100 protein-coding genes and 1 pseudogene (2 of these 101 cut by a window edge) are annotated in these 115,343 nt (G+C 63.9%); 39 read left to right on the forward strand and 62 right to left on the reverse strand.

All coding sequences use genetic code 11. From position 1 onward, the window contains the following. The 6 genes from KBX07_RS02855 to KBX07_RS02880 all read left to right on the forward strand — a co-directional run. Positions 1-6, forward strand: partial view of a GNAT family N-acetyltransferase gene (locus tag KBX07_RS02855; protein WP_005286315.1) — the 3' end only. 474 nt of this gene lie to the left of the window's left edge; the window shows 6 of its 480 coding nt (coding positions 475-480); the start codon falls outside the window, past its left edge; the stop codon is at positions 4-6. 298 nt (positions 7-304) lie between these two features. Then, positions 305-1,552 (forward strand): ABC transporter substrate-binding protein, encoded by a 1,248-nt coding sequence (locus tag KBX07_RS02860; protein WP_005286321.1) that lies wholly within the window; start codon positions 305-307, stop codon positions 1,550-1,552. A 340-nt stretch (positions 1,553-1,892) separates the two neighbouring features. Next, positions 1,893-2,900, forward strand: coding sequence for a carbohydrate ABC transporter permease (locus KBX07_RS02865; protein WP_256023204.1), 1,008 nt, complete (start codon positions 1,893-1,895; stop codon positions 2,898-2,900). After that, positions 2,897-3,718, forward strand: coding sequence for a carbohydrate ABC transporter permease (locus KBX07_RS02870; RefSeq protein WP_256022945.1), 822 nt, complete (start codon positions 2,897-2,899; stop codon positions 3,716-3,718). Before KBX07_RS02865 ends, KBX07_RS02870 begins: the two co-directional genes overlap by 4 nt. A gap of 46 nt (positions 3,719-3,764) precedes the next feature. Then, complete coding sequence (locus KBX07_RS02875; RefSeq protein WP_256022946.1) at positions 3,765-4,241, forward strand: GNAT family N-acetyltransferase; 477 nt, start codon at positions 3,765-3,767, stop codon at positions 4,239-4,241. A 190-nt stretch (positions 4,242-4,431) separates the two neighbouring features. Beyond that, complete coding sequence (locus tag KBX07_RS02880) at positions 4,432-5,541, forward strand: HNH endonuclease signature motif containing protein (RefSeq protein WP_256022948.1); 1,110 nt, start codon at positions 4,432-4,434, stop codon at positions 5,539-5,541. Between the two features lie 144 nt (positions 5,542-5,685). Here KBX07_RS02880 and KBX07_RS02885 read toward each other — a convergent pair whose 3' ends face one another. Both KBX07_RS02885 and KBX07_RS02890 read right to left on the reverse strand, forming a co-directional pair. Next, positions 5,686-6,327 (reverse strand): ABC transporter ATP-binding protein, encoded by a 642-nt coding sequence (locus KBX07_RS02885; RefSeq protein ID WP_256022949.1) that lies wholly within the window; start codon positions 6,325-6,327, stop codon positions 5,686-5,688. Next, on the reverse strand, positions 6,327-7,307 hold the full coding sequence (locus KBX07_RS02890) for an ABC transporter permease (RefSeq protein ID WP_256022951.1): 981 nt from the start codon (positions 7,305-7,307) through the stop codon (positions 6,327-6,329). The genes KBX07_RS02885 and KBX07_RS02890 overlap by 1 nt, the downstream gene beginning before the upstream one ends. Before the next feature lie 111 nt (positions 7,308-7,418). Between KBX07_RS02890 and KBX07_RS02895 the strand changes: the two genes are divergently transcribed. Both KBX07_RS02895 and KBX07_RS02900 read left to right on the forward strand, forming a co-directional pair. Then, positions 7,419-8,576 carry a sensor histidine kinase gene (locus KBX07_RS02895; RefSeq protein WP_256002358.1) on the forward strand — a complete coding sequence of 386 codons (1,158 nt, stop codon included), beginning with the start codon at positions 7,419-7,421 and terminating at the stop codon, positions 8,574-8,576. Further along, positions 8,576-9,172 carry a response regulator transcription factor gene (locus tag KBX07_RS02900; protein WP_256002357.1) on the forward strand — a complete coding sequence of 199 codons (597 nt, stop codon included), beginning with the start codon at positions 8,576-8,578 and terminating at the stop codon, positions 9,170-9,172. Before KBX07_RS02895 ends, KBX07_RS02900 begins: the two co-directional genes overlap by 1 nt. On the opposite strand, the gene KBX07_RS02905 is transcribed toward KBX07_RS02900, so the two are convergent. From KBX07_RS02905 to upp, 7 genes and pseudogenes are all read right to left on the reverse strand, one after another. Next, positions 9,169-12,660: a pyruvate carboxylase gene (locus KBX07_RS02905; RefSeq protein WP_256022952.1), complete on the reverse strand. Its 3,492-nt coding sequence runs from the start codon at positions 12,658-12,660 to the stop codon at positions 9,169-9,171. The two genes, KBX07_RS02900 and KBX07_RS02905, sit on opposite strands and share 4 nt — an antisense overlap. Positions 12,661-12,711: 51 nt before the next feature. Continuing rightward, positions 12,712-13,839 (reverse strand): ATP-binding protein, encoded by a 1,128-nt coding sequence (locus KBX07_RS02910; protein WP_256022954.1) that lies wholly within the window; start codon positions 13,837-13,839, stop codon positions 12,712-12,714. 113 nt (positions 13,840-13,952) lie between these two features. After that, a pseudogene (locus KBX07_RS02915) lies at positions 13,953-14,183 on the reverse strand (MmgE/PrpD family protein); the annotation flags it as partial. Positions 14,184-14,407: 224 nt separating this feature from the next. Next, positions 14,408-15,814: an NAD(P)H-quinone dehydrogenase gene (locus KBX07_RS02920; RefSeq protein ID WP_256018228.1), complete on the reverse strand. Its 1,407-nt coding sequence runs from the start codon at positions 15,812-15,814 to the stop codon at positions 14,408-14,410. A 74-nt stretch (positions 15,815-15,888) separates the two neighbouring features. Beyond that, the gene (locus tag KBX07_RS02925) at positions 15,889-17,073 is read right to left on the reverse strand and encodes an amidohydrolase (protein ID WP_256023206.1); all 1,185 of its coding nucleotides are present in this window, start codon (positions 17,071-17,073) and stop codon (positions 15,889-15,891) included. Positions 17,074-17,179: 106 nt separating this feature from the next. After that, positions 17,180-17,587 carry a helix-turn-helix domain-containing protein gene (locus KBX07_RS02930; protein ID WP_005286363.1) on the reverse strand — a complete coding sequence of 136 codons (408 nt, stop codon included), beginning with the start codon at positions 17,585-17,587 and terminating at the stop codon, positions 17,180-17,182. A gap of 51 nt (positions 17,588-17,638) precedes the next feature. Next, entirely contained in the window at positions 17,639-18,274 is a 636-nt protein-coding gene (gene upp / locus KBX07_RS02935; protein WP_256022955.1) for a uracil phosphoribosyltransferase, read from the reverse strand. 70 nt (positions 18,275-18,344) lie between these two features. Here upp and KBX07_RS02940 point away from each other — a divergent pair, with 70 nt between their 5' ends. Genes KBX07_RS02940 through KBX07_RS02950 form a run of 3 tightly spaced genes read left to right on the forward strand, consistent with a single transcriptional unit; the run spans position 18,345 to position 20,884 of the window. Further along, on the forward strand, positions 18,345-18,629 hold the full coding sequence (locus tag KBX07_RS02940; RefSeq protein WP_256022957.1) for a hypothetical protein: 285 nt from the start codon (positions 18,345-18,347) through the stop codon (positions 18,627-18,629). Further along, positions 18,626-19,624: a C40 family peptidase gene (locus tag KBX07_RS02945; protein WP_256022959.1), complete on the forward strand. Its 999-nt coding sequence runs from the start codon at positions 18,626-18,628 to the stop codon at positions 19,622-19,624. Before KBX07_RS02940 ends, KBX07_RS02945 begins: the two co-directional genes overlap by 4 nt. Positions 19,625-19,645: 21 nt before the next feature. Further along, positions 19,646-20,884, forward strand: a complete 1,239-nt coding sequence (locus tag KBX07_RS02950; RefSeq protein ID WP_256022960.1) for a hypothetical protein — start codon at positions 19,646-19,648, stop codon at positions 20,882-20,884. A gap of 177 nt (positions 20,885-21,061) precedes the next feature. Here the strand turns inward: KBX07_RS02950 and KBX07_RS02955 are convergent, their stop codons facing one another. Further along, positions 21,062-21,808: a VIT family protein gene (locus tag KBX07_RS02955; protein WP_256022962.1), complete on the reverse strand. Its 747-nt coding sequence runs from the start codon at positions 21,806-21,808 to the stop codon at positions 21,062-21,064. A gap of 147 nt (positions 21,809-21,955) precedes the next feature. Here KBX07_RS02955 and KBX07_RS02960 point away from each other — a divergent pair, with 147 nt between their 5' ends. Next, on the forward strand, positions 21,956-23,260 hold the full coding sequence (locus KBX07_RS02960; RefSeq protein ID WP_255994488.1) for a D-alanyl-D-alanine carboxypeptidase family protein: 1,305 nt from the start codon (positions 21,956-21,958) through the stop codon (positions 23,258-23,260). Between the two features lie 4 nt (positions 23,261-23,264). On the opposite strand, the gene KBX07_RS02965 is transcribed toward KBX07_RS02960, so the two are convergent. Next, the gene (locus KBX07_RS02965; protein ID WP_256022973.1) at positions 23,265-24,347 is read right to left on the reverse strand and encodes a YhjD/YihY/BrkB family envelope integrity protein; all 1,083 of its coding nucleotides are present in this window, start codon (positions 24,345-24,347) and stop codon (positions 23,265-23,267) included. A gap of 139 nt (positions 24,348-24,486) precedes the next feature. On the opposite strand from KBX07_RS02965, the gene trpS reads away from it, so the two are divergent. The 4 genes from trpS (at position 24,487) to KBX07_RS02985 (ending at position 27,439) form a co-directional block, all read left to right on the forward strand. Further along, on the forward strand, positions 24,487-25,515 hold the full coding sequence (gene trpS / locus KBX07_RS02970) for a tryptophan--tRNA ligase (protein ID WP_256022974.1): 1,029 nt from the start codon (positions 24,487-24,489) through the stop codon (positions 25,513-25,515). Between the two features lie 105 nt (positions 25,516-25,620). Beyond that, positions 25,621-25,974, forward strand: coding sequence for a GntR family transcriptional regulator (locus KBX07_RS02975; protein WP_156774774.1), 354 nt, complete (start codon positions 25,621-25,623; stop codon positions 25,972-25,974). Then, complete coding sequence (locus KBX07_RS02980) at positions 25,971-26,729, forward strand: ATP-binding cassette domain-containing protein (RefSeq protein ID WP_256022975.1); 759 nt, start codon at positions 25,971-25,973, stop codon at positions 26,727-26,729. Before KBX07_RS02975 ends, KBX07_RS02980 begins: the two co-directional genes overlap by 4 nt. Beyond that, a complete protein-coding gene (locus KBX07_RS02985) occupies positions 26,726-27,439 on the forward strand; it encodes a hypothetical protein (RefSeq protein ID WP_256002341.1) in 714 nt (237 codons plus the stop codon). Before KBX07_RS02980 ends, KBX07_RS02985 begins: the two co-directional genes overlap by 4 nt. Positions 27,440-27,495: 56 nt before the next feature. On the opposite strand, the gene KBX07_RS02990 is transcribed toward KBX07_RS02985, so the two are convergent. Beyond that, positions 27,496-27,699: a hypothetical protein gene (locus KBX07_RS02990; protein ID WP_256002339.1), complete on the reverse strand. Its 204-nt coding sequence runs from the start codon at positions 27,697-27,699 to the stop codon at positions 27,496-27,498. Then, entirely contained in the window at positions 27,700-28,764 is a 1,065-nt protein-coding gene (gene bioB, locus KBX07_RS02995; RefSeq protein ID WP_256002338.1) for a biotin synthase BioB, read from the reverse strand. 243 nt (positions 28,765-29,007) lie between these two features. Between bioB and KBX07_RS03000 the strand changes: the two genes are divergently transcribed. Beyond that, on the forward strand, positions 29,008-29,646 hold the full coding sequence (locus KBX07_RS03000) for a CAP domain-containing protein (RefSeq protein ID WP_256022976.1): 639 nt from the start codon (positions 29,008-29,010) through the stop codon (positions 29,644-29,646). Between the two features lie 77 nt (positions 29,647-29,723). Here the strand turns inward: KBX07_RS03000 and KBX07_RS03005 are convergent, their stop codons facing one another. Then, positions 29,724-30,629, reverse strand: a complete 906-nt coding sequence (locus KBX07_RS03005) for an exodeoxyribonuclease III (RefSeq protein WP_256002334.1) — start codon at positions 30,627-30,629, stop codon at positions 29,724-29,726. An 84-nt stretch (positions 30,630-30,713) separates the two neighbouring features. Here KBX07_RS03005 and KBX07_RS03010 point away from each other — a divergent pair, with 84 nt between their 5' ends. The 9 genes from KBX07_RS03010 to KBX07_RS03050 all read left to right on the forward strand — a co-directional run bounded on the left by KBX07_RS03010 (position 30,714) and on the right by KBX07_RS03050 (position 51,776). Then, positions 30,714-32,933 carry an NADP-dependent isocitrate dehydrogenase gene (locus tag KBX07_RS03010; RefSeq protein WP_256022977.1) on the forward strand — a complete coding sequence of 740 codons (2,220 nt, stop codon included), beginning with the start codon at positions 30,714-30,716 and terminating at the stop codon, positions 32,931-32,933. 102 nt (positions 32,934-33,035) lie between these two features. Then, positions 33,036-33,935, forward strand: a complete 900-nt coding sequence (locus KBX07_RS03015; RefSeq protein ID WP_256002331.1) for a DUF4132 domain-containing protein — start codon at positions 33,036-33,038, stop codon at positions 33,933-33,935. Beyond that, positions 33,928-38,523 (forward strand): hypothetical protein, encoded by a 4,596-nt coding sequence (locus KBX07_RS03020; protein WP_256022978.1) that lies wholly within the window; start codon positions 33,928-33,930, stop codon positions 38,521-38,523. The genes KBX07_RS03015 and KBX07_RS03020 overlap by 8 nt, the downstream gene beginning before the upstream one ends. Continuing rightward, positions 38,520-43,106: a hypothetical protein gene (locus KBX07_RS03025; RefSeq protein WP_256022980.1), complete on the forward strand. Its 4,587-nt coding sequence runs from the start codon at positions 38,520-38,522 to the stop codon at positions 43,104-43,106. Before KBX07_RS03020 ends, KBX07_RS03025 begins: the two co-directional genes overlap by 4 nt. Then, positions 43,103-44,203 carry an AAA family ATPase gene (locus KBX07_RS03030; RefSeq protein ID WP_255994474.1) on the forward strand — a complete coding sequence of 367 codons (1,101 nt, stop codon included), beginning with the start codon at positions 43,103-43,105 and terminating at the stop codon, positions 44,201-44,203. The genes KBX07_RS03025 and KBX07_RS03030 overlap by 4 nt, the downstream gene beginning before the upstream one ends. 1 nt (position 44,204) lies before the next feature. Then, entirely contained in the window at positions 44,205-47,654 is a 3,450-nt protein-coding gene (locus tag KBX07_RS03035; protein WP_256022981.1) for a DUF5682 family protein, read from the forward strand. Then, positions 47,651-49,255 carry a hypothetical protein gene (locus tag KBX07_RS03040; RefSeq protein WP_256022983.1) on the forward strand — a complete coding sequence of 535 codons (1,605 nt, stop codon included), beginning with the start codon at positions 47,651-47,653 and terminating at the stop codon, positions 49,253-49,255. The genes KBX07_RS03035 and KBX07_RS03040 overlap by 4 nt, the downstream gene beginning before the upstream one ends. Positions 49,256-49,317: 62 nt before the next feature. Further along, the gene (locus KBX07_RS03045; RefSeq protein ID WP_256002321.1) at positions 49,318-50,637 is read left to right on the forward strand and encodes an O-acetylhomoserine/O-acetylserine sulfhydrylase; all 1,320 of its coding nucleotides are present in this window, start codon (positions 49,318-49,320) and stop codon (positions 50,635-50,637) included. Next, a complete protein-coding gene (locus tag KBX07_RS03050) occupies positions 50,634-51,776 on the forward strand; it encodes a homoserine O-acetyltransferase (protein WP_005286439.1) in 1,143 nt (380 codons plus the stop codon). Before KBX07_RS03045 ends, KBX07_RS03050 begins: the two co-directional genes overlap by 4 nt. Before the next feature lie 70 nt (positions 51,777-51,846). On the opposite strand, the gene KBX07_RS03055 is transcribed toward KBX07_RS03050, so the two are convergent. From KBX07_RS03055 to KBX07_RS03085, 7 genes are all read right to left on the reverse strand, one after another. After that, a complete protein-coding gene (locus KBX07_RS03055; protein ID WP_050748762.1) occupies positions 51,847-52,503 on the reverse strand; it encodes a metallophosphoesterase in 657 nt (218 codons plus the stop codon). A gap of 34 nt (positions 52,504-52,537) precedes the next feature. Next, positions 52,538-54,196, reverse strand: a complete 1,659-nt coding sequence (locus KBX07_RS03060) for an iron ABC transporter permease (RefSeq protein ID WP_005286445.1) — start codon at positions 54,194-54,196, stop codon at positions 52,538-52,540. A gap of 32 nt (positions 54,197-54,228) precedes the next feature. Beyond that, complete coding sequence (locus tag KBX07_RS03065) at positions 54,229-55,290, reverse strand: ABC transporter substrate-binding protein (protein WP_005286449.1); 1,062 nt, start codon at positions 55,288-55,290, stop codon at positions 54,229-54,231. A gap of 33 nt (positions 55,291-55,323) precedes the next feature. Beyond that, entirely contained in the window at positions 55,324-56,304 is a 981-nt protein-coding gene (locus KBX07_RS03070; RefSeq protein WP_005286452.1) for an ABC transporter ATP-binding protein, read from the reverse strand. A gap of 166 nt (positions 56,305-56,470) precedes the next feature. Then, positions 56,471-57,079: a trans-aconitate 2-methyltransferase gene (locus tag KBX07_RS03075; protein WP_005286455.1), complete on the reverse strand. Its 609-nt coding sequence runs from the start codon at positions 57,077-57,079 to the stop codon at positions 56,471-56,473. A gap of 6 nt (positions 57,080-57,085) precedes the next feature. Further along, a complete protein-coding gene (locus KBX07_RS03080) occupies positions 57,086-57,394 on the reverse strand; it encodes a DUF3017 domain-containing protein (RefSeq protein ID WP_050748844.1) in 309 nt (102 codons plus the stop codon). Positions 57,395-57,506: 112 nt separating this feature from the next. Next, complete coding sequence (locus KBX07_RS03085) at positions 57,507-58,367, reverse strand: bifunctional methylenetetrahydrofolate dehydrogenase/methenyltetrahydrofolate cyclohydrolase (protein WP_040423900.1); 861 nt, start codon at positions 58,365-58,367, stop codon at positions 57,507-57,509. A 36-nt stretch (positions 58,368-58,403) separates the two neighbouring features. On the opposite strand from KBX07_RS03085, the gene KBX07_RS03090 reads away from it, so the two are divergent. Continuing rightward, positions 58,404-58,865 carry a tRNA (cytidine(34)-2'-O)-methyltransferase gene (locus KBX07_RS03090; RefSeq protein WP_005286463.1) on the forward strand — a complete coding sequence of 154 codons (462 nt, stop codon included), beginning with the start codon at positions 58,404-58,406 and terminating at the stop codon, positions 58,863-58,865. On the opposite strand, the gene KBX07_RS03095 is transcribed toward KBX07_RS03090, so the two are convergent. From KBX07_RS03095 to KBX07_RS03110, 4 genes are all read right to left on the reverse strand, one after another. Next, the gene (locus tag KBX07_RS03095; protein ID WP_005286467.1) at positions 58,823-60,178 is read right to left on the reverse strand and encodes a PH domain-containing protein; all 1,356 of its coding nucleotides are present in this window, start codon (positions 60,176-60,178) and stop codon (positions 58,823-58,825) included. The two genes, KBX07_RS03090 and KBX07_RS03095, sit on opposite strands and share 43 nt — an antisense overlap. Continuing rightward, on the reverse strand, positions 60,175-60,624 hold the full coding sequence (locus tag KBX07_RS03100; protein WP_040423902.1) for a PH domain-containing protein: 450 nt from the start codon (positions 60,622-60,624) through the stop codon (positions 60,175-60,177). The genes KBX07_RS03095 and KBX07_RS03100 overlap by 4 nt, the downstream gene beginning before the upstream one ends. 97 nt (positions 60,625-60,721) lie before the next feature. Beyond that, on the reverse strand, positions 60,722-61,996 hold the full coding sequence (locus KBX07_RS03105; RefSeq protein ID WP_256022985.1) for a cytochrome b/b6 domain-containing protein: 1,275 nt from the start codon (positions 61,994-61,996) through the stop codon (positions 60,722-60,724). A gap of 268 nt (positions 61,997-62,264) precedes the next feature. Next, positions 62,265-65,489: an error-prone DNA polymerase gene (locus tag KBX07_RS03110; RefSeq protein ID WP_005286484.1), complete on the reverse strand. Its 3,225-nt coding sequence runs from the start codon at positions 65,487-65,489 to the stop codon at positions 62,265-62,267. Positions 65,490-65,689: 200 nt separating this feature from the next. Here KBX07_RS03110 and KBX07_RS03115 point away from each other — a divergent pair, with 200 nt between their 5' ends. Genes KBX07_RS03115 through KBX07_RS03125 form a run of 3 tightly spaced genes read left to right on the forward strand, consistent with a single transcriptional unit; the run spans position 65,690 to position 68,331 of the window. Beyond that, entirely contained in the window at positions 65,690-66,586 is an 897-nt protein-coding gene (locus KBX07_RS03115; protein WP_005286485.1) for a MetQ/NlpA family ABC transporter substrate-binding protein, read from the forward strand. Then, on the forward strand, positions 66,586-67,650 hold the full coding sequence (locus KBX07_RS03120; protein ID WP_005286488.1) for a methionine ABC transporter ATP-binding protein: 1,065 nt from the start codon (positions 66,586-66,588) through the stop codon (positions 67,648-67,650). Before KBX07_RS03115 ends, KBX07_RS03120 begins: the two co-directional genes overlap by 1 nt. Continuing rightward, a complete protein-coding gene (locus tag KBX07_RS03125; RefSeq protein WP_005286491.1) occupies positions 67,651-68,331 on the forward strand; it encodes a methionine ABC transporter permease in 681 nt (226 codons plus the stop codon). Here the strand turns inward: KBX07_RS03125 and KBX07_RS03130 are convergent. The 6 genes from KBX07_RS03130 to KBX07_RS03155 form a co-directional block, all read right to left on the reverse strand. Continuing rightward, positions 68,318-69,238: a sucrase ferredoxin gene (locus KBX07_RS03130; protein ID WP_050748763.1), complete on the reverse strand. Its 921-nt coding sequence runs from the start codon at positions 69,236-69,238 to the stop codon at positions 68,318-68,320. The two genes, KBX07_RS03125 and KBX07_RS03130, sit on opposite strands and share 14 nt — an antisense overlap. Before the next feature lie 26 nt (positions 69,239-69,264). After that, complete coding sequence (locus tag KBX07_RS03135; RefSeq protein ID WP_256022986.1) at positions 69,265-70,830, reverse strand: DNA polymerase Y family protein; 1,566 nt, start codon at positions 70,828-70,830, stop codon at positions 69,265-69,267. Then, positions 70,831-71,616 carry a hypothetical protein gene (locus KBX07_RS03140; protein WP_256022988.1) on the reverse strand — a complete coding sequence of 262 codons (786 nt, stop codon included), beginning with the start codon at positions 71,614-71,616 and terminating at the stop codon, positions 70,831-70,833. A gap of 203 nt (positions 71,617-71,819) precedes the next feature. Then, positions 71,820-73,211: an ATP-binding protein gene (locus KBX07_RS03145; RefSeq protein ID WP_005286505.1), complete on the reverse strand. Its 1,392-nt coding sequence runs from the start codon at positions 73,209-73,211 to the stop codon at positions 71,820-71,822. A gap of 132 nt (positions 73,212-73,343) precedes the next feature. Continuing rightward, positions 73,344-74,006, reverse strand: coding sequence for a response regulator transcription factor (locus tag KBX07_RS03150; protein WP_256022990.1), 663 nt, complete (start codon positions 74,004-74,006; stop codon positions 73,344-73,346). A gap of 34 nt (positions 74,007-74,040) precedes the next feature. Beyond that, entirely contained in the window at positions 74,041-75,267 is a 1,227-nt protein-coding gene (locus tag KBX07_RS03155) for an ATP-binding protein (protein WP_256022992.1), read from the reverse strand. 112 nt (positions 75,268-75,379) lie between these two features. On the opposite strand from KBX07_RS03155, the gene KBX07_RS03160 reads away from it, so the two are divergent. Further along, the gene (locus tag KBX07_RS03160) at positions 75,380-76,531 is read left to right on the forward strand and encodes a PspC domain-containing protein (RefSeq protein ID WP_256018176.1); all 1,152 of its coding nucleotides are present in this window, start codon (positions 75,380-75,382) and stop codon (positions 76,529-76,531) included. 134 nt (positions 76,532-76,665) lie between these two features. On the opposite strand, the gene guaA is transcribed toward KBX07_RS03160, so the two are convergent. Next, the gene (guaA, locus tag KBX07_RS03165) at positions 76,666-78,258 is read right to left on the reverse strand and encodes a glutamine-hydrolyzing GMP synthase (protein WP_256018174.1); all 1,593 of its coding nucleotides are present in this window, start codon (positions 78,256-78,258) and stop codon (positions 76,666-76,668) included. A gap of 119 nt (positions 78,259-78,377) precedes the next feature. On the opposite strand from guaA, the gene KBX07_RS03170 reads away from it, so the two are divergent. Then, complete coding sequence (locus tag KBX07_RS03170; RefSeq protein WP_256018173.1) at positions 78,378-79,064, forward strand: metal-dependent transcriptional regulator; 687 nt, start codon at positions 78,378-78,380, stop codon at positions 79,062-79,064. Here KBX07_RS03170 and KBX07_RS03175 read toward each other — a convergent pair. The 5 genes from KBX07_RS03175 to guaB form a co-directional block, all read right to left on the reverse strand. Further along, positions 79,014-79,913: a metal ABC transporter permease gene (locus tag KBX07_RS03175; RefSeq protein ID WP_256018171.1), complete on the reverse strand. Its 900-nt coding sequence runs from the start codon at positions 79,911-79,913 to the stop codon at positions 79,014-79,016. The two genes, KBX07_RS03170 and KBX07_RS03175, sit on opposite strands and share 51 nt — an antisense overlap. Then, positions 79,910-80,650, reverse strand: coding sequence for a metal ABC transporter ATP-binding protein (locus KBX07_RS03180; protein WP_370687269.1), 741 nt, complete (start codon positions 80,648-80,650; stop codon positions 79,910-79,912). Before KBX07_RS03180 ends, KBX07_RS03175 begins: the two co-directional genes overlap by 4 nt. Positions 80,651-80,691: 41 nt before the next feature. Continuing rightward, positions 80,692-81,570, reverse strand: coding sequence for a metal ABC transporter substrate-binding protein (locus tag KBX07_RS03185; protein WP_256018307.1), 879 nt, complete (start codon positions 81,568-81,570; stop codon positions 80,692-80,694). Positions 81,571-81,836: 266 nt separating this feature from the next. Beyond that, positions 81,837-83,075 (reverse strand): GuaB3 family IMP dehydrogenase-related protein, encoded by a 1,239-nt coding sequence (locus KBX07_RS03190; protein WP_256018168.1) that lies wholly within the window; start codon positions 83,073-83,075, stop codon positions 81,837-81,839. Between the two features lie 36 nt (positions 83,076-83,111). After that, entirely contained in the window at positions 83,112-84,644 is a 1,533-nt protein-coding gene (gene guaB / locus KBX07_RS03195; protein ID WP_256018167.1) for an IMP dehydrogenase, read from the reverse strand. Between the two features lie 114 nt (positions 84,645-84,758). On the opposite strand from guaB, the gene KBX07_RS03200 reads away from it, so the two are divergent. Continuing rightward, complete coding sequence (locus KBX07_RS03200; protein WP_040423417.1) at positions 84,759-85,130, forward strand: DUF5319 domain-containing protein; 372 nt, start codon at positions 84,759-84,761, stop codon at positions 85,128-85,130. Between the two features lie 22 nt (positions 85,131-85,152). Here the strand turns inward: KBX07_RS03200 and KBX07_RS03205 are convergent, their stop codons facing one another. Together KBX07_RS03205 and KBX07_RS03210 are read right to left on the reverse strand one after the other, a co-directional pair. After that, entirely contained in the window at positions 85,153-86,097 is a 945-nt protein-coding gene (locus KBX07_RS03205; RefSeq protein ID WP_005286535.1) for a hypothetical protein, read from the reverse strand. Positions 86,098-86,099: 2 nt separating this feature from the next. Further along, a complete protein-coding gene (locus KBX07_RS03210) occupies positions 86,100-86,693 on the reverse strand; it encodes a sigma-70 family RNA polymerase sigma factor (RefSeq protein WP_255998156.1) in 594 nt (197 codons plus the stop codon). A gap of 264 nt (positions 86,694-86,957) precedes the next feature. Here KBX07_RS03210 and KBX07_RS03215 point away from each other — a divergent pair, with 264 nt between their 5' ends. Further along, positions 86,958-87,272, forward strand: coding sequence for a WhiB family transcriptional regulator (locus tag KBX07_RS03215; protein WP_040423419.1), 315 nt, complete (start codon positions 86,958-86,960; stop codon positions 87,270-87,272). A 77-nt stretch (positions 87,273-87,349) separates the two neighbouring features. Here KBX07_RS03215 and groL read toward each other — a convergent pair whose 3' ends face one another. From groL to glmS, 11 genes are all read right to left on the reverse strand, one after another. After that, positions 87,350-88,957, reverse strand: coding sequence for a chaperonin GroEL (gene groL / locus KBX07_RS03220; RefSeq protein ID WP_256022995.1), 1,608 nt, complete (start codon positions 88,955-88,957; stop codon positions 87,350-87,352). A 19-nt stretch (positions 88,958-88,976) separates the two neighbouring features. After that, on the reverse strand, positions 88,977-89,279 hold the full coding sequence (gene groES, locus KBX07_RS03225; protein WP_040423912.1) for a co-chaperone GroES: 303 nt from the start codon (positions 89,277-89,279) through the stop codon (positions 88,977-88,979). A gap of 209 nt (positions 89,280-89,488) precedes the next feature. After that, on the reverse strand, positions 89,489-89,938 hold the full coding sequence (locus KBX07_RS03230) for a hypothetical protein (RefSeq protein WP_005286548.1): 450 nt from the start codon (positions 89,936-89,938) through the stop codon (positions 89,489-89,491). Between the two features lie 105 nt (positions 89,939-90,043). After that, positions 90,044-91,096, reverse strand: coding sequence for a tRNA (adenosine(37)-N6)-threonylcarbamoyltransferase complex transferase subunit TsaD (gene tsaD, locus KBX07_RS03235; protein WP_256022997.1), 1,053 nt, complete (start codon positions 91,094-91,096; stop codon positions 90,044-90,046). After that, positions 91,093-91,578, reverse strand: a complete 486-nt coding sequence (gene rimI, locus KBX07_RS03240; protein ID WP_256018160.1) for a ribosomal protein S18-alanine N-acetyltransferase — start codon at positions 91,576-91,578, stop codon at positions 91,093-91,095. The genes tsaD and rimI overlap by 4 nt, the downstream gene beginning before the upstream one ends. Further along, positions 91,579-92,265, reverse strand: coding sequence for a tRNA (adenosine(37)-N6)-threonylcarbamoyltransferase complex dimerization subunit type 1 TsaB (gene tsaB, locus KBX07_RS03245; protein WP_256018159.1), 687 nt, complete (start codon positions 92,263-92,265; stop codon positions 91,579-91,581). Further along, positions 92,266-92,802: a hypothetical protein gene (locus KBX07_RS03250; RefSeq protein ID WP_255994442.1), complete on the reverse strand. Its 537-nt coding sequence runs from the start codon at positions 92,800-92,802 to the stop codon at positions 92,266-92,268. Between the two features lie 10 nt (positions 92,803-92,812). Continuing rightward, a complete protein-coding gene (tsaE, locus tag KBX07_RS03255) occupies positions 92,813-93,292 on the reverse strand; it encodes a tRNA (adenosine(37)-N6)-threonylcarbamoyltransferase complex ATPase subunit type 1 TsaE (RefSeq protein ID WP_256018157.1) in 480 nt (159 codons plus the stop codon). Beyond that, entirely contained in the window at positions 93,276-94,403 is a 1,128-nt protein-coding gene (gene alr / locus KBX07_RS03260; RefSeq protein ID WP_256002281.1) for an alanine racemase, read from the reverse strand. The genes tsaE and alr overlap by 17 nt, the downstream gene beginning before the upstream one ends. A gap of 175 nt (positions 94,404-94,578) precedes the next feature. Further along, a complete protein-coding gene (locus KBX07_RS03265; protein WP_255998060.1) occupies positions 94,579-95,238 on the reverse strand; it encodes a hypothetical protein in 660 nt (219 codons plus the stop codon). Positions 95,239-95,247: 9 nt separating this feature from the next. Continuing rightward, complete coding sequence (glmS, locus tag KBX07_RS03270; protein ID WP_256002279.1) at positions 95,248-97,110, reverse strand: glutamine--fructose-6-phosphate transaminase (isomerizing); 1,863 nt, start codon at positions 97,108-97,110, stop codon at positions 95,248-95,250. Between the two features lie 87 nt (positions 97,111-97,197). Between glmS and KBX07_RS03275 the strand changes: the two genes are divergently transcribed. Then, positions 97,198-98,049 (forward strand): dienelactone hydrolase family protein, encoded by an 852-nt coding sequence (locus KBX07_RS03275; RefSeq protein WP_256002277.1) that lies wholly within the window; start codon positions 97,198-97,200, stop codon positions 98,047-98,049. Positions 98,050-98,082: 33 nt separating this feature from the next. Here KBX07_RS03275 and KBX07_RS03280 read toward each other — a convergent pair whose 3' ends face one another. From KBX07_RS03280 to eccCa, 10 genes are all read right to left on the reverse strand, one after another. After that, on the reverse strand, positions 98,083-98,337 hold the full coding sequence (locus tag KBX07_RS03280) for a hypothetical protein (protein WP_005286575.1): 255 nt from the start codon (positions 98,335-98,337) through the stop codon (positions 98,083-98,085). After that, positions 98,337-99,947 carry a hypothetical protein gene (locus tag KBX07_RS03285; RefSeq protein WP_256022998.1) on the reverse strand — a complete coding sequence of 537 codons (1,611 nt, stop codon included), beginning with the start codon at positions 99,945-99,947 and terminating at the stop codon, positions 98,337-98,339. The genes KBX07_RS03280 and KBX07_RS03285 overlap by 1 nt, the downstream gene beginning before the upstream one ends. Beyond that, positions 99,940-100,260, reverse strand: coding sequence for a hypothetical protein (locus KBX07_RS03290; protein WP_256023000.1), 321 nt, complete (start codon positions 100,258-100,260; stop codon positions 99,940-99,942). Before KBX07_RS03290 ends, KBX07_RS03285 begins: the two co-directional genes overlap by 8 nt. Positions 100,261-100,391: 131 nt before the next feature. After that, positions 100,392-101,735 carry a phosphoglucosamine mutase gene (gene glmM / locus KBX07_RS03295; protein ID WP_256023002.1) on the reverse strand — a complete coding sequence of 448 codons (1,344 nt, stop codon included), beginning with the start codon at positions 101,733-101,735 and terminating at the stop codon, positions 100,392-100,394. A 106-nt stretch (positions 101,736-101,841) separates the two neighbouring features. Further along, the gene (rpsI, locus tag KBX07_RS03300) at positions 101,842-102,408 is read right to left on the reverse strand and encodes a 30S ribosomal protein S9 (protein WP_256023003.1); all 567 of its coding nucleotides are present in this window, start codon (positions 102,406-102,408) and stop codon (positions 101,842-101,844) included. Then, complete coding sequence (gene rplM / locus KBX07_RS03305) at positions 102,408-102,851, reverse strand: 50S ribosomal protein L13 (RefSeq protein ID WP_005286590.1); 444 nt, start codon at positions 102,849-102,851, stop codon at positions 102,408-102,410. Before rplM ends, rpsI begins: the two co-directional genes overlap by 1 nt. Positions 102,852-103,196: 345 nt before the next feature. Then, positions 103,197-103,484 (reverse strand): WXG100 family type VII secretion target, encoded by a 288-nt coding sequence (locus KBX07_RS03310; protein WP_005286593.1) that lies wholly within the window; start codon positions 103,482-103,484, stop codon positions 103,197-103,199. A gap of 38 nt (positions 103,485-103,522) precedes the next feature. Further along, positions 103,523-103,840, reverse strand: a complete 318-nt coding sequence (locus KBX07_RS03315; protein ID WP_005286596.1) for a WXG100 family type VII secretion target — start codon at positions 103,838-103,840, stop codon at positions 103,523-103,525. A 205-nt stretch (positions 103,841-104,045) separates the two neighbouring features. Beyond that, positions 104,046-105,062: a type VII secretion-associated protein gene (locus tag KBX07_RS03320; protein WP_256023005.1), complete on the reverse strand. Its 1,017-nt coding sequence runs from the start codon at positions 105,060-105,062 to the stop codon at positions 104,046-104,048. Then, positions 105,059-108,691: a type VII secretion protein EccCa gene (gene eccCa, locus KBX07_RS03325; protein WP_256023007.1), complete on the reverse strand. Its 3,633-nt coding sequence runs from the start codon at positions 108,689-108,691 to the stop codon at positions 105,059-105,061. Before eccCa ends, KBX07_RS03320 begins: the two co-directional genes overlap by 4 nt. 163 nt (positions 108,692-108,854) lie before the next feature. Between eccCa and eccD the strand changes: the two genes are divergently transcribed. The 4 genes from eccD (at position 108,855) to KBX07_RS03345 (ending at position 112,268) form a co-directional block, all read left to right on the forward strand. Next, the gene (eccD, locus tag KBX07_RS03330) at positions 108,855-110,177 is read left to right on the forward strand and encodes a type VII secretion integral membrane protein EccD (RefSeq protein ID WP_256023009.1); all 1,323 of its coding nucleotides are present in this window, start codon (positions 108,855-108,857) and stop codon (positions 110,175-110,177) included. Positions 110,178-110,224: 47 nt separating this feature from the next. Continuing rightward, positions 110,225-111,394, forward strand: coding sequence for a S8 family serine peptidase (locus KBX07_RS03335; protein WP_040423916.1), 1,170 nt, complete (start codon positions 110,225-110,227; stop codon positions 111,392-111,394). A 59-nt stretch (positions 111,395-111,453) separates the two neighbouring features. Further along, a complete protein-coding gene (locus KBX07_RS03340) occupies positions 111,454-111,963 on the forward strand; it encodes a hypothetical protein (protein WP_256023010.1) in 510 nt (169 codons plus the stop codon). A 71-nt stretch (positions 111,964-112,034) separates the two neighbouring features. Beyond that, complete coding sequence (locus tag KBX07_RS03345) at positions 112,035-112,268, forward strand: hypothetical protein (protein ID WP_256023012.1); 234 nt, start codon at positions 112,035-112,037, stop codon at positions 112,266-112,268. A gap of 16 nt (positions 112,269-112,284) precedes the next feature. On the opposite strand, the gene eccB is transcribed toward KBX07_RS03345, so the two are convergent. Further along, entirely contained in the window at positions 112,285-113,592 is a 1,308-nt protein-coding gene (gene eccB, locus KBX07_RS03350; RefSeq protein WP_255994430.1) for a type VII secretion protein EccB, read from the reverse strand. A 40-nt stretch (positions 113,593-113,632) separates the two neighbouring features. Then, positions 113,633-115,343: the 3' portion of a DUF6541 family protein gene (locus tag KBX07_RS03355; protein ID WP_255994429.1), read on the reverse strand. The gene runs 527 nt beyond the window's last position; only the last 1,711 of its 2,238 coding nucleotides appear in the window; its start codon lies off the right edge, out of view; its stop codon occupies positions 113,633-113,635.

A 115,343-nucleotide genomic window follows, 5' to 3' on the forward strand; every position in this document is an offset into this window, starting at 1 on the left:
GTCTAAGTTCTCACCATCACCGATATTCCGCCGTGCGCCCGCTTTCGGGCCGCGGCGGTTTTCGTATTGCACGCGTTGCACGCGGCTGGCTCTCCCCCTAACCGCGGGGTGCGCGACGGGAAGAAATACACGTTTTTCGTGTGACGGCTGCGACCAAACGGGCCTTATCCGGAATGAAACCCCCGGGTCGGGGGTGACGGGTGTGGCATTTCTGCAGGATTGTTCACTGAAAATTCACTGAATCCCGGTTTCAAGGCACGCGTTATTTAACATTGGGGAAACCTCCTATCTGAAAGGTCTACGCATGAAACTTCACGCAACCCGTCGTCGGACTGGCGCAGCGCTGTGCGCAATCGCACTGTCCGCTACTACTCTCGCAGCATGCTCCAGCGATTCCTCCGGCTCCAACGGCGGCTCGGAAGGCGCCGGCGAGCGAGGCCCCATCACCTTCGCCATGGGCCGCAATGACACGGACAAGCTGACCCCGATCATCGATGCGTGGAATGCGGAGCACCCGGACGAACAGGTGACTCTGAAGGAGCTCGCCGGTGAGGCCGACGATCAGCGCGACACCCTCGTGCAGTCGCTTCAGGCAGGCAACTCCGACTACGACGTGATGGCGCTCGATGTCGTGTGGACCGCTGACTTCGCAGCGAACCAATGGCTCGTGCCTTTGGAAGGCGACTTCGCAGTGGACACCTCCAAGCTGCTGCAGCCCACGGTGGAGTCCGCCACCTACAACGGCACCCTCTACGCACTGCCGCAGAACACCAATGGCCAGCTGCTGTTCCGCAACGTGGACAAGATCGACTCGAAGCCGGACACATTCGCCGACATCACCTCCGCCTGCGAGGCAGTTGAAGGTGACTGCCTGACCACCCAGCTCAAGCAATACGAAGGCCTCACCGTGAACACGGTCGGCTTCATGAACGGCTGGGGCGGCGAGGTGCTCGACAGCAACGGCGAACCCACAGTTGAATCGGACGAAGCAAAGGCAGGCTTGGAAGCGCTGGTGAATGCCTACAAAGACGGCACAATCTCCAAGAACTCCACCTCCGCCACGGAAGAAGAGACCAACATCGCCTTCACCGAAGGCACGACTGCTCTGGCCATCAACTGGCCGTACATGTACGCCAACGCCAAAGAAAACGGCATCAACTTCGAGGTCCAGCCGCTCGTCGGCGCAGACGGAGTGGGCACGTCCACCCTGGGCGGCTACAACAACGGAATCAACGTCAACTCGCAGCACAAGGCCACCGCGCACGACTTCATCCAGTTCATCATCAACGAGGAAAACCAGCGCTCCTTCGCAGAAGCATCCTTCCCGCCGGTGCTGGCATCCGTCTACGACGACCCAGACCTTATTGAGCAGCAACCCTACCTGCCTGCCCTGAAAGAATCCCTGGAGAACGCCAAGCCGCGACCGGTGTCCCCGTTCTACCCAGCCATCTCGAAGGCAATCCAGGACAACGCCTACGCCGCCCTGAACGGCAACAAGAACGTAGACGAAGCCACCAAGGACATGGCCGCAGCTATCAAGCAAGCACAGTAGGAGTCTCCATGGGGCGTGCGGCTGCTCGCAGCGCGCACTGTCAACGTGACAGACAGCGCGGGCGTGGGCTGAGCCACGTTGACTTCGAATCAGCTCCCTAGACTAACGCCTGCAACGGATTGCCCCCGTTGCGGGCGTTCGCCCGTTCTTTCTTCTCACCAGCCAACGCATGAAGGGTCAATCCCCGATGAGCACCCCGATCAACGCTAGCGCCGCGTCGTCGACGACTACGCGGACGCCCGACCGAACCAGTTCCACCGCCGCGCCTGATCCGCGTCAACGCCGTGGCCGCAGCACCTCCCCCGACGCGCGGCGAGCATACCTGCTCATTGCGCCGGCAATGCTGTTTCTCGCCGTCGTCATCGGCTATCCGATTGTGCGGGCGATCTGGTTATCCTTCCAATCCAACCGGCACCTCGATCCAACAACAGGAGTCTTCGTCGAAGGCGGATTCGCTGGGGTAGACAACTACCTCTACTGGATCAACAACCAATGCATGACTCCCTCCGGCACCGTCGGTGACTGCCCGCCGGGCGTGCTGTCCACCGACTTTTGGCCTGCCGTGGGTGTCACGTTGTTCTTCACCGTGGTCACCGTTTCGCTCGAAGTCGTGCTGGGCATGATCATGGCGCTGATCATGAACCACCCCTCCCGGATCCGCTCCCTGATTCGCGCGGCAGTGCTCATTCCGTGGGCCATTCCTACCGCAGTGACCGCACAGCTATGGAAATTCATGTTCGCTCCCAACGGTCTGGTGAACTCGCTGCTTGGACAATCCATTGCGTGGACAACGGACCCGTGGGCGGCACGTGTTGCTGTGATCATCGCGGACGTGTGGAAAACAACCCCCTTCGTCGCCCTGTTGATACTGGCGGGGCTGCAAATGGTGCCCAAGGATGTTTACGAAGCAGCACACGTAGACGGAGCCTCTGCGTGGCAAACCTTCACCCGCATCACTCTTCCCTTAGTGCGCCCGACACTCATGGTGGCGGTGCTCTTCCGCACACTCGATGCCCTGCGCATGTACGACCTGCCAGTGATCATGATCTCTGACTCGTCCAACTCCCCCACGGCCACGATCTCCCAGCTCGTCGTCGAAGACATGCGCCAGGGCAACTTCAATTCAGCCGCCGCACTGTCTACGTTGATCTTCCTGCTCATCTTCACGGTGGCGTTCATCATGATCCGCTTCCTCGGCGCAGATGTGGGTGGGGACGCTGAGGGTGGCAGCAAGACCGACAAGCAACGTGCCCGCCGTCAGCGCCGGGCACGCGGAGGCAGCAAGCAAGACTCGACCGGAGCAACCGCCGACGCACACAACGCAGTGGAACAGGAGCCAGCACGATGAAGAAAATCGGACACTACATTGGCGTGGCCTTCATTCTGCTGTGGGGGTTAGCACCGTTCTACTGGATGCTGGTCACCGCGCTACGAGACAAGAATTTCACCTTCGACACCACTCCGTGGCCCACGCACGTCACGTTGGACAACTTCCGGGATGCGCTGGTCACGGACAAAGGCAACGATTTTCTTGGCGCAATCGGCAACTCGCTGATCATTTCGCTCACGACGACAGCACTTGCTGTCGCTGTGGGTGTTTTCACCGGCTACGCCCTAGCTCGGCTGAACTTTCCCGGCAAAGGCATTGTCACCGGTATCATTCTGGCCGCGTCGATGTTCCCTGGAATCGCGCTTGTCACCCCGCTTTTCCAGCTTTTCAGTGACATCGGCTGGATTGGCACCTACCGGGCAATGATCATTCCGAATATTTCCTTCGCGTTGCCGTTGACGGTGTACACGCTCATCGCGTTCTTCCGGCAGTTGCCGTGGGAGCTGGAAGAAGCCGCCCGCGTCGATGGCGCAACGCGCGCCCAGGCGTTCCGCCTCGTGCTCTTGCCCTTGGCGGCGCCCGGGATTTTCACCACCGCGATCATCGCGTTCATTGCGACGTGGAACGAGTTCATGCTGTCACGCCAGCTGTCCACCGAGGCCACCGAACCGGTGACTGTGGCCATCGCCCGTTTCGCTGGCCCGAGCGCATTCGAGTACCCGTATGCCTCGATCATGGCGGCGGGTTCGCTGGTCACCGTGCCGCTGATCATCATGGTGCTGATTTTCCAGCGGCGCATCATCTCCGGGCTGACCGCCGGCGGTGTCAAGGGGTAGACATGAGAGAAGAAATCCACGGCCAACAACGTCAGCGGAGGTAACCATGAAATTCACGCTTGTTCCCGCCACCGAGTCCGACCGCACGTACTTGCGCCGGCTCGACTACCTTGCCGACGTCTTCGGCGACGAGTCGCGCCGCCGCCGCGGAAGCGTCCAAAGCGCCGAAGAGTACGTGGGCAAGTGGTCCCCCGAGCACGACGGCGGCTTCATCGCCTACGACGACGAACTCGTCCCCGCCGGCGGCGTGTGGCTGCGCTATTGGAAGCCCGGCGAGGACTACTCCGAAGCCAACCTGGGCCCCGACATTCCTGAGCTAGCCATCGCCGTGGAGAACCGCTCCCACGGCCACCGGCTGGGCCGCATTCTGCTGCAAGCCGCGTGCGACCTCGCCGCCGAGCACCACGCCCGCACCATTGCGCTGCACGTCGAGCCCGGCAACGACCGCGCCCGCCACGTCTACGAAGATTTTGGTTTCGTGCAGTCCGACCACCACCCGGAAGTGATGGTCAAACAGCTCTAGATGCGCTGTAAACCCCCAAACCCTTATTAGACTTCCGCGGGGCGGTTTCGGTTCCCTGCGGGCGAAAAAAGTTCGCCGGATGTGGATAACTTTGCGCTGGTCCTGGAACTTTTATTTGCCGCGTTGCGCGCTTTCCACAGCTCGGCGCTAGGCCTTTCCTTCCCGGTGGAGCTGGGTTAGCGTCCGAGGCATGAGCCAATCCAGCCCGCTTCTTGAGCTCCTCACCGGCATCGGCCTCGAGGACCTCTCCAGCTTCAACCGCGCCGCGTTCCTCGCCGCCGGCCTGTCGCCTGCCAGGGTGACGGAGCTGCACCTCGTCCACGCCGCGTACTACGGCACCACCGCCACCCCCGAGACGGTCACGGCCGCGGTCGAATCCGGTGTGTGCATCGACATGCTCGCCCAGATCGGGCGCTGCATCCGCCACATAGCCTCCGACAGCGCCCGCGCGCGTTATCGCCTGGCGCTTATCGACGCCGCCGCCACCACAGCCACCACCTGCGCCTCCCTCGCGCGTTACGCCAAGACTATCGTCCCCGCCAAGGAGGCAAAGCCGGTCAAGGGGGCGCACTTCGGCCTGTCGCGCAATGGCCTGCGCACGGCGATCATCACTGCTGACGAGCACGTCATGGCCGACCTGGAGGCGTCGCTACGCGGCGGCATCAACCGTGACAAGCCTGCCGCGCCGCAGATGGCCGCCGCCTTCGAAGACCTGATGCGCTCCGGGGCTGGGGTGCCTGCCGCTGCTCCCCGGCCGCTCGTCCTCGTCCCGGCGCCGGAGCTCGCGCGCGTTATCGCCGGCGACGGTGATGATGTTGTCCTGGGCTTGAGCGACGGCACCACGATGAGCGGTGCAGACTTTGTGAACCGGTTCCTCGCTGGCCCTGCCTACGGTATCGAGGCCGCACTGTTCCACCCCACCGAGGGGCCGCTGAACCACTACCGGGACAAACGCTTCGCCAGCGAAAAGCAGCGCACCCTGGCCAAGGCCACCCAACCGATCTGCGCAAGCCCCGACTGCCGCCGGCCCGCCGACCACTGCGAAATCCACCACGCTACAGCGTGGAAGAACGGCGGCCTGACCAATATGGACAATCTGACGGTCCTGTGCGAGTACCACAACCGCGTTAACGACGACGATGACCACATCCGCAAACGCGGCCGCATCGAAATTCGAGGCGGCCGCCACGTCTGGGTCTCCCCCACCGGTTACCCGCGGACCAACACTCGCCACCCGTTCGGTGCGATGCACACGCTCTTCGGGCACTGGAGGAAGCGGCCCGCGACTGCCACCAGTTAGCCCGGCAAAGAAACGCGGCCGCCGCCCGCAACACTTGACACTTGCCGTATCACGCGAACGCTCTGCTGCCGAAAACACCGAAACCCGTCCCGCGCATGCGGCAGACGGGCTAGTCGGCGTGCCTGACAGCAGAGTTAAGCGAAGTTAGGCGAAGGCTGGGGTGTGCTCGTCCATCTCGAAGACCTCGTCGGTGGTGGAGATGAGCGAGCGGTCATGGGTGACAAACCCGCAGGCGACGCCATGCTCGTCGACAAGCCGGCGCAGCAGGGCGACGATCTCATGGGAGCGGTCGGAATCGAGGGCGGCAGTCGGCTCGTCGGCCAGGATGAGCTCCGGGGAGCCCATCAAGGCCCGCGCGATGCCGACGCGCTGGCGCTGGCCACCCGAGAGCGCCTGCATGTCGCGGTCGCCGAGGCCGTCGAGACCGACGGTGGCCAGCAGCTCATCCGCGCGGTCCTTACGGGGTTTGATGCCGCGGATGTGATCAGTGACCAGCAGCTGGTCGCGGACGTTGAGGGCGCTAATCAGGTTGGCCTGCTGGAAGATCATGCCCATGTGGTCGCGTCGCGCAGCGTCGTTGACCTCACGGCCGTTCAGGGTGGCGGTGCCGGAGTCCGGGGTGATCAACCCGGCTGCGACGGACAGCAGCGTGGACTTGCCGGAGCCGGATTCGCCGACGATGAAGGTGAGCTGGCCCGGTTGCGCGGTGAAGTTGATGTTGTCCAGGACAGTGCGGCGCTCTTCGCCGTCCTGGAAGGACACGGTGACGTTGGTGAGTTCGAGCATTATGCGACACCTCCGAGTGCGCTTTGGGGGTTGACTTTGGTAATCGAGCGGGTGGCCAGCAGCGCGCCTGCCATGCCTAGGAGCCACACGGCGACCGGGGGCACACCGATCACGGACGCCGACAGAGTGAACGGCGCGGTGCCGGCCATGGCCAGGCCGATGCCGAAGGCTGCCAGCCCGCCGATGAGCACGCCGACGAGCAGCAGCACAGCCGACTGGCCGAGCGCGTCTTTGAGCAAGTACGTGTTGGAGGCGCCGATGGCCTTCAAGATGGCCAGGTCGCGGGTGCGCTGCATCGTCCACACGGTGAGGAAGGCGATGATCACCAGCGCAGCGATGGCGTAGAGGAAGCCCTGGATCATCTTCAGCGAGCCCTGCTCGGAGGAGTACGCCGCCAGACCCTGGAAGGACTCGGTAAGGGAGACGCCGTCGGCGCGGTCAGGGTCGTTGGACAGCAGCACGGTGCCGTCGGCGTCGGTATGGAAGGCCTCCTGCCAGGTCTCGGTGGGCACCCACAGCACCGGGGTGTGGGAGAAGTGGAGGTCCGCGGTCACGGCGTCGACGGTGGTGGTGGCGGGGCCGAGGCGCAGGGCGTCGTCACGCGAAAGGCCGAGCGACTCCGAGGCGACCGCACCGTCGCCCAGGACCTCTCCCCCGGGCAACGTGGTGCCGCGCGGCAGGGAGAGCACGGCGACGGATTCTTCGTCGCCGCCGTCGACCTGCATGAGGGTCTGACCCGTGCCGAGCGGTTCCGTGCCTGCCTCCGCCCCAACGCGCGAGGTGGTGAACGACGGCTCCGACGGATCCTCGAAAACAACGGACTGCGGTGCGAGCGCCTCGAGCGCGGACGTGTTCTGCTTGCCCAGGCCCGACGTCAGCCCGGTGAGCACGGCGACGAGCAGGGTGATCAGCGCGACGGTGCCCACGATGAGCCCGAAGCGCCCCTTTGCTTTCCTGATTTCTCTGGTTCCCACGAACATGCCTCAATTGTGGCGCTGACCTGCACTCTTACACATCGGGCGGGTGGTTGAAATCGCGATCAACCGATCGGTTGATCAAGCATGCGCCAGCAAGCGGATAGGGTTGCGCGCATGACGTCGCACCGGATTCTGGCCACTCTGCGCGTGAGCTTGCACGTGTTGGTGGCTGTGCTGTTGGTTGTCGGTCTCGTAGGCACGCGGGACTGGCTCACTGTCGCTGCCGCGGGCACATTCGCGGCTGTGTATTTGTTCGGCACAGTGCACCAGAACCGCGGTGGCGCGTACACGCAGGCGCAAGCGGCGGTGTGGCTGGCGGTGGTCATTGCGGTGTGGGTGGCGCTGGCGTTGCTGTCGCCGTCGTTCGTGTGGCTGGAGTTCCCACTGGTGATGGTGGCGTGCTTTGTGCTGCCGACGTGGTGGGGCATCGCGGTGACGGCGGGGTTGTTGGCGTTCACGCTGTCGGTGACGGTCCCGGCGAACGGGGTGGGCGGGTTGATCGGCCCGACGATCGGCACGGTGTTGGCGGTCGGCATCGTGCACGCGTACCGCGCGCTGCGGGCGGAGGCGGAGCATTACCGCCAGGTCGCCGCGGATCTTCGCGCCGCGCAGTTGGAGCTCGCCGCCGCCGAGCACGAGGCAGGACGTGCGGAGGAGCGCGCGCGCCTAGCCCGCGAGGTCCACGACACCATGGCGCAGGGGCTCAGTTCGATCGTGCTGCTCGCCCGCTCGCTGGACAAGCAGCTTAGCGACGCCCCCTCCCGCGACACCCTCGCCATCATCCACGACACAGCAGCCGACAATTTGGCGGAGGCCCGCCGGTTCGTCACCAGCAACTCAGGGGGCAGCACTGGAGCTGGAGCTGGGCCTGAAGTTGGAGCCAGGACTGGCTCTGGCGCGAAGGAGCCGCTGACCGCGCGTATCGAGCGCCTCGCCCGCTCCGCTGAAGCCCGCCAGAAAGCTCTCGGCACTCCGCTTCAGGTCCGCGTGAACGCGGTCGACCTGCCGGAGCCGGTTGCGTCGGTGGTGGAGCGGGTGGTCCGGGAGGGGCTGAGTAACGTCGTCAAGCATGCGGGGGCGACGCTGACGGTGGTGACGGTGGATAAGCTGGGGGCGCACGCGACCGTCGACATTTACGACAACGGCCGCGGCATCACCGGGCCGGAAGGCTACGGGCTGAAAGGGCTGCGTGCGCGTGTGGAAGAAGCCGGCGGCGATCTCACCGTCGAAGGCAACGTGCTCGCAGCATCGCTGCCGCTGGAAGGAGCCTAATGCGCGTCATGCTTATCGACGACCACCCCATCGTCCGCGCCGGCCTGCGCGCCGTCCTCAACTCATTCGGCGACATTGACGTCGTCGCCGAGGCTTCCGACGGCACGGCCGAGGTCCCGGCGGACGTCGATGTGGTGGTCAGCGACATCCAGATGCCCGGCGCCGACGGGATCGAACTGACCCGCCGGCTCGTGGCTGAGGGCGGGCCACCCGTGCTCATCCTGACCACGTATGACACCCAGGCGGACGTCGTTGCGGCCGTCGAAGCCGGCGCGATGGGTTACCTGCTCAAAGACGCGCCGGAGGACGAGCTGCACGACGCCGTCGTTGCCGCCGCACAGCGCGAACGCACCCTGTCCCCGCAGGTCGCCAACACGCTCGCCGAGCGGGTGCTCAAGCCGGACGAGGCGCTATCCGGCCGCGAGATCGAACTGCTCAAAGCGCTGCAGACCGGCATGTCGAACCGTGACATCGCCGAGGCGTTATTCATCTCGCAAGCGACGGTGAAGACTCACCTGATCCACATCTATGCGAAGTTGGGCGTGGATAACCGCACGGCGGCCGTCGATAAGGCGCGGGAGCGCAGAATCATCTAGCTGCCCGCGGTGACCACAGCCACCAGGTCGCCGCCTTCGACCTTCGTCGACTGGGTGAACGCAAGGCGCTCGACGGTGCCGTCGTGCGGCGCGGAGATCGCAGCCTCCATCTTCATCGCCTCGATCGTGGCGATCGGGTCGCCCGCCTTGACCGTGTCGCCCACCTTCGCGGTGATGGTGACCACCCCGGCGAACGGGACGGCGACGTGGTTCGGGTTGCTCGGATCGGCCTTCTCGGCGTCGGCGACGGTGGACTCTGCGTTCTCGTCACGGATCGTCATCGGGCGGACCTGGCCGTTGACGGTGAGGATGACCTGGCGCATGCCCTTCTCGTCCGGCTCACTCATCGCGTCCAGGCGCACGACCAGCGGTGTCTGCTTCGAGTCGATCTCGCCGTAGTAGATCATCACTTCCTTTCCCTCTTCCAGGCCGTAGAAGAAGGCCTTGTCGCCGAGCTGGTCGGTGATGCCGTAAAGGCGACGGTGCTCCAGGTAGGACTCGTACTCCTTCGGGAAGAGCAGCTTGTCCAGGGCGACGCGGCGGCGCTTCTGCGCCTCGCCGGCATCCGCAGCGTCAGCTGAGTTGTCCGAGCCGTCCGTTGCGGCGAGTTCGGCTGCCAGGTCGTCGGGCACCTGCACCGTGCGGTCCACCGGCGCGCGGTCGGCCAGCGCCTTCTCGCGCAGCAGCGGCCAGCCGCCGGGCGGGGTGCCCAGCTCACCCTGCAGGAAGCCGATGACGGACTCGGGAATGTCGTACTTGCGCGGGTTCTCCGCGAACTCTTCCGGGGTCACCCCCGCGCCGACGAGGTAGAGGGCCAGGTCGCCGACGACCTTCGACGACGGCGTCACCTTCGTGGGGCGGCCGAGGATCTCGTTGACGCCGGAATAGTAGTCCTCGACAAGCTCGAAGCGGTCGGCCAGGCCCAGCGCCTTGGCCTGGGTGCGCAGGTTGGACAGCTGGCCGCCGGGGATTTCGTGCTTGTACACCCGCCCGGTCGGGCCCGGGATGCCGGACTCGAACGGCGCGTAGACGGCGCGCACTGCCTCCCAGTACGGCTCCATGTCGGAGACGGCCTGCAGCGAGATGCCGGTGTCGCGTTCGGTGTTGGCAAAGGCGGCCACGAGCGCCGACATGGACGGCTGCGAGGTCGTGCCCGCCAGCGGCGCGGAGGCGACGTCGACGGCGTCGGCACCAGCGTTTGCCGCCGCCAGGTAGGTGGCCAGTTGGCCGCCTGCGGTGTCGTGGGTGTGCACGTGAACGGGCAGGTCGAAACGCTCCCGCAGCGCAGTGACCAGCTTCGCGACTGCGGCCGGGCGGAGCAGGCCAGCCATGTCCTTGATCGCCAGGACGTGGGCACCGGTCTCGACGATTTCCTCGGCCAAACGCAGGTAGTAGTCGAGGGTGTAGATGTCCTCCGCAGGGTCGAGCAGGTTACCGGAGTAAGCCATCGCGACCTCAGCAACCGTGGTGTTCGTTTCCAGGACCGCGTCGATGGCCGGGCGCATCTGGGTAACGTCGTTAAGCGCGTCGAAGATGCGGAAGATGTCGATGCCGCTGGAGGCAGCCTCGCTCACGAACGCGCGCGTGACGGACTCCGGGTACGGGATGTAACCGACGGTGTTGCGTCCGCGCAGGAGCATCTGGATGTTGACGTTGGGCATGGCCTCGCGCAGCTCGTCGAGACGCATCCACGGCGACTCGTGCAAGAAGCGCATGGCGACGTCGAAGGTCGCCCCACCCCACGCCTCCACCGACACCAGATCCGGGGTGAGGTGGCCGACGTGCTTTGCCGCGGCGACGAGCGTGTTCGTGCGCACGCGCGTGGCCAGCAGCGATTGGTGCGCATCGCGGAACGTCGTCTCGGTCACGCCCAGCGCGGTCTGGTTACGCAGCTTCTCCGCCCACTTCGCGGGGCCGAGCTCGAGCAGGTCGTCGCGGGAACCGCGCGGCAGCTCACCATAGTCCAGCGGCGGCAACTTCTTCGACGGCTGCAGCGTCGACGGGCACGGCCCGTTCGGCTGGTTCACCGTGACGGTGGCCAGGTAGTTGAGGATCTTCTCGGCGTCGTCGGCGGCGGATGGGGCGTCGAGAAGCAGCGGGTGGTCGGCGATGAAGCCGGTGTTGATGCGCTGGTAGCGGAAGTCCGGCTCGCTCAGCAGCGCGCGCAGGAAGCCGATGTTGGTGGACACACCGTCCACGGCGAACTCTTTGAGCGCCCGCAGCGCGCGGTCGACGGCGACCTGGAAGGTGCGGCCGCGGCAGGTCATCTTCACTAGCAACGAGTCGAAGTTGGGGGTGATTTCGGTGCCGACGGCGACGGAGCCGTCGAGACGCACGCCCGCACCGCCCGGCGAACGGTAGCCAGTGATGGTGCCGGCATCCGGACGGAAGCCGTTCTTCGGGTCTTCGGTGGTGATGCGGCACTGCAGGGCCGCGCCGTGGACCGAGATCTCTTCCTGGCGCAGGTGCAGCGCGTCCAAGGTGGCGCCGGCGGCAATGTACATCTGGTTCTTCACGATGTCGATGCCGGTGACTTCCTCCGTCACCGTGTGCTCGACCTGCACGCGCGGGTTCATCTCGATGAAGACGTGGTTGCCGGCTTCGTCGACAAGAAACTCGACGGTGCCCGCACCTTCGTAGTTGATCTCCTTGCTGAAGTTGACCGCGTCCTGGCAGATGCGCTGGCGCTGCTCTTCGGTGATGTGCTGCGCGGGCGCGATCTCGACGACCTTCTGGTGGCGGCGCTGCACGGAACAGTCGCGCTCGAACAGGTGCACCACGTTGCCGTGCGCGTCAGCCATGATCTGCACCTCGATGTGCTGCGGGTTGATCACGGCGCGCTCGATGTAGACGTCCGGGTCGCCGAATGCGGCTTCAGCTTCGCGGCTGGCTTCTGCTGCCAGCGCAGCAAGGTCCTCGCGCTTTTCGACGAAACGCATCCCGCGTCCCCCGCCACCCGCAACCGCTTTGACGAACACGGGGAACTCGAAGTCCTCAGCGAACTTTTCTAGCTCAGCAGGGTCAGAGGATGGCTCGGAGTCCTTCAGCGTGGGCAGGCCGGCACGCTCGGCGGCCTGGACTGCAGCGGCCTTGTCGCCGGTCAGGTCGAGCGTTTCCGCGGACGGGCCAATGAACTTGATGCCCTCTTCGCGGCAGCGGCGCGCCAGCTCTGCGCGCTCCGACAGGAAGCCGTAGCCGGGGTAGATCGCGTCGGCGCCGGTCTGCTTCGCGGCGTCGATAATGCTCTCGATGTCGAGGTATGCCTTGACCGGCTGGCCTTCCGTGCCGATCAGCACTGCCTCGTCCGCAAACGGGCGGTGGAAGGAGTGGCGGTCTTCGCGCGGGTACACGGCGACGGTTTTCGCGCCGGTCTCCACGGCGGCGCGGAAGGCGCGCACGGCGATCTCGCCGCGGTTAGCCACGAGCACCTTGGAGAAGGTGGGAAGATCTGTCGGATCGGGGAGGCTCGTCGTCTGCGGGGTGGTCATGGTGGGGTTTCGTCTCCCTGGATCGGTAAAGGATGGACTGTCTTCCCGATCCTAGTCCCAACCGGTGTCCTTGATGCCGGCATTGCCCAGGTGGTACCCCATATGCGGGATGGTGAAATTGAGAAACCCGCGCCGCGGGCTGTAGATCAGCTCCCGGTCGAGCAGCGCCTTGCGCGCCATCGACTGCGATTGCAGGGTTCCCCCTAGCTCATCGGCGATGTCACTGACGGAGACAGCCTCGTTGCCGTGCTGCACCTGAGCCATAGCCACAAGGAATTCATGCTGCTTCGGCGGGACGCCGCGCAGCGCCGGCTCATGCACGAGCTGCCCGAGTGTTTCCAGCACGTCCGGGGTCACGGCGCCCGTGTCGTTCGACTCGACCACACTGCCTCCTGCTGCCGCCCGCTCAAACAGGTGGAAGCCGACGAGCTGCACCAGGTACGGGTAGCCGCGGGTGAGCTGCACTGCCTCGTCGAGCGCGCCTTGATTGAACCTCACCCCGCCTTCTGCGGCGGTTTGGACCAGCACGTCGGCGGCGTCCTGCGGGGTCATGGGCCCGAGGTTCGCGTGCTGCGCGCGCCGCAGGAACGTCGTGCCCGGGTGCTGCAGCAGCGCCCCGATTCCTTCCGGCAGCCCCGCCGCGGCGAAGGCGACGTTGTGGTTGTCGCGCATGAGGTCTTGGATCGCCGCCGTGAGCTCCCACAGCTGCTCCGGGTCAGCCGATTGCACCTCATCGACGGTGATGAGGATGCCGCTGTCCGGGACGAGTTCGCGCGAAAGCTCGTTGAGCGAGGAGATGAGAGAAGCAGACGGTTTACGGCTGGTGTCCACTTCCGTCTCAATGCCCCACCCGCTGGCCCTGATCCCGGTGATGCGCCGTTTGACGGTCGGCCGCTCACGGAGCGTGGCCAGCGTTTGCGGGATGACGGTGTCCACCAGGGGATGAACCACCGCGTTGGGGTGAGCCCGGAGCACGACCCAGCCGCGGCGTTTCGCTTCGTCTTCCAGCTCATTCAAAGTGACGGTCTTGCCGATGCCACGCGGGCCGCTCAGCAGCAGCACCCGGCGCGGGTCGCCGACCCCGCCGTCGAGCCCGCGGCCGAAGGACGACACGACGCTCGCGCGGCCGGCAAAGACCATCGGTGAGACACCGAATGTCGGAATGAACGGGTTAGCCATGGTGATCTCCTCTCACACGCCACCTACCAGGCCTACCAGCCTTTTATACTCCTTATACTACCCCGCGCCAAGCGTTTTTATACTCCTTAGAGTTTCGCCCCCTCCCCTGCAGCCTGGTTCGCCGGGTGCGCCTGCGCCATCACGCGTGCGGATGTGACCGGCCGGCGCACCACCGACGCCACCGCCACCGCGGCGTTGTCGATGATGCGGTTGATGATCACCTCCATCGTCTCCGCCGGTACTTCTACCGGATCAGCGGCGACCTGGGCGACCTTGTAGGCCAGGTGTTCCTCATACGGGAAGTTTTCGGCGGATCGGTGCGTGCGCACCTTGTGGTTGATCATGGTGAGCGGGCCTCCTCAAGCGCTTCGGGTGGGGCTGCGCCGACAACGCCGGACAGCCGGGAGTTCGTGCGCTTAGTATGCGTGAACTAATAATTTCGCACAGAGGAATGGCCGGGTTTTCTTGGCCGGGCCGGGTTCGATTTTCATGGTTCGCCTATCGCGGTTCGCCGACGGACAAACCCGCAGGTCGGCGTGAAAGGCGAACTGTGAAAGGCGAACGGCCGCTAGTTGAGGTCGGTCTTGTGCACCAACCGGCGCGCCGCCTCCGTGATCGAACCCGACAAGGAGGGGTAGACCGCCATCGAGTTGGCCAAGTCCGCAACGGTCAGATTGTTGGTCACCGCGATGGTGAGCGAGAGGATCAACTCGGACGCGGTCGGGGCGACAATGACGCCGCCGAGCACCTGGCCGGAACCCTTGCGGGAGAAGATCTTCACAAAACCAGTCTTCAACGAGCGCATCTTGGCGCGCGGGTTGGTGGGCAGGTCCAGCTTGATAATGTCGGCGTCATAGTCGCCGTTGCGGATCTCCGCCTCGGTGATACCGACAGCGGCGATCTCGGGACGGGTGAACACGGCCGAGCCGACGGTGCGCACGCGCAGCGGTGCCACGCCCTCCCCCAGCGCGTGATACATCGCGATGCGGCCCTGCATTGCAGCTACCGATGCCAGCGGCATGAGGTCACAGCAGTCGCCGGCGGCGTAGATGCCCGAGATGTTGGTGCGGGAGACGCGGTCGACGTGGATGTGGCCAGACGGGGTGACGTCCACACCCTGGGACTCGAGCATGAGGTCCTTAGTGTTCGGCACCGAACCAATGGACATCAGACAGTGGGAGCCTTCGATCTCGCGGCCGTCGCTGGTGCGCACGATGACGCCCTGGCCGGTGTTCTCCACGCTCTCCACGCGGGCATCCTTGACCAGGGTGACGTCACGGTTGGATAGGACGGATTCGAGGACGTCAGCGGCGTCAGCATCGTCATGCGGCAGGATGCGGTCGGACGAGCCCACCATGGTCACCTTCACGCCCAGCTCAGCGTAGGCGGAGACGAACTCCGCACCCGTCACGCCCGAACCGACCACGACGAGGTGCTCCGGGGTCTCGATGAGGTCGTACATCTGCTGCCAGTTGAGAATGCGTTTGCCGTCGGGCTTCGCCTTCGGCAGGACGCGCGGGGAAGCGCCGGTAGAGATGAGGACGATGTCGCAGTCGAAGGTTTCCTCTGTGCCGTCGGCAAGCTCCGCCTTGACGCGGTGGGTGGTGTGGCCCGCCTGCTCGGAGGCGAAGCGGGCACGGCCGGTGACCATGCGCACGCCGGAACGCTCAAGCTGGGCGCGGATGTCGCGGGACTGTTCAGAGGCGAGCGCGACAACGCGGTTGTTCAGCGCAGGAATGGACAGATCGACCTGACCCAAGCCGTGGCGCAGACCCATGGCGTCTGCGCGGCGCAGGTCCGTCTTGATGTTCGTGCCGGCGATGAAGCCTTTCGACGGCACCACATCGCGCAGAATGCCCGAACCACCCATGCCGAGCGCCTCAATCAGGGTAATGTCCGCGCCGTACTGGCTCGCAGTCAACGCAGCCTCGTAGCCGCCGGGGCCGCCGCCGATGATCACGATCTTTTTGGACATGCGAAAACTCCTGTTGCGAAAAGCGAATTGCGAACGGTCAGATTCTCGCTAGACCACTGTAGCCACGAAGGCCATTACGCGCCGGTGGGCCCCCGGTCCGAATCCGCGAAGCGTTCCACGATGGTGCCGAACAGGCGCACGCCCACGTCAATGCAGCGTTCGTCGATGTCGATGTCGCCCTGGTGCAGGTCGTACTTCTTACCGGTGCCGCGCCAGCACCCCAACCTCGCCATGGAGCCGGGCACCTGCTCGAGATACCAGGAGAAGTCTTCGCCGCCGCTGGACTGCGGGGCCTGGACGATGGCATGGGGGTCGACGCTGCGCACCGCTTCGACGAGAGCGGCAGTAGCCACGTCGTCGTTCATCACGGGCGGCACACCGCGGGTGTAGGCGAGCTCGTGGGAGCAGCCGGTCGGGGCGATGATCGCGTCGATAAGCTCGCTCATGAGCGGCTCAAGCGTGCGCCACGTCGCAATGTCCTGGGTGCGGATCGTGCCGGACACGCGACCTGTTTTCGGCACGGCGTTGGGGGCAAAACCGGCTTCGATCTGCCCGAAGACCAGCACGGTGCCGGTGCGCGGGTCGATCCGGCGGGTCAGCAGCGCCGGCAGTTGGGTGACCAGGCTGCCCAGGGCGTAGACGATGTCGTTAGTCAGGTGCGGGCGCGAGCTGTGGCCGCCGGGGCCGGTGACGTTGATGCGCAGCACGTCGGCGGCCGAGGTGATCGCCCCGGTGCGCACGCCGATTTGGCCGACGCGCAGCTTCGGCTCCGCGTGGACGGCATAAATGCAGGCCACGCCATCGAGACCACCCCACTTGATCACGTCGGGCGCGCCGCCGTCCATGACTTCCTCCGCCGGCTGGAAGATGACGCGCACGCCAAAGGGCACGTCAATCTCCGCCAGCGCGCACGCCAGCGCCAGGGAGATCGCGGTGTGCACGTCGTGGCCGCACGAGTGGGAGGCACCCGGGGTGCGCGACGCGAACGGCAGGCCGGTCGTTTCCTCGACGCGCAGGGCATCAATGTCGGCGCGGAAGGCGAGCTTTTCGTCGCTCTCCGGCCCGATATCGACGTACAGTCCGGTCTCCGGGAACAGGTGCGGTTCCAAGCCGCGCTCGCGGAGACACTCGGCGATGAACTGGGTGGTGTCAATCTCGTGGTGGGAGACCTCCGGGTGGGAGTGCAGGTGCCTGCGCCACTGAATGACTTCGTCGCGGTGCGCGGCAAACCACGAGTCAATCTGGGCCGACAACCCCACTTTTTCCACGGAACAACCCTCCCGGACAATGCACGACAGTGCGACAGGTACCTGTGGAAGTGTAGTACTAGACCAAGCTGTACAGACAGTTGGGGTTGGCCGGCTTCTACAGCGCGAACGGCCGGGTGTCCTCGGGGCGGGCTGGCCAGAGAATTTCCAGGTTGAGCGCGCTGACATCCTGCGGGCCGAAACTGTCCCAGCAGATCTCCCCCACTTCTTCCCCAGCGCCTGGCAGAAGCAGCACGGGCGGCACGCGCAGCGCGTACGCCAGGCGGTAGATCGTGCTCAAGTTCGGGTCGTTGGACCGGCGGCTGTTGTTGTGGTTGCGCTCTAAGTTGGACACCTGGCTGCGCGAAAGTCCGGACAGGTCAGCCAGGCGCTGTTGGCTCACGCCGCGCATGGTGCGCACCGACTTCAGCCGCGCGGACAGGCTGTACCCGTAGCTCGCCCATTTGGCGTCCGGCAAGATTTCGCTGTTCTCGCTGGCCCCGCTAGCTGCGCTGGCATCGCTCACGGTGGTGCCCCCTTTACCGATCCCCCATCGATTGTTTCCGCTCTGAGACTACTACAGATCGATGTTGCGCGGGCCGTACAACCGATCACCGGCATCGCCCAGGCCCGGCACGATGTACGCGTCCTGGTTCAACCCCGGGTCGATCGCTGTGGTGACCAGTCGAATCGGGGCGTCCAGCTCCGCAATGCGGTCCACGCCGGGCTGCGCGGAAACGACAGTGATCACGGTGATGTCGTCGGCGCCGCGGTCGGTGAGCAGGTTGATCGCGTGCACGAGCGATCCGCCGGTGGCCAGCATGGGGTCGACGAGGAAGACGGGTTGGCCCGCTAAGTCGTCGGGAAGCGCTTCGAGGTACGGCACGGGCTCATGCGTTTCTTCGTTGCGCGCCAGCCCGATGAAGCCGACTTGCGCGTCCGGGATCATCGACAGCGCCGGATCCACCAACCCCAGCCCGGCGCGGATGACGGGAACGATGATCGGCGGGTTCTTCAACCGCGTACCTACGGCGGTGCCAACAGGGGTGACGCAGTCGAAGGTCTCGGCCTCCAGCGCGCGGGACGCTTCGTAGATGAGCATTGCGCCCAAGTCCGACAATGCGGCGCGGAAACCGGAGTTGTTGGTGCGCGCGTCGCGCAGCTTGGTCAAACGCGCGGTGGCCAGCGGGTGATCGATCACTGTGATCTGCATATTCGACATGCTAACCAGAAATTTCGCGCTGCAGGGAACCGAAAGCGGGTCAAAAGCAGTCCAACATGGCATGCACGATTTCATCTTGGATCCGCCCACCGCACGCAGCCACATCGAGCGCTTGCTTAACGACGCTTCTTCGACCACCCCCACCACCCTCCCACCGTTACCCACGACCGGCCCCGTCGCCGGATTCGCGGCGGCCTTATCTGCCGCCGTTGATGCCGCGAACCATCAGGCCGAACTCCTCGCCGCCGAAGCCCGCCGCACCGCAGGCACTATGGATACGCTGGTCACGGCAGCTGAGCGAACCGACTGGGCCACCGGCGACGCGTTCGGGAGAATCCAGCAATGACGCAACTCCTGAACGAACTTCTGTCCCCGACACGCACGGCGCCCTGGGCCTCGCAGATTGAACAGGGCATCCACGCGATCATGCAGGCCGTTCCAGAGCCGCTGCCGCATATGTCGTTTCCCGCAACACCCGACTTCACCTCGGTAACACCACTGGCGGAGATTGTCGGGGCGGACCCGAGCACGATCAACAACGCCGCGACAGCGCTCACCGCCGACCGTGAAACAATCGACGCCGCTGTGCGCGAGGCAGTACCGCATGTCGCTACGGCCTCCGCGGACATCGTCATGATCGGGCAACGCTTGCTCACTGATGCCGCCCCGTTCGCGCTCGGAGCCATGTTTCCACTCACCGCCCCTATGGCGATAGGGCGGATGGCGGGGCTGGTGGGAGGGGCGCTGGCGGACGTCGTCAAGCGTGTGGAGCAACTCGAGCAAGACCTCGCTCCTCTCACTGAGCGCCTGGACACGGTGGTGGCGCGCGCGTTGGAACGCCCGCCACTTGTCGCACCGCCGGAAGCGCAGGCGGCGGAACAGGAACTCCGCGAACTCGCAGACGCACCGGAGACTGCGCCGGCCGCAGCATCCGCCGAAGTTCCTCCACCTCCGGCTGGCGACACGGCACCTCCCGATGGGGAGAGTGAAGGAGGCAGTGCCGCCGGGCGCGCAGCCGTGGAAGCGGCGAAATCGCAGATGGGAACGCCCTACGTGTGGGGCGGATCGCAACCGGGCGGATTCGACTGCTCGGGATTGACGTCGTGGGCGTACAAGCAGGCCGGGGTGGAGATCCCGCGCACCGCGGAGAACCAGGCGGTGGGACAACAAGTCAGTTATGAGGAGCTACAACCCGGCGACCTTGTGGTGTGGTCCGGGCATGTGGCTATGTACGCCGGCGACGGCATGATGGTTGAAGCTGGCGATCCGGTGCAAATGAACCCGGTCCGCACAGAAAACATCGGCATGCCGTTCAAGGGGTTCTGGCGACCGACGGCATGACCCTAGGTAAAGTGATTGCCCATGACGACGCGTGCAATTCTGCCGGTGAAAATCTCCTTGACCGACGGCGACTTCTACACCCTCTGGGCTCCCACATGGCGCCAGGGCGGCTCCGAGTGGCAGGCCTTCTTCGGCGACAAGGATGACATTCTGGCGTTCACCAGCCCCGAAGCGCTGCTGGTGTACCTCGAGGACCACGCCGAGCACGACCTGGCAGACCACCCCCAGTGGGACGCATTCCAGGCGCGCGGCGACGACCGCGTCGTGCCCGCGGAGAAGAACGAGTACGACATCATCGGCCTACCCCACTTCCTGGCCGGCCGCCCCAGCCACGAAAACGTCTCCGCCGCCTCGCGCGTGTTCCAGATTTCGCGTTCGCTTGCCGACGTCGCGGGCGCCGAGACCGCATCCATCTTCTTCGCGTCCCACTCCATCCTGAACAACATTCACCGCGGGCACGAGCACTACTCGGGCCCCAACGGGATGGACGAGTGGACCGGTGTTGGCCGTGCAGTGCTGACCAACTGGAAAGACGTCGTCGAATCCCTCGACGGCGCTGTGCGCGTGGTGGAGAACGAGGACTTGGACTCCACGCGCGTGGAGAAGGCGGGCGAGAGCATCGCCGCCGCCACCGCTGCCCGTGAAGAGGCACGCGCCAAGGCGGAGCAGGAAGCCGAGGAAACCCGCGCCGCCGCCGACCCGTACGACGTTTCTCCCTGGGCCGATGCCGGTATCGACCCGGTGAAGATGACCGTCCAGGGCAAAGGCGTGTACACGCTGCGCACGTACGTGGGTGGCGCTCCGGTGTTCCTGGGCAAGTACGGGGAGATCTTCACCTTCCCCACAGCCAAGCACCTGCTGCGCTGGATCGTCGATAATGACGACCACGACCTGGCAGGCGTGTCCACCTGGGAAGACATCATGACGCTTGCCAACGCCGGCGAACTCGAGGTCGATGTCCACGCCGACAACTCCTACTCCCTCAACGGCATCGCCACCGACATTGAAAAGGGCGTCGATGCTGTAGACACCCAGCAGATGACCAAGGCCTACGAGCTCATGGCTGACGCTGCCGACTGGGCCAAGGACGACTCCCTGAACTCCTTCCTGCTGTCCAACCCGCGCATGCAGGACTACCTCGCCTACATGATGGGTTCCACCGAGGCCGCCGGCTACGTGCCATCCGCCCCGTTCACCGACAAGGCGGAAGCGTGGAAGGAGCTCGAGGAGATGCTGGTCAAGAGGTTCTCCAAATTCTAGGTTCTCACGCGGGCGGGCTGAGCGCGCGGCTCTAGGGGCGTCCTGGGCCCCCAAGATTTCGTTCACATTGAGCGCTCTATGTAGCGCCAAAACCCCAGGTCAGATTTCGTTGCCGAGACAACGATGCAATCTAAATCCGCTTACCCGGTCTGCGCCCCGAACCCAACGGGTCTGCGCTTAGCCAACCGTGGTGCCGAAGAGCATGCCCACCAGGAAGGTCGCGGCCAGCGCCAGCCCGCCGCCGACGACGAGCCTGACTACTGCCCGGTTGGCCTTTGCGCCACCGAGCTTCGCGGAGATCGCACCCGTAATCGCCAGAGCCACCAAGGTCACGGCCACACAGACCGCGACGCGCACTGATGCCGGCGCGAGCACGATGGCGATGAGCGGTAGGACCGCGCCGACGAAGAACGCCAAGAACGATGCGATCGCGGCCGACCAGGGGCTGACAATGTCTTCCTCGTCGATGCCGTAGTGGATCTCCAGGTGGGCGGCCAGCGGGTTGAGGGCGGTACGCTCCCGTGCCACTGCGATAGCTGTTTCCTCGGACAGGCCGGAGTTCTTGTAGGCCTGCACCAGATGGGTGAGTTCTGCATCCGGGTCAGCTTCTTGCAGTTTCCGTTCGGTCTCAATCGCGGCCCTTTCGGCGTCGCGCTGGGAGGAGACGGAGACGTACTCCCCTAGCGCCATGGAGATCGCGCCACCGACGAGCGCCGCAATACCGGCAGTGGAGATCTCGCGGATGCTCGACGTCGCTCCGGCAACGCCGACGACCACGGCTGCGACGGAGACAATGCCGTCGTTGGCGCCCAGGACGGCTGCGCGCAGGCGGTTCAGTTTCTCGCCCATGCCGTGGGTTTTCACCTCGACTTCCGGGAATTCGTCCGCGGAGTGATCGGCGTTCGTGCTTTCGGTTGTCTTCATGCTTCAAGGTCTACCCCGCTGCCAACTTGGGGCGCAAGCAAGCAAGCACTAACTAACTGCAGGTCAGGCAGTATTTTTGAGGTTAGGCTCAGCTTCGGTGCGGGCAACCGCCAGGACCATCAGCTCACGGCCTACACTTGGCTGACGATGAAGACGTACTCACATGCCGCGCCCCGCACCGCCGCTGCTCTTGCCGCAGCGTCCATTGCGGCAGCACCCCTGACAGTCCCGTTCGCCGCCGCTCAGGACGGGCTGTTCGGCTACGACGGGCAGGCCGTGAACGACGCCACCGTCACCGAAACGGTCACGGAAACCGAGTACACCCCTCCCTCGCGCGAGAAAGCCCCGGACACGGACAACTGCCCCCAGGCGACGGTGCCGCCGGAGCCTGTGAGCACGTCGGAACGCGTGGCGCCGGGCAGTGCGTCGCCGACGCCGCTGCCGGTGACCTACGACGGCCCGTGCGGGTACATCACGCCGGACGGCTTCACGGTCGATGAAGCGGTGGTGTCCGCGGCGTGGATGGTGGCGGACGTCGATACGGGCGATGTCATTGCGATGAAGGACCCGCATGGCCGCTACCGGCCGGCCTCCATCATCAAGGTGCTGCTTGCGCTCGTTGCTATCGACGAGCTTCCCTTGGACAAGAAGGTCACGGTCAGCGAAGAATCCGCCGGTCAGGAGGGCTCCGCCGTCGGCATCGGCGCCGGCGGCGCGTACACTATCAATGACCTGCTGCACGGCCTGCTCATGGTGTCCGGCAACGATGCCTCCCACGCCCTCGCCCAAGAGCTCGGCGGGGATCAAGCCACCTTGGAGAAGATCAACGCGAAGGCCCGCGAGCTCAATCTGAAGGACACCTACGCCGCGAGTTATTCGGGCCTCGACGCGCCCGGCATGTCCACTTCCGCGTGGGACATGGGTCTGGCGTACCGGGTCGCGTACGAGAACGACACGTTCGCGAACATCATCAAAACGGAGATGTACCCCTTCCCCGGCTACACCGCAGCAGACGGCACCGTCTTCGAACCGTTCGACGTCTACAACGACAACCATCTCTACTTGAACGACCCGGACGGCATCGGCGGCAAGACTGGCTACACCGATGACGCACACCACACCTTCGTCGGCGCACTTGACCGCGACGGGCGCAGGCTCATGGCGGTCGTCCTAGACACCACCGCGGACGAGGCGCGCGCGTGGGAGCAGGCACAGCGGCTGCTGCACGAAAGCTACAGGTTCACCTCGTCCGAGGCTGTCGCATCGCTTGACGACGCCACCGCCAACCCCACAGAAACCGGCACCCCCATCACAGACGAAACCGGCACCGACTCACGTACTGGGCGCTTCGCCGCTACTGGAATTCCGTGGCAGGCCGCGGCTGTGTTCGTTGGAGGGCTCGTACTGGCGGCCGTGGGGACGTGGTTGTCGGTGCGGTCGCGCCGTCGATAAGCAGCTAGCGCGTGAGCAGTGAAACCGCTGCCACACCAATCGCACCGATGGCGGCGCCGATGCCGATGTTGCGGCCTGTGTTGTCCTCGTCGTTGACGCCGGCGCGGATGTTGATCACGGCGGGTTCCGGAACGTTCGGCTCCTCAAGCGCCAGGGATTCCTGGTACGTGGCCGTCCAGGCGGAGACGTACAAGACGATGCGCCAGACCAGGTACAGCACGACCATCAGCGAGATGATCGGGCCGAAAATGGCGCCGGCCGGGTTGCCGGTGGCGGAACCGATGATCACGGTGGAGAACTGCTTGAGCAGCTCGAAAATGATCGCGCCGATCAGTGCGCCTTTGAGGCCCGCGCGCATCGGCACCTTGGTGCGCGGCATGAACACGATCATCCACCAGAACACCAGGAAGTTCGCCAGGACACCGACGGCCAAACCGACCAGCCAGACCAAGAAGCGTGCACCCGGGAAGTCGCCGATGCCCAGGCGCTCCATGAGCGTGGACGTGAAGCTGGACGCACCGATGGCGGTGACCGCAAACGCAACAATGAACAGCACGAGCAGCCCGATCAGGGCGATCAGGTCCCAGAACTTCTTCATCACGAAGTTGCCGCCTTCATTGGCATCGAGGTTCCACATCGCGCTGATGCCGGCGCGCAAGTGGTTCATCCAGCTCAGGCCAGACCAGAGGGTGGTCAGCAAACCAATGCCGGCAACGGCGCCGCGCTGATCGATCGCGGATTCAACGACACTGTTGATCATCTCACCGGCCTCACCCTCGACTGAGTTGGTGATCTGCTCGGTGATCTGATCCAGCAGGTCCGGGCGCGCTGCCAGGAAGAAACCAAGGCCCGCGAACAGCAGCATAGCCAGCGGGAAAAGGGACAGAACAGAGAAGTAGGTGATGCCCGCAGCGAATTGGTTGCCGCCATTGGCCGCGAACCGCTCGTTCATCCGCATCGCGTGGGCGACGACGGGGGCTTTATCTTTGACATCCCCCATTAACCCTTCGTCCTGCTGGGTCGGGTGGGCGCGCTCGATCCCTTGCTCATCCGTGAAGCCCGTGCGGGGCGAAGTGGAGGTGGCCATGCGTCATTGTTCCTTTCAGGGGTACACGACAGGGTGTGATGACATCGGTCTCCCACAGTAGCGTGCAAATGTCTCCCATAGGGTATTCCGGCGCACGCGAGATCACCCGGTTTTCATGCGCTGAGTAGGATTAGGCCACATGACTGGCTCCAGCACTCACGATGAAAAGCAGCGCGTCCTGTCCGGCATTCAACCCACTGCGGACTCCTACCACTTGGGCAACTACCTTGGTGCGCTCAAGCAGTGGATCGACCTGCAGGACTCCTACGACGCGTTCTATTTCATTCCGGACCTGCACGCCATTACGGTGGACCAGAACCCTGAGGAGCTGCGCACCCGCACCATCGCTGGCTGTGCGCAGCTCATTGCGCTGGGCATTGACCCGGAGAAGTCCACGCTGTTTGTGCAGTCGCATGTGCCGGAGCACGCGGAGCTGACGTGGGTGCTGCAGTGCTTGACCGGTTTCGGTGAGGCAAGCCGCATGACGCAGTTCAAGGACAAGTCGGCAAAGCAGGGCCAGGACCGCACGTCCGTCGGCTTGTTCACCTACCCGATGCTCATGGCGGCAGACATTTTGCTCTACTCCCCGCACCTCGTGCCCGTCGGCGAGGACCAGCGCCAGCACCTCGAGCTCACCCGCACGCTAGCGGAGCGCTTCAACTCCCGCTTCGGAGAGACTTTCGTTGTCCCGGAGGGTTTCATTCCGGAAGGCTCGGCGAAGATCTACGACCTGCAGGAACCGACGGCGAAGATGAGCAAGTCGGGCTCGAACCCGAAGGGCATCATCAACCTGCTGGATGAGCCGAAGACCTCCGCCAAGCGCATCAGGTCCGCGGTCACCGATGACGACGGCGTTATCGCCTTCGACCGGGAGACGAAGCCGGGCGTGTCCAACCTGCTGGCCATTCAGTCTGCCCTAACGGGTGAGAGCATCGACACGCTCGTGGCCAAGTACGACGGCCAGGGCTACGGCGCGCTCAAAGTCGACACCGCCGATGCGCTCGAGGCGTTCACCACCCCGCTGCGCGCGCGTTACGACGAGCTCATGGCCGACCGCGCCCAGCTCGAGGACATCCTGGCTCAGGGCGCGCAGCGCGCACGCGAGGTCGCAGCGCCGCTGCTCGACAGCGTCTACCGCCACATCGGTTTCCTCGCCCCGAAGAGGTAGTCGCCTACAGGCTGACCTGCTCGTTCCGCACTCCCCACCTCACGCCCATGCGGCTGGTGGGGATTTTTCTTGACCTTTAGGCCCCTGGGTTATATGGTTACCCACATGAGTGGCAAACCCTTATACCAAGAGATCGCGGACGAACTCCGTGATCACATAGCGTCCCGAACCTATCCGCCGGGCGAAAGAGTCCCATCCACCAACGAGCTATCGCAGTTCTATTCCGTCAACCCGACCACCTCCGCAAAAGCCCTAACCGAGCTGTTCAACGACGGCTTGGTGGAAAAACGCAGGGGTCTTGGCATGTTCGTCAAGGATTCTGCGCGTGACCAGGTCTTGCGCACCCGGCGCGACGCCTTTGCCGCTACCTTCATCCGCCCGCTCCTGCGGGAAGCGGACCAACTAGGCATTTCCGCTGATGAGCTGACTGATTTGATTGCTAAGGAGCGCCGATCATGACACCGACACTTCCCCTCTCCCCCGGCTTCTACGCCCTCGTGGGCCCCAACGCCGCGGGCAAGACCAACTTCCTCCACAGCCTCATTGGCCCGGATGCGGCGTTCGTTCCCGCCGGTTCAGACATCCACTTCGCTGGCCGCACCGTGGCGGATCATCTTCGCGCCGCCACCACGATCAGGAAGCTGAGTTCGGTATCGCTCCCGGACAAGGTGCAGGAGTCCTCCCGCTTCAGCGACCTTTCCGTCGGCCAACGCCGCCTGCTCACGATCAATCTCGCGTTCGCCGTCGACGCGCCACTACTGCTTCTTGACGAACCTTTCGACGGCCTCGACGTCACCTCGCGCCGCACCGCCCGGGAGAACCTCATCGCCTACCTCGCAGAGAACACCGACCGCACGATCGTCATGGCCTCTCACCGCACTGAAGACTTCGCTGGCCTGGCCACGCACGTCATCCAAGCGTTCGAGCATGAGATCAGTGAGCCAATGCTTATCGACGATCTCCGCACCTCCTTCCCCACCGTCACCGGCCCCATCAAGGACGTGAACGCGCTCGCTGAACGCTACGGTGAGCTGACCCGGTCGACCCTCGGCCCCACCGCGCGGGTCACACTCGCCGAAACGCCTTTAGATCTGGACTCCACGCCACGGCTAAGCGTCGAGTATCCCGATGATGCACAGCTCCTCGACATCCTCGCAACGACCCCGGCTCCCGCCACAACCTCCGACGCTATTACCCGAAAGGCCCAGCCATGAAACTGTTTTTGAGTCCCTTCTCTAGCTACACCTATCTGCTCGCTTTGGCCGCGCTTGTCGCTGCAATACCCCTCGGACGCTTTTACGCGGGCGACGGGACTGTGTGGACCGTCTTCGGTGGACTCGGTTTAGTGGCCCTGTTCACCGTCGGCGCGATGCAGTGGACCGCAATCAACCAATTGGGCACAAGCTTCCGCACGTGGCTGAAATCTGCCGCGGTCACCGCAGCGGCAGCGTCCGGAGTGCTCGCCGTGGTCACGACCGCCTCATCGGTAGTGAACCAGGAACAAAACCCCTACTACACGTTCTACGACGCGTTCCTCGTGGTGAGCAACAACCCAGTTGAATGGGTAGACACAAACGGGGAGGCATATATGGTCGAAGCCGCCGCCCAGAACGCCGGGACGATCATGGCCACCTTCGCCGTCACCTTCGCATTCCTTTTCTTCACGTGCCTGATTGGCGTGGGGGCGGGTCTCGCAGCGAAAACCGAGTACCGCTGGCTTCCAATCGTCGCCGCAATAGCCGCCGTTGCCGCCGCAGTATTCTGCAACGTGGCCATCATTGCCTACAACACGACTGAGATCGGAGGAGAGATCGTGTCGATTCCTCCCACCTACACAGGATTGCTCACTATCTCGGTCGCAACACTCATCGCGGCAGCAGCCGCGGCTTTCTCGATCGCGCGCGCACCGCGATTCATCCGCTAACTTCCGGGCGCCCGCCACGAGGGAATCACTCCCCTGAAGTGGCGGGTTTTCGCCATTCAGCGCTCTAACCACTCCGAGCGCAGCTCCCCGTGGCGCGAACAGGCTGCTGCCCACCCCATGGGGCTGATCTTCACCACCATGCGCCGCTGGCACAACGGGCAGATCCGTGGCGCATCGTACGGCCGGGCAGGGTCAGCCGGCAGCGAGACCTCGCCAGAGAGAACTGCGCTAGCCAGCTCACTGTTGTCGGGAATCTTCATCTACAGCGCGGTGAGGGTGTCGTAAAGGGCACCGTTGCCCGAGTCACGTTTCTGCCCGACTGGTGTGATGCTTAAGTTCATCCCCGGTTTCGCTCCGGCCTCCATGGCGTGGTCGACAGCATCGCGGTCGCGCTCCATCGGGCGGCCAAAGGTAGTCAGATAGTTTCCTCCGATGATGGCGTTGGCGCCGCCGAGGAGACCGGCTTCGGTTCCGTCGTCGCCAAGCGCAAGCTCAGTGCCGCCTGCAAACCGCAACTGTGTGCGCGGCATCGCAAGCCGCATTGCTGCGACCATGCGCAATGCTTCTCCCTGCGGAACGAGTGGGCGGTCCGAAAATGGCGTGCCGGGGCGAGGGTCGAGGAAGTTCAACGGGACTTCCTCCGGCTCAACGGAGGCGAGCTGAACTGCGAACTCCGCACGCTGCTCGAGGGTTTCGCCCATGCCGATGATGCCGCCGCAGCAGGTCTCCATCCCTTCTGCGCGCACATGCTCAAGCGTGTCCTTGCGCTCTTGCCAGGTGTGGGTGGTCACCACGTTGGTGAAGAAGGAGCGGGCCGTTTCAAGGTTGTGGTTGTAGCGACTCACTCCCATTTCCCGCAGTTGGCGGGCTTGGTCGCGGGTGAGGATGCCCAAGGACGCTGATATGGAAATGTCCACCTCGTCCGTGATAGCCACGATCGCTTCGGCGACCTGGTCCAAGAGTTTCTGCGTCGGCCCTTTCACTGCCGCGACAATGCAGAACTCGGACGCACCCATTTTCTCTGACTGTTTCGCGGCCTCCACCAACTCCGCGATGTCGAGAGTGACCGCACGCACCGGGGACTCAAACAAGCCCGACTGGGAACAGAAATGACAGTCTTCTGGGCAACCACCGGTCTTCAGCGAAATGATGCCCTCGAGCGAGACATCCACACCGCAGTGCTTGATGCGTGTCTGGTGAGCAATGCCCAGCAGCTCAGTAAGGTGATCGTCTTCAGCGTTCAGGACAGCAAGCACCTCTTGCTCGCCCAGTCCCTCCCCGTTCTCGAGAGCTTTCTCCCGTGCCACTGCGAGAATGTCGTGCATGTATCTGTCTCCAATCGGTCCGTATTCAATGCCAGCTTAGAGCAATGATTGAACACTGTTCAAGAAGCACCCTGGCGAGTTGGAACCGGCCAGAGCCGAGCATCCTGGCTGAGAAATGTTTACGAATTCAATAAGACACGTTTTCATAACAATTTGGAGACGGTACGGTCAGTTTGACGGTAGCGCGATTTACCGCCTAGACACCGCTCCCACCGGAGCAGCGCCTACTGAGAAAGTGACCCGATGACGAACCTCATCTTGCAATCGTTCATTAGCCTGATTGCCTCCATCCTGCCCATCTTCGGGCTCCCATTTGGTGAACTGGCTAAGGACCACAAGCCCGACACCGGCACCGCAGAGCAAGTACAAGCTGCCCCTGCGAAGCTGAGCGAGGAAGCCGAGGAGCCGCTCGTCGAGGGCGGTGCCCCCGTGCCGGCCGCGAACGACTCCGCAGAAGTCCCTGCACAACCCCCTGCAGAGGATGGCGCAGAGGTTTCCGATGAGGAGCTGAGCGAACTACAGGAGGCGCTGATCGATGCGACCAACCGCTTCCGCGTGCAGAACGAGCTTCCTGAGCTCGAGCCGATGCCGGAGCTCAACGACCTCGCCCAGGACTGGTCTGAGCAGCTCGCCCATACCGGCGGCGACATCTCGCACCGTCCAGACTTTGCCGCGAGCTACCCGGAGGGCTGGAAGCACGCGTCCGAGAACGTGCTGCAGAACATGACTGATGCTGACGCTGACGACCTCGTCGAACAGTGGGCCAAGTCCCCGGGCCACCGCAAGAACATGCTCGACCCGGAGATCAACCGCATCGGTGTCGGTATCGCTGACCACCCCGACGGAAAGCGCTGTGCGACCCAGAACTTCGCGCGCTACTAGTTACTAGCCTGAGTCAGGAAAAGATCCAGCCACTGCCCCGCACGGAATAGTGGCTGGATCTTGTCGTGTCGGGGTGTTTAGCGGTACTCGACCAGAAGCGGCGAGTGATCCGACCACCGCTGCTCAACCGTCGGCGCCTTTTCCACCCAGGTGCGCTCGGCGCGCTCGAGCATGCTCGCGGTGGCGGCGTGGTAGTCGATGCGCCAGCCAGCGTCGTTGTTGAAAGCCTGGCCGCGGTAGGTCCACCACGTGTAGGGAGCATCTTCCGGGTGGAGGCGGCGGGCGACATCGAACCAGCGCGGCTCGTCGCAGGCGGAACGGCGCGCATCGCTGACATAGTCGACAGCACCGAAGAAACCGGCCTCATCCTTGGCGGCGGTGTCCTGGGCCTCGTCGTCCGGGAAGCAACCGAAGACGGAGTCCATGAAGGCGCGCTCGCCCGGCAGAAAGCCGGAGGACTTCTGGTTCGTCTTCCAGTTCTTCAAGTCTTCACGTCGGTGGCAGATGTTCCAGTCGCCGCCGATGACCATGTCGGGGTACACGTCGGGCCAGGTGGCTAGCAGCGGCTCGAACTGATCGAGGAACTGCCATTTCTCGTCCTGCTTCTCTGTGCCGGTGGACCCGGACGGCAAGTACAGGGACGCGACGCGTTCTCCACCGGGTGTCGTTCCGGCGATGAACCGGCCGGAGTCTTCGAAACCGGGGATGCCGTAGGAGACGTCGATAAGCGGCGTGCGCGAGGCGATGGCCACCCCGGCACGACCCTTCGCGGCTGCGGGAGCTGTGTAGACGTGCCACCCCTCCTCGATGGCGGGCGCGAGTGCTGCCTGGGCTTGCTCCTCAGTTGCGCGAACTTCTTGCATGAGCACCACATCGGCGGTCGTGTCGGTCAACCAGGCGAGCATGCCCGGGTTGGACTCGTTGCGGACCTTGGTGGCGGCGCGGATGCCGTTAACGTTCACGGAGGCGATAGTGAGACTCATAGGAAGCCAGGGTACTCGGCGCAGGTTTGACCAAATAGGTAGTGTGGGAGCGAAACGAATAGCTCCTATTAATTGAGGTGAACCATGGCCAAGATCATTTGGACGCAGACGGATGAAGCCCCCCTGCTGGCAACTTACTCCCTCAAACCGATTGTCGAAGCCTTCGCGTCGAACGCTGGCGTGGACGTGGAAACGTGCGACATTTCGCTGGCAGGCCGCATCCTTGCGCAGTTCCCGGATTACCTCGATCAGGACCAGCGCGTCAACGACGACCTAGCAAAGCTCGGTGAGTTGGCGGAGACGCCGGAAGCCAACATTGTGAAGCTGCCGAACATCTCTGCTTCCCTGGTCCAGCTGAAGAACGCCATCAAGGAGTTGCAGGACGCCGGATTCAAGATTCCGGATTACCCAGCTAACCCGTCCAGCGACGAGGAGAAGGACATCAAGTCCCGCTATGACGCTGTGAAGGGCTCCGCTGTGAACCCGGTTCTCCGCCAGGGCAACTCTGACCGTCGTGCGCCCCGCTCGGTGAAGAACTTCGCACGCAAGAACCCCCACTCCATGGGTGAGTGGTCCTCCGATTCCAAGACCAACGTGGCCACGATGGAGGACAACGACTTCCGCCACAACGAGAAGTCCGTCATCCTCGACAACGACGACACCCTGACCATGAAGCTCGTGGGCGCAGACGGCCGCGAAGAGGTCTTCCGCGACGACATGCAGGTCGATAGCGGCGATGTTGTGGACGCGACGTTCATGTCCGCCAAGGCACTGGATGCCTTTCTTTTGAACGCGATTCAGCGCGCAAAGGATGAAGGCGTTTTGTTCTCCATCCACCTGAAGGCCACTATGATGAAGGTTTCGGACCCCATCATGTTCGGCCACGTAGTACGCGCCTTTTTCAAGGATGTCTACGACCAGTACGGAGAGCAGCTCATGGAGGCTGGCCTGGACGGCGAGTCCGGCCTGGGTGCTATCTACTCCGGGCTGAAAAACCTCGAGAACGGCGCGGAGATCCGTGAGGCCTTCGACAAGGCCATGGCCGAGGGCCCGGACCTGGCGCAGGTCAACTCCCACAAGGGCATCACCAACCTGCACGTGCCGTCCGACGTGATTGTAGATGCCTCCATGCCCGCCATGATCCGCAACTCCGGCCAGATGTGGAACGCCGACGATAAGCCGCAGGACACCCTGGCTGTCATCCCGGACTCCTCCTACGCTGGCATCTACCAGGTGGTCATCGACGACTGCCGCGCCAACGGCGCCTACGACCCGACCACGATGGGCACCTCCCCCAACGTCGGCCTCATGGCACAGAAGGCAGAGGAGTACGGCTCCCACAACAAGACCTTCAAGATGCCTTTCGACGGCACCATGCAGGTCGTCTCCTCGAGCGGCGACGTGCTCATGGAGCACGAGGTGGAAGAGGGCGACATCTGGCGCTCCTGCCACACGCGCGGCCCCGCCATCAAGGACTGGGTCAAGCTGGCCGTCGACCGCGCACGCAAGTCCGGCATGAAGACCATTTTCTGGCTCGACCCGGCCCGCGACCACGACAACAACATCCGCACGCTGGTGAACAAGCACCTCGAAGAGCACGATCTCGAGGGCGTGGACATTTCCTCCCAGTCCCCGGAGGAAGCTACCCAGACCACGGTCGACCGCATCCGCCGCGGTGAGGACACCATCTCCGTCACTGGTAACGTCCTGCGCGACTACAACACGGACCTGTTCCCTATCCTCGAGCTGGGCACGTCGGCGAAGATGCTCTCTGTCGTCCCGCTCATGGCTGGCGGCGGCCTGTTCGAGACCGGCGCGGGCGGCTCCGCCCCCAAGCACGTCCAGCAGGTCCAGGAAGAAAACCACCTGCGCTGGGACTCCCTCGGCGAATACCTCGCGTTGACCGAGTCCTTCTTCCACGAGGAGGAGAAGAACGACAACGCCCGCGCCGGCATTCTGGGCCACACCCTCGACCGCGCGATTGAGACCTTCCTCGACGAGGGCCGCTCCCCGTCGCGCAAGGTGAACGAGATCGACGACCGCGGCTCGCACTACTGGATCGCCCGCTACTGGGCAGAGGAGCTCGCCTCCCAGGAGGACGACACGGAGCTGGCCTCCGGCTTCGAGACCATCGCGAAGGACCTCGGCGACAACGAGGAACAGATCTTGCAAGAGCTTCTCGTCGTCCAGGGTGAGCCCGCCGACCTTGGCGGCTACTACTGGCCAGACAACGAGAAGACCACCAAGGTGATGCGTCCGTCGGAAACCTTCAACAAGATCGTCGACAAAACTGAGGACGACTAGAACGACGAGCGCCAACTAGCGCCGCCGGAGCCCCGCCTGGGGTGCTGGCGGCGCACTTTTTCTCTCCCACCCAGAAGCTGAGAAGCAGGTAAGTTTGTGGACATGACTGAGCCCGCAGACTCTACTTGGATTCAAGCCCCCGACGGATACGCCCTGACCATTGCAGACGGTGCGATCCAGGCACGTAACGCCAAGGGCAAGGTACTGAAGTCGGTGCCTGCAAAGGTGAAGAAAACTGATGAATTCCTTGAGCTAGACAACCTGCTGACGTGGCTGCAGTCCCACGACGCTGAATGCGGCTCAACAGTGGAAACCTGGCTGCTGCGCTCGCTGCCTGTCCCCACCGCCGTCATTGCGGCTGTGTGGCCGGATGAGACATGGCAGTCCTGGCTGCGCGACCTCATCATCCAGCCGGTTGACGGTGAAGATTCTGATGCTGAAGAAGCCGGGTTTCTGCGGGACGCATCAGCGACAGATGACCAGATTCACCTCGGCATCGTCGACTTAGACGGCGAAACCCGCACCATCGTGTCGGACGAGATCCTCATCCCCCACCCTGCACTGCTTGAGGATCTTGCTGATTTGCGGGAGTTCGCCGCAGATCTCGGCGTGGAGCAGCGCTTCGACCAATTGCAACGCGCTGTCTATGAACTGCCCGACCCGCTTCCAGAGCCTGCCGTGACCAAGCTGGACACGTGGGCGAATGGTCGGTTCGAACAGGGACGTTTTGCCACCGGCCGCGCACAAACCGCCGGATTCGCCATCAAGGGCGGATTCGCGGTGGCTCGCATTCATGAAGCCGGCCGCCTTGTGGAAGCCCGGTACTGGATCGGGGCGAACGAGAACCCAGAGGTAGAAACCTGGACCGGTGAACTGCAGTGGGAGGTTGACGGCGAGACCGTCCCCGTGCGCGAACTCGGCCCCGTCGCCTACAGCGAAGGTGTCCGCATGGCCACATTCATTTACGCAGGCCGGTCAGTGGAAGGGGAGGGAAATGAGTGACAACCGAGCTCGCCTGGAACAAGGCGGCATCACGCTGCAGGCAGACGACACTACTTACCCGCTGACTGCGGCTACCTTCACGCACCCTGTCCTGCCCGGCCGCACCATCGTCCGGCTGATCCCGGAGCCGCTGCTGGAAGCAGAACGCCTCGCCTTAGAGGTGTCCGGGGTTGAGTTACAGGGAAGCACTCCGGTCGGCCACACGCGCCGCCGCGGGGTGGGTTTCCCGGCGTGGCCGATCCTCAACGATCCTGACAATGCCGAGCATGCGCTGAACCTCGTTGGCGACTTGGAGCGAGCGACCCGGCGTGCACGTCCGAAGCCCGGCGCCACCAAGCGAGAGATCTTAGAGCTGACAGCAGCGCTGGAGAACAGCGCCCCGCACTTCCTGCCGACGTTCCTGGAACAGGCTGCCCGCGTTTACTTGCGCGTGGGAAACCACGCTCACGCCGCGCATATGTTCGGCAGGGCGCGCGAAGCGGAACGCCGCTACGCACTGCCTATCAATGAAGAGCGCCACCGCGATGTCCTGATGGAATTCGCCTACGCCGGTGCCATCAACGCGAAAGCGCTCTCCGCTGAGGCACAAAGCCTCTCAGAACGACTGGAGCCGGCTGCCGCCTACGAGACGTTTCGCGCCCTGTGTGTGGAACGCATTCGCGGGGGTCTGACTCCCTACTCGGGGATGAAGAAGGACCTGGCTAAGTTGGCGAAAGCGGCTGGCCTGAAACCTGCCGACGAAGAAGTTCGCATCGTCTCTGAACTGCTACGGATCGGTTCCATCGAGCGCGCGAACGAGAGCTTCTGGAAGAGCTACAACGCCGCGATCCGCAAGGCGGCAGCGAAAGACGAGCAGTTGCGCGCCGTCCTGTTGACGCTGACACCGAAAGAAGCGAATAATGACAACTGGCTGGAGCTTCTCGACGCCTCCGGGGCACTCGAACTAGTCAAACAAGGCACCCACCCAGAGTTCGTGCCGCTCATCGTGTCATTCGCCTCCAAGCGCAGGTGGGGGCGGTGGGGGTCCCCAGAGCCGAGCAAGAAGCTGGCACCGGTGCTCGCGGACATTCTTCCGCACGCAGGATGCACGAGAGTGACGTTGTCAAGGCGCACGATCAATGAGATGCCCGCCGCAGTGCTCGAACAGTTGGCAGCTCACGACGTGGCGGTCGAGGTGGACGATGCCGGCCCCGAGACCTTCGTCGATATGAAGGCATGGGTGGACAGCGAGGATCGCGCACCCCTGCCGCATCTGGCAGCCCACGAGGACCTACGGAAATACCTCATCAACGGCATCAAGCGGGAGCTGACTTCCCCGGACGTTGTGTCGATTGTGTCCACCGACCCCGACCTTCGTCCCGTTTTGATCGAAATGCTCACTGAGCAGGTTGAACTACTTGAGTCGGCCCCGCCGACGGCCGACCGGCTGACCGAGGTGACCTCATTCGTCCGTCACTTCGAGTTCATTGCTGATGCGGAGGTGCAAGCCTTGCTGGACCGTGTGCGGACCTATCACAGCGATCTCGCCGAAGTGCTCGCTGAGACTCTACGCCGCGGTTTGCTCGATGAGTTGGGCTGGCCCGAATTCGAAGACGCTTACGCAAGCAACAGCAACAGGTACGACGAGGCCCGGCTGCAAGAGTGCTGGCCGGGTGTCGTGGCATACAACGGCAGCAAGGCCACGTATGTGTGCGGACGCACGAGCCACGACATCCAGAATTGGACCGGCGCATCCATTGGCGGCGTGACCGAAGTCGAGGGGCAGTTCGCGATCCAGCACTTTGACCCCTCCGCCGGCAAGAATTGCATCAACTGGTCTGGTTCCGACGAGCGACTCGCGGCCCGGACACGTCAATCCTGGTTTAACGATCCGGATGAATCAATTCCCGTCCCGGGTGGGCGGCTTGTCGACGCGAACACGATCATTCGCCCAGGCCGAGCGACGTGGAGCCACGGCAGCAAGCAGTTCTTCAACGAGGGCGACCGCTTTTGGATGGTCCAAGACGACCACAAGACGGTCAAGGTCGTTGAGATTGATCCGAAAACCGGCGCCAAAGGCCGCGAATCCTTGCCGGATTGGTTCGAGGAGCAACGCCGCCACCCCGATCTCGTCTTTGACCCGGCCCGCTCGCAGCTGCGACCCGTCACCGACGAGACCACGGGTTCACTCTTCTCAACTGCGGACGGCTATCACAGAAGCGCCGTGTTCTACCGTCCGGATGATCCGCACTCTCAGCTCGTTGTCGACGCTGACGGGACCGAGTATCCCGTTACCGGCACGTACGCTCCCCTAGTACGCGGTGTCATTCGCTTACCCGACGGGCAACCTCGTGTTCTTGCCGGAAACGGCCGCACCATATATCTCCTCGACCCCGATGACCTCATGCCCACGGTTCACCATGGAATCGGCTTCGAAACGCCCCTGTGGTGGCATCACGCAGTTCCGCGTGACCCCGAACTCAGTGCACGGTTACGCCAGATCACTGCAGAGGAGCTACGCCCGTTGATCGAGCGTATCTCGGCGCGCGGTCTCCCTACTGTCACCGTGATCCAGAAGGCGGTCTCCGAGCTGCTCGGGCTGCCCAGCTCTGCGGTACGCGATGCCGTCGCCAAGCATGCCGATGCTTTAGTGCACTCGTGGCCGGGCTGGGCCACCTCAGCCCCGACCCCCGCACTTCCGGACGCTCCAACGCTGAAGCACCACCTGCGCGTGCTCACGTCGGCAATGCACACGCACTTGACCAAGTTCGACGTCATGTCCATTTGGCGCGACACAGCAACGCTCGGGTTGCATGACCGCGAGCTGCCCAAGCACGCCCAAAAAGATCGCCTTCCTAGTCTGCGGCACTCGTGGGGCGATTTGCTGGGCAACACCGATGCGCTTCTCGCTCTCGCCGCTATTCCGGGCCGCACCGCTGGCGAGATTCGGGCCCTGAAGGAGCTGTGGTCCGTGCTGCGCGAATCCGGCCTTGTGGGCGCCGATAACCTGTTTGTTGATGTCCTGCAAATACCTGACGGGGTTGACCCGTTCCTCCGCGTCGCTCCCCCGCGGACACTGGAGATTGACCATGGCATCGACACGATCACCCTGTTGCGTGTTGATTCCGGCAAGCCCGTGGCCCGCAGAGGGCGCACGTTCACGCTGCTGGAACGTCGCGAGATCGCGCCAGGGCACACAGATCTTGAACCAGTCTTTGATGCACTAATGGAGCGTGTGAGGGCCAACGGACCCCAACCGTGGTCACCGGAACCGGGCGAGGCGTTCGCCGCCGCCAGCGGAGTATCGGTGACCGATGCGCACCTGATCATGGCCGGCTTCCCCAACTTTGCTGATTTTGAAGACAACTACCTGCCAAAAGAGTTGCGCACAGCACTAGGCCTTAAAGTCCAGGAAGCGCTGGATACGAAAAGAAGGCTGCAAGAAGTCAACGAGCACTTCTTGGCCGTCCTTGCTGCCGGTGTGCCTAAGGACCCAGCTGAGCTGCTGGAGGAGCTGCTGGAGCATGGACTGGACACCCAGGCTATGGCGGCACGCTGGCCCGGGCACCCTCCTGCCCCCGAACAGCTCCACGCTGACACTTCTGCCCGCGAAAAGCCCGCCGCTACTTTGGCCGACCGCAGACCGAAGTCTATGTGGGATACCACCTTCAGAGATGTCATCGCGGGCAAGCACGACAAGAGGTTCTGGGGCGAGGAGGTGGCTATGCTGCTCTGGATCGCCAACGATGTGGGCCTGTCCGACCCACTTCGCATCGCTTTGGCGGACTACGCCGAGGAGTTGGCGCAGTCCCCCGCCGGCCTGGGCTCCGTTCACCTCGGCCGCATTCGCGATTACGCCCATGTTCGCCAGCGTCTGGGACTTCCCGGCCCAGAGGAAGCCAGCATCGGATCGCAACACGCAGGGCGGTTCCGCATCGAATCCAATCACTGGCAAGACGCTTTGTACGCGGATTTGAGCGATATCACTGACCCGGACGATCCTGATCTGAACGTGGCGCGCCAGTGGGGTGTCGCCTTCGGTGGTGATGTCCAGACGCTTGCAGCGGTGGATGTGCGGTTGTCGGGCGGGCTGTCCGCGTACGCGCAGTGGCTGCGTGAGCCTGGTGAGGGGGATCCGCACGATCCGCTCGTCGTGGTCCCTGAGCTTGTCGCCGACGTCACCGCAGAGCTAAGCGTGAGTGAGGACGCTGCGCGGTACTACCTGCAATTGATTGCGTGGTCAGACCCGACCGACGCGAACGTGCGCCGTTGGAACAACTGGAAGAAGGCCGACATCACCCGCGCGGGCAAAGAACTCGCTGCGGTAGACCTCGTCTTAGAAGCGAAGCGGACTCGCTCTGGACGCAACTTCTTCTTGCCGGGCGGATGGCTTGAAGCCGCTCCCCCGCACGTGCCGCTGGAGCTGTGGAAGAAGGAGGCTTTCGGCATGGTCGTCTTGCCTGACTTCACCAAACCCCGTCCAATGCTGGGAGTGGCCGTGGCGCCCCTTCCGCCCACGTTGTGGCTCCCAGCGTGCTGGGAACGCTCCCGTGGTGATGACACACCGCAGTTCGGCGATCTGGAAACCACCCGGAGGACGCGCCAATGACGCAACCCAGTGCAGTCCGCCTTGAACAGGGCGGCATCACTACCGATGCAACGGACACGTCCGTACCACTCGTCGCGGCGAGCTACACCCACCCGGCGCTGACGAACCGCACCATCGTTCGGCTCGTCCCAGAGGCTCTAGCGAAAGCTGAGGATCTCGCCCTCGGGGTCGCCGGACTCGTCTCCCAGGGCCACGTCCACGTCGGTCACACGCGCCGCCGTGCAATCGGTTTTCCAGCGTGGCCAATTCTCACCGACCCAGCCAACGCGCAGCACGCGCTGAATCTCATTACCGATCTCGAGCGAGCCGGCCGGTACGCACACACGAAGCCAAAACGTTTCAAAGAGATCGTCGATGAGCTTGCAACCAAGCTGGACAATAGTGCGCCGCACTTCCTACCGACGTTCCTGGAAGAGGCCGGACGGATCTGTATCGCGGCGGAGAGTCCTCGGTTCGCGGCGCAAATGTTCACGCTCGCACGCGATGCAGAAAAGCGCCACCGCTTGCCTATCGACGAAGAGCGCCACCTCGAAGCCGTGATGGAATTCGCCTACGCGGGTGCGATGAACACCAAGGAGCTCAGCAACGAAGCGAAACGTCTCGCAGAAAGCATGGAGCCGGCCGAGACGTACCAGACCTACCGCACGTTGTGCGTGGAACGGGTGCGCGGCGGTCTCACACCGCATGCCGGAATGAAAAAAGAGTTGGCCAAGCTCGCCTCCGCTGCCGGATTGGATCCGGCAGCGGAAGAGTGCACCATCGCCAAGGAGATGCTCCGGGCAGCATCAATCCAGTACGCCGGCACGCATTTCTGGAAGAACTACGATAAAGCGATCTGCCAGGCTGTCGCGGAAGAGGACGACCTAGTAGACCGCCTCCTTTCGCTCACTCCCTACGGTGTGGACACCGACGTGTGGTTGAACCTGCTGAGCAAGACAGGAGCGCTGGAAAAGGTCAAAGAAGGCAACCACCCCGACTTCGTCCCGCGCATTCTGTGGTTTGAATCCATCCTGCGGGACTGGCCCCCGACCGAATCTGAGGACCTAGCGTCGGTGCTGGCCGACATCCTGCCGCACGCCGGGCTGAAGGAGGTGCCGTTTCCCCACGACCGGCTGAGCTATCTTCCCGCCGCCGTAGTCGAGCAAGTTGCCGCCTCCGGCATCCCCTTCGCCTTCTCTCGTCACGAACAGGCTGAATACATTGCTCTCGGGAGGTGGGCCCGCCGACCGGATCGGGAACCCCTGCCCCATCTCGCTGCAGACGAGTCACTGCGCGAAGACATGGTCGAGGGAATTACCGCCTGCCTGGCCTACCCCGAGATAGTGGATACGCTCGCCTCCGATCCGCACATTCGCCCCTTGGTGCTGGAGCTGCTCGGTGAGAGCGTGGAAAAGCTTGAAACTGGTATCCCGCCAGTCGAACTGCTGACACGTATCACCGGGTTCGCCCGGGGTTTTGAGCAGGTCGATGACCCTGATATCCAATCGCTCCTCGACCGAGTCCGGGTCATCCACCGCGACCCGGCCGTACCGCTGGCGGAGTCACTGCGCCGCGGCTTGCCCGACGAGCTCGGCTGGCCTGAGCTGGAACAGGCCCAGAGAGACTATGGGGAGTGCAGACAACTTTCCACGTGGCTTGACACCAGCGATTGTTGGCCCGGTGTCATTGTGGAGAACAGATCTGGCATCACATACCTGCGCGGCCGAACCTCCACCACGATCCCAAATTGGACTGGTGACAGCATTTTCGACGTGAAGGAAGTCGACGGCCAGTTCGGTCTGGCGACGTATCACGATAACAACCCCCGGGTGTGGTGGCCCGAAGCCCCGAAGGGCATGTCGAGCAACCTGAAACACTTTGACAGCCAAGGGTTGAGCGTCTCCGTGCCGGTACCCGGCGGGCGGTTGTTCGCCGAGGGAGTGATCATGCGCCCCGGTCAATCGACGTGGGCCAGGGGCAGCGAGCACTTCTTTGTGGATGGTGAGCGAGTATGGCTGGTCACGGACGAAAAGGTGCTGGAGATTGACCCAAACACCGGTGCGACAGGGCGCGCCTGCCTACCTGACTGGATGGAGGGGCAACGCCGCCGTCACCCAGACCTTGTGCTCGATCCGCAGCGTTCGCAGCATCGCCCGGTGACAGATGTGACGGCCGATTCGCCCTTTTCCACTGCGACAGGCTATCACCGGCACGCGGTGTTCACTCGCCCAGATGACCCGGACTTCTGCCTGATCGTGGACGCAGACGGAACCGAATACACCGTCACCGGTGCCTCCGCCAGAGTTGCGCAGGGCACTTTGCGCCGCCCAGGCGGGGGTACTTGGATTCTTTCCACATGGGCTTCGGACCCGGCAGTTGTAGACCCAGACGATCTCGCGCCGATCCCGCTGCGCGGCACCGATTCCGACTGCGCTATGTGGTGGCACCACACTCGCGTACGCGAACAGGAGGTAAGCGACCGTTTGCGGTCGATCACCGCCGACGACGTGCGCCCGCTGATTGACCACGCGCACGCCGAGCAAGCTGCGAGGGTCACCGAGAAGCTGTGCACAGCGGTCGGCGACCTGCTTGGTCTGGAAGATCCGGTACTGCGCTATGCCATCGCGTGCGTTGTTCATGACGTGACTAACTCCTGGCCGCAGCCGGACGCGGAGACACAGGCAGAAACATTGACACCGGCCCCGACCTTTGCGGAGCACCGGCACGTTGTTGATCCCGTCAAACGGTTTAAGCTGGATGCCTTCGATGCCGTTGACATTTGGAAAGGCGCGTCGGAGCTGGGGCTGCACGACCGTCACGTATCCACAAAACCGCAATTCGACTACCGCCGTCATGGCAGCAGCGACTGGATGCACCTGCTCGGTTTCGGCGATGCTTTGCTCGCCCTCGCGGCGATCCCCGGCCGGACTGCAGAAGAAGTCCAGGGGTTGAAGGAACTATGGACGGTGATGCGTGACGCAGGTGCTCTGGGAGCAGAGAACCTCGTGGTGGAGACGTATCAAAGCATCCCGTACCCGGCAAGCCGGGACAAGCAACTACCGCCTCAGTCGAAGAACCTTCTCTCGCCCTTCACGCGTGACGAGGTGATTGTTCGGGCTGCGGGCAGCGAACCTGTGACGGCGGGTGGTCAAGCGGTTCCGCTGAAGGATCGTGCGGAGATCCCTGCCTCGCGCACCGATCTTGAGCCGGTTTTCGATGCTCTGCTTGAGCGGATCAGTGCCGAGGGCCCGCTGCCGTGGTCGCCGGAGCCAGGCGAAGCTTTCGCCGCCGCCACTGGATCGCCGCTGGCGGATGCGCACTTGATCATGGCCGGGTTTCCCAACTTCCGCGCACTTGAGGTCAACTTCCTGTCGAAGGAACTGCGCACCGCCATGGGGTTGAAGGTGGATGAAGCGAAGCTCGCCCGGGAGCGGCTGTGGGACCAAAGCGAGCAATTCCTTGGTGTGTTGGCTGCGGGTGTGCCCGAAGATGCCAGCACACTGCTTGACGACGGTTTGGACACCGCATCCATGGCCCAGTTCTGGTCCCAACACGGACCCGCTTACCTTCCTGCGCTGCCACCCCACATCGCGGACCGGAAACCGAAGACGCTACCGGAAGAGGTGACGCAGCGCGTGGTCGCTGGCCGGCACGCGGACGGCGACGACTCGGAGACCGCGTGGGCTGAGGAGATGGCCGCCCTTTTCTGGGTAGCGAGCGAGCTGGATCTTTCTGACCCGCTGCGTCCCGTGCTAGCGGACTACGCTGAACGGTTGCACGCGAACCCGAGGGGAATCGACCACGTAATGATCGGTGTCGCCTGGGGCGACAAGTCCTGCAGCAAGCTGCGCCGCGCCATCGGTGTGCCGGAGAGGGTGCCCGGCGATGAGAGCCACAAGACCATCCAGTCGGGTCGATTCACCCTGTTCCAGGAGTCCTCGTCAGACTGGGTGTACCTCGACTTCACCGGAATCACCGACCCGGCTGACCCCGACTTGGCAGTGGCACGTGAGTGGGCCAGGGACTTGAGGGACTCCGAGCGGAGGTTGGTTGTCCAGGCGGCCGTCTACCATGTGCGCGGGGCTCTGACTGCCTTCGCCGAGTGGCTGCGGCAACCGGGCGACGGCGAGCCGCGCGACCCTCTCGTCTCCGCGCCTGGCCTGGTGGCGGAGGCGGCTGCTGCACTGGGCGTCAGCGAGGATGCCGCCCGCTACTACCTGCAATTGCTGGCATGGCCGGATCCCACAGACGCCAACGTGCGCCGCTGGAACAACTGGAAGAAGGCCGACATCACCCGCGCGGGTGATGAGCTGGTCGCCGCCGATGTCGTTGTGGCCGGGAAACGGCCCCGTTCAGGGCGCAGTTTCTTCCTCATGGGCGGCTGGATCGATGCGACTGCTCCGGAGTTGCCCATCGAGCTGTGGAAGCTCAGTGCGTTCGCCATCGAGCCGACGGGATACCGTGGCGTGTACGAACCCCAGTTGGGTATTCCGGTGGCACCGCTGCCGCCGCCGGATTGGTTCGCCGCGTGCTGGGAGCGCTCGCAAGGTGAGGATGCACCGCGTTTCGCCGAACTGGAAACCACCCGAAGGAGACGCCGATGACGCAACAGGTCGTGCTCGCTGAAGAGCGCTACGCCAAAGAATTGGAGTTTCTGGAGCGCTGGGACACCGGCACGCGTCCGCCGGGGTGGCGGCTCACGCCGCGTGCCGTGGTCACGTTCATCATGGGCGGGGCCGATTTGAAGGCCGGCCGCTCGAGACTGACCATTGCGCCGAAATATGTGGGCGATCCCGCACTTGTGGAACGCTGCGTGATCACACTCGCCGGCTCGCGCGGACTCATGCTCGTCGGTGAGCCCGGCACCGCCAAGTCCATGCTCTCGGAGCTGCTGTCGGCCGCGATCTGCGGAACCTCCGCGCTGGTCGTGCAGGGCACCGCCGGCACGACCGAGGATCAGCTGCGCTATGGCTGGAACTACGCCATGTTGCTCGGCCAGGGGCCGACGCGGGAGGCGCTTGTAGCCAGCCCTGTGATGCGCGCCATGGAGCAAGGCCAGATCGCCCGGATCGAGGAGATCACCCGCTGCCTGCCGGAGGTCCAGGACTCGCTAGTGTCGCTGCTGTCGGAGCGCCGCATCGCTGTCCCCGAGCTCGGGGATATGTCCGTCGCCGCGACCGAAGGGTTCGGTCTCATCGGCACAGCGAACTTGCGCGACCGAGGGGTGTCTGAGATGAGTGCTGCTCTGAAGCGCCGCTTCAGCTTTGAGACGGTCCACCCGATCGCCGACCTGGACGCCGAAGTCGCCCTCGTGACAGCCCAAACAAAGCGGGCGCTGGAGACTGCGCAGATCGACACGCCTGTCGACGATGTCGTGGTGGAAGTGCTGGTCACCGCGTTCCGCGACTTGCGCGCCGGTGTGAGCCGCGAAGGGTGGCCCGTGGAAAAGCCCACCACGGTTCTCTCCACCGCAGAAGCTGTGTCCGTGAGCACCTCGATCGCCTTGTCGGCCGCCTACTTCCCCGCCCGCAGCGACGGTTTGCGCGACCTGGCCGGCCACCTGCTCGGCGTCGTCCTCAAAGATGACCCCGCTGACGCTGACCGTTTGCGCGGCTACTGGGATGCGGTTGTTCACCGCCGGGCCGAGGAGGGTGCTGCTCCGTGGCGCACCCTGTGGGACCAGCGCGAAGAACTCGCCTGACATGGCCAGATACAACACGGAAGTTCGACAACCGGAGGTTGCGGGGGCCGTCGATAAGCTCGCCGGCGAGTCTGTGTACCTGATCGGTGTGCGCCACCATTCCCCGTCGCTCTCACGCGTGCTGCCGGAACTTTTAGACCACGCGCAACCGGATGCGCTGGTGCTGGAAATGCCGGAAGAAGCAGCGCCGTGGTGCGAATGGATCGCCCACCCCGATGCTGTCGCACCGCTGGCGTTCGCAGTTGCTGATGACGGCGGCGGGATCAGTTTTTGGCCGATGGCTGACTTCAGCCCGGAGCTCACCGCACTGCGTTGGGCACACGCGCACGGGGTGCCGGTTATCTGCGCGGACCTCTCCCCCGGCGCGAGCCCAGCCGAGGGGGATACACCCGATGTCAGCGAGCACCCCACCTCGAGCGTGGGCCGCTTCCTTGACACCTACGTAGGCGCCGACCACCACGACGACGCGTGGGACCGCCTAGTCGAAGTGCCTTCTGCCGGGGCGAGCGGCGAGGCGGTCCGGCGCGCCGCGTTGGCCTTCGGCTGGGCGTACCGGCAGGGCCAGCCGCTTGATGCCCGTACCGCTGCCCGCGAAGCCTCCATGCGTGAGGGCATCCGCCGCGCCCGCGCCGAACACGGCCCCCGCATCGCGGCAGTTACGGGCGCGTGGCACAGCCCGGCGCTCACCGAGACCCGCATCAGCGAAGACGCGACAGTGGACGCCGCGCTGCTCAGCGAACTTCAGCCGCTGCGGAACAGCCGCACAACAACGGCGAGCCTGGTCCCGTATTCTCACGCGCTGTTGGATTCTCGGTCGGGCTATCCCTCGGGCATTCGCGACCCGCGCTGGCAGGAGGCGGTGCTGGAGTACGGGGGCGACCGGGCTGCGTTCGAGGACGCCGTGGCTACTTTGCTGACCCGCATGGCGTCCGGCATCCGCGCGCAGGGGCACCCCTGCGGCCCGGGTGAGATCCAAGAGGCGCACCGCATGGCGCTCGATCTCGCGGCGCTACGGGCACTCCCGGTGCCGGGGCGCCGCGAGCTGTTGGAAGCGTGCACAAGCGTGTTCGCCCAGGGTGATGTGCTCGGGCGCGGGCGCGTCGTCGCCCGGGTCGCCCAAAGCATTCTCGTGGGCGCTGACGTGGGCCAGCTTGCGCCGGGTACTCCGAAGTCCGGATTGGCCCCCGAATTCCTCGCACAGATTGAGGATCTGCGCTTGCCCGGACCGGGGGAGCCCTCGCGCGAACTCACGTTGGAGCCGCTGCGCCTGAAAAACTCGTCGCCGCAAGACACGCTGGACACCCGCCGCGAGGTGTTCTTACACCGCTGCCGAGTCGCCGCGATCGGCTATGCCGTTCCCGACCACGTCGCTGGTGTCGGAGGCGCACAGGCAGTGAGTACGCGGTGGACGGTGCTGTATGACGCCGCTACCGATGCCAGTCTCGCCCGTGCCTCCCGCTACGGAGTGACCGTGGAACAAGTCGCGGCGGGCACGCTGCGCGCACGCCGGCCGAACCCGGTGGACGATGCGGATGACGTGACTGCCGACTATGTTCTCGCCACGGGTCTCGCGGATGCCGCCGCCGCGGGCCTGCTCGACGAGTTCGACTGGTGGCTGGGTGCGGTGGCAGACACGCTGCCAGGTCGCGCCGGAGTGAGCACATTGGCAGGCGTGCTCACTGCCGTAGTGGCCATGAGCGAAGGAACCGTGGCGGGGATGCTGGGGGTGGGGCCGGAGCGTCGTAAAGCGATCGCGGAAGCGCTGGACATCCTCTCGCGCGCCGCGGTCGCCCAAGTCAGCGGGCTTGCAGGCAGCGACGAACCGGACGATGCCGCCGCGTTAGGGCATCTTGTCGCGCTGCAGCACACCGACTTCGGAGTGCGGCTTGCGCACACCCTCACAGGATTCGTCGCAGATGCGTCCCCGCTGATGCAGGGCGCAGCTACCGCACTATTGCACCGGCTTGGGGCACAACCGGAGGATCTGCCCAGCATCGCTACGCGAATCCGTGCTGCCGCCACCTCCTCGGGCCGGATGGACCTGCGCCGCTGGTTGACGGGGTTCATCAGTGCGAGCCCCGAATTGCTTACCGACGATTCCGACCTCCTCGACGACCTCCGCGAAGGCGTCGAAGATCTCGAAGAGGCTGTGTTCATCGCCCGCCTTCCCGCGTTGCGCGGCGGTTTCGACCCGCTGTCCGCCGCCGAACGTGAACGTCTCATGGACGCTGTCGGTGCTGACCGGGCGCGCCCTGTCAACGTGCCGGTCGAAGAGCTCGGCCGCTGGGCAGCCGACGACATCGCCGCCTGGGAACGCCTGCAGCGGCTCGGGCTGGCGTCTGCGGCACTGACGCCGGCGCAGCGGTGGTCTTTGGTGCTGGGACGGCGACGTGAGGAAAACCCGTCCCCTACCCAGCGCCGCTTGGCGCGCAGTCTCGACCAGCTTTACGGACGCGGCGAAGGTGAAGGCTCCACCGCCGGGTCCATGGGCGGGCGCGCCGGCAACGAACCGCCCTACCCCACAGCACGCGATTGGGTCGACGAGCTCGACGCGCTCTTCGGTGAAGAGGTGCGCGAGGACATCGCGGCCACCGCGGTAGACACGCGCCACCCGTACGCCATGGAGCTGCTCACAGAGACGCAGCCGCGCGCATCCGTGGAGTTGCTAAGCGACGTTCTCACCCTCGCTGGCGGCGTGCCCGAATCCGTCCTGGACAAACTGCGCCCGGTGCTTCGGCGCATGGTCGAGGAACTGACACAGGTGCTGGCCAGCCAGCTGCGTCCCGCCCTGCGCGGCTTGCAAGGATGGCGTCCCAGCACACGCCCCTCCCCGGAATTGGACCCGCTGAGCACGATTCACCGCAATCTGCGCCACGCTGTGCTTGACAGCGACGGCACACCCCAGCTGGTGGTGGCCACACCGATCTTCCGCCAACCCATCGCTAAACGGTCCGAGTGGCATGTCATCGTTGTCGTGGATGTGTCTGCATCGATGGAGCCATCGACAGTGTTCGCGGCGCTCACTGCCTCCATCCTGTCCGGGGTAGACGCTTTATCGGTGACGTTCCTCGCGTTCTCCACCGAGGTAATTGATCTCAGCGGGCATGTCTCGGACCCTCTATCTCTGCTGCTGGAGATCCACATCGGCGGCGGCACGAACATCGCGGGAGCACTGGCAGTGGCCCACGAGCACGTGACTGTGCCGTCGCGCACGCTGCTGATCACCATCAGCGATTTCGACGAATACGGCTCCGTGGAAAGGTTGTTGGCCCGCGTTCAGGCGCTCAACAATGCAGGGGTGCGGCTACTCGGGTGCGCCGCCCTGGATGACACAGGGCAGGCCCGGTACAACGTAGGAATCGCCGGGCAGCTCGCGGACGTCGGCATGGCTGTCTCCGCGGTCTCCCCAACAGCCCTGGCCCGGTGGGTGGCAGAGCAGGTGCAGCAATGACGCACACGGATTCCCGCCACGACCTGCCTGGCATGGACCCGGCCTTTGTCGCCGCCACGATCGAGGCACTCCCCGGCCGCCTGCAGAAGCGCCTGGGCTCCGCCGACCCGGACAGTTGGACGATCAGCGGCACCACCGCGACCGTCGGCACCGCCACTGTGACGCTGAACCCGCCTGCCAGTGCGGAATGCGACTGCCTGCTCAGCCCACGATGTCTCCACCTCGCCCAGGTCCTCATGGCCTGCCCGCCTGCAGCGGCCAGCCCTGACGACACCGCAGATCCCGCAGAATTGTCCGAGCCCGCCGACGTGGACGGCGCCGCAGATCCCGCATCCGTCGACGAGCCGTTATCGCTCACTGATGACCAGTTGGCCACCCTTTCCCTCGCTGAAGAATGCTTAAGGGGCTTGCTTGACCGCGGATTGGGCGGCCTCACCGCGATGGACAGTTCGTCGGTCCTCTGGACTGTGTCCGCTGGGCGAGTGCAGCGCCTTCCGTTATTGGCGGGGGCGTTCGCCCGACTGCACGGTGAATTGAGTAGTGCAGACGGGCGAGTGACGGAGGCTGCCATCTCGCTATTGGTCGATGCCACGTTAGCGACCCACCAACTGCGGCACGGTCACGAAACGAAAACACTGAGCATCGATGCCGTCGGCACAGCGCGGCGAACCTACCAACCGGTGGGTGGTTTGAAGCTGCGCGGATGGGCGTGCGAGCCAGTGTTGACCAAGTCTGGCTACGCCGGCGTGATCACCTACCTTGTCGATGAACGCGACGGCTACGTCTGGCAGCTGCCGTCTGTGGTTCCCGGGGATGAGACACAGGTGGATCAGGCGTACCGCGCCAGCGCTGGGTTTGCTGAACTTGGGCTGAGCCACCATGATCTTGCTCGCGGCGGGCTGCTGCTCACCCACGCCACCGCCTCGGCCGACGGCAGGTTGGGCCGTGGCGCGAAGGTCCGCGCGAGCGCTCGCACCCCGGATGAGACCGCTGTGCCAGCGCAGGGCTGGTGGATCGGTGACGGCGTCCTGGCTGGAGTGGAAGACGACGGCCAGCACCCGGTACTCGTTGTTGAGACTGAAGATGGACCGCTACGCTGCCAGGTCACCACGGCGGCTGAGCGGCTGGGCATCCCGGCGTTGCGCGTGCTGGCCAGCGCTGTGGGAACACAAGTCCAACTGCGCCTGCGGGAGCGGCGGCCGGAAGAACCGGGCCGGTCCCCGTGGGTGCTCATCGGAGTCGGCCACGACGGCACCTGGGTGTTTCCCGGGCTGGACCGGCCGAATGAGCATTGGCTCGGTGTCCCCCAAAACGTCGCGCCGAAGGCGGTGGCATCATCGCGGGTGGAGCCGGCGACGGTGCTGCGGCGCTGGCGTGATGCTGTCGCCAGGCAGGGGCGGCGCGGGGCGACGGGAACCAACCGTGACCGTCTCATGGCCGATGCCGCCTGGCTGCGCGCGCACGCTAGCGGACACCGGGCGGACCTCCTCGAGTGGTTAGCCGATGCCGCCGCGGCAGGCACCCGCGGGTTCGACGGGCGTTTCCGCGCCGACGTGAGCGATCTCCCCCGCCGCTGGCTCGCTGTTGCCGCCGTCTGTTAGCCACGAATAAAATTCACGTGGCTTTCTTGCACCCTGCACCAGGGGGCTTCTAGGTTGGAAATATGCCTCAATACGACAACAGCGCTGCAGGCGAGTGGGGTTTTGATACCCGCGCTGTCCACGCCGGCCAGAATGTCGACTCTGACTTCGGTGCACGCAACCAGCCGATCTACATGACCACGTCCTACGTCTTCAACGACACGGAGCACGCGCAGGCGAGGTTCGCGCTGGCTGACCCGGGGCCGATCTACACCCGCATCACCAACCCGACGCAGGACGCGTTCGAGAACCGTCTGGCCTCCCTGGAGGGCGGTGTCGCGGCAGTGGCGTTCGCCTCCGGCATGGCGGCGGAGACTGCGGCGATCACGAACCTGGCCAGCGCCGGGGACCACATTGTCACCTCCCCGCGCCTTTACGGCGGCACTGAGACGCTGTTTGAGGTCACCCTCCCCCGCCTCGGTATCGAGTTCACGTTCGTGGACAATCCGGATGATCCGGCCTCCTGGGAGGCCGCAGTCAAGCCCAACACGAAGGCGTTCTACGGCGAGACCTTCGGCAACCCGATCGCGGACATCTTGGACATTCCTGCCATCGCGGACGTCGCCCACGCTAACCGTGTCCCGCTCATTGTCGACAACACGATGGCCACAGCCGCGCTGGTCAAGCCGCTTGAGCTCGGCGCGGACATCGTTGTCGTCTCCACGACGAAGTTCTACACCGGCAATGGCTCGGCGCTCGGCGGAGCGATTATCGACGGCGGATCTTTCGACTGGACCGTCCAACGCGACGGAGCAGACGTTTTCCCTTATTTCACCAACCCCGACCCGGCGTACCACGGTCTCGTTTACGCGGATGTGGGTGCACCGGCCTATGCCGTGAAGGCGCGCGCAGGCATCCTGCGTGACACAGGTGCAGCAATCTCCCCCTTCAACGCCTGGTTGGCGCTGCAGGGAATGGATACGTTGGGCCTCCGCGTGGAGAAGCACAACGCGAACGCTCTGGAAGTCGCACAATTCCTGGATGCGAATCCGCAAGTTGCCACCGTGAACTTCGCTGGCCTGCCTAGCTCCCCGCACTACACCACGAAGGAGAAGCTCGGGCTGAAGTACACCGGGTCCGTGCTGTCCTTTGATATCGCGGACGCGTCCCGCGAGTCTGCCTGGGCGTTCATCGATGCACTAAAGCTCCACTCCAACCTGGCCAACGTCGGCGATGTGCGCTCGCTGGTCGTGCACCCGGCGTCGACGACGCACTCGCAGTCCAACGAAGCGGGCCTGGCGCGCGCGGGCATCACGCAGGCGACGATCCGCCTGTCCGTCGGTATTGAAGATGTCCGCGACATCATCGCCGATCTCGAGCACGGATTCGCGGCCATCGCATGATCCCGCTTCCGCCCGAAGGTGAACTCACCCACCAACCGATCGGTGACTTCCAGACGGAGGCTGGTGCCGTCATCCGCGACGTGACTGTCGCCTACCAGCGGTGGGGTGAGTTCCACGGGGATCCCCACGGCCGCAACAACCTCATCCTTGTGGAACATGCCCTGACCGGCGATTCCAACGCCGTCGTGTGGTGGGACGGGCTGATCGGCCCCGGCGCGCCTATCGACACGGACCGCTTCTGCGTCATCTGCACGAACGTCCTCGGCGGCTGCTCTGGCACGACCGGCCCGTCGAGCGACCACCCGGACGGCGGGAAGTGGGGCTCGCGGTTCCCGGCGACGTCGATACGCGATCATGTGCGCACCGAAGCCCACTTCTTAGAGGCGCTCGGCATCACCTCGATGCACGCCGTGATCGGCGGCTCCATGGGCGGCGCACGCACCCTCGAGTGGACGCTGATGTACCCGGACTGGGCGAACTACGCCTGCGTCATCGCCATGTCTGCGCGCGCGAGCGCCTGGCAGATCGGCATCCAGTCCGCGCAAATCTCCGCGATCGAGCGCGACCCGGACTGGCAGGGCGGCGACTACTACGGCACCGGCCGCTCCCCCGATGCAGGCCTGTCCGCCGCACGCAGGCTGGCGCACCTGACCTACCGCGGTGAGCTGGAGATTGACGAGCGTTTTGGCACCATGGCCCAGCCAGGCGAGAACCCCCTCGGCGCCTTCCGCGACAGGCAGCAGCGCTTCGCCGTGCAGAGCTACCTCGACTACCAGGGCCAGCGGCTCGTGGAGCGTTTCGACGCCGGCTCCTACGTCACCATCACCGAGTCCCTCTCCCGCCACGACATCGGCCGCGGACGCGGCGGACTGAACCGGGCGCTCGCACAAATCACCGTGCCCACGATGGTCGTCGGCGTGGACACCGACATCCTCTACCCGTTCCACCAGCAAGAGCACATCTCGCGCAACATCGGCAACCTGCTGGCGATGAACAAGATCGTCTCCCCCGTCGGCCACGACGCCTTCCTAGTGGAAACCCGCCAAATGGGCCACATCCTGCGCAACTTCATTGCCATGGCGGACCAGACCCCGTCCGCGAGCGACTTAGCGAAGGAGCAGGGCAACTACGACATCTAGGGGCTTAGCCCTCCATGCGTTCGAACGCACCAAAAGCCTCCGGAAAAGGTAACGCGGTGCCAGCCTGTGCTTACACCACCAGGTTCTGCACACGGACGTCTCCGTCGTTCACGTCAATGAGATACGCCCGCCCCATACCTACCCAGCCGATAAAAGGCTCAGGGTTCAGTGTGATTTGCGAGTGGACATGGCCCAGGATCCACGCGTCGTACCCGCATGCGAGGAGTTCCTCTGTCGTGCATGGAAGGCAATCGTGTTTGGAGTACTCGCCGGTAACCGAAGTGTGAAGCAACCCAAGGTTCACGGCATGAGGTAAAGGGTGCGGAAAGTCGCTCACGAGTGAGCGCGGGTCCCTATCTACCTCAACAGCAGCGGAATGCAATGCCCACTCACCCACCTCGATGGTGTGTGGCTGTGTGCCGGAGACAATGACTCCCCGCGGAATGACGGCGCCGAGATCGTGGTAGACGTCATGGTTGCCCGCGGTGAAAACCACCGTTTCGAACAGTTCGAGCCCACGGCTGAAGAATGCAGCCACCTCAGAGTACGTGGCCTCGGTGTAGCGCTTGCGGTCGATGATGTCACCGACCACGACAAGGTGGCTCGCCCCGGCAGCGGCCGCATGATCAAGGGTCTCTAGGGCCCATTCAATTCCGGGCCCGGTTTTCTTGTCTCCGGTCTGTTTGCGGCCAAGGTGTACGTCAGCAAGGACTGCTACAGAACTCACAAGATGAACCGTAACCGAAAACTGTAGGGTTCCTCTAGCGGGCTTGGTGGCTTGCACGCCCCTGCCACCATCGGATGAGCACCAGGACCGCAGTCGATGTACCCACACCGATCAGGGTCATCGCCATTGCTTCGGCTCTGTGTCCCTGCTCGAACTGGTTCATGATCCAGGGTGCGAGCAGGTTGATGTTCGACGGCCTAATCAGAGACGACATGACCAGCTCGCGGATGCCCACGAAGAACGCCAGCAGCCAGCCTGCGAAAATTCCTGGGGCAAGCATGGGGAGTGTGATGCGTGTGAACGTTTGCCATCGCGTAGCACCCGAAACGGCGGATGCCTCGCTGAGTGTCGGCGACATGGACACCGCTGAAGTCTTGATGTTTTGCACCGCCATGGGGACAAACAGCACAGTGAATGCCATCACAAGGATGATTTGCGAGCCGTAAGGGGTAAACGGCAAACGCGGAGAGTTCCACAGCAAGATGAAACCGATCGCGAGCACGATTCCGGGAACAGTATCGGGAGCCACTGCAAGGAAGTCGCTCAAGCGGGAAGACAGCGTGCGGTTACGCAATGTGAAGATCGTTACTGCAAGAGCAAGCACAACCGCTGTCGTTGCACCAATTGCACCAAGCGCAATGGAACGCGTTAGCGCCTCCTGCCCGGACGGCATCTGGAGGACAATCTTGAAGTAATCGAAAGTCAGGTTGTTGAGTGTCGGCGGCTTTGAACGCAGGATCGTCATCGACGCGAGGATGATAGAGATGTAGGGAATCACCACACACAGGATGAACACCACCGCAGCGTAGATCCAAGCCACAACCATCGCGGGGCGCGAGGGGTTCAGGTGCACAGCCCGGGAGACCCGGCCACCGCTCACCAAGTCAGTACGTGCAACCCACTGCTGAGTACCCCAAGCGAGCACGCCCAGTGTGAACAGAACACTCGAGGATGCAGCAGCCTTTGAGAAGTTCAGCGGATCGATGGTCACATCTTGGTAGATAGAGGAAACGAGAACCGGGTACCCGATCGCGTTACCGAGCGTGACCGGAGTACCGAACTCACCCGCGGCCTTAATGAAGACAATGAGTGCTCCTAGCGAGTACGGCCCGAGCACAATGGGAGCGACCACACGGCTGAATTGCTGCCAGCGACTCGCCCCTGCCACTTGCGCCATTTCCAGCTGCGAAGCCGGAATAGAGGCGAAGGCATTTCTGAGGATGAGATACAGGAACGGGAAGAGTTCCGCCGCCATGATGAAGCCCATACCCCACACCGAGTTGATCGCGGAACGGACCGCGTCACCGAGCGCGGGGCCGAGGAGCATGTCCGCAACGCCGCGCAGGCGTGTGAAGTCCATCCACGCCAGAGCTGCGGCAAAAGGCGGCGTCATGAACGGGATCATGATCATGACCTCTACCCATTCTGCCTTCCGCATGGGTGTCCAAGCGCGAAGGAAGGCTAGCGGAGCAGCGAAGAGGGTGGAGAACATGACGACGAGGAACGAAAGCCAAACTGTGTTCCAGATGACCCGAAGCATTTCGGGACGGAAGAGGGTGTGCAGTGCAGAATCCTCGTCCCGGTAGCCCGTCACTGCGGTGACCAGGACGGACACGAGCGGCGCCGCAACCAGCACTAGCAAGATCAGCAGCACCGGGTACACACCGGCGTTAGTTTTAGCTCTCGTTCTCATCGCCTTAGAACTTGTCCTTACTCTCTGGCGGCCTAGGAGAGGTAGCGCTCAGCGAATTTGTCACGGAGATCCTTCGATTCAGAGGAAATTGCAGACCAATCGTCGGAGATTTGATCAATCTCGTCGAGCTTCGGGCCGTTCTTCGGATCCACGTTCTTGTTAGCGGGAATCATGTTCTTGGAAGCAGAAATCTGCTGTGCTTCTTCGGAGAACATGAAGTCGACAAACGCCTTTGCTGCGTCCATGTTGTCGGAAGACTTCATGATCATGACCGGGCGAGGGGTCACCGTGGTACCGGAGGACGGGATGATGACCTCAATCGGCTCACCCTTGTCTTTAGCGGAGTAAGCCGAGTAGTCCACGCCGCCGAGGACAATGCCCTTGGAACCAGAGGTGACCTGGTCAAGAGCCGGGCCGTTGGCGCCTTGAACGATCATGCCGTTGTCAAAGAGATTGTCAAAGAGTTCCCAGGTTTTGTCTTCGCCCCACTGGGACACCATGGCGGCAATCAGGTCAGCCGCGGTGCCAGACTCGCGAGGATCCGGCATGATCACCTGGTCCTTGTACTTCTCGTCAGCGAGATCCTCCCAGTCCTTGGGCATGTCAGTGACTACATCGGTGTTGGCAACTAGAGCCAAGGCAGAGCCGTCACGACCATGGAACGTGTCGTCGGATGCGTTCCAATCAGCGTTCGCGGAGTCGATATTCTCCGGCTTGTACTCCTCTAGTGCGCCACCTTCAGACTGCTTGTCCGCTGCGCTCCAGGAAGCGAGGTAAACGACATCAGCCTGAGGGTTAGCCTCTTCTGCCTTGATCTTCGCAGTGACTTCACCGGTCGTACCAGCGAAGACGTTGACGGTCACGTCAGTGCGTTCCTGGAACGCTTCCACCAGAGCATCGGTAAGACCCTGCGGGTTTGCCGAGTAGTAGTCGATGGAACCGGACAACCCGTCCGGTGCCTGCCACTGTTCAGCAGTGGAGGCGGTGTCATCGTTGCCGGTGGATCCAGCATCATCGTTCGATTCAACAGATCCGCAGGCGACCAAGCCGAGAGCGGTACCAATGCCGACGAGTGCAGCAGCAAACTTCTTCATGAAAGCAAACTCCTTGTTGAAAAACGGGAAAATTTAGGAATGCGAGGTGACCGTCAGCAGGACCTTGTCACCTCGGCCGAGGCGGTGCCGCGAGTAAGCCAGCCATGGATCGGCGGCACCGGGCACCACACAGCGGACCTCGTAGCGTCCACCGGTGTATTGGCTCTCCACCACCTCGCCGATGATGGAGTTCGCCGGTTGCGTGTCCGGTCGCTTTCCATCGAGGGGAGTGACCTCGAGGTCCTCGGGGCGGTTCGTCGGAAGCGTTTCGTGGGTGTTGGTCACACCGACGAAACCGGCGACAAAGTCATCTGCCGGGTGGTCGTACAGCTCGACCGGGTCGGCGAATTGGCGGACGTTGCCAGCATTCATCACGGCGACGCGGTCCGACATGGCCAACGCCTCGGACTGGTCGTGCGTGACGTAAATGACGGTCAGGTTCAGCTCGTACGCCAAGCGGGTCAGCTCCGAACGAATCTGTGTGCGCAGGGCCGCATCCAAGGCAGACAGCGGCTCGTCCATGAGCAACAGCTCTGGATCGGACACCAATGCACGTGCAATAGCAACGCGCTGCTGTTGACCACCGGACAATTCGTTCGGGCGTTGCTCGGCTTTGGCGCCGATTCCCACCATGTCCATTGCCCGCGCAACGCGTTCTTCGCGCTCCGCTTTTGCCACTTTCTGATTTCCAGTGGTCAGCGGGAATTCCACGTTCTTGGCCACCGTCATATGCGGCCATAGCGCGAGATCTTGGAACACCATCGACAGGTTGCGTTTGTTTACTGGGACATTGGTGTTGGGACCGAACACTTCGTTGCCTGCAAACTCAATAACTCCGTCGTCCGGTGTCTCAAGTCCACCGATGCACCTCAATAGCGTCGACTTTCCACATCCAGACGGGCCGAGTATTGAGACAAATTCACCTTTCGCGATGTCCAGCGAGGTTTTGTGCAACCCCGTTCCGTCAGCGAACTCGCGGCGCACTCCGCGCAATGAGACGTGCGAACTATCCATACCTGCTCCAGCGTTAAGAACTAACGGTCCTACACTAGGGGTGGCCAATGAAATAAACTATGGATTCGCAGTGAACAGATTATGAAATATCTGAAACCCTCCAGTTAGACCTCAGTGCGTCCGCCAACAGCCCCAGCCAACGCCTGTTGATGACTAGAACCCACTGCTAGGCTCGCACTGCAGTCACAGCAATATGTGCACGCTTCTGTGCGGTGGCAGGACGAGTTTCCACTCTGCTAACCCGAAAGCCTGCGTATTCAATAAGGGATGTGATGTCGTCTTCCGAGTACGCCGTCGCCGGGAAAACTTTGTGAGCGAAGAGCTTTCGGGAATCGGCAAGGAACCCGCCATAAACGAGCACGCCTTCAGGAACGAGAATCCTCGAGAGCGTTTCGAGGGTCGTCAGCATGTCCTCCGGCGTCATGTGGATGAGCGAGTACCACGCCAGCACCCCACCCGCGCTCTCGACGTCCCCTTCGAAACTCTCAATGTCGATCACCGAGTACTCAATGCCTGGATATGCCCTCCGCGCATGATTCACGAACTGAGGAACTAGGTCTATTCCAGCAGCTTGATGCCCCAGACTGTTGAGGTACGCCGTGAGGTGACCAGGACCGCAACCCACATCGAGAATGCTGTTGGTGACGCCTTTGAAACCTTCCGCGATGAACAGACGATCCGCCTCGTCGACAGAATCGATGCTCCCCAATTGATCGATGTACCTGCCCGCCACGTCCGAGTAAGCTTCCTGCGTTTCGCGAGACGTCATATCCATTGCGCTCTAGCTCCCCAACGCATCCACCGACAGCGCCAACCAGAGCAGCAGTGCGCCTGTCGACGCCGAGAATAGCGCGTCGAAACGTCGCGACCGCACCGCCAACAACCCCATCACTTGCGAGTCGCACGTCAAGCGGCACGCGGTGAGCCACAGCATAGATACGCCGAGAGTGAATGCCGCTCGGCGCCAGTGCTCTGTCACCGAGAACAGCGAGGCCGCGACGAAGCCGAGGACGAACAGCACGATCATTATCTGCTGGACACGCACGGGCAGCCGGGACGGTGGGGTGCCGATGTCGTGCGGGTTATCCAGGCTCGGCGGAGGAGCCGACGAAACAGACCCAGGCGCGGTTACCGGCGCGGTCGTGGCCCGCCCCGCCGGGTCTACGTCAGGGCGCCTTGGGGGGCGTCTTGCTGGGCGTGAGCTACTCGGCGTGGGCAATCCGCTCTGCCCTCTCCACGATGTTGCGCACCAGGAAGGTGCGCGTCATCGGGCCAACACCACCGGGGTTGGGCGACACCCAGCCGGCTTTGTCCCACACGTCGGGGTGGACGTCTCCGGTGGTTTTGCCGTCGAGACGCGACACGCCCACGTCGAGCACTGCGGCACCGTCTTTGATCATGTCGGCGGTGATCATGTGGGGTTTGCCCGCGGCGGCGATAATGACATCGGCGCGGCGGGTCTCCGCGGCGAGATCCTTGGTGCCGGTGTGGCAGAGCACGGCGGTCGCGTTGACGTCGCGCTTGGTCAGCATGAGCGAGATCGGGCGGCCAACGGTCACGCCGCGCCCGATAACGCACACGATTGCGCCGTCCAAGTCCACGCCGAAACGCTCGAGCAGCGCGAGCGACCCGTTGGGGGTGCACGGCAGCGGGGCGGGCTCGTTGAGCACGAGGCGGCCGAGGTTGACCGGGTGCAGGCCGTCAGCGTCCTTATCCGGGTCGATCAGACCCAGCACACGGTTCTCGTCGAGGTGCTTCGGCAGCGGCAGCTGCACGATGTAGCCGGTGACCGCGTCGTCGTTGTTGAGCTCCTCGATGACCGCGTCGAGCTCTTCCTGGGTGCAATCCCCCGGCAGCTCCTTCATGATGGACGCGATGCCCAGCTCCTCGCAGTCCTTGTGCTTCATGCGCACGTAGTTCTGGCTGGCGGGATCCTCACCGACAAGCACCGTGGCCAAGCCCGGCGTCACACCATGCTTCTCCTTCAAGCGAGTTACACGAGCTTGAAGGTCGGCGAAGATTTCTTCGCGGTAGAGTTTTCCGTCCAGTTTGATCGCAGTCACACCCGTCATCTTAGACCGAGCTTTAGACTAAGCGGCGTGCACGTGATCTTCGACAACCCCGTCATCCCCGGCAACACTGGCAACACGATCCGCCTCTGCGCGGGCACCGGGTTCACGCTCCACCTGGTCAAACCGTTGGGCTTCCTGCTGGATGACAAGCATCTGAAACGCTCCGGCCTGGACTACCACGACCTCGCCGACGTGCAGATTCATGAGGACATCGAGTCCTGCTTCGCGTCGCTTATCGACGCACGCATCTTCGCCTTCACCACCCACACCACCCGCCACTACACAGACGTGGAGTACCGGGACACAGATGCGCTTCTCTTCGGCACAGAGCCGACGGGATTGCCCGAGGAGCACTCCCACCACCCGCGCGTGACAGACCAGTTGCGCATCCCGATGCTGCCCGGGCGCCGGTCGATGAACCTGGCCAACTCGGCTGCCGTGGCCTCCTACGAGGCGTGGCGGCAGTTGGGGTTCCCCGGCGGGGTGTGAGGGGGAAGTTTGCGGGTGCGGAGCTCGTCGATAAGCGCCCAGGCGTCGGACGTAGCGAGGTCGCGCGCGCACATCTTCACGGTGCCGGGGACAAGCTCGAAGCGCACGTGCGCCAGGTTGAGACGGCGCTGAATCGGGCCCTGGCGGAACGTGATTTCTTGGATGTGCGGCACTTCGATGAATGCGAAGCGGCGGCTCAGCAGGCCGTACCTCGTGGTCGCCATGGGGATGCCGCCCATGAGGTCGAGGGAGACAGCTTGGTGGGACGCGTCAATTGGCGATGGGATCCGTGCGTGCTTCGGCGAGCGGAGATCCCAGTCGGGTTCTGTGATGTGCGTGCGGGTGAGCGGGCTGATCGCCTCGATGAGCGCGACCGCTTGCTCGTACGAACCGACGGGAAGCAGCCGCGACGTGCCGGACTGCTTATTCGACTCGCGGCCGTAACCGGCGATGTTGACGGTGACCGACCACCACCCGAAGATGCGCCACAGCACCGGCTGGGACAGTCCGATCGCGTGGATCCGATCCAGCGGCACTGCTTGGCGGCGGCGGTTGGCTAGGCCGTAGCTCAAGTTCACAACGTCGCCGTCCAGCGTCGCGGTGTAGCGCCATGACTGGTCGATCTGCCGCCAGATCTGCGGGATGAACCCGGCCAGGACCGGGAGGATGACCGCCAGGGTGAGCTCCGTGAAGATCGGAATGAACGACCATGCGACCGTGAACACCGTGGTCAGACGCAGTGCCGCGCCGGCGAGCGAGCGCGCAACCGGAATCGGTTCAACGAGATAGGCACCCGCAGTTTGTGTGAGCGTGTCCAGCTGCTCGTCGGTGCCCTGCTGCGCGATCTTTCGCAGTAGTTCCGTGCGGACATTCTCTGCTTCCGTGCGGGGTAGGTAGCCGATCTCGATGGCAGAGTTGGACCCTCCGGCTGCCTCGACGCGCACAGCCGCAAGGCCGATAAGGCGTGGGGCGAGCGGCTCGACCACGTCGACAGCTTGGATACGGTCGTACCGCGCCGCGCGCACCTTGGTGGAGATGACGCCCCGTGTTAGCTCCACCTCATCCGTGCCGAGGCGGAAAGTCGTGCGGTACCACCACACCTGCGAACCGAGGAAAACCAGAAACAGAGCCACCCCTGCCCCGCCGGCGACCTGGCCGATGGTGGCCCATGTCAGGTCGCGCTCACGCAACGCATCGGTCACGAACGTGAAGAAGTTGAACACGATCAGCGTGACAATCGCCGCCACGCCAGCCCACACGCGCAGCAGCGGAGTCAGACGGTGGACGCGGCGGTACCGCGGGACAGTATTCACAGCCCGCTCATCCGTTCACGAGCTTGGAACGCAAGCCGCTCACGCAGCGCATCCGCTTCCTCGGCGGGTAGCCCCGGAATGGTCGCGTCCGTTGTCGCGGAGGCCGTGTGCAGTGCCAACTCTTTAAGCCCCAGCGGACGCGTGAATGGGCCGGTGCTGACATCGACGTACTGGATCCGGCCGTACGGCACCACTGTGAAATTCTGGGTGATCTTGCCTTTGGTGATCAGCAGCTCATTGTCTGTCTCCAACCAGCCGGTATTGCGCACCCGCAACGGAATCATGATCAGCTGAAAGACATACCAGAGGCCGATGGCGGCAGCACCCCACCACCACACGCCGCCAAGCTGAAACTGGGCAAGGCCGAAGCTGCCAGCTAGGACCGCAGCCCAGATCGTCTGCGAGATATAGCGCGCGGTGATGAGCTTGCGGCTCACCGGATTCATGCCACTGACATCAGTAGGCATCTGTGCTGGCTGGTTCAGGTGCGAACGGCGGCGATCCGGCGATTCTGCTTCGTGGGCGCCCTGCATGCGGTTCAGCCTAGCGTGCGGTGACCTCACCGAAGCGCCGGGCAAGCGGTGCAAGCGTCGCCGGACGAGCCGCCACCCACGCCGCCGCGACCACCGCCAGCGACACCAGGAAGATGATCAAGCCCGTCCAGTTCCCCGCGTACTCCGACGGGTCCGTCGAGCCTTGCGCCGCGTACATGTGGTTGAGGTTGCGCAGCGCGCCAGTAGCCAAGACCAGCCCGACGTGAATCACGATGAACACCACGAAGTAGATCATCACCGGGAAGTGCATCGCCCGCGCCGCTTGCGCAGGGAAGACCTTGTTCCATCGGGCCGAGTTGGCCGGCCAGAAGCTACTCATGCGCACACCCGACAGGATCGCCAGCGGTGCCGCCACGAACACTGTGATGAAGTACGCCAGCTGCTGCAGGCCGTTGTAGTGGACCCAGCCGTTTTCCGTGGGCCAGTTCAAGGACAGATACTGCAGCCCGGCCGAGACCGCATTCGGGAAAACACCCCAGCTGGTCGGCACAATCCGCATCCACTGCCCCGTTACAAACAGCAGCACACCGAACACCAGCCCGTTGACCACCCACAAGATATCGAGCACCTGGTGGAACCACAGCGTCAAACTGATCTTCCGCCCGCCCTTCTTCGGCCGCCAGTACGCTTCAGGGCGGCGCTCGGTGCGGATCTGCATGCCCGTCCGGATGATCAGCACCATCAAGAACATGTTGAAAAAGTGCGACCAGTTCAGCCACGCGGGAATGCCCACCGGCGCGCTCTCCGGCATCGGTGCATAACCGGGGTACTTCTCCACGAACTCCTGGCCCGTCTCCGTACCCAGGAACGCTCGGGCGCCCCAGACACCCAGTGCAAGCAACACCAGTGCGACCACCGCAGCGATCCACACCCAGCGCCTCCGCTTATCGACGCCCCGCGCCACCGTCGTCCCCCCACCACTCTTCTCCCCAGCGGGTGTGGTGGGAGCAGGTTTGGCTGCAGCCGGTTTGGGTGCGGCGGGAGCCGGCGCAGCAGCCGGGGGTTTCGGTGCAGCAGCAGCTGGTGCCGCAGCGGGCGGTTTCGGTGCAGCAGGTGCTGCAGGTGTTGTAGGCGCAGCGGGCGGTTTCGGTGCAGCAGCCGGCGGTTTGGGCGCCACGGGAGCAGCTGGCGCGGCCACCGGGGGCTTCGGCGCTGCGGGAGCCGCTGGTGCAGCCGGCGCGCTTGGGGCGGCCGGGGGTTTGGGCGCTGCAGGAACGTTGGCGTTCGGAGTGTCGCCCGCTTTGGGGATGTTGTTTCCAGTCATTACAGAATCAGACTATCCAACCTCGAGGGGTGCTCTGAATTTAAGTCGCTCTGGGTGGCCTTTAGATTCACACTCCCCTCTTGCAGGATCGGCCTTGGAATACTGTTGGCGGTTTTCCGGAATACTGCTCACGCAAACGTGCAGGTCAAAAGCATGCGTTTCGGTTGATATTGCCGAGCAGTATTCCACCCCAGAATCGAGCAGTATTCCGGTCTGGCTCTACCCCGACTGACTGCCTCCCCCGGCGCCCACCTGGCACCTGCCCCCGCTAGTGGAAGTCACGCGCCCCGCGGGCGAGCCAGTCACCCATCTCCAGCGGCTCGAATTTGTCGGCGATGATGCTCACCGCGCCGGTGGCGTTTTCCACTATGCCGCGAATGATCAGTGCTTTGGCGGTGCGGGCAAGCACTTTCTGGCGGTTCCACAGCCCAACGGGAATGACCACGTTCATCAGCCCGGTTTCGTCCTCCAGACCCATGAAGGTCACCCCACCGGCGGTGACGGGGCGTTGCCTGTGGGTGATCACACCGGCGATGCGCACGCGGGTGCCGTCCTCAACACTCATGAGGTCCGCGGCGGCGACGACTCCGGTGGCGCCCAGCGCCCCGCGCAGCATCTCCATCGGCATCAAGCCGGGGGTGACACCGGTGGCGGCAACGTCGGCAGCCATGAGCTCGAAGGCGTTCATGCCGGGCAGTGCCGGTGCCGAGATCGCAGAAAGCCCAGGAAGCATCCCGTCTCGCTCGGTGGCGGCAACACCTGCCTGCCACAGTGCTTGCCTGCGGTCCACCCCGAAACAGTCCAGCGCGCCGGCTCGCGCTAAAGCCTCGGCGTGCTCGACCGACAAGTCAGCCCGGCGCGACAGGTCAGGAATGCCAGTGAACGGCTGGGCAGCTTCGATCCGCTCAGCGGCTTTGTCGCCCAGCCCCTTGATCAGGTTCATGCCTACCCGGATGGCAGGATCCGCACCGGAAACAGCATCCACAACGCAGCGCGCTTCGCACCCAGATTCATTCACGCTGACCGGCAGCACGTCAATGCCGTGGCGGCGCGCGTCCTGGATGAGCGACTGCGGCGAGTAGAACCCCATCGGCTGCGCGCGCAGCAGACCGACGCAGAACTGCGCCGGGTAGTAGTGCTTGAACCAGGCGGAGAAGTACACCAGCGACGCGAACGACTGGGAGTGGGACTCCGGGAACCCGTAGGCGGCGAACGCGACGATCTTCTGCCAAAGTCGGTCGGCGACGGCGCTGTCAATGCCGTTCGTCTCACGGCAACCGTCGAAAAAGCGTTGCCGCAGCGCCTCCATCTTCGCCGGTGACCGCTTCGACCCCATGGCGCGGCGCAGAGAGTCGGCTTCGGCGCCGGTGAAGCCTGCGGCGTCGACAGCAATTTGCATGAGCTGCTCTTGGAACAGCGGAATGCCCAGCGTCCGGCCGAGGGATTTCTCCAGCACCGGGTGATCGAACTCGATTGGCTCGCGCCCGTCGCGGCGGCGCAGGTACGGGTGCACCGACCCGCCCTGAATCGGGCCGGGGCGGATCAGGGCGACCTCCACCACCAGGTCGAAGAACTCGCGCGGTTTCAGCCGCGGCAGCGTGTTCATCTGGGCGCGGGACTCCACCTGGAAGACTCCGACGGCGTCGGCGCGGGCGAGCATGTCGTACACGGAAGCGTCGTCAAGCGGAAGCTCCCACAAGCGCACCTCGCGGCCCGTGGTCTCGCGCACGAGGTCGATCATGTGGTGCAGCGCCTCGAGCATGCCCAGGCCGAGCAGGTCGAACTTGACCAAGCCTGCCGACGCGCAATCGTCCTTGTCCCACTGCACCACCGACCGGTCCTCCATACGGGCCCATTCGACGGGCACGACGTCGGCAATCGGGCGGTCGCAAATGACCATGCCGCCGGAGTGGATGCCCAGGTGGCGGGGTTGGCCGCGCAATTGCTCGGCTAGCGAAGAGACAAGACTCGGCGGTTCTGAGAGCCCCTTTGACCAGGCATCTGCCGCACCCTGCGGGTATCCGAGCGCGCGGGCGGCGTCGCGCACCGCACCCTTCGACCGGTACGTGATCACGTTGGCCACCTGCGCGGCGTTGTCGCGGCCGTAGGTGCGGTAGACGTACTGGATTGCTTCCTCGCGGCGGCCGGATTCGATATCAATGTCAATGTCCGGCGGCCCGTCGCGGTCCGGCGAGAGGAATCGCTCGAACAGCAGCTGCGCCGAGATCGGCTCCACATTGGTGATCCCCAGGGCGAAGCAGACCGCCGAGTTCGCCGCCGACCCGCGCCCCTGGCACAGGATGTCGGACTCGCGGCAGAAGTCCACAATGTCGTTGACGATGAGAAAGTAGCCCGGAAACCCCAGCTGCTCGATGACGTTCAGTTCGTGCTCGATCTGTGTGCACGCCCGCTCACGCACGTCAGCGGGACGCGAGGCGTAGCGCTCCTCGCCGCGGACACGCACGAGATGGCGCAGCCAGCTCATTTCGTCGTGGCCGTCGGGCGTGGGAAAGAGCGGCAGTTGCGGCGCGACAAGGTTGAGTGTGAACGCGCACTCGGCCGCCAGATCGACGGTGGCTGCAAGCATGTCCGCGCACCCCGGTGCCATCGCGAGCAGCTGCTCGCCGCTGCGCAGCCAGTTCGCGCCCATTGGGTGCAGGTCGCAGTACGCAACGCCCATTGCTTGACGACGCGCCAGCGACCTCTTCGCCCCCGCCAACCTCGCCCCCTGGCGCGTAGCCGCCCCGGGTGCCGCACTGATGATCGCGGGGACGTGCGGGTATGCACGCAACGCCTCGTTATGGTCGGCGTCTTCGGGGAGCATGGTGGCAGTGAATTCGCGCACAACCCGGTCGGGGCCGAAGTATTCGATCAAATCATCGATACGGTCCGCCCACTGCCAGCTGGCCAGGACGGTGCACGTCCCGGCAAGCTCATCGGCAATCACCGGCAGGGGCGGATAGAGGACTTTGTCTTTCTCCCCCGTTGCCATGTGGGCGGCGGCCATGAGGTGCGACAGGCGGCGGTAGCCTTCGGGGCCGCGGGCGATGACGGACAGCGGAATCACCGAGTCATCGCCTGGGCCGCCATCGTCGCGCGGGAGCGACAGCTCCGCACCGAAGACTGTGGGCATGCCCACTTCTGCCGCTGCCTCAGCGAATTTGACGGCGCCGTAAAAACCGTCCCGGTCCAGCAAGCCGACTGCCGATAGGCCCAGTTCTTGCGCCCGGGCCACGATCTCTTCCGGCTCGCTCGCACCGCCGGTGTCACTGAGGAAACTGTAGGTGGACACGGCGTGCAGCTCGGCGAACGGGACGGCAGGTGCACGGCGGGGCGCGGTGCCTGCCGACCCATCCCCCGGCGCGGCGCCGCCTTCTGCTTCGGATCCCTCTGGCGCATAGACCGCCCCGGCGGGCGTGCCCGTGTGGTTGACGGGCACAGGAGTAGGCCCGGGGCGGCCGGAGAGGATTCTCTCCAGCCGCGACCAGGACATTCTCTCGCCGCCATGGAAACGCACGCCCCCAGAATAATCGCGGTCGAAACTTTGTTCCAATCAGCAACGGGCACGGGGCTGTATCCAGTGCCGGCATAGCAATGGTTGGTGTGAACCCAAACTAGACTAAGCGGTCCGTTAGGTGTTAGATTTTCGAAGTCATATTTGACCACCCCTAGCAAGAAAGTGCAGGAAAAGATATGCGCTTCAACCGCATCATCGCGACCGCCGCAGCCTCCGTTCTGGCGGCAACCGGCCTGGTCGCATGCTCTGACGAGTCGGCAGACAACGCAGCCGGCAAGAACAACGGCGGCGACGATCAGGTTGTCCGGATCGGCACCACCGACTCCGACCAGAAGGCTTGGTCTGTCTTCATGGAGCTGGCTGAGAAGGAGGGCATCACCCTCGAGCTCACCCCGTTCACCGAGTACCCGCCGGTCAACCCGGCGCTGGCTCAGGACCAGATCGACATCAACAAGTTCCAGCACATCCTGTACCTGGCTGAGTACAACGCCTCCTCCGGCGACGACCTGAAGATCGTCGGCTCCGGCGAAATCAACACCCTGGGCCTGTTCTGGAAGGACCACGACAGCCTCGACGACATCGAGGGCCAGAAAGTCGCCATCCCGAACGACCCGTCCAACCAGGGCCGCGCCATCAACGTGCTGGTCCAGGCTGACCTGGTCAAGGTCAAGGACGGTGCTGACACGCTGAACCCGACCCCGGCCGACATCGACAAGGATGCCTCCAAGGTTGAGGTCACCCCGGTCGACGCGTCCCAGACCCCGACCGCCTACAACCAGGGCGACCCGGCCGTGATCAACAACACCTGGTTGGGCCGCGCCGGCATCGACGCGTCCACTTCTGTCTTCGCGGACGACCCGAACTCTGAGCTGGCGGAGCCGTACATCAACATCTTCGCTGTCCGCGCAGACGACGTCGACAACGCGACCTACGACAAGCTCGTGGAGATCTGGCAGTCCGACGAGGTCACCGAGGCTCTGAACGAGGACTCCAACGGCACCGCTGTCCAGGTGGAGAAGACCAAGGAGGAGCTCGACGAGATCCTCAAGCGCCTGGAAGAGGACTTCAAGTAATGGCACCCACCGGCACCCGGATTGAGTTCCGGAACGTCCACAAGACGTTCCGCTCCAAGAAAGGCGGGGCGGATGTCGTCGCACTCGACAACGTCAACCTCACCGTTGAACCCGGTGAGATCTTGGGCGTCATCGGATATTCGGGTGCCGGCAAGTCCACCCTCGTGCGCATGATCAACGGGCTGGACACCCCGACTTCCGGTGAGATTCTGCTCGACGGCACCAACATTGTCGGCATGCCTGGCAAGCAGTTGCGCGACGTGCGCCGCAGCATCGGGATGATTTTCCAGCAGTTCAACCTGCTCACCTCGCTCACTGCGGCAGGCAATGTTGAGTACCCGCTGAAGATGACGGACATGAGCAAGTCCGAGCGCGCCGCCCGCGTGCAGGAGCTCCTCGAGTTCGTCGGCCTGGGTGAGCGCGGCAAGAACTACCCAGAGCAGCTGTCCGGCGGCCAGAAGCAGCGCGTCGGCATCGCCCGTGCGCTTGCCACGGATCCCTCGCTGTTGCTTGCCGACGAGGCCACCTCCGCCCTCGACCCCGAAACCACCCAGGAAGTCCTGGAACTGTTGCGGGTGATCAACCAGCGCACCGGGATCACCATCGTCGTGATCACCCACGAGATGGACGTCATCCGCGCCATCGCGGACAAGGTCGCTGTCATGGAGGCCGGCAAGGTCGTCGAATACGGCTCTGTCTACGACGTGTTTTCTAATCCGAAAACGCACGTGGCGCAGCGGTTTGTGTCGACGTCGTTGCGCAACACTCCGTCGAAAAGCGAAGAGCGCGAACTCTTGGGCGGCGACGGCCGACTGTTCACCGTCGACTTGTCGTCGAACTCCGGGGTCTTCTCCGCGGCCGCGAAGCTGCAGGAGCAGGGCGTGGGGCTCGATGTCGTGCACGGCAGCGTGACCACCCTGCAGGAACAGTCCTTCGGCAAAATGACGGTGCGCCTGACCGGCGACAACCGCGCCATCGAGGAGTTCTACCGCAGAATGCAGGAGACCACCACCATTCACGAAATCACCGGCAACACCACTGCTGAGATTGGGGAGGAGAAGTAAATGACTGAGCAGATCCTCGCCCAAATGGACTGGGACCGCCTGGGCCCCACATACCTCCAGGCCATTCAGGACACGCTGTTCATGGTGATCATCACCATGCTCGTCGGCGGGTTCTTCGGCCTGATCATCGGCATGTTCCTCTACACCACCCGCGCTGGCGGTGTGCTGGAGAACCGGTTTGTCTACTGGACACTGAACATCCTGGTGAACTTCTTCCGCCCTATCCCGTTCATCATCATGATCGCCATGCTTTACTCCGTGACTCTGTCGGTGGTGGGCACGACGATCGGACGCGGGGCAGCCACATTCGTCATGTGCGTGACCGCGACGTTCACCGTGGCACGCATCGTGGAGCAGAACCTCGTCGCCATCGACCCCGGCGTGATTGAAGCAGCCCGCGCGATGGGTGCTGGCCCATGGCGCATCATCCGCACCGTGATCGTCCCGGAGGCACTCGGCCCGCTGATCTTGGGCTTTACCTTCATCTTCATCGCCGTGATCGACATGTCCGCCATGGCCGGCTACATCGGCGGCGGTGGTCTGGGTGACTTCGCCATCGTCTACGGTTACCGCGCGTTTGAGCCGCAGGTGACGTGGCTGGCAGTGATCACCATTGTGGTCATCGTTCAGCTCGCCCAGTTGCTGGGCAACGTGCTGTCGCGGAAGGTCATGCGCCGATAAGTTCGAGCTTTTCGACGCCCCAGTACGTACCCGTTTTCGGTTCGTCGCCGCAGGAGGAAATCACTCCTGCGGCTTCGTTTTGCGTAAGGGTGACTGCGAACTGGCGCGGCCCCCGGTGCGTATCGTCGGCAAACACGATTGTGGCTGCACCGTCGCCAACGGTTTCGTCCACGAGCGTGAACTGGCCGTAGGCGACATCCTCGCCCTCGTTCTGCAAGTGGGCAGCCACGGCGATCTCGGCGGCCTGCGCCGACGCCGACAACGTTCCGCGTCCTCGGTTGCCGGGAACGAAGTACTGCGCGCGCATCGCCGCGCCGATCATCGCTTCCGTGGCCTCCAGATTCATCCGCCCGAAGCTGTACCCCCACGGCATGAGCAGCATTGCCGGGGCGAAACGGTGCCCCTTGACATGCGAGGTCTCCCACACGATGTCGCCGGTGCGGCGGAACGGATAGCGCCGCTCCAGCTCCATCACCAACGGGCGTCCCTTCACAGCGCAGCAGCGGTCGCGCTTCGCGTGCGTGCACACCAGCAACAGTGGCGCGATGCGCGTCTGCCCACCGTTGAGGCCCGGCGCGGAGAAATCCATCTCCAGAAGGTCCTCAACACCATCGACGTGGTGGACCTCCGTGATTCCGACATCCGAGAAGACGGTGTACAGGTGCGGCTTGTCAATGTCGCGCCCCTCCCGCGTGGGGTGACGGATGAGCTGAAGCGAGGCATCGAATTTCTTCAGGTGCGCTTTGAGCTTCGCGGTGAGCTCCTCACCTAAGGTTCCACCGTCGAGAACATCGTGGCTCCAGGGGCCAGGGTGCTCGAACAGGACATAGGTCCCCGCCGTTTTGGCGGTGCCGGGCAGCGGTTCGACTTCGACATCGGAACACATTGGCTGGCGGGGAGCGGGCATACTTCTTAGGGTAGCCTATCTCGCTCTCAGGTATATAAAGCCTCGATCCGCCACTGCTGCTTCGACCACAACAGCAGCCACGCCGCGCACTCACCGCCCGTGGGTTTCTCCCCTACCACCTGCAGCCGCGCGACCTTCTGCGGGTTATCACCCCACCACCCTTCGTCCACAGGCCATGGCCCCGCCCAGCCGGTGACCACGTAGCGGTGTTCACCCCATCCCAACGCGTACGGCTCTCCCGTCAGCAGCGCTTCCGCTGTCACACCGATCTGCCTCGCATCCGCGCTGATCAGCTTCACCCGCGACGCTGGGTGGTCCAGACCGCCGCCGATCCGGGCAGGCAGCGGGGCCAAGATCGCGCCCGGCCACGAGGCAGCCGCTGCGGCACTGGCAGCCTCGTTGTCCTGCTCGCCGAAGGGGACGAGGGCGATCCGCTCGGCCACGCCACGGCCCCCGGCGGGGCGGGGCTGAACGACGGCATCAATGCCCAAAGAAGACTGTATCCGCTCAGCGACGCGACGGGCGTCCCGGGCGGCCTCATCCGACCCCGCGGCAGCACCGCCCCAGAGCTGACCGGCCGGTTCAGGTGCCGCGACCTCCAGCGGCTCCAGAATGAGCGAGGCGATCGCGCCCGCTCCCCCGCCGGTGAGCCACCCGTCGAGCTGCCACCGCACGCGGTCGGCAGTGGCCCCCTCGGTCAGGGCATCGCGGGTGCGCCAGATGCGTTCAAGGGAGGTACCGTCGCTCAGCTCCGCTTTCACTTTGAGCCGCACGCAGTTCTGCCCAGCGTCAGCAAGCCGCTCGTGCAAGCTGGCAGCCAGCGCGCGGGCGGCGAAGGCAGCGGCATCGACGCGGTCGATCGGATCCTCGGGTGTCACAGACACCGCGAGATCAGACGTAGGCAGCTCCGGGGAGACGCGGCGGTCCGGCGCACCCCGTGCAATCCGGTGGCAGTGCAGCCCCGTCTGGCCGAAACGCGTCGAGATTGCGGTGGCGGGTACGGCAGTGAGATCCCCCAGCGTGCTAATCCCCAGCTGCCCCAGCGACTTCACCGTCTCTGCATCTGCACCGAGCGCCGTCTCCGCTGTGAGCACACGCAACGGCTGGTTGGCCAGGAAGTCCACCGACCCGCCCGGCGGGACCACCGCGCAGGTGCGCGCGGCGACGACGGCCGTGGCAATCTCGTCTGCGATCCCGATGAGCGGGTTGATGCCGGGGCGTGATGCAGCGTCGATAAGCATCTCGGCAGCGCGCTCCTCACCGCCGTGGAACTTGCCTGCAGCCGCAATGTCCACGACGACAAGCCCAGGGCGCAACACCTCGACCGACGAAGCCACATCATCGAAACTGGCCGCGAGCGCAGCGAAGATGCGCCCGTCACGGTCCGGATTATCGTCGACGACCGTAAGCCCCGGGCACACCGACTGCGCGTGGCGCACCTTCATACCGCGGCGAATGCCCAGCTTGCGGGCGGCGTGCGAAACGACCTTGATGCGGTGCTGGCGCACGACGGCCAACGGCTCTGCCAGATCGTCTTCGAGGCATGCAGCCTGCACCGGCCAATCGGGGAACCATATGGCGGCGACGCGCATCTACGTCACCACCTTGAGCGCCGGAGCTGCCGGGGCTGCCACCGTCTCCCGAGCCTGACCGACGGTGACCGTGCCCGATGCCGGATGCGCGCTTTTCGGCTGCGCCCGCACCCGGATATCCAGCCCCGTGATGCGCCCTGTGCCCCGGCCGATCCCCCGGAACTCCTGCACGTCACCAGTGACAGTGAGCGCCGGCGACGGCACCGTCGCGCCGACGAGCATGAGCGCGGCCCGGCCTTTGCGCAGCTTGCCCACCAGCGGACGCGCCCGCACCGGGGATAGCTCGACGCGCGCGCGGGTGCGGAAGACCACCAGATCCAGCCCCTCCACCAGCACCCCGGTGATCCCCAACGGGTCCACCCCGGGGTCCGGGACCGCAATGACACGATTCAAACACTCTGGCGGAAGCGCCGCGTACGACAGCTCCGGCCAGCCGACCACGCCGACATACCGGCCCGCCTCCGTGATCTGCAGCAGCATCTCCACCACCAGTGCCGGGGTATCACTCATGTGCGTCACCGCTTGGCGGGGCAGGCCGCCGCCGGGCAGAGTATTCTCAAATTGCGTGCCGAGTTGCAGGACATCAGTCCCCGTAACGTGGCCAGTATGAGGCCCGCCGAGCTGGTCCGGAACCTCCCCGCCGATCTGCGCCATGCGGGCGCGCAGCTGCGCGATCTGCTCAGCGCGAGCGGAACTGGCGGGACCAGCAGGCGCAGCGGAGCCGGAGGCGGCAGCCAACGCGGCCAGCGCCTCCACATCCACCTTGCGAACACTTGTTCCACTCACGAAGATGATTATGCTCGCCGGGGCAACCAACGTCAATCAAAAAGGTCGAACATGCTTTCTATCTGGCGAAATAACCCAACAGACTCGAGCTCAAGCAGCATGCGACCTACTTGAAACCGTTTCGAGTAGGTTTCAAGTAGATCGATCTGTGCAGGTCAGGCTAGATACAACGTATTTCGAGTACGTTTCGAGTAGCTTTCGAGCTAGCCTAGCGGGCCCGCTACCGACCACACTGCGCGCGGATCACGGGAGCTGTTTCCACGCCACTCTATGATTCCCTTGTCCCGCATCGCTTGCAGAGCGCGACGCACAGGAGGCGTCGATAAGCCCAAGGCCTCAGCGATCTCACCCGTCGACATTGACCTGCCACTTGCTTGAAGAACGGAAAGCACATCCGCAGAATGCGGCGGCAAAGCGTCGACAGCTTCCAAGTTCAGGCGCTGAACAGCATTCAAGGTGAGAATCACACTTCCACTAGTCTGCCTGTACACAGGATCCGTGAAACCAACTCGGCGCATACCGGCGAACATACGGCGAATACCTTCGCCGAGCTCTTGGCCAATGCGAAGCTCCGCGGTAACCCTTGCGATGAGAGGATTCCTGGCAAACCGCGCAATCGACTCAGGCTTGTCAGGATCCACGAGTCCCGGAAAACGGCCAGGGCTAGAGACTTCAATCCGGCCCGGGTACATCTCGAAACGGATGTGGTCACCGCTCATGCTGTAGGACCTGTGGATCACCGCATTAACCAACCCCTCAAGCCACACATCGTGAGGGATCAGATTTTCATCTTCAAACAGCCCCTCTCCGGTCAACCTGCGGACCTTGGGCAGCATTTCGCTGATCGCATTCTGCACATGAGCGATCTGCTGCGGCAGCGGGCCATCGAAACGCCGATCAGCCATGAGTTGTTGCTGGTAACCGGAGAGCCGTTCATCGTCGCCGAACTGAAGCACACGCACATGCGCATTCGGGAAATACTCCTGCGGGTTCTTACCAAACAAAAGAATCGCTGCCGTGCGAGGTCGACCATCACGGTCAACCAAGTTGCGGGCCCTCAACGCATCGACCACGGACGATGAACCTATAACCTCGGCGTAGTTCTCCACCAGTTCCCAATTGAGGTCCTCGGCGGTCGCACGGGGCGGCACCGACGCGTCAAACTGCTGCTCCCCTTTGGTGTACCGGAGCTCGAGGATGTCGTCCGCCTTCAGCCGCTTGGACTCGTCGCCAACACGCAAGAAGCACTCCCCCGATTTCAAGTAATGCACCCTGTCGCTCGGCAGGACATTGAAGAGAAGAACAGATGCGCCTTCTTCCGTATCAAGAGCTTCTATACCAACACGAACGGTCGGATCCGTGTGATCGAACGTCACTTGGCGCAAATCATTTTCCTGCGCAGAGGTCGGTTGACCATCAAACCGGCGATCAGTGATTCCAACCGCAATCACACCGCCTTCCGCGTTAGCCATGGCCACAACTGTTTTGGCAAGGTCCTTTGGGGCGATGCGGAACGATTTCCGCTCAAACCACTGATCCTCGTCAAGAGTCAACAGCAGCGCGGGGTCATCCTGAAAAGAGGGACTTTCTTTCACAGCAGCAACTCTACTTGAAACCGTTTCGAGTAGGTTTCAAGTAGATTGATCTGCGCAGGTCAGACTAGATACAACGTGTTTCGAGTACGTTTCGAGTAGCTTTCGAGTACCTCGCGAGCGCCAAGCTGATCTTTAGTCCAGCGCGCGTTCCGACGCCCACCGCGTGAGCTGATGCCGGTTCGATGTCTGCGTCTTGCGCAGCACATTCGACGCGTGCGTCTCCACCGTCTTGACGGAAATGAACAGCTCAGACGCGATTTCCTTATACGTGTACCCGCGCGCGAGCAACCGCAGCACCTCGAGCTCGCGCCGCGTCAGCTTATCGACGACCGCCTCATCCTCCCCCGCCTTCTCCGGCTCCCCCGCAGGATCCTCGACAACCCCGCCCGACGCGAACGCATCGAGCACGAAACCGGCCAGCCGCGGCGAGAAGTACGCGTCCCCGCCGTGCACCTGAATGATCGCTTCGGCCAGCTCGGGCCCGTCGATGTTCTTGGTCACATACCCGCGGGCACCGACGCGGATCAGCGCAATGACGTCCTCGGCGGCGTCGGAGACGGACAGGGCCAGGTACTGCGGCCCGGGTGCTCGGGTGATCACGGCGAGGCCGCCGCCGTCGGGCATGTGAACGTCCAAAAGCACGACGTCAGGCTGGGTGTCCCCGATTCCTGTGACCGCGTCGGCGACCGTGCCGGCGTCACCAACAATCTTAATGCCGGGCGCCGCGCTCAGCTCTGCCCGGACGCCGGAGCGGAAGACCGAGTGGTCGTCGACGAGGAACACCTTCACTGCCATGAACCCGACACTACCCCGCGCCGACGGTGCTGGGTCACGCAGCCAAAGTCAGTGCGACCTCGGTGCCTTTGCCCGGCGCGGTCTTGATTGTCGCTGTGCCCCCGGCGCGCTCCATGCGGCCGGTGATCGAATCGCGAACGCCGTGGCGGTCGGCCGGGATCATCGCCGGGTCGAAGCCGGTGCCGCGGTCGCGGACGAACACGGAGAGCTCACCGGCGAGGTTTTCGGCATACACATCGATCCCGTCTGCCCCCGAGTGCTTCGCCGCGTTCACCATAGCTTCCCGGGCTGCCAGGACGATGGGCTTGACAGTGTCGTCGAACGCTGTGTCCTCTCCAACTGTGACGGGGCGGATGGTCACGTTGAATAGGTCCTCGACTTCTCCGGCGGCGGTGTTGATCGCGGCGAAGAAGGTAGCCGGCGTGGGTGGCGCAGCAGCAGTCGGCGCGGGTTCGGGATTGGTGGTGTGGGTGGTCCAGCCGGGGGCGGGCGAAGCGTCGTAAAGCCATGCTCTCAGCTCGCGTTCCTGGCGGCGCGCAAGGCGGGCGACTTCCTCGGAGTCGCTGGCGCGCTTCTGAATGAGCGCGAGCGTCTGTAACACGGAATCATGCAGGTGAGCGGCGATGTCGGCGCGCTGATCGGCGACCGCCTTGTCCTGACGTTCCTCCACAAGCGAGCGCAACAGGCGCGCAATGAGCGGCACCACAAGAATGCCCACCCCCAGCACCGCCGCCAGCACAGCCAAAACCACGCCCATGATGCCGCCGCGGTCCCCCATCACCGCGATGACAATGACACCGCCCATAACCAGCACACCGCCAACAAGCAGGGACGCAATCGAACCGGCAGTGCGCATGTCGCGGTCGTACGCACGCCACGCCAGCACCGCGCCGACCGCCATCATGACCACCACCGCGACGAACGCGCCGTTGCCGGGATCCCCCACCGCAGATGTCGACATCGACCACAGCACAAACGCCGCAATGACGAGGAGGAAGTTCACAAACCCGCCGGCCTTCTTAGCGTCCACGACAGGCTGCGCCGGCACACCCAGCGGCATGAAGATCCACAGCGCCGCGTAACACAGGATGCCCAGACCCCCAATGAGGGAGCTCAGAGACAGGAAAAGGCGAATGTAGACAACCTCAATATTCAGATGCGCAGACAAACCAGCCGCAACGCCAGCAATGACCCGGTGCTCCCGTTCGCGGACAAAGCGCGGGTAGGGCCGGGGCTGCTCAGGGGCATAGTGCTGGGGCATGCTATTCATCATGGCACGCAGGGCCCGCAGGCGGATCAGGGCAAACCCTGAACTTGCGATTTCAGGGTGAATCCCGATACCGCCCAGCCCAGCCAAATCGCATACTTGAAACATGAACGAGACACTGCACCTCATGTGGGACACCCGCCCGCCGCGCATCCCGAAAAAGCAGGGCGGCGACGCAATGGTCTCCGGCGTCTGCGAAGGCATCGGTGTGCGCTACCAGATCGACGCGAGCCTCGTGCGCATCGCGTTCGCGGCGCTGTCGCTCGCGTTCGGTGTCGGCATTTTCATGTACGTGCTGTGCGGCTTCCTCATGCCGCGCTTTGGCTTATCGACGTCACCTTCCCAAGCCATCGCAATCCCCAAACGCCAGCTCGACCCCGTCGAAGTCAAAGAGCGCGGCACCGGCTGGGGCCTGCTGATTCTCCTCGTCCTCTTCTTCCCGACGATCTCAGTAGGAACTCCCCGTGAAGCTTTCGCCTCCACGATCGGCTGGCTCCTTCTCAGCGCCGTCGCGTGGTGGGCGCTCTACCGCCGCCTCCCGGAGCCGCCTCCGGGGGTGATCGCACAACCCGAGAAGCGACAGAGCAGCCAGCCTCAGTCCGGGGAGCCTGGTTTTGGGGAGCCAGGCTTTGGGGAGCCTGGCTTTGGGGATCCGGAGCCCCAGCCCGCCACGGCTTCGGCGCGCAACCTGGTCACGAGTGGATTCACCGCTCCGCAGGGTTATCCGCACCCGGCCCACGGTCACACGGGGCCGCCGTCGTGGGACCCGTTGGGGACTGTTCCGGAATTGTGGCACCTGCCGGACCCCGGGTACGAACCGCCCCAACAGCCGAGCACGAAAAGGAACCGGCCACTGTGGGTGTGGATTCCCGTAGCTTTATTGCTCACCATTGCGACATTCGTGGCGATGGCGGCCGCAAGCGAAATCCGCAACCGCGACTGGTCCCGCTTCGGGCAAACGATCATCGCCTTCCCTGACGCAGAGGGCATCCACCCGGTCAATACCTACGTTGGTGAACTCACCGTCGATCTGACGGACCTGCAGCCGATGAAGGAACCGGTGACTCTCGATATCAGCCAGAAAGTCGGTTCGGTTGAAGTGCTCATGCCCGACGAGAAAGTCCGCGCTCGTGTGAACTGCGATGTCGATGTCGGTGACACGGCCTGCCCGCCAGAGGAAATCGACGGCGATGGCGAACTGTTGACCATCAACATCCACCAGAACGTGGGCTCGATTCAGGTCGCGTGGGCGAAGTAGACCAAACCCCAAGATCTCGATTACATCACCGCGTCAAACACGCGATAAAAGCCCTGGTCGATTTTGATTGACGGGGCAAAAATGCAATCGAGATCTTAAGACTGGCCTCGTCGGGTGAGCGGCGAGGCCGCTCACTACTCCCACTCGATGGTTCCCGGCGGCTTGGACGTGATGTCCACAACCACGCGGTTGACGTCCTCGACCTCGTTGGTGATGCGAGTGGAGATGGTCTCCAAGACCTCGTAGGGCACGCGGACCCAGTCCGCGGTCATCGCGTCTTCGGAGGTCACCGGGCGCAGCACGATCGGGTGGCCGTAGGTGCGCCCGTCGCCTTGGACACCGACGGAGCGGACGTCGGCGAGCAGGACGACCGGGCACTGCCAGATTTGGTCGTCGAGGCCAGCGCGGGTGAGCTCCTCGCGCGCAATGGCGTCAGCCGCGCGCAGGGTTTCCAGCCGCTCAGCGGTGACCTCACCAACGATGCGGATGCCCAGGCCCGGGCCCGGGAAGGGCTGGCGGTTCACGATCACTTCCGGCAGGCCCAGCTCGCGGCCGACAGCACGAACCTCGTCCTTGAACAAGGTGCGCAGGGGCTCGACGAGCTCGAACTCAACATCATCAGGCAGGCCGCCGACGTTGTGGTGGCTCTTAATGTTCGCGGTACCCGTGCCGCCGCCGGACTCCACAACGTCCGGGTAGAGCGTTCCCTGGACGAGGAAGCCGACATCCTGGCCTTCGAGGACGCCGGCGACCGCGCGCTCGAAGGACCGGATGAATTCCGCACCGATGGCCTTACGCTTCGCCTCCGGGTCGGTCACACCGGCGAGCTTGCTCAGGAAGGCTTCGCGCTCGTCCACAGTGACCAGACGTGCGCCGGTCGCAGCGACGAAGTCGGTCTCTACCTGCTCGCGTTCGCCCTTGCGCAGCAGGCCGTGGTCAACGAAGACACAGGTCAGACGATCGCCGATCGCACGCTGGACCAAGGCCGCCGCGACGGCGGAGTCGACTCCTCCGGACAAGCCGCAAATCGCGTGGCCGTCGGGGCCGATCTGTTCGGAAATCGCGTCGATAAGCTGGTCGGCGATGTTCGACGCGGTCCATGTTTGCTCCAAGCCCGCGATCTCGGTGAGGAATCGCGTGAGCACCTGCTGGCCGTGCGGCGAGTGCATGACCTCCGGGTGGTACTGGACACCGGCCATGCGCGACTCCGCGTTCTCGAAAGCCGCAACCGGAGCGCCCTCGGTCGCAGCGGTGACATCGAAACCGTCGGGCGCCTTGGTCACGGAATCGCCGTGGCTCATCCAGACTGGGTGCTGCTCATTCAGGCCGGAGTGGAGCACGCCGCCGCGCACGTCCATGTTCGTGCGGCCGTACTCGCGCGAGCCGGTCTTGGCCACGGTGCCGCCGAGCGCCTGCGTCATCACCTGGAAGCCGTAGCAAATGCCGAAGGTGGGCAAGCCCAACTTGAAGATCTCTGGGTCGAGCTGCGGCGCGCCATCCTCGTAGACGGAGGACGGGCCGCCGGAAAGCACGAGCGCAACCGGGTCCTTCGCCTTGAGCTCCGCGGCGGAGATCGTGTGCGGCACGACCTCCGAGTAGATACGGGCCTCGCGCACGCGGCGTGCGATCAGCTGCGCATATTGCGCGCCGAAGTCCACAACGAGGACGGGACGCGGGTGGGCGTTTGCGGGCGGGGTCTGCTCTGGTGCGTTCGCGGAGGTAGTCACGGTTTCAGAGTCTAACTCATGGCCTGAAAAGACCGAACAGTCGCAACTGTGCGGGGTGAATTGCGGGTTCAGGGCGACGTCGATAAGCATGCTCCCGGAAGATAAGTAGAGTTGAACGCATGTCGGTGAGCGAATTATCCACCTCGACCCAGAACTATTTGAAGGTCATCTGGAGTCTCACGGAATGGTCGACGGAACCCGTCACGGCGACCCTGATTTCGAAGCAGACGGGGCTGCGGATGTCGTCGGTCTCGGATGCTGTGCGCAAGCTCGCCGCACAGGAGTTGATCGTGCACGCCCCCTACGGCTCGGTGGAATTGACCGAGAAGGGCCACGGATACGCAGTGGACATGATTCGGCGCCACCGGCTCATCGAGACGTTCTTGGTGGAGACTCTCGGGTACACGTGGGACGAAGTGCACGACGAAGCGGAGCACTTGGAGCACGCAGTCTCTGACTACCTGGTGGACAGGCTGGACAAGCTGCTCGGCCATCCCACCCGCGACCCGCACGGGGATCCGATCCCGGCCGCCGACGGTACGGTGCTCGCTTTGGACGCGCGCCGCCTCACGGATGCTGGGGTGGGCGCCGGCGCAGCGGGGACGACGGTCACTGTCGAGCGGATCTCCGATTCGGACCCGACCCTGCTGAAGTTTTTCGAGGAGAACGGCATCGTTGTCGGTGCCGTCCTCACGGTCTCAGAAGGTGCGCCGTTTTCCGAGTCGCTAGATGTGAAGGTGGACGGGGCAAAGAACTCAGTTCCGCTCGGCCGCACCGCTTCCGGCGCGCTGTTCGTCTCCAGTTAGACGCGCCGTTCCGCCCCGGAGCGCACGCGCTGTGATGATCCCCTGGCGCGGGCTGAACAGGTACACCAGCAGGAATGCGACCCCCTGCGCCATGACCACGAGTCCGCCAGGCGAAGCGTCGAGGTAGTAGCTCGTGTACAACCCCACGACGGAGCATACGGTGGCCACCGCAGGGGCGATCAGCAGCATGCGGCCGAAACTGTCGGTCAGCAGGTGCGCGGTCGCGCCCGGAATGATCAACATCGCCACCACGAGGATCACCCCGACAGCCTGCAACCCCACCACGCAGGTGAGCGCGAGCAGGGCGAGCAACACTGCCCCAATCAGCTTCGGCCGCAAGCCAATCGCGTGGGCATGCACGGGATCGAAAGCGAAAAGCGTGAAATCGCGGCGCTTGAGCACGAGCACAGCCAGCGTGGCCACGCCCAAAACGAAGATCTGCACAAGATCAGCTTTGGAGACGCCGAGCAAGTTGCCGAAGATAATGTGGTTGAGGTCGGTGTGCGAGGGCGTAACGGAGATGAGCACGAGCCCGAACGCGAAGAGCGTCGTGAAGACGATTCCGATCGCAGCGTCTTCTTTCACCCGGCTTGTATCACGCACGACGCCGATCAAACCCACGGCGAGGAAGCCGAAGACCACTGCCCCGAGGGCGAAGGGAACGCCCGCGATATACGCCAGCACCACGCCGGGGAACACCGCGTGGGACACGGCATCGCCCATCAGCGACCAACCGACGAGGACCAGCCAGCACGACAGCACCGCGCACACAATGGAGGAAATCAGGCTCGTGGCGAACGCGCGGACCATGAAGTCGTAGGCGAACGGGTCGAGAAGAAAAGAGATCATCGTTTCATCACATCCAGCCCGAAGGCAGCAGCGAGATTATCGGGTTGCAGGACATCTTTGGGCGAGCCGTGCATGAGCACATGCCGGTTGAGCAGCATCGCTTCATCAGCCAGCTCGGGCAACGCGGGGAGGTCGTGCGTCGACACGAACACGGTGGCACCGCCGTCAGCAAGCTCGCGAAACAGCCGGGTCATTGTCGCTTCGCTGCGCTTATCGACGCCCGCAAAAGGCTCGTCCAGCAGCATGATCCTCGCCCCCTGGGCAATGCACCGGGCAACAAAGGCGCGTTTCCGCTGGCCGCCGGAAAGCTGACCGATCTGACGGGAGGCGAAATCCGTGAGCTCCACACGCTCGAGTGCATGGTCGACGGCTTCGATGTCAGCCCGGCGAGGCCGGCGGGTGAAACCGAGTTGTCCGTAGCGGCCCATCATGACCACATCCCGCACGCTGACCGGGAAATCCCAGTCCACTGCCTCGCGCTGAGGCACGTACCCGAGCACACCGGTGCGGCGGGCGACAGCGGGGTCATCTCCGTTCACGGCGACGGTCCCGGAATCTGGCCGGGTCTGCCCCATAATCGTTTTGAATAGCGTAGATTTCCCGGATCCATTCATTCCGACGAGTCCGCACACGCGTCCCGGCGCGATCTCGAGGGACGCGCCGTCGAGCGCGAGCACGCTCCCATAGTGAACGGTGACATCGCGCACGGATATCGCGGGAGTCGCGTTCGACGGCACGGCCGCCGCGGGTGTTGACGTTTCCTGTTGCACCGCGACGCCTACTTCTTACCCGTCAACGCCTGCGTGATCACGTCGGCGTCGTGCTTAATCATGTCGAGGTAGGTCGGAACCGGACCGTCTTTCTCCGAAAGGGAGTCGACGTACAGGGTGCCACCGTAGGTGGCGTCGGTCGCGTCAACCACCTGCTGCATCGGTGCGTCCGAGACCGTGGATTCGCAGAACACGGCCGGCACGTCGTTCTCCTTGACGAATTCGATGGCGCGAGTGATCTGCTGCGGGGTTGCCTCATTCTCGGAGTTCACGGCCCAAATGAACCGTTCCTCTAAACCAGCGTCGCGTGCCATGTAGGAGAATGCGCCTTCGCACGTCACCAGTGCGCGATGTTGCTCAGGCAAGTTCGCCAACTCGTTGACCATGCCGTCCTGGACCTCTTGCAGCTGCTTTTTGTACTGCTCGCCGTTCTGCGTGAAGTCCTCAGCATGGTCCGGATCGAGTTCGCTGAAGGCGGTGACCATATTGTCCACGTACTTCTTCACCTCAACCGGACTCATCCACGCGTGCGGGTTCGGTTTGCCTGCGCCCTCGTCCTCGGTGATGTCGATCGGGTCCACGCCGTCGCTGACGGTGACGTGGGGCGCGTCGACTCCCTCGACGAATTGCGCGAACCAGTTCTCCAAGTTCAGCCCGTTATCGAGAATGAGGTCGGCATCAGACGCGCGGCGGATATCAGCCGGTGTGGGCTCGTAGCCGTGGATCTCCGCCCCCGGCTTCGTCAAAGACTCCACGGTCAAGTGCTCCCCCGCGACATTCTGGGCGATGTCCTGGATCACGGTGAAGGTGGTCAGCACTTTCGGCTTTCCGCCGTCCGCGCGATTCTCCTCCGGCGCGCACGCTGTGAGCGCCGCCGCGAGAATCATCGCCATCATCGCGGCTGCCGCCGCAAACAGCGCTGATCGTGACGTCTGATTTCCCGACCGAACCATTGAGTTTTTCCTTTCCTGAAAATGTATTCCGTCAAGACTTTTTTAAAAGTTACGTTTTGGCGTACTTTTTATTTTGGTCATACTTTAGTCGTGCTTTCAGGAGAGTCAAGATGATTCGGCTGTGACATACCCCGCAGACATGAAAACGCCCGGGGATCATTGGAGATCCACCGGGCGTTGTCGGCTACGAAAGCGTGCAGCTAGTTGGCGACTGCGATGTCGACTTTTTGGAAGCTCTTGATGTCTGTGTACCCGCACTTCGCCATCGCGCGGCGCAGGCCGCCGACGAAGTTGGAGTGGCCCCAGGTGCTGGTGCTCGGCCCGTGGAGAATGGACTCCAGGCTCGGACGGCCTTCGCCGATTTTGTCCAACATCTCTTCGCGGGCGCGCTCTTGATCTGCGGGGGTGTCTCCTTCCGTGGAGTACCACCCGAGGCCGAAACCGAAACCGGAGCCGTCCACGGCGTTGGAAATCGTGCCGCGCGGAAAGCGCGGGTGAGCGGTTTGCGGCTGCCAGTAGTAGCCGCGGCCCGCCGCCTCAGCGGCGCCGGCGAGCGCACTGCCGAGCATGACAGCGTCGGCGCCGCACGCGACGCCGCGTGCGATCTCGCCGCTGGTGGCAAGGTCGCCGTCGGCGATGATGTGCACGTAGCGGCCTTCGGTCTCGTCGAGGTATTCGCGGCGCGCGGCTGCCGCGTCGGCGATCTGGGTAGCCAGATGCGTGTCGATGCCCAAAGCGACCGACGAGGTGGTCGCGCCCTGTCCGACGATGATGCCGGCCGCGCCGGCGCGCATGAGGTGCAGCGCGGTGGTGTAGTCGGCCACACCGCCGGCGATGACGGGAACATCGAGGGAGCCGATGAACTCTTTGAGGTTGAGCGGTTTGCCGCCCTCCTGGACATGCTCGGCGGAAATGATCTCGCCCTGGATGAACAGGATCTCCGCGCCGGCCTTGACCACGACCGGTGCGAGCTCGCGGGCGTTTTGGGGGCTCACACGGACGGCGACGGTGACGCCGGAGTCGCGCACCTGGGCGATGCGTTCGGTCAGCAAGTCGGTGTCGATGGGGGCGGAATGCAGCTCCTGAAGCTCAGCCACGCCGGGCTGACGCAGATCCATCGGATCGGGGTCGGCGAAGATCAGCGGAGCAATGACCTTCTTGATCGCAGAGTCGAGGTCGGCGTGGCGTCCCCACAGACCTTCTGCGTCAATCACGCCGAGCCCACCCTGCTTGCCCATCTCGATGACGAACTCAGGGCTAGCCAGAGCGTCGGTTGGGTGGGAGGCGAAAGGGATGTCGAAAGTGTAGGCGTCGATATGCCAGCTCAGGTCCACGTCCTTCGAGGAACGAGTGCGGCGCGCGGGCACGATCCCGATATCCCGCAGATTGTAGGCGCGGCGGGCCTCGCGGCCGATGCCGATCTCAACGTAGTCGCGCATGCGTCTTTCTCTCTTTTCTCCGCCGAACTGCCGCCCTCACCCGCGGTAGTTCGGAGCTTCGACAGTCTGCGTGATGTCGTGCGGGTGGGACTCGCGCAGGCCAGCGGCGGTGATCTGCACAAAGCGTTTGGTCTGCAGTTCCTCAATGGAGGCGGAGCCGGTGTAGCCCATGGCTGCGCGCAAGCCGCCGACGATCTGGTGGGTAATGGAGTCCAGCTCGCCGCGGTAGGGCACGCGGCCTTCAATGCCTTCTGGCACGAGCTTGTCCTCGCTGGTGACGTCAGCCTGGAAGTAGCGGTCCTTGGAGAAGGAACGCTTCTCCCCTGTCAGGCCGCGGCCCTGCATCGCACCCATGGAACCCATGCCGCGGTAGCGCTTGTACTGCTTGCCACCCACAACGACGATCTCGCCTGGGGCTTCCTTCGTGCCGGCGAGCATCGAGCCGAGCATGACGGTCGATGCACCAGCCGCGAGCGCCTTGGCCACGTCACCGGAGTGCTGCATACCGCCGTCGGCGATGATGGGCACGCCAGCCTGGTGGGCAGGAACGGACGCTTCCAGGATGGAAGTAATTTGCGGGGCGCCCACACCGGCGACAACACGCGTGGTGCAAATGGAGCCCGGGCCGATGCCGACCTTGATGGCGTCCGCACCGGCTTCGATCATTGCGGCGGCGGCTTCGCGGGTGGCTAGGTTGCCGCCGACGACATCGACGCGGTCGCCGAAGTCCTTCTTCACGCGCGCCACCATTTCCAAAACCCGGTTGTTGTGGGCGTGGGCGGAGTCGACGATGAGGGCGTCCACGCCAGCGTCGACAAGCAGCCCCGCGCGGGAGTAGGAGTCCTCGCCTGTGCCGATGCCCGCAGCGACCAGCAAACGCCCCTCGGAGTCCTTGGACGCGTTCGGGAACTGCTCGGTCTTCACAAAGTCCTTCACGGTGATCAGGCCCGTGAGTTTGCCCTGCTTATCGACGATTGGCAGCTTCTCCACCTTGTTGGCGGACAGCAGCTTCAGCGCCTCTTCCTTGCTCACGCCGTCTTCGGCGACGACGAGCGGCATCGGAGTCATGACCTGGGCAACCGGGCGGGAGAAGTCCGGCTCGAAACGCATGTCGCGGTTGGTGATGATGCCGACGAGCACTCCGTCGCCGTCGACGACCGGCAGGCCGGAGATTCGGAAGCGGGCGCACAGCGCATCCACGTCAGCGATGGTCATGTCCGGCGACGCGGTGACCGGGTCGGTGACCATGCCGGATTCCGAACGCTTCACCACATCGACGTGCTCTGCTTGATCTTCGGCGGACAGGTTGCGGTGCAGCACGCCGATGCCGCCCTGGCGGGCCATGGCGATAGCCATGCGGGACTCGGTGACGGTGTCCATTGCGGCGGAAGCAACCGGGATGCCCAGGCGGATGTTGCGGCTGAACTGGGCGGAGGTGTCCACTTCACCGGGAACGATGTGGGACTCTGCCGGGAGCAGCAGCACGTCGTCGAAAGTCAGGCCGCGCAGGGCGATCTTGTTCGGGTCGTCCCCACCGGTGTGTACTCGCTGATTGGCTTCGCTGGACATGCCCTATCGCTCCCTTTCTTACAACCGCTTCAAGCACTTACGCAGATAGCATAGTGCCTTGCGCCCACACCCCGCGATTGTCCTTCCGCCCCGATCCGCAATAGGGTGAAAGGCGTGAACTTTGACTCCATGATGCCGCGCGACCCCTTCGCCGACGATCCCAACGATCCGGCATCCTTCATCGAAGACGACGAGGTCGTGGAGCCACTGACGCCCGAGGAGCGCCAGGCCGTCATCCGCGACCTCGCCCAGACCCGCGAGTTCAAGGAAGTCTTGGGCCCCCGCGGAATCCTAGGCATCTACTTCATGTGCGAAGACTGCGATGAAGTGCATTTCTATGACTGGGACATCATGATCAACAACATGATCGCCAACCTCAACAACGAGCTGCCGCCGGTCCACGAGCCGAGCGCGGAACCGAACGAGCGTGCTTATGTGCCGTGGGATTACGCCCTGGGCTACCTGGACGGACTCGACGCGCGCTAACGCAGCACGAGACCGCAGCTAGTTAGCCTGCCTGGTCGGAGGATGCGGCCGGGCTCGACGGGGCCGCTGACGGTGCTGGCCCGGATGGGGCCGAAGACGGAGCTGGCGCAGGTGCCGGCGCCGGCGCCGGGGCTTGCGTTGCAGCGTTGGATGGTGCCGGCTGAGTGCCCGGGTTCGCAGTCGCTGCTGGCTCGGTGACCACGACTGTCACCGTGACGGTATCTGGTGCAGGCGGCTGGGAAGCCGGACGTTCTGCGTCGTCTTTCTTCCGCTCAGTGGTGACCGTGACCGTTTCCTTGTCCGGACGCGGGGTCGAGGTGGTACCGCGCTGCGAGTTGCCGCGATCGCCGCGGTCACTGCGCTCCGCCTTCAAACTCGAGCGCAGTTGCTCGATCAGGCTGCGGGCACCTTCGATGTCGCCTTCTTCAGCCTTCGAGTCGATCTCATCGAGCGTGCTGGCCAGCTCCACATAATCGGTATTTCCACCGAACAGCTTCTGGGACGGGCCCCACAGCGGTGAATCCGGGGTGGCGTTGTACAGCGCAGCACCGGTGCCGGCCACCATGACCGTGGCGGCGGCTGCACCGACCAGACCTGCCATCCATGGGCTGGTGCGGTAACTGCGGCGCTTCTTGCGCTCAACGTCGAGCGGTACCGGGGCGACGGCCGCATCCACGTCGTCATCAAGCAAGTCGTCGTCAAGCAGCTCGTCCGAGAGCGACTCGTCCAAGAACGGTTCCCCCGCCAGAGGCTCCCCTACCGTCGGGTCCTCCGGCATCGGGGCCACCGGCATCAGCTCCTCCGTCGCTGGGGCCTCCAACGTCGGAGCCTCCGGCATCGGCGCTTCAACGTCGTCGCGCAGCTCCAAGAAGAGAGTAGCCAGCTGGTCTTGGCCGTCGGACGGGTCAATACCGTGGGACAGCGCTGTCAGGAATTCATCGCTGCGGTGTGCATCTTGAGGTTTCACGGCTACCCTCCTTGCTTCTTCTCGAGAGCCTTGCGCAGGGTGGCCAAGGCTCGGTGTTGGGCGACGCGGACTGCACCGGCTGTACTGCCGGTGATTTCCGCTGTCTCTTCGGCGGAAAGACCGACAAACACGCGCAAAACGATAATCTCACGCGCCTTCTCACTTAGTTGATCGAGCAATTCACGCGCAGCGTTACTACCTTCCATCTGCATCGCCGCATCCTCGGGCGTGAGACCGGAAAACTCCTGGTCGGGAACCTCATCTGTGGGGTTTGTTTTGTCGCGCGAAAGGGCCCGATGAGCGTCAGTGACTTTGTTGAACGCGATGCCGTAAACGAAAGCCATGAACGGCTTGCCCGTGTCCTTGTACTTGTCCACAGACGTTGCCACAGCGAGGCACACCTCTTGAGCGACGTCTTCCGCCGTGGGTGTGCGGCCGCCGTTGATGCGCGCACGGCAGTACCGCAGCACCATGGGGTGCACGACTCGAATGATGTCTTCTAACGCTCGACGGTCCCCCTCTTGTGCTCGCGGCACAAGATGAGCCAGCCGGCTGTCGGTGTCTACTCCTGACACGCCTCTCCTTTGCTCGCTCATTGCCAGGGACCCGTCCATCGTACGCATACTCCCCGATACCCCCAACTGGAAAACTAAGAATAATTCACCGAGCTTTAACCTTGGCACATTTTCGCTGCTTATCGACGCGCCAGAATGCCGAACTCTCTGTGTTCAAACTGGGCGACACCTGACAGAAACCCGTTGTTTACCCGCACGGTGAACACTCCCTTGTCGGTGCTTGGCTCCCCATCAAGCAAAGCACGAACGGATCGCTACCTCAGGAGACCGCAAAGTATGCCTACGATGTCCATGCCTTCGCAACTGCCCGGCCCCAACGCTGATTTTTGGGATTGGCAGCTCCACGGCGCTTGCCGCGGAGAGGCGTCCGATGTCTTCTACCACCCGGACGGGGAGCGCGGCCGTGCCCGCACCCAGCGCGAGAACCGGGCGAAAGCTATTTGCTTGGGCTGCCCGGTGCTCGAGCAGTGCCGCGCCCACGCTCTCGCTGTCGCTGAGCCGTACGGCATTTGGGGCGGTATGAGCGAGTCTGAGCGTCACGCCACTTTGCGCGGCAACCGCAGCCGCGGCGGCAAGAAGGTCGCCGTCGCCGCACGCTAGGCGCGTCCGGCACAGCAAAACGCCCCACCGTGTTCCGATGGGGCGTTTGCTGCGCGATTACGCACGGGCGTGCAGCTCTAGTGCTGGTGCCCTGGGTGCTCGTCTTCTTCGGCAGGCTTATCCACGACCGATGCCTCGGTCGTGAGCACCATGCGTGCCACAGACGCAGCGTTGACCACTGCGGAGTGGGTGACCTTGACGGGGTCGATGATGCCCTGCTCGATGAGGTTGCCGTACTCGAGGGTGGCGGCGTTGAAGCCTTCACCGTTGGGCAGCTCAGCGATCTTGGACACGACCACGGATCCGTCCAGACCGGCGTTCTCGGCGATCCAGAAAGCGGGCTTGGTCAGTGCGCGAGCGACAGCCTGGACGCCGACCTTCTGCTCGCCGTCGAACTCTTCCGCATACTTCTGCAGCTCGTTCGAGATCTGCACCAGCGCGGAACCACCGCCGGCGATGATGCCTTCCTGCGCGGCGGCGCGGGCAGCGTTGATAGCGTCCTCGACGCGCAACTTGCGCTCGTTGACCTCGGTCTCGGTCGGCGCGCCGACGCGAATGACGGCGATGCCGCCGGAGAGCTTGGCCAAGCGCTCCTCGGCCTTTTCTTTGTCCCAGGTGGAGTCGGTGTTCTCGATCTCGCGGCGGATCTGGCCGCGGCGGTTCTCCACTGCCTCGGCGGAACCTGCGCCGTCGACGATGACGGTGTCATCCTTGTCCACGGTGACGCGGCGAGCGCTACCCAGGACGTCGAGCTCGATGTCCTTGAGGTTGATGCCCAGCTCCGGATCGACCACGGTGGCCTCGGTGACCACAGCGAGGTCGTCCATGAATGCGGCGCGGCGCTCACCGAAGTACGGGGACTTCACGGCGACGACCTTGAGGGCGCCGCGGATGGAGTTGACCACGAGGGTCTGCAGCGGCTCACCCTCAACGTCCTCGGCGATAATGAGCAGCGGACGGGAGGTGGCCACGACCTTTTCCAGCACCGGAAGGAACTCCGGCAGGGAGGAGATCTTGTTGCGCACCAGCAGAACCAGCGGGTTCTCCAGGACAGCCTGGCCGGCCTCCGGGTCGGTCATGAAGTACGGCGACAGGAAGCCCTTCTCAAAGGAGATTCCTTCGGTAACGTCCACGTAGGAGTCGATGGACTGGGACTCCTCAACGGTGAGAACACCGTCCTTGCCCACCTTGTCCATGGCGCCGGAGACCATCTCGCCGACCTCCGGGTCGCGGGAGGAGACGGTGGCCACGTTCGCGATTTCCTCGCTGGAGGAGACATCGGTGGCGCGGGCCTTGAGCTCCTCGACAACCTTCTCAGTGGCTGCGGAGATGCCCTTGTTCAACTCAATCGGGTTGGCGCCAGCAGCGACGTTGCGCAGACCTTCGTTGACCAGGGCCTGAGCGAGCAGTGTCGCGGTAGTGGTGCCGTCACCGGCGATGTCGTTGGTTTTCACAGCGACGGACTTGACCAGCTGCGCACCGAGGTTCTCGAAGGGATCCTCGAGGTCGACCTCGCGGGCGATGGTCACGCCGTCATTGGTCACGACGGGGCCGCCGAAAGCCTTGTCCAGCACGACGTTGCGGCCGCGGGGGCCGAGCGTGACGCGCACGGAGTCAGCCAGCGTGTCCACGCCGCGCTGGATGCCCTCGCGGGCCTCCTGATCAAATGCAATCAGTTTTGCCATTGGGGATTAATCCCGCCTTTTACTTTTCGACGACGGCCAGCAGGTCACGAGCAGACAGCAGGAGGTACTCCTCGCCGTCGTACTTCAGCTCGGTGCCGCCGTACTTGGAGAAGATCACGGTGTCGCCTTCCTTGACGTCCACCGGAATACGGTGCTCACCCTCGTCGTCCCAGCGGCCCGGGCCGACGGCGATGACGGTCGCTTCCTGCGGCTTCTCCTGAGCGGAGTCCGGGATGACCAGGCCGGAGGCGGTGGTGGTCTCAGCCTCGACGATCTGGACGAGGATCTTGTCCTCCAGGGGCTTGATGTTGACGTTTGCCACGGTTTGAAAACCTTTCGTTTCAGACTTGGTTTCTTCTTCGGTCGGTGCGCAGCCGTCGTCGCGGGTGAACAAACTGTGCCCAAAACCTGGTTAGCACTCTACCCTCGCGAGTGCTAGGTAACAACAAGGGCCGAGTCCGCAGTGTCCGCCTGCAGCGAACTCCACGTCTACCCGGCCCGAGGGTTAAGGCCCGAAGCTCTACAGCAGGTCTACTCCTGCGGGGAGCCCATGTTGAGCACGGCGTTGCGCCACAGCTCGTACTCTTCACCGTTGTCGTTGATGAAGTTGCGCACAGCACGGATGGCTTGCTTGATCTGGGTGACAATCTCGTCGTCAATGCTCTTGCCGCCGCGGCCGGTGAAGATCACCGGACCGGAGATAGCGTGCACCGGGTCGGTGAGGAAGTTCGGGTTGTCGGTGGCTGCCTGGTTGCGGGCCATCGACGCGACCGGGTTCGGGGCTGCGCATTGCTCACGGGCCTCCGGGGAGTAGATCGCCTGGAACTCGTTGTCCTGCTGGACGAATGCGACCTCGACCTGCTCCTGCACGGTCGGGCCGAGGAACTGCTCGGCGCTACCGGTGCCGAAGACAATGCGGTGGTAGGTCAGGTCCGGGTACACCAGGAAACCGAAACGCTCGTGGTCCTTACGAGAGCTCATAGCTAGAGGTCCTTTCACAGTTTATGGGTGGTGTTTCTGCGTGAATCATCTTCACGTTAGCTCTAAATGCCCACGTGCGCTCGGCAAGCGCATCGCTGGCACCACCTAGCCGGTGACCAGTGGCGTTTCCACCTCGAGGGCAGTGTCTGTGGCCGTCGACAGCGGCGACGGTTCTGCACCCTCGTGAATCAGCTGTGCGGCCAACGCCGCGATCATGACCCCGTTGTCCGTGCAGAGCTTGAATCGCGGCACACGCAGTTCAACTCCGGCCGCCGCACAGCGTTGCTCAGCTACTGCCCGCAGGCGGGAGTTCGCCGCGACTCCCCCGCCAAGCAGCAGCGTGCGCGCACCGGTGTCCTCGCAGGCCATCATTGCTTTCGCGGTGAGCACGTCGACGACAGCCTCCTGGAACGAGGCGCACACATCCTCGATGGAGATGACGGCGCCGTCCCGCTCCGCCGCCTCAACGTACCGCGCTACAGCAGTTTTCAATCCGGAGAAGGAGAAGTCGTAGCGGTGCTCGCCGCGCAGATCCTCGGCACGCGACAGCCCGCGCGGGAACCGGATCGCGTCCGGATTTCCCTGCGCCGCCAGCTTGTCGATCACCGGCCCGCCCGGATACCCGAGTCCCAAAAGCCGGGCGACTTTGTCGTAGGCCTCGCCAGCAGCGTCGTCAAGCGTGCTGCCCAATTCGCGCATCGGCTTGCCCACGGCATCCACCTCAAGAAGCTGCGTGTGCCCGCCGGAGACAAGCAGCGCGATGGAGTGCGGCAATTCCTCAGCCCCATCCAAGTTGGCCACCGCGACGTGCCCGCCGAGGTGGTTGACCCCGTAGAACGGCACACCCCACGCTGCGGCGTACGCCTTCGCGGCAGAGGCCCCCACGAGCAAAGCGCCGGCGAGCCCTGGGCCGACAGTCGCGGCGACAGCATCTGGCTTATCGACGCCCGCTTGCCCCAGCGCCTCCTCCATCACCTGCGGCATAGCCTCCAGGTGGGCGCGCGAAGCAATCTCCGGGACGACACCGCCAAAGCGGGCATGTTCAGCCATCGATGAGGCTACGACGTCGGCAAGCACCTCCATCGTTCCGTCCGACGCGAGACGGATGATGCCGACACCTGTCTCGTCGCAGGAGGACTCGATCCCGAGAACAATCATGCTCCGCTCCTTTCGCTCAGACTGTGCCGCATCATGGTGTACGCGTCCGCGCCAGACGGCTGGTAGTAGCCTTTGCGCAGGCCGATCTCGGTGAAACCGAACTGCTCATAAAGCCTAATGGCCGCGGTGTTGTCCACGCGAACCTCGAGAAACATCTGCCCATCGTAGGCGTCCGCGACATGCACGAGCTGCTCCATGAGCACCGTGCCGATGCCCTCACCTTGGTGCTCGCGGGCTACAGCGATGGTGTGCACCTCGAACTCGGGATCGTTGCGGGGACCGAGCTTGGCCAGGCCCGCGTAGCCCACCAGCTCCGCCTCCGCGTTCTCAGCCCCTGCGAACGCTCCGACGTAGAACGTGTGCGGGTGCGCGAACTGCACCAAGAAAACATCACGCGACCACGGACTCTCGTCAGCGAACAGGTCGGCCTCGATTGCGGCGACGGCAGACGCGTCAGCCTTTTTCAACTCACGCAGGAACATCTACACGTCCACGTCCGGGATCGCCGGCGACTTCGGCTTCGGAGCCGGTTCCTTCGCGTCCGGACGACGCAGATACAGCGGCACCAGCGGCTCGGGAGTTGCGGCCAAGTCAGCCACTGCGACGAGGCCCGCAGGATGCGGGGGGATGTAGGTGATGTGGCGGGCGACGTCGATAAGCTCGGCGGGCAACTGTCCGCGCAAACTTTCCGGGCAACTGATCACGTCTGCACGGGCCACGTTCAGCGCGGCGGGTGCGACGACATCTGGCCCCGCCACGCGCCGCGCGGCTTCGTAGCGGGCCCAGTACACCTCGCGGCGGCGGGCATCGGTGACGATCAGGCTGCTGCCCTCCCCGTGTTCCTGCTGCGCAAGAGCCGCGACCGCATCGTGGGTGCACACACCGTGCACCGGAATGCCCAGTGCCTGCCCGAAAGCAGAGGCCGTGGACATGCCCACGCGCAGGCCCGTGAATGGGCCGGGGCCGCAGCCGACAACCACAGCGTCGAGATCACTGAACTCGAGCCCTGCCTGTGAGAGCAGCTCCATGACGGTGGGCACCAGCAGCTCGTTGTGCGCGCGGGTTTCCGTCACCGCCTCCGCGAGAACGCGGGCGTCACCGCCGGTATCCGTGTCGACGATCCCGGCGACAAGATCCGTCGTCGCAGTGTCGATCGCCAGAACGTTCATCTACTGCACGCGCGGCCCGAAGCGCCACTTGTCGCCGTCCCAGTGCACCGGGAACCCGTTCTCGGTGCTGACGTACTGGTTGAAGTAGTTGCCGTTGCACAAGTCCATCACGTCGTTCGGGATGGTGTCCACGGCCTCGAAGCCCTTCTCCACATCCGAGGTGAGCAGGACGTAGCTGTTGCCGGACTCGAGATCGATCTGGTCCTTGACGCTCTCAGCGGCCTTCAACTTTGCGTCGATAAGCTCCTGCGGCTCTTCCTTGCACAGCGGAATGAACGCCGTGATGTCCTCACCGTAGACGTAGCGCAGGTCAATCACCTCGGCTGCAACCGCATCGCTTGTCGACGGCTCCATCTCCTCCAACGTAGAAACAAGCGAACCGGATGCATCCGCCTCCGACACGGGCGTCGATTCCCCGGCAGCGTTCTTCGACGACGAGGACTTAGGCATGAGGAACATCATGGCCACCAACGCGATGATCCACAGCGCGATGACGATTCCCGTCCAGCCCTTCTGGCTTGCTGAGAGCTTTTGCATGCGTCCAACCCTACCCCGCTGGCGCCCACGAGATAACCCGCCCCTCGTCGAGAGCGTCGCGGTTGAGGGTGACCACCAGGTAGCGGGAGGTCAACTGTTCCACCAGCCCACTACCCCATTCCGCCACCACGACCGCGTCTTCCAACTCCGAATCGAGGTCGAGCGCGTCGAGCTCTCCCAGCGGGTCTGCCGTGCCAGTTCCACCGACGCTGTCGAGCAGACGGTAGGCGTCCACGTGCACGAGCGCTGGGCCGTCCCCGTTGTTCTTGTGCTCTCTGGCGATGATGAAGGTCGGGCTGGTCACCCGGCCTTTTACCCCCATCCCCTGAGCAATTCCCTGCGTCAGCGTGGTCTTGCCCGCCCCGAGTGGGCCGTCGAGGATGACCATATCCCCTGCTTCCAGGCTCGCACCGAGCTGCTTACCGAACGCGCGGGTGTCCTCGACGGTAGCGCATTCCGTGCGCCCGGGCTGATCAAAGGGAGGTTTCATGGCTGTATTGTCTCTCAACTCGCCCGCACGGGGAGCACACCACCTCATAGTGAATCGTCCCAGCACGGTCCGCCAGCTCCGCCGCACTCATGCCGCCCTCGCCGAAAATGACAGCTGCGTCTCCTGGTTGCACATTGGCTGCGTTGTCACCGAGCCAAACGATGAACTGGTCCATGCACACCCGTCCGACCTGCGGATAACGCGCACCGTTCACCGTCACCTCGACCGCGTCCTGCCAGGCGCGCGGAAGCCCGTCGGCATACCCAACAGGCACGACCGCCGTGTACCCGTCCTCCGGCGCAGTCCACGTCAGCCCGTAGCTCGCACCCTCACCCTTTCCGATGCGTTTCACGGCGACGATCTCCGCCGACCACGTCATCGCCGGGCGCAGCTGGGCGCGGTCGAAGTCGGTGTTCGGCGCGGTTCCGGGCGCTGCTTCCGGCCCTGTTTCCGGCGCGACGGGGTCAAGCCCGTACAGCGCCACTCCTGCCCGGACCTGCTCGAAGGCCAGCTCCTTGCGGGACAGCGTGCCGGGAGAGTTCGCCAGGTGGTTACACGGCACGTCCAGCCCCATGCTGCGGGCCAGGGCAATGCCACGCTGAAAGGACTCGTACTGCTCCGTGTTGAACGGGTTGCCCGGTTCATCAGCGCAGGCAAGGTGGGACATCACGCCCCTGACAGTGAGGCCAGCGTTCGTGGCTATCGCGAACGCATCGGCCCAGTCCTCCTCGTCAATTCCGGAGCGGTTCATGCCTGTGTCGAGCATGAGGTGGACGGGGGTGTGGGGGGAAACGTCGATAAGCGTGCGCAGGTGCGTCAGTGTGGGGACACCGACCTCGATGCCTGCAGGAATGGGTTCGCCGGGGGCCCACATCCATGCGAGGACCGGCTTGTCGGTGAGACGTTTGACCTGGGCGGCTTCGGCGAGGGTGGCCACCCCGAACGCGTCCGCTCCAGCCTTGTCCATGACCGGAACGACGCGCTCCACCCCGTGGTTGTACGCATTCGCCTTGACCACGCACATCAGTTTCGCGGCACCGGCACCCCGTTTGAGCAGGGCGGTGTTGTGCGCGATCGCGTCCAGGTCGATGTGGAGTGTGGCGGGACTCATGGGGAATATTGTGCCAAAGGCCCGCTTGCCGGAATACTGCTCGGGCTTTTTCAGAATACTGCTCAACTGAACCTGCTGGTCAGAAGTATGCGATGCGGCTAATAAGCGCCAGCAGTCTTCTAGGCGCCGCGAGCAGGCTTAGGGCCCGCCGCGTACGCACACGCACCCGCACGGGCTACACGAAGTGGATCACACCGAGCAAGACCAGCAGTGCCGCCACGAACCAGGTCGCGCCAAGAGAGACCTTTTCGGAGTTGTCGCGAGCCCAGTCGAAGGCGCGGCCAGCGGGGCTGAGCGGGGCCCGTCGCACCCACCCCACGAGCAGAGCGCACACGGTGGGCAGGCTCAACGCAACGGTGGCGTAGAGAATGAGGAAGGTGTACCGGGTCGCCAGCTCAACCCCCGCCGTCGACAGCACGGCCAATCCGCCGTAGAACGGCACGGACGTGGCCGACTGGATCAACCCGAGGATGAAACCGACCACAACAGTCGTCGGCGAGGGGGTGCGCAGCGGTTCCAGAATGCGCGACACCAGGGCGGAGTTGTCCCCACCGCGCAGCGCCAACAGCCCTGTGACCAGGCCGGTGGCAATGAGCAAAATCCCGAAGATCGGTCCTTCGACGAAGCGGTGGACGACCGAGCCGAGCCCGTCGAAAAGCACCAGCATGATGAAGGCGAGCGACGCCACACCCAGCCAGTCACCGGCGATGAGCAGACTCACCGTGCGCGCGTACTGGCTGCTGCCGCGCGGCACGATGATGCCCACCGCCACGATCACCCCGATGAGCAGGAGGTTGATCGAGTCGACGAAGGCGAACCCGAGGGCCGAAAGCATCTGTAAGCGCTACTCGACAGTGACCGACTTGGCCAGGTTGCGCGGCTTGTCAATGTCCTCGTTGCCGCACTCGCGAGCAATGAACGCCGCGAGAAACTGCAGCGGAACAGTGGCCAGCAGCGGCTGCATGATCGTCGGTGACTGCGGGATGCGCATGAGCCAGTTCGCGTACGGTTCGACGGCGGTGTCGCCTTCTTCCGCGATGACGATCGTCTTGGCACCGCGGGCGCGGATCTCCTGGATGTTGGAGACGATCTTGGAGTGCAGCTGGGACACGCCGCGCGGGCTCGGGACGATGACCACGACGGGCAGGTCGTCTTCGATCAGCGCGATCGGGCCGTGCTTGAGCTCGCCGGCGGCAAAGCCTTCCGCGTGGATGTACGCCAGCTCCTTGAGCTTGAGCGCGCCCTCGAGCGCGATCGGGAAACCGACGCCACGGCCGAGGAAGAGCATGGTCTTCACAGCACCGAGGGTCTCCGCGATGTGCTTGCACGTGTCGTGGTTGCCCAGCGCGGCTTCGATTTTCTCCGGGATGGCTTCGAGTTCCGCCCAGATATCGCGGATCTCATCCGGGTACTTCGTGCCCTTCGCCTGGGCGAGTGCCAGGCCGACGATGTAGTTCGCGGCGACCTGCGCCAAGAACGCCTTCGTCGACGCCACACCGATCTCCGGTCCGGCGTGGGTGTAGAGCACAGCGTCGGACTCGCGCGGGATCTGGGAGCCGTTGGTGTTGCACACTGCCAGCACTTTCGCGCCCTGCGTCTTGGCGTGGCGGACAGCCTCGAGGGTGTCGGCGGTCTCGCCGGATTGGGAGATAGCCAGCACCAAAGTGCGCTCATCCAGCACCGGGTCGCGGTAGCGGAACTCGGATGCCACCTCGATCTGCACCGGAATGCGCACCCAGTGCTCAATGGCGTACTTCGCAGCCAGTCCGGAGTGGTAGGCGGAACCGCAGGCGATCACGAAGACCTGGTTGAAGGACTTCAGTTCACGCTCAGAGATGCTGTTCTCATCGAGGATGACGCGCTCGCCGTCCCAGTGGCCGGCCAGGGTGTCGCGCACAGCTGCCGGTTGCTCGTAGATCTCCTTCATCATGAAGGAATCGAACCCGCCCTTTTCTGCGGCTTCCAAGTCCCAGTCAATGGTGAAGGGTTTGGACTGGGCCGGGGTGCCGTCGAAATGCAGCACCTCGTAGTCGTCCTTCGTGATCACCACGACGGAATCCGATTCGAGCTCCACGGCGTTCTTCGTGTACTCGATGAATGCGGCGACGTCGCTGCCGAGGAACATTTCGCCCTCGCCCACACCGACCATGAGCGGGGTCGAGCGGCGCGCGGCAATGATCTGGTCCGGGTGGTCAGCGTGCACAAAGAGAATGGTGAACGCGCCCTCGAGCTTGCGCAGCACGCTTAGCGACGACTCCTTGAAGTCCCCCGCCGTCTCCCCCTCGTTGTAGGCGAGAGCGAGCAGGTGGGCAGCGACCTCCGAGTCCGTTTCGGACTGCATCTCAATCCCGGAGCGCTCCAACTCCTCACGCAGGGACGCGAAGTTCTCGATGATGCCGTTGTGGACGATGGCAGCCTTGCCGTCGAACGACATGTGGGGGTGCGCATTCTCATCCGTCGGGCGGCCGTGCGTAGCCCAGCGGGTGTGCCCGATCGCCGTGGTGCCAGCCAGGTTCTCTGCGCCAATTTCCTCGATTCTGTCCTCGAGGTTCTGCAGTTTGCCCGCACGCTTTGCGACGTCCAAGCTGCCTTGACCCACTACAGCGATACCGGCGGAGTCATACCCGCGGTACTCCATGCGCCTCAGGGCGTCGAGCGCGATGCCGAGTGCCTGCTGGTCTCCTACGTATCCCACGATTCCACACATGCGCCTAAGGATAGCCATGTCTGACCCATCACTACTAACCAACGTCAGCTGCTCCCTCCGCCCGGCGTATGCAGTAGTCTTGGGGGCGTGTCTGCGAACTTGAAGAAGCTCAGCGAACTGTCCAAGCGAGGCCCCTACCGCGTCATGGAGGGCGACCTTGGATACACCGGCCTGCCCGGCAAGGTCTACCTGCCTGCCGAAGGCACCGCCATCCCCGGCGTGGCATTCGGCCACGACTGGATGAAGAGCGCCGCCAATTACGAGAAGACGCTGCGCCACCTGGCTAGCTGGGGCATCGCAGTCGCCGTGCCGGACACGGAGCGCGGTTTCAACCCGAACCACGCCGGTTACGCCGCCGACCTGGAGACCTGCCTGCAGATCCTGGGTGGGGTGCGCATGGGCAACGGCAACGTCACCATTTCCCCGGGCAAGCTCGGTGTGGCCGGCCACGGCATGGGCGGCGGCTGCGCCGTCCTCGCCAGCGTGGACAACGACAAGGTCAAGGCAGTTGCACCTATCTACCCGGCGTCTGTCGCGCCTTCCGCCGTTGAGGCGTCCCGCACCATGTTCAAGCCGGGCATGATCATCGGCCCCGATGAGGACTCGGACGCGATCTTCGATCCGGGTAACCCCGCCAAGCTGGCGTACAACTGGGCTGGCCCTGTCGCCTACCGGACGGTGAAGAAAGGCAACCAGCAGGCGCTGAGCGAGGACAACTTCCGCAAGATGCTGCTGGGCGTGGGCAAATCCACGACCAGCGTCCAGGAAACCATCCGCGGCCTGTTAACCGGGTTCTTCCTGCACCAGCTCGCTGACGAGAAGAAGTATGCAGACTTCTCCGAGATGGATGCCGCCGGCAAGGGTGTGGAATCCATCGTGGGCAAGGACCTCGCCGATCACGCCGGCTTCGCACGCTCGGACACGAAGAGCATCTTCTAACTCCAGCGTGCGGGTTCGCCCTGCCGCCTGGCGTTAGCCCTGCTCGGATCCGGCCCCTGTCGGCCCTTCCCTCCGCAGCACACCCTGCACTTTGCCGTGGCGGACACCACGGTAACCTCCGCGCGGGGTGGTGGTCGGCGGCTTCTGAATATTCATTTCCTTGGCGAGAGCCTGCTGCCGTGCAGTCTGCTCCATTTGCTGTTGAGTCTGCTGCAGCACCAGTTCGAACTCCGCCATGCGGCGCGCGGTGCGCTGGTTGAACTGATCGACAAAATCCTTGAAGTCCATCACCACGTCCTCGTCTTCCTCGTGCGCTCGTTTGTGTCAGTGCCAGAACCGGTGTCAGTGCCGCTGGAGTCGGTGTGCGGCGCTGCAGGTTCGGCTGGCTTGTGTGGCTCCTCTGGGGCAACGTCGGTTGCGTCGCTCGTTTGGCCCAGCTCGCCCGCACCGGCGGGTGCCACTGACTGTTTCGGCGGTGGCGGAGGCTCCTTGACCTCAGCAAGCTCGGGTGGCGGGGCCAGCTTCTCCTCCGGTTGTTCAGTTGCTGGTTGTTCAGTTGCTGGGTTCTCCGGTGCGGGTTTTTCCGGTGCCTGGTGGTCCGGTGCCGGTTTCTCAGGCAGGGTGTCCGATTCCGTCTCGGGCGCCTCCGGCGGGCATTCGCAGTCTGCCGCCGGCGGGAGTTCCGTTTCGGAGAGACAGTCCATCACCATGTTCTTGAACTCCTCCACCCCAGCAATGAACTGGCCGATTGCGGCTTGGCCCACCGGCCCCACCGGAGGGACCGCGGGAAGAGAGGGCGGTGTGGGAAGCACGGGAGGTGCCGTTGGAGCCGCAGGAGCGGGTGGGACTCCTCCGAGATCACCACCCAGGCCGACGTTGATATTCACGTTGAGGTTCGCTCCGCCAGCACTCGCGGTGAACCCTGCGGGCTCCGTCGCCACGCTCGCCGGAATAGTCGGCATGGTCACAGACTCGGCGCTTGGGGGCGCGGCCTGAACCGACGGGGCAGGTGCAGCAACCGGAGCAGGTCCCGGGGCGGGCTCTGGGGCAGGTGCTGCCTGGGGTCCAGCCGGTTTCACGGGCGCTTCCGTCGCTCCAGTCGGGGGCTGCTCCTTCAGCGGTGGTCCATCAACCGGCGGTTCCTTCTGCTCCGGCTGTTCGGTTTGTTTTGGCGTGTCCGGTTCGCCCTCTGGGCTAGTAGGTGCGCCGCCGTTAGGCGGGTAGTACTCCTTCGCGGACGGGGATGGGAGCTGGCCAACTTCGTCGTAGAGGGACTCCAGGTGTTCGTAGCATTGGCGCATGCTCTCATTGCGGTCGTCGATGGTTTTCTCGACGTACATCAGCGCTTTGACGACGGGCAAGAGCGCGGCAGCCTCGTTCTGCGGCGACGATACAGCGCGCGCCAAGGGGAGGAACTTGAGCAACGTATCCAGGATCGCCAGCACGCCGTCTTCCGCGTTGGAATCGATCTCATCGACGGCATTGACACACTCTCCTGTTTCGGTACGCAGATCCTCAAGGCAGCGATCTAGTTCGCGCTGGCCCTCATCGAGGTCATCCTCATGGCCGGTGATCCCAATATCCCGCAGCCAGTCGCCTGCGGAATTGATCGCGCCGAACGCCAATGGCGCCAGCTCGACGAGAAGGCCCACAATGCCCCAGCCGCCCGAGCGGCCGCCAGGGCGTGACTTGCCGCCTGGTTGGTCCCCTTTGGGGTTGACCCGCGCGGCTTCGGTGGGCAGGGCGCTGGTGTCTTTCCCGTTGGTATAGTCCAACTTCGCCGAGATGTCACTCACCTTGGCGTTGATTTGGTTCAGGTCCCCGGACGAGACACCAGGTAGTGCCGCCGCTTCCTGTGCGACAGCATTGAGGCGGTCTTTCACGAGCGCGTTACCCACGATTGAGCCTCCTTATCACAGCGTCCAACGGCGCGGCATTGTCTTCATCCGTTGACTCGACATCGTCTGTGAGCGCGAGAACAGACTCGTAGTGGCGCACCCTTTCGTTCAAGTGCGCGAGAGTGTTCTCATGGACCGCGGTCATGGCCGCCCCCAAGCGTTCCGCGTCGCTAGTGAACCCCTCCCCCAAACAGGCCGGATCCACGCTCGGCCGCTGCTGGCGGAGCAGCTCCACCGCTTCGGTATACCGGGATATCGCGCCCCGTAGCGCTTCCCGCATCTCACCCGTGTCTAGCTCTAAAGGTGCATTCACGTTCAATCCCCCCGCGTAAATGAAGCCGCGCATGCGGCAGTCGAATTCCTCACACAGAGTTAGACTGCCGCGGACCCCCCTTTGGTTCCCTGCTGCCCCAATTACTTTAAGGCATTTTCAGCGCACTCGCGCTAGACAGAGGCGACAGTGGCGGCGAGCTTGCCAGCTACCTTGCGCGCATGCTCCTCCTCCGCTGCTTCCACCATGACGCGGAAGAGCTCTTCGGTACCAGAGGGGCGCAGCAGCACACGGCCACTCGAGCCAAGCTCGGCCTCTGCGGCGGCGGTGGCTTCCTTGACTTCGGGGTTGTCCAGGATGAGCGACTTGTCGGACACGGGCACGTTGATGAGCACCTGCGGCAGCACCGTCATCACGCTGGCCAGCTCTTTCAGTGTCGCGCCGGTTTCGGCCATGCGCTCCATGATCATCAGGCCGCTCAACGTTCCATCGCCCGTCGTCGCGCGGGACGGCAGCACGATGTGGCCGGACTGCTCGCCGCCGAGTGAGTAATCGCCGCGCGCGAGTTCCTCGAGCACGTATCGGTCGCCCACTTTCGTCTCCCGCACAGCGATGCCCTCGCGCTCCATGGCGATTTTCAGACCGAGGTTGCTCATCACGGTGGTTACGAGCGTGTTTTTGCGTAACGACGACTTCTCTTTCAGCCCCAGAGCCAAAATCGCCATAATTTGGTCGCCATCGACGACATTGCCCTCGGCATCGACAGCCAGGCAGCGGTCGGCATCGCCGTCGTGAGCCAGGCCTAAGTCGGCACCGTGCTCGACAACAGCCTTCTGCACCTGGGAAATGTGGGTGGATCCGCAGTTGTCGTTGATGTTGAAGGCGTTGGGCTTGTTGAAGATCGGGATGACCTTCGCCCCTGCTTCGGCGTAGGCCTCCGGAGCTAGGCGGGAGGCGGCCCCGTTCGCGCAGTCCACGACAACCTTCAGGCCGTTGAGGCGAGTGGTCACCGAGGCGTTGAGGTGGTCCAAGTAGCGGTCGTGGGCTTCCGGGGACTCCTCGATGATGCGGCCGATGCCGGTGCCGGTTGGTCCGCCTTCATCGATGTGGGCCATCTCCTCCTCGATGTCGTTCTCCACGTCGTCAGGAAGCTTCTTGCCGCCGGCGGAGAAGAACTTGATGCCGTTGTCCGGCATGGGGTTGTGGGACGCGGAGATCATCACGCCGATATCCGCGCCGTAATCGTCGGTGAGAAACGCCAAGCCCGGCGTCGGTATGACTCCGACGCGGAGCACGTCCACACCTTTCGATGCCATACCGGCTGCCATTGCCGCCGCCAGCATCTCCCCCGACACGCGCGGGTCGCGGCCGATGATGGCGGTCGCACGACGCTGGTCGGAACGCTTCGTCTGCGTCAACACCGTGGCCGCTGCCTGGCCCAGCTTCAGCGCCAAAGGCGCGGTCAGAGCTTCATTGGCCAAGCCACGGACACCGTCAGTTCCAAACAGTCGAGTCATGAGACACCATTATGCCTTAGGGGATTTTCAGGTTGGTAATGCGTCGATAAGCCAAAAGCGCCCCCACCCGCAAAGGGTGACGGCGCTTGTGAAGCAGTAACCGCGATTAACGCTTGGAGTACTGCGGGGCACGGCGGGCCTTGTGCAGACCAGCCTTCTTGCGCTCGACGGCACGTGCGTCGCGGGTGAGGTAGCCAGCCTTCTTCAAGGTCGGGCGCTCAGCCGGGTTGTACACGTTCAGGGCGCGGGCGATGGCCAGGCGCAGAGCACCAGCCTGGCCGGTCGGGCCACCACCGTTGATGTTGGCCTTGATGTTGAACTGGCCTTCGCGCTCCAGCAGCGTCAGCGGGGACAGGATGTCCTGCTGGTGCAGCTTGTTCGGGAAGTAGTCCTCGAACTCGCGGCCGTTGACCGTGATCTTGCCCTCGCCCTCGACGACGGTGACACGGGCGATGGCGCGCTTACGGCGGCCGACGGTCTGGATCGGGCCCTCGTGGAAGGACGCGACCTCGATGGTCTCCTCAGCGCCAGCGGTCTCATCCTCGACTGCCACCGCGTCGCCGATGGTGTAGTTGAACTCTTCGGTCGCAGCGGTTGCGGCGTCGACGTCGGTGAGGTCAGTCTCAAGGGCTGCGTCAGCGATGTTGTCGGGGGTGTTGTTCGGCTCGGTCATTACTGCGCCACCTGCTTAAGCTCGAAGTTCTCGGGCTTCTGCGCCTCGTGCGGGTGCTCGGCACCGACGTAGACGTGAAGCTTCTTAATGGACTCACGGGAGAGGCGGTTGTGCGGCATCATGCCCTTGACAGCCTCTTCGATGACGCGGTCCGCGCGCTCATCGAGAGCACGGCCCAGGGTCATGGACTTCAGACCACCCGGGTAACCGGAGTGGCGGTAGCGCATCTCACGATCGCGCTTGTTGGACGAAATGTGGACCTTGTCGGCGTTGATCACGATGACGTGGTCTCCGGTGTCGACGTTCGGTGCGAACTGCGGCTTGTGCTTACCGCGCAGCAGGTCTGCCACGGTAGAAGCAAGCTTGCCCAGCACCACGTCGGTAGCGTCGATGACGTACCACTGACGGGTAATGTCACCGCTCTTCGGGTGGTAAGTAGACATACATGGACTCCTTGAAGTCTGTATCTAGAGGCTGCCGGCCATGTGCGCCCGCTCCCCCCTCACATTCCGGCGGCCGGTGGAGACCCGGATGTGAGGTGACCAGCTACCGCAGAGCGAGCGCCGGTCGGAGATAACACACAGACCGTTAACCCTAGAGCACCACCTGCCGAAACACCAAAACGCCGCCGCAGAAGTTTCCCTGCGGCGGCGCGGCAAAACCTGATCCCCCTCTGTCCGCGCCACGCGTCGGTGCCCAACGTCGCGTCCGCCCACGCCAACCGAATAGGAACGGTCAGTGCAGCTTTAAGACGCTTGCAAAAAAGGGAACGGCAGTGTGTGGCGTACTTAGGCCCAGCTGTTAGCGGCGGCGGTGTTGACCGCCTTCATCCGGGAGTTGCCGTTTTCGACGGTGTTGCCGATGACGGTGAGGATCTCGTTCAGCTCCTCTGCCGCGGCATCCCATTTCGCCTGGTGGATCTGGTACGCCTCAGCTGCTTCACCGTCCCAGCTGTCCACCATGGGGCGCAACCGCGCCTTCAGGTCCTCGAGCTGGCCGTCGATCGTGAGTGCCGACTGCAGAATGTCCTGGGATGTGTTTGAGATCGAGGCGAATTGGTACTTGATGACAGTCATGGTGTTCTCCTTTAACTCTCTGAATTCTCTTCGTGGGCTTACAGGGCCAGGCCTGAGGACGGCGCGATCGACGAGAAGCTATCCGCGTTAGTGGCCTCGACGTCTTCGTAGTTGCCCGCGTTATCGCGGATGTTCATTGCGATGGCGGTCAGTGCCTCCCCGAGACGGCGCTCGGCATCGTCGTAACGCATCATCAGCTCGTTGAAACTGACCTGTGCGGTGCCGCCCCAGTGGCTGCGCGCCCCCTCTGCGAGAGTCTGCAGACGGTTGAGTTCACCGTTGATTTCTTCATTGGTCGTTTCGACTTCCTTGGCGGCGGCGCGCATCACGTCGGCTTCTGTTTGCATGTTGCTCATGTTTTCCCCCGATATCGGTGTGTGACTTAACGGACAAAGGCCGGTCCGGGCACGTGGCGCGTAGTCGGTGAAGCACCTTTGCGAGCCGTTCGTGACCTTTCCACCCTTATTGGACTGCCGCAGGCCCCTGTTTGGTTCCCTCGGCGGTGAAAATTCTTGGAGTTTTTCTCCGTGCGGGCCGGTACCTGCCCCTTTGGTGAGACGGTTAAGGAGGGCTGTACCGGGCCGAGTCGTTAGCCATGGTGCATGTGGCCTGCTGGACTGACGTGGGAGCTTTCCGGGTGTGGCAACCAATGGAGATTTGGTGGTCTGCATCGACCCAGGCGCGCCAGTGGGCTTGGGAGCCGTCTGGAAGCAAGTGCCTGTAGGTGATGCTGTGCTCATCACGCTCGATGAGGCGTAACTCGGGGTCGCCGAGAATCTCCTGCTCAATCTGGGCGATCACGGCTTCTCCTGCCACTCCGTAGAGCGGATCAACGGCAAGCTGCAAGCGGAAATCCGGATCAGGGCCGGTCGCGCGCCACATATCTTCATCGGGCTCGAGGGTGAAGCCGACCGGCACCTCCACGCTCAGACCGTCCTGGGTGAGAGTGACGAACTCGGGCTGCGGGGCTGGCTGCGTAGAAGGCGCGGATGAATCAAGCGAAGGAGCCGATGTCACCTCACTCGTCGTCGCGCCAATGGAGGCGCCAGATCCGGCCGCGTGCTCTAACGCATCGGAACCAGACCGCGCAACGGCCCACACAGCGGCAGCGCAGAGTGCGCCGATGACGACCACCGCCACAATGAGGAGGGGGCGTGCGGGTAGGAAGGTGTCGCGTGAGCCGTCGTAAAGCGTCGGGCGACGCAGCGTGATTTCCTCCCATTCGTTTGTGGACGGATTTGTTTCAGTTTCGGAGTCCGTACTCGAATCCGCCGTTTCGGCAGCGCCCGCTTTCGCATTGGGGCGCAGGGCATGCTTTCCGCGCGGTTTCGTGGTCTCGCTGGTGAGCACGACGTCGTATCCGCTCATCAGAACAACGAGGTCGTCGATGGTTTCTTCATCCCCGACAATGTGCACGTGGGCACCGGCAGGATCACTACCCAAACATTTGCAGATCGCGGCGGCGATCTCGCTGGTGCTCGGACTGTCGTGGCGATGCACGTTGGCAACGCCTTCGAAAACGACGCTGTCGGGGCGGATAGTCACCGTGAGCTGCGGTGTGGTCAACCGTGTGGTCATGCTGCGTCACCTACTGCGATCTGGATTGGGCCGGCGTTGTCGTTGTCGCGCACGAGGATCCCGCGTCCCGGCGCAAGCGGCATCGGTCGAACACCGAAAAGCTGTCCTTCTTCCCGGTTCCCGGAGAGCAGAACAGCGTCAGGAAGCTGATCTTTCAACGTGGACAAGAACGGAGAGAACAAAGCGCGGGCGCTGCCGCCGAACTTGCGGGCGGCAATGATGTGCAGCCCAATGTCGTGGGCATGAGGAAGGAGCGCGACGAGCGGACGCAGGTGCTCGTCGGGAACAAGTTCTAGGTCGTCGATCACAAGGTAGATATCTGGACCAGTCCACCAACTGCGAGCGGCGAGTTGCTCGGCCGTGACATCTGGCCCCGGCAGACGCGACGACATCGTGGCCACGGTGTCGGTCACCGCTGTAGCGGCCGCGTCAGAAGAGCCCGCATACGCTGCGACCATGGGGTGGTCCGCGTGGCGCAGGTGGACACGCCGTGGATCGATGACCACCATGCGCGCCTGTTCCCGCGGGAGCTCGGCGATCTGTGTGATCACAGTGTTCACCAGCGTCGATTTGCCAGAGCCCGCCGCGCCGATAGCGACGAGATGCTGGCCATCCAGGTGCACAGGTTCCAGTGCACGTCCACCAATGCCCAACAGCGGCGTGTCGCTTATCGACGTCTGAGTCTGGCGCGCCTGCCCCACCGTCACCCTCTCCGGCAGAACCCTCAAGGCAGGTACACGCGGCTGGTGCGCAGTCGTGGCTGCAATGTGTGCGATATCTTCCTTTGCGGTTGCCGCCACCAGCATGCTCATCCCGTCGGGAGTGAGTCCGCGGCCGGGCAATGCGGGAAGTTTCTCCTGCTTTTTGCGGTCGACTACAGAATCCATCGACTCAGTGAGTTTGAGCTCCACTCGAGTGCCGATGATGTCGCGCACGTTGGGACGGATCGCGCCCCAGCGCTGGGTGGTGGCCACCAGGTGCACCCCAGCCGCCGGCCCCTCAGCCGCAATGGTCGCCAGCGGTTCCCGCAGATCCTCCAGTTTCGAATCGGTCGCCAACAATGAATGCCACCCATCGACCGCCAACACCGTGTGCTGCGGTCGCGGTGCGCCACGCGGGTTTTCAATGATGCCCAAGACTTCATCGACGACGCGGCGGACCCGCTCCTCGTCGCTGCGTTCTGCCACGCCGGCAACGTGGGGCAGACTTTCAAGGTCCGCGAAGTCGCCGCTACCGGCATCGACGATGTAGAAGCCGATCTGCTCAGTCGAGTGGGTGGCAGCCAAAGAGGTGATCAGCGTGCGCACGGCCATCGACTTGCCCGTTTGCGGCCCACCGGCGATCGCCACATGGCCGCCGGAGACGTTCAAGTCGAGGATGAGGGGATCTTGGCGCTGGTGGTAGGGGTCGTCGATAAGCCCAATGCCCGCGGTGAGCATTCCCGCTCGCGTGACGACGGCAGGGATCCCTACCCGGCGCGGCAGTGGTGGCAGCCACACGCGGTGAGCGCTGTGCCCGCGCAACTGAGCAGTCTCGCCGGCGGCCTCAACAACAGCCGCCAGCACGGTTGTCGACGTGTCCGGCGTACCTGCGACGACCGGGGTCACCTCGGGCGGATCCCAGCCGTCGAAAATGCGTACTGCCGGGATGCTCGCTGCGGTATGGGAACCGTGCGCCGCAACGTCTTTTCGCATGAGTGGACCGGAGACATACGCCGCTTTGAAACGCGTGACCTCACTGGATGCGGCCTTGAGGTAGCCCGAGCCAGGGTCAGCCGGCAACTCGTAAGCATCGGGGATGCCCAGTACCTGGCGCGACTCGGTGGCTGAGAACGTGCGCAGACCGATGCGGTAGGACAGGTGCGAATCCAGGCCGCGCAGTTTGCCCTCCTCAAGCCGTTGTGAGGCTAACAGCAAATGCACACCCAACGAGCGCCCTAACCGTCCGACAGCGACGAAGAGATCCGCGAAGTCCGGGTGTTGGCCGAGGAGCTCGGAGAACTCGTCGACCACGATGAGCAGTGCCGGCAGCGGAACCATGTCTGGACGCGTGCTCATGCGTGCCGCGGTGTAGTCGGTGACGTTGGCGAAATTACCCGATGCGCGCAGCAGTTCTTGGCGGCGGTTGAGCTCGCCGGAGATCGCATCGAACATGCGCTCCACCAGGACCGCCTCGTCTTCCAGGTTGGTGATCACCGCGGATGTGTGGGGTAACCCTTCACATCCGAGGAACGTGGCGCCGCCTTTGAAATCAACGAGGACAAAGTTGAGCTCCTCGGGCGAATGTGTCGCTGCCAGCGCTGCAACGAGTGTTCTGAGTAGTTCAGACTTACCGCTTCCTGTCGCGCCAATGCACAATCCATGCGGGCCCATTCCGCCGTGCGCTGACTCCTTCAGGTCTAGATAGACGGGCGCTCCGCCCGATCCCGGACCTTCCGTACCGATCGGTACCGTCAACCGTTGCCGGGTCCCCTCCCGCCCAGGCCACATCGCCGGCCCAGACAGCTGGTCTACGTCTTCGAACCCCAACAGCTCTAACAGGTCCCCGCTATTGGCAGTACCTGTTTGGCCCTCAGGACGGCGGTAGAAGGCGAGATTCCGGCAGATGTATTCTGCGGCACCGTCACTGAACTCGTCAGGCTCCCCAAGCGGCTCCGTGCCAGCTGCTGTGACCGCACTAATGCGTTCCCCGCACACCAAGTGCAGCGCATCCTCGTGAACGAAGGCATCCTCATCCTCCGTGACCACGACAACGCAGTCGTGCTCGGTGCGCACTAGTGCGTCCGGGGAGCCAGCATCCACGAACGCGATCGAGAACGCCGCGGACTCAGGATCGCGGGTGTGCGGCAACCACTTGGAGAACTCGAGCCCCTCTGCAGCGACCTCAATACCGAGCAGCTCCGGGCCGTGGAAGAACGCCACCTGCGCCAACATGGACCGCGCCACTGTGCGCGCTTTCGGCCCAGCAAGTGTGATGAGCGGAAACGCTTCCAACTGGATGATGATCGGAACCCGCGGCACCGCGCTCACAGCGGCCACAGTGCGGCGCAGACTCACAGCGCATACAGGGTCAAGATCTTCAGGTGAACCGGGGTCAGGCACGTCGATAGGCGTGCACAAAGCGGACATTCCTGTTCCCACACGCACTTCCAGCGCACGAGAATCGTCGTCCACTCTCTCCCAGACCCGCTCTGTGGGCACCGCGCTGACCAATGCCTGCGGATGCGGGTGGAAGAACTCAACATGGGCACGCTGCTTGTCGCCATTTCCGCGGGCGTGCTCCGCCAGTGCGTCAAGGTGGCGCAAGTACACACGGCGGGATTCGTCAATATCCCCGGCCCGCTCCGGAGGGTTGAGCATTGTGAGCATGCCCATGACCATCATGAGCGGAAAGACCATCATCATGGGGCTAACACCCCGGCCTGACAAGGCCATGATCGCCACCATTGCTCCGATGGCTACGACCATGACCACCGGCATGATGATTTTCATCATTGGTTCCGGCGGACGCCGCACCGCCTGCGGGACGGGCTCCGCGACGAGGTTTCCACCGGGCAGCGGCGGTGCATCGTCAGCGCTGTGGCCAGCATTGACCGGTGTTTGGACAGGATTGTTGTCCAATCCGAGCATGAATGTCCCCCCTCGAACCATCCCTGCTGGTTCCCCCAACCGCAGGTGTTGAGCGTTAGTGTAGCGCGCCGTTACCGATTACGTGTAGCGTGAACGCCAGCACAGCTCATCACGTGTGCAGGCGGGGGCCTGCACTGTGCAACCCGGGGGGGGGAAGAAAACTGTGGTCGCCGCATCGACTCACCATGTCGTCCGCGTCACCGTGCGTGTCAGTGCCGTGACATACCACCGCTCCATTGACGTGACATTGCCAACCGCGTCGACGTTCGCTGAGGTCCTGCCGGAGCTTGCCCGGCTCGTCGAACTTCCGGAAATCGGACGACCGTGGGAGTTCACCACTGCTGGAGGCGCTCCCTTGGATCCGCACACTCCCCTGCACCACATGCGCGTGCGGGACGGTCAGGTGCTTGCACTGCGCCCGGAGGAGGAGGTCGATCCCCCGGTCGTGCGCGACGCTGCGGAATCGCTCGCGGCGGTGTCGGCTGACGGGGGCCCGCGCGCCGGGATCGATACGGCGTCATCGCTCGCGGGTATCGTTGCCGTCGGTTTTCTTGTTGCTGCCCTGACCAACCCGGTTATCGGTGTCGGGGCAGCAGCCGTCGTCGCGCTCGCGATCGGTGTCATCTCCCGTTCCCGCGCGGTGTCCCCCGCCGGCGCTGTGCTTGCGGGTATCGCATGCGGCACCTGGGCCGGGGGCGAGGAAGCGATTGCGTGGCCGCTCAACAGCAGCGCAGCACTTGGTGTGGTCGCTGCATCGGCGACGGTGGCAGTCCTGGTCGGCGGTGGGGCGGTGCTGGGCTTCGCCGGCACGCGATGCGGTACTGCGGTACTCACGGTGAGTGCACTTAGCGCAGGTGGCGCATTAGGATCGTGGTTACCGTCCCCGCACGCTCCCGCAGCGACGGTCGTGCTGCTGGGGTTGACCGCCGTCATGCTCACACCTGCTGTGGCGACCCGCGGCGCCGGTCTACGCATTCCCCGCGTGCCCACTGCTGGGCAGGAGTTCTCCATCGCGGACGACTACCAGGATGACGTTGACCTGCGCACGCAAAAAGCCCGCGGTATTACAGACGGTCTGGGCATCGGCACCGCCGTGTGCATGATCCCGGCGCTGATCACCATCGCTATCGCGGGCGGAGCCTGGATCTTTGCGTTCTGTCTCTGTGTCGCTGGAGCGCTCATCGTGCACGCGTCACGCCACCACTCCACCGCGCCGAGGTTGAGCCTCGCACTTTCTGCCATGACGGCCGTTACCTGTGCTGTTATCGCCGTCGCACAGATGGATAGCCCGCATCCAGCGCTACTCGTGCTCGCCGGAGTCCTCGCGGTGGCTGCGGCAAGCGCGACGATCTGGGCCCGTTTCGTCCCCGATCTGGAACCCACCACACTCGTGTGGCTCGAGCGCGCCGAGGCTGCCGCGATCATTGCCGTGTTGCCGCTGGCTGTCTACCTCACCGGTTTCTTCACGCTGATCAGGGGCCTGTAGTGCGCTTTCGCTTATCGACGTCCACGTGCATCCCGGCCCTAACCCTCATGCTTTTCTCAACCCAGCCCGTTCTTGTTGCCACCCCACCTGCCCACGCCCAAGATGTCGCCTGCGCAGTCCCGGTTCCCGCGGACCCACCCGCCGCTGCGGCCGATCTCGACCAGGTGCGTACTATCGCCACCGGCGCGGGAGTGAAAGTGGCTGTCATCGACACCGGGGTTGCCCAGCACCCCGAGCTCAACCAGCTCATCCCCGGCAACGACTACGTCACTCCCGATGAGCCGCGCCCGTTCCAGGACTGCGACGCGCACGGCACCGTCGTCGCCGGCATCATCGCGGGCACGACAACGGGCATCGCCCCTGATGCGGAGATCATCGCGATCCGCCAATCCTCCGCGCACTTCCGCACAACTACGGCCCCAGTACCGGATGGCTCGCCGGAAGCAGAGGACATCCCCGGTGCGGGGAATTTGGACACCCTTGCGCGCGCCATCCACAACGCGATCGACTTGGGCGCCGACGTGATCAATATGTCGGTCGTCTCTTGCGTGGAACCGCAGCTCGCCGCACGGGTGGACACCCAGGACCTGCGTCTTGCACTCGGGCGCGCCGAGTTGGACGGTGTTGCCGTTGTCGCCGCCGCGGGCAATGCGAACCACGAGTGCCCGCCGGGCTCCACGGTGTACCCGGCGCACTTCCCCACCGTGATCACTGTCGGGTCGAGAGCGGACAGCCACACCATGGCCGAGTACTCCCTGCCGGTACCCGACGAGCACATAGCTGTTTCCGCACCGGGCCGCCCACAGGCTGCTTTGTCGTCCGACGGAAACGGTTTCACCGGTGGAGTTGCGGGCGATCGCGGGGACGCTCAACCATACGAGGGCACCAGTTTTGCTGCTCCGGTGGTCAGTGCAACAGTGGCGTTGCTGCGGCAGCGTTACCCCGATGCCAGCCCGGCGCAGATTCGCGCGATGGTGGATGGGGCCGCGGAGCCGAGCGGCGGGGCCGTCGATACGCTCACTACGCTAACGCATCTCCCGCCCGAATCTCACCGCTCTGGTCGCGATGACGATACGGACCCAGTGACAGTTACTCCCGTAGAGAAAACCGTGGCCACAGCACCCCGCAAGACCGGTGTTGTACTCACAATTCTTGGCTTGTTTGCGCTGCTCAGCACCGCTGTAGGTTCTTTGTTGGTCTCGCGCAGGAACATTTGACGTACTGTGCACATTGAACGCATGAAAACACCACTCACCACACCAGTAAGGACGCAATCATGACCAACCCCAACAACCCGCAGGACCCGAACACCATCGACGAGAACGTAGAGACTTTTGACGCTGCCGTTCGGGACACCGACAACGACGGCACCATCGACACCGCACTGGTGGATCTGGACGGCGACGGCACCATCGACACCGTCGTGCTCGACTCGGACGGCGACGGCTACGCTAACACCGTGCTTGTCGACGTTGACGGTGACGGCGAATTCGACGAGATGTTCATCGACTCTGAGAACGCCGACGGCGTTCTGGAAACGAAGATCAGCGCCGACGACGATTACGTCGAGGGCCTGGGCAACGTCGAGGACTACACCGAGAAGGCGGAGGAGCCCGGTGAGGAGTCTGATGACCCCTTCGATTTCCAAGGCACCACCACGGAGATCGGGACGGACGAGGAGAACTACGACACTTCGGCGACCGAAGACACCATGAACGAGGACACCTTCGGCGAGGACATGGGCGACTCCGACGGCCCGACCCTGCACCTCGAGGCCGGTTTCTAATACTCACCTTGCCCCACCCTTTAAGGCCCTGCCCTGGCAGGGCCGTTCGCTTTCCTGGCACACTGGCAGTCATGACTTCCCAGATGCCCCACGACCCGGGCAACCCGCGTTCTTCCGGCACCACCGGGCAGCAGGACATCATGATCGGAGTGATTGTCTTTCTGCTCGGGTTCCTCGCCGTTGCCACTGCGTGGGGCACGATTTCCTACATGACAGCACTCGCCAGCTGGATCGCGGGGATTGTTTTGGTTGTGCGCGGAATCCGCAAGAACCAAACGGGTAGCAAATTTCAGTCAGACCGCTAGGCCAGCCGGCGCCCGTTCAGTATGTCGCGGTCAGTGCAGCTTCGCGCGTGAGATCCGGCCCCGCGGGCAACAGACCAATGATTGCCCACGGGGCCTTTTCCATATGCGCCACCCCGATCATCTCCAGAACTGCCTGCTGGTCAACACCGTGACGCTGCCCTGCACCCGACACAACGTGGTAACTAAATCCGGTATCGACCCCGACAGCCCCGTCCGACAACCCGATGAAGTGGGTAGCCGGGCCTGCCCCTGACAGTTCGACCGCTCCCCTTGTGAGTGCATCGGCTGGGCGCCGACCGGCTTGACCGTTCTCTGCCGCGCAGACGGCGGTCTCTACAGCACCGGAGGTGGCAGCTGGGTCACCCCATTCCGGTTTCTCGTCCGGGATCGACAACGTCAGCGGTGGATCGGCGTCGGGATAGGCCGCGATCGCAGCCGTATCAGTTCGTTCGGTGTGCGCGCCTGCCGCCACGAGCACATCCCGTTGCAGCGGGGTGATCTGTTGCACGCCGCCGTGGCCGGTGAGTATCCACGCCTCCGCACCCGTTTCCAGCACGCGCGGCAACGGGTGTGGCAAGCCGATCAGCGGCAATTCACGCAATGCGCCGAGAACACCGCTGTGCATTTCCCGGCGCGGCGTGGCCGCATCGATGCCGAGCTCGCGCCGGATCAGCCGTCCCGCCGGGTCTGTGGCAGGCGGGAGTTTCGCGCGGCCAGCCTGCGTCACCAGCCAGTCGTCGCCGTCGTGGGCGACAAGAATCGCCTCACGCTGTGCAAGCAATTCAGGAGCGGGGCCGGCGTGGATGGTGAGGGTGGGGGTACGGGAGGCGTCGATAAGCGAACATGCACTCCACGCGATGTCGTTGCTCCCCTCGGGCGCGAACATCGCGGGCGCGGTGGTCAGGCCCAGCGGCACCCCGCGAGGATAATCCGTTAAACGTTCGTCCCCGACACGCTGCGGCTCGTCCGGGCTACCCGCGATCAAGCGTGCCGACGTCAAGTTCGTCACCGGATGCACCACCTCGCCTACCCGGACGTAGAGCGAGCCGTCGGCCGCGCGCATGATCGCCGCCGACCCCGGATCAGGATTCGGTTTGAGCCAGGCGAACAGCCCGCATCCGCCGGCGATGAGCACGACCGCAATGAGGCCGAAGATTGCGGAACGTCGGCGCGACGCCAGTGGATCATGGATCATCCGGATGTCACCGTAGATGAGCCCGTGCTCCACCCGTCGGCGCATGAAGCGGTGCCCCGAGACCTGTGAGCGCGTTGTTGGCAGCAGCCGCTGCGCTGTGTTCGTTTTCTCGTCGTGTGTGCGGGACACGTGACCCCCCGATCAATTCCCCCAAATACTCCCTCGGAGTTTAGAGCGCCCACCCCGGGGCTTCAAGCATACGGGCGGCAGGACCGCGCCCCTCGGGGGCCGGGGTGCCGGATTCTGCAGAGCCGGACTCTGACGTATCGGCCCCTGGGGCGACAGGCTGGAGGGATGGAAGCTCCGTGGATCCGCCGTTGTCCACCGCGTCTTGTTGGAGCTCGCGCAGCTCTTCGGCGCTGAACTTCTCGTTCACAGCGAAGATGGTCACACGGTTGAGCTGGTAGACGGGCGTGACACCCGGCGAGGTCCACAGGGCAGTGTCCACCTGCCAGTTGCTCGGTTCGCCCCAGAAGGTGTTTCCGGTGGAGATGATGAACCGCACGTCTAGGTGGGCGGCGGCCGCATCGACAACATTGCCCTCATCCGGCTTGCCGCGCTGACCCGCGCCGAGCAGGGCGGCATGGTCACTCAGGATGCTCGAGTTGGTGCCCAAACCACCCGAGGGCCACAGGTAGTGGCGGCTCACGGTGGGCACGCCCTCGATGGAGTAGATCCAGGAGTACCCTTCCGTGGATTCACCCATGACCAAGCCCTCTTGCGCCTCCGGGCGGGATGCGAGCCATTCGAATGCTTCCAACTGGTCTTCATCGATCATCCGGTCATCCACACGGGAGGCCTCGTAGGATTCCTTGGCACCCTCAGCGGCGGCTGTGGCAGCCCACACTCCCGTGCCCCAGCCGGTGAAGCCTGCGAGGACAGCCGAAGCAATAGCGGTCCCCCACTGCCACGGGCGCTTCGGCCTACGCACCGCGACCGGCGCCAAGCACAGCACCCGGATGATCACTGCTGCTCCCACGGCAGCCCCAGCAAAGAGTGTCAGGGCGACGATTGTGGCGACGCGGTGGGCCGAGTTGTAGTGGGCCGAGCCGAGGAACGCCAGCAATGGCTCGAAAAGATTGTCCACCGGTCGCATCGCGTTGGCTGTCGTGGACACCATGAGCCCGTAGAAGATCGGCGCCCATACCTGCCCGCGCCACAGCAGCATGACAATGGCACCGAAGCCGGCGAGCCAGAACAGCATCGTCGGGTCAAATGTGGGGAAGAACTCGTCGGTGTGGCGGGCCTGCATGTAAAACGCCCTGTGCCATGCCTCTGTGGAGGTCACGGCCTCCCGGTTGTCCCAGGCTTGAACCTCCTCCGCCTGAGTCCGGCCGGCGAGCAACTGCGGCAGGAACGACAGCGTGCCACCCAGCGCAGGAATGGCCAGCCACAGCACGTCGCTGACACGGGTGCGGTCGGGGCGCCACACCAGGTACGTCGCCCAGTACAGGAGAACTGCGAGGACCACGACGGTCACGGCAGCGGGATGGACTTGGAGGACGCCGAGGAAGGCAAAGAGCGTCGCAAAGCTCAGGGCCCTGTAGCGCGGAACCTGCATGAACAGCGCGACCACCATCCCGGACAAGCCGATGGACACGATGTAGGGGCGCATGCCCACGTAATCGCTGATCCACACCACAGACGGCGACGCGTAAATGGCGATTGGAGCCAGCCCAGCGGCGATTTGCGCGACCATGCCTTGACCGCGAGCGATCGCCCACGCCAGACCCGCCGCACCGCCAGCGACCGCGAGACTCGTCGCGACAATGGAAGCGAGATTCATCGCCGGCACTGGCTCCCACCCGCCAGCATGGGCGAACAGTGCCGTCGCCGCGTGGAAGCCTGACGGGTAGAACAAGTCCACGTGTGTCTCCGGG

It is taken from the genome of Corynebacterium sp. CCUG 70398 (genome assembly GCF_024454055.1).
Classification (GTDB): Bacteria; Actinomycetota; Actinomycetes; order Mycobacteriales; family Mycobacteriaceae; genus Corynebacterium; species Corynebacterium genitalium.

Excerpts from the sequence above, each read along its gene's own strand:
- KBX07_RS02860 (WP_005286321.1), top strand. The coding sequence starts at position 305 with ATGAAACTTCACGCAACCCGTCGTCGGACTGGCGCAGCGCTGTGCGCA.
- KBX07_RS02865 (WP_256023204.1), top strand. The coding sequence starts at position 1,893 with ATGCTGTTTCTCGCCGTCGTCATCGGCTATCCGATTGTGCGGGCGATC.
- KBX07_RS02870 (WP_256022945.1), top strand. The coding sequence starts at position 2,897 with ATGAAGAAAATCGGACACTACATTGGCGTGGCCTTCATTCTGCTGTGG.
- KBX07_RS02875 (WP_256022946.1), top strand. The coding sequence starts at position 3,765 with ATGAAATTCACGCTTGTTCCCGCCACCGAGTCCGACCGCACGTACTTG.
- KBX07_RS02880 (WP_256022948.1), top strand. The coding sequence starts at position 4,432 with ATGAGCCAATCCAGCCCGCTTCTTGAGCTCCTCACCGGCATCGGCCTC.
- KBX07_RS02885 (WP_256022949.1), bottom strand. The coding sequence starts at position 6,327 with ATGCTCGAACTCACCAACGTCACCGTGTCCTTCCAGGACGGCGAAGAG.
- KBX07_RS02890 (WP_256022951.1), bottom strand. The coding sequence starts at position 7,307 with ATGTTCGTGGGAACCAGAGAAATCAGGAAAGCAAAGGGGCGCTTCGGG.
- KBX07_RS02895 (WP_256002358.1), top strand. The coding sequence starts at position 7,419 with ATGACGTCGCACCGGATTCTGGCCACTCTGCGCGTGAGCTTGCACGTG.
- KBX07_RS02900 (WP_256002357.1), top strand. The coding sequence starts at position 8,576 with ATGCGCGTCATGCTTATCGACGACCACCCCATCGTCCGCGCCGGCCTG.
- KBX07_RS02905 (WP_256022952.1), bottom strand. The coding sequence starts at position 12,660 with ATGACCACCCCGCAGACGACGAGCCTCCCCGATCCGACAGATCTTCCC.
- KBX07_RS02910 (WP_256022954.1), bottom strand. The coding sequence starts at position 13,839 with ATGGCTAACCCGTTCATTCCGACATTCGGTGTCTCACCGATGGTCTTT.
- KBX07_RS02920 (WP_256018228.1), bottom strand. The coding sequence starts at position 15,814 with ATGTCCAAAAAGATCGTGATCATCGGCGGCGGCCCCGGCGGCTACGAG.
- upp (WP_256022955.1), bottom strand. The coding sequence starts at position 18,274 with ATGCAGATCACAGTGATCGATCACCCGCTGGCCACCGCGCGTTTGACC.
- KBX07_RS02940 (WP_256022957.1), top strand. The coding sequence starts at position 18,345 with ATGCACGATTTCATCTTGGATCCGCCCACCGCACGCAGCCACATCGAG.
- KBX07_RS02945 (WP_256022959.1), top strand. The coding sequence starts at position 18,626 with ATGACGCAACTCCTGAACGAACTTCTGTCCCCGACACGCACGGCGCCC.
- KBX07_RS02950 (WP_256022960.1), top strand. The coding sequence starts at position 19,646 with ATGACGACGCGTGCAATTCTGCCGGTGAAAATCTCCTTGACCGACGGC.
- KBX07_RS02955 (WP_256022962.1), bottom strand. The coding sequence starts at position 21,808 with ATGAAGACAACCGAAAGCACGAACGCCGATCACTCCGCGGACGAATTC.
- KBX07_RS02960 (WP_255994488.1), top strand. The coding sequence starts at position 21,956 with ATGAAGACGTACTCACATGCCGCGCCCCGCACCGCCGCTGCTCTTGCC.
- KBX07_RS02965 (WP_256022973.1), bottom strand. The coding sequence starts at position 24,347 with ATGGCCACCTCCACTTCGCCCCGCACGGGCTTCACGGATGAGCAAGGG.
- trpS (WP_256022974.1), top strand. The coding sequence starts at position 24,487 with ATGACTGGCTCCAGCACTCACGATGAAAAGCAGCGCGTCCTGTCCGGC.
- KBX07_RS02975 (WP_156774774.1), top strand. The coding sequence starts at position 25,621 with ATGAGTGGCAAACCCTTATACCAAGAGATCGCGGACGAACTCCGTGAT.
- KBX07_RS02980 (WP_256022975.1), top strand. The coding sequence starts at position 25,971 with ATGACACCGACACTTCCCCTCTCCCCCGGCTTCTACGCCCTCGTGGGC.
- KBX07_RS02985 (WP_256002341.1), top strand. The coding sequence starts at position 26,726 with ATGAAACTGTTTTTGAGTCCCTTCTCTAGCTACACCTATCTGCTCGCT.
- KBX07_RS02990 (WP_256002339.1), bottom strand. The coding sequence starts at position 27,699 with ATGAAGATTCCCGACAACAGTGAGCTGGCTAGCGCAGTTCTCTCTGGC.
- bioB (WP_256002338.1), bottom strand. The coding sequence starts at position 28,764 with ATGCACGACATTCTCGCAGTGGCACGGGAGAAAGCTCTCGAGAACGGG.
- KBX07_RS03000 (WP_256022976.1), top strand. The coding sequence starts at position 29,008 with ATGACGAACCTCATCTTGCAATCGTTCATTAGCCTGATTGCCTCCATC.
- KBX07_RS03005 (WP_256002334.1), bottom strand. The coding sequence starts at position 30,629 with ATGAGTCTCACTATCGCCTCCGTGAACGTTAACGGCATCCGCGCCGCC.
- KBX07_RS03010 (WP_256022977.1), top strand. The coding sequence starts at position 30,714 with ATGGCCAAGATCATTTGGACGCAGACGGATGAAGCCCCCCTGCTGGCA.
- KBX07_RS03015 (WP_256002331.1), top strand. The coding sequence starts at position 33,036 with ATGACTGAGCCCGCAGACTCTACTTGGATTCAAGCCCCCGACGGATAC.
- KBX07_RS03020 (WP_256022978.1), top strand. The coding sequence starts at position 33,928 with ATGAGTGACAACCGAGCTCGCCTGGAACAAGGCGGCATCACGCTGCAG.
- KBX07_RS03025 (WP_256022980.1), top strand. The coding sequence starts at position 38,520 with ATGACGCAACCCAGTGCAGTCCGCCTTGAACAGGGCGGCATCACTACC.
- KBX07_RS03030 (WP_255994474.1), top strand. The coding sequence starts at position 43,103 with ATGACGCAACAGGTCGTGCTCGCTGAAGAGCGCTACGCCAAAGAATTG.
- KBX07_RS03035 (WP_256022981.1), top strand. The coding sequence starts at position 44,205 with ATGGCCAGATACAACACGGAAGTTCGACAACCGGAGGTTGCGGGGGCC.
- KBX07_RS03040 (WP_256022983.1), top strand. The coding sequence starts at position 47,651 with ATGACGCACACGGATTCCCGCCACGACCTGCCTGGCATGGACCCGGCC.
- KBX07_RS03045 (WP_256002321.1), top strand. The coding sequence starts at position 49,318 with ATGCCTCAATACGACAACAGCGCTGCAGGCGAGTGGGGTTTTGATACC.
- KBX07_RS03050 (WP_005286439.1), top strand. The coding sequence starts at position 50,634 with ATGATCCCGCTTCCGCCCGAAGGTGAACTCACCCACCAACCGATCGGT.
- KBX07_RS03060 (WP_005286445.1), bottom strand. The coding sequence starts at position 54,196 with ATGAGAACGAGAGCTAAAACTAACGCCGGTGTGTACCCGGTGCTGCTG.
- KBX07_RS03065 (WP_005286449.1), bottom strand. The coding sequence starts at position 55,290 with ATGAAGAAGTTTGCTGCTGCACTCGTCGGCATTGGTACCGCTCTCGGC.
- KBX07_RS03070 (WP_005286452.1), bottom strand. The coding sequence starts at position 56,304 with ATGGATAGTTCGCACGTCTCATTGCGCGGAGTGCGCCGCGAGTTCGCT.
- KBX07_RS03075 (WP_005286455.1), bottom strand. The coding sequence starts at position 57,079 with ATGGATATGACGTCTCGCGAAACGCAGGAAGCTTACTCGGACGTGGCG.
- KBX07_RS03100 (WP_040423902.1), bottom strand. The coding sequence starts at position 60,624 with ATGAATCCGGTGAGCCGCAAGCTCATCACCGCGCGCTATATCTCGCAG.
- KBX07_RS03105 (WP_256022985.1), bottom strand. The coding sequence starts at position 61,996 with ATGACTGGAAACAACATCCCCAAAGCGGGCGACACTCCGAACGCCAAC.
- KBX07_RS03110 (WP_005286484.1), bottom strand. The coding sequence starts at position 65,489 with ATGTCCTGGTCGCGGCTGGAGAGAATCCTCTCCGGCCGCCCCGGGCCT.
- KBX07_RS03115 (WP_005286485.1), top strand. The coding sequence starts at position 65,690 with ATGCGCTTCAACCGCATCATCGCGACCGCCGCAGCCTCCGTTCTGGCG.
- KBX07_RS03120 (WP_005286488.1), top strand. The coding sequence starts at position 66,586 with ATGGCACCCACCGGCACCCGGATTGAGTTCCGGAACGTCCACAAGACG.
- KBX07_RS03125 (WP_005286491.1), top strand. The coding sequence starts at position 67,651 with ATGACTGAGCAGATCCTCGCCCAAATGGACTGGGACCGCCTGGGCCCC.
- KBX07_RS03130 (WP_050748763.1), bottom strand. The coding sequence starts at position 69,238 with ATGCCCGCTCCCCGCCAGCCAATGTGTTCCGATGTCGAAGTCGAACCG.
- KBX07_RS03135 (WP_256022986.1), bottom strand. The coding sequence starts at position 70,830 with ATGCGCGTCGCCGCCATATGGTTCCCCGATTGGCCGGTGCAGGCTGCA.
- KBX07_RS03150 (WP_256022990.1), bottom strand. The coding sequence starts at position 74,006 with ATGGCAGTGAAGGTGTTCCTCGTCGACGACCACTCGGTCTTCCGCTCC.
- KBX07_RS03155 (WP_256022992.1), bottom strand. The coding sequence starts at position 75,267 with ATGCCCCAGCACTATGCCCCTGAGCAGCCCCGGCCCTACCCGCGCTTT.
- KBX07_RS03160 (WP_256018176.1), top strand. The coding sequence starts at position 75,380 with ATGAACGAGACACTGCACCTCATGTGGGACACCCGCCCGCCGCGCATC.
- KBX07_RS03170 (WP_256018173.1), top strand. The coding sequence starts at position 78,378 with ATGTCGGTGAGCGAATTATCCACCTCGACCCAGAACTATTTGAAGGTC.
- KBX07_RS03175 (WP_256018171.1), bottom strand. The coding sequence starts at position 79,913 with ATGATCTCTTTTCTTCTCGACCCGTTCGCCTACGACTTCATGGTCCGC.
- KBX07_RS03185 (WP_256018307.1), bottom strand. The coding sequence starts at position 81,570 with ATGATTCTCGCGGCGGCGCTCACAGCGTGCGCGCCGGAGGAGAATCGC.
- KBX07_RS03190 (WP_256018168.1), bottom strand. The coding sequence starts at position 83,075 with ATGCGCGACTACGTTGAGATCGGCATCGGCCGCGAGGCCCGCCGCGCC.
- guaB (WP_256018167.1), bottom strand. The coding sequence starts at position 84,644 with ATGTCCAGCGAAGCCAATCAGCGAGTACACACCGGTGGGGACGACCCG.
- KBX07_RS03210 (WP_255998156.1), bottom strand. The coding sequence starts at position 86,693 with ATGAGCGAGCAAAGGAGAGGCGTGTCAGGAGTAGACACCGACAGCCGG.
- KBX07_RS03215 (WP_040423419.1), top strand. The coding sequence starts at position 86,958 with ATGTCCATGCCTTCGCAACTGCCCGGCCCCAACGCTGATTTTTGGGAT.
- groL (WP_256022995.1), bottom strand. The coding sequence starts at position 88,957 with ATGGCAAAACTGATTGCATTTGATCAGGAGGCCCGCGAGGGCATCCAG.
- KBX07_RS03230 (WP_005286548.1), bottom strand. The coding sequence starts at position 89,938 with ATGAGCTCTCGTAAGGACCACGAGCGTTTCGGTTTCCTGGTGTACCCG.
- tsaD (WP_256022997.1), bottom strand. The coding sequence starts at position 91,096 with ATGATTGTTCTCGGGATCGAGTCCTCCTGCGACGAGACAGGTGTCGGC.
- rimI (WP_256018160.1), bottom strand. The coding sequence starts at position 91,578 with ATGTTCCTGCGTGAGTTGAAAAAGGCTGACGCGTCTGCCGTCGCCGCA.
- tsaB (WP_256018159.1), bottom strand. The coding sequence starts at position 92,265 with ATGAACGTTCTGGCGATCGACACTGCGACGACGGATCTTGTCGCCGGG.
- KBX07_RS03250 (WP_255994442.1), bottom strand. The coding sequence starts at position 92,802 with ATGCAAAAGCTCTCAGCAAGCCAGAAGGGCTGGACGGGAATCGTCATC.
- tsaE (WP_256018157.1), bottom strand. The coding sequence starts at position 93,292 with ATGAAACCTCCCTTTGATCAGCCCGGGCGCACGGAATGCGCTACCGTC.
- alr (WP_256002281.1), bottom strand. The coding sequence starts at position 94,403 with ATGAGTCCCGCCACACTCCACATCGACCTGGACGCGATCGCGCACAAC.
- KBX07_RS03265 (WP_255998060.1), bottom strand. The coding sequence starts at position 95,238 with ATGCTTTCGGCCCTCGGGTTCGCCTTCGTCGACTCGATCAACCTCCTG.
- glmS (WP_256002279.1), bottom strand. The coding sequence starts at position 97,110 with ATGTGTGGAATCGTGGGATACGTAGGAGACCAGCAGGCACTCGGCATC.
- KBX07_RS03280 (WP_005286575.1), bottom strand. The coding sequence starts at position 98,337 with ATGGACTTCAAGGATTTTGTCGATCAGTTCAACCAGCGCACCGCGCGC.
- glmM (WP_256023002.1), bottom strand. The coding sequence starts at position 101,735 with ATGACTCGACTGTTTGGAACTGACGGTGTCCGTGGCTTGGCCAATGAA.
- rpsI (WP_256023003.1), bottom strand. The coding sequence starts at position 102,408 with ATGACCGAGCCGAACAACACCCCCGACAACATCGCTGACGCAGCCCTT.
- rplM (WP_005286590.1), bottom strand. The coding sequence starts at position 102,851 with ATGTCTACTTACCACCCGAAGAGCGGTGACATTACCCGTCAGTGGTAC.
- KBX07_RS03310 (WP_005286593.1), bottom strand. The coding sequence starts at position 103,484 with ATGACTGTCATCAAGTACCAATTCGCCTCGATCTCAAACACATCCCAG.
- KBX07_RS03315 (WP_005286596.1), bottom strand. The coding sequence starts at position 103,840 with ATGAGCAACATGCAAACAGAAGCCGACGTGATGCGCGCCGCCGCCAAG.
- KBX07_RS03320 (WP_256023005.1), bottom strand. The coding sequence starts at position 105,062 with ATGACCACACGGTTGACCACACCGCAGCTCACGGTGACTATCCGCCCC.
- eccCa (WP_256023007.1), bottom strand. The coding sequence starts at position 108,691 with ATGCTCGGATTGGACAACAATCCTGTCCAAACACCGGTCAATGCTGGC.
- KBX07_RS03335 (WP_040423916.1), top strand. The coding sequence starts at position 110,225 with ATGCTTTTCTCAACCCAGCCCGTTCTTGTTGCCACCCCACCTGCCCAC.
- KBX07_RS03340 (WP_256023010.1), top strand. The coding sequence starts at position 111,454 with ATGACCAACCCCAACAACCCGCAGGACCCGAACACCATCGACGAGAAC.
- KBX07_RS03345 (WP_256023012.1), top strand. The coding sequence starts at position 112,035 with ATGACTTCCCAGATGCCCCACGACCCGGGCAACCCGCGTTCTTCCGGC.